Annotated in this window: 63 protein-coding genes and 5 pseudogenes; 30 read left to right on the forward strand and 38 right to left on the reverse strand. The window is 71.6% G+C overall.

Annotation, left to right across the window (positions count from 1 at the left end):
• A partial coding sequence (locus ACNFOC_RS01460; protein ID WP_416955738.1) for an alpha/beta hydrolase occupies positions 1-963 on the reverse strand: 963 nt, incomplete at its 3' end.
• Positions 964-1183: 220 nt separating this feature from the next.
• Between ACNFOC_RS01460 and ACNFOC_RS01465 the strand changes: the two genes are divergently transcribed.
• Both ACNFOC_RS01465 and ACNFOC_RS01470 read left to right on the forward strand, forming a co-directional pair.
• Entirely contained in the window at positions 1184-1639 is a 456-nt protein-coding gene (locus ACNFOC_RS01465) for a MarR family winged helix-turn-helix transcriptional regulator (RefSeq protein WP_416955739.1), read from the forward strand.
• Between the two features lie 300 nt (positions 1640-1939).
• A complete protein-coding gene (locus tag ACNFOC_RS01470) occupies positions 1940-3577 on the forward strand; it encodes an MFS transporter (protein ID WP_416955741.1) in 1638 nt (545 codons plus the stop codon).
• A 125-nt stretch (positions 3578-3702) separates the two neighbouring features.
• On the opposite strand, the gene ACNFOC_RS01475 is transcribed toward ACNFOC_RS01470, so the two are convergent.
• The 11 genes from ACNFOC_RS01475 to ACNFOC_RS01525 form a co-directional block, all read right to left on the reverse strand.
• Positions 3703-4356, reverse strand: a complete 654-nt coding sequence (locus ACNFOC_RS01475) for a TetR/AcrR family transcriptional regulator (RefSeq protein ID WP_416955743.1) — start codon at positions 4354-4356, stop codon at positions 3703-3705.
• 134 nt (positions 4357-4490) lie between these two features.
• Positions 4491-5099, reverse strand: coding sequence for a flavin reductase family protein (locus ACNFOC_RS01480; protein WP_416955745.1), 609 nt, complete (start codon positions 5097-5099; stop codon positions 4491-4493).
• A 30-nt stretch (positions 5100-5129) separates the two neighbouring features.
• Positions 5130-6551 (reverse strand): dihydropyrimidinase, encoded by a 1422-nt coding sequence (hydA, locus tag ACNFOC_RS01485; protein ID WP_416955747.1) that lies wholly within the window; start codon positions 6549-6551, stop codon positions 5130-5132.
• Positions 6552-6574: 23 nt separating this feature from the next.
• Positions 6575-6955, reverse strand: coding sequence for an allophanate hydrolase-related protein (locus tag ACNFOC_RS01490; RefSeq protein ID WP_416955749.1), 381 nt, complete (start codon positions 6953-6955; stop codon positions 6575-6577).
• Positions 6956-6968: 13 nt separating this feature from the next.
• Positions 6969-8132, reverse strand: coding sequence for an NAD(P)/FAD-dependent oxidoreductase (locus ACNFOC_RS01495; protein ID WP_416955751.1), 1164 nt, complete (start codon positions 8130-8132; stop codon positions 6969-6971).
• Positions 8129-9490 carry an FAD-dependent oxidoreductase gene (locus ACNFOC_RS01500; protein ID WP_416955753.1) on the reverse strand — a complete coding sequence of 454 codons (1362 nt, stop codon included), beginning with the start codon at positions 9488-9490 and terminating at the stop codon, positions 8129-8131. Before ACNFOC_RS01500 ends, ACNFOC_RS01495 begins: the two co-directional genes overlap by 4 nt.
• Positions 9491-9494: 4 nt before the next feature.
• Entirely contained in the window at positions 9495-9788 is a 294-nt protein-coding gene (locus ACNFOC_RS01505; RefSeq protein WP_416955755.1) for a (2Fe-2S)-binding protein, read from the reverse strand.
• Positions 9789-9823: 35 nt separating this feature from the next.
• Positions 9824-10591 carry an amino acid ABC transporter ATP-binding protein gene (locus ACNFOC_RS01510; RefSeq protein WP_405952794.1) on the reverse strand — a complete coding sequence of 256 codons (768 nt, stop codon included), beginning with the start codon at positions 10589-10591 and terminating at the stop codon, positions 9824-9826.
• Positions 10588-11319 (reverse strand): amino acid ABC transporter permease, encoded by a 732-nt coding sequence (locus ACNFOC_RS01515; RefSeq protein ID WP_416955757.1) that lies wholly within the window; start codon positions 11317-11319, stop codon positions 10588-10590. The genes ACNFOC_RS01510 and ACNFOC_RS01515 overlap by 4 nt, the downstream gene beginning before the upstream one ends.
• Before the next feature lie 38 nt (positions 11320-11357).
• A complete protein-coding gene (locus ACNFOC_RS01520; protein ID WP_416955759.1) occupies positions 11358-12233 on the reverse strand; it encodes an ABC transporter substrate-binding protein in 876 nt (291 codons plus the stop codon).
• Between the two features lie 7 nt (positions 12234-12240).
• Positions 12241-13191 carry a dihydrodipicolinate synthase family protein gene (locus tag ACNFOC_RS01525; protein ID WP_416955761.1) on the reverse strand — a complete coding sequence of 317 codons (951 nt, stop codon included), beginning with the start codon at positions 13189-13191 and terminating at the stop codon, positions 12241-12243.
• A 254-nt stretch (positions 13192-13445) separates the two neighbouring features.
• Here ACNFOC_RS01525 and ACNFOC_RS01530 point away from each other — a divergent pair, with 254 nt between their 5' ends.
• The gene (locus ACNFOC_RS01530) at positions 13446-14483 is read left to right on the forward strand and encodes a LacI family DNA-binding transcriptional regulator (protein ID WP_416955763.1); all 1038 of its coding nucleotides are present in this window, start codon (positions 13446-13448) and stop codon (positions 14481-14483) included.
• A gap of 90 nt (positions 14484-14573) precedes the next feature.
• Here ACNFOC_RS01530 and ACNFOC_RS01535 read toward each other — a convergent pair.
• Positions 14574-14808: pseudogene (locus ACNFOC_RS01535) on the reverse strand (transposase family protein); the annotation flags it as partial.
• 178 nt (positions 14809-14986) lie between these two features.
• Between ACNFOC_RS01535 and ACNFOC_RS01540 the strand changes: the two are divergent.
• A complete protein-coding gene (locus tag ACNFOC_RS01540) occupies positions 14987-16426 on the forward strand; it encodes a hypothetical protein (RefSeq protein ID WP_416955765.1) in 1440 nt (479 codons plus the stop codon).
• Positions 16423-17565: an ARPP-2 domain-containing protein gene (locus tag ACNFOC_RS01545; RefSeq protein WP_416955767.1), complete on the forward strand. Its 1143-nt coding sequence runs from the start codon at positions 16423-16425 to the stop codon at positions 17563-17565. The genes ACNFOC_RS01540 and ACNFOC_RS01545 overlap by 4 nt, the downstream gene beginning before the upstream one ends.
• Positions 17566-17666: 101 nt before the next feature.
• Here the strand turns inward: ACNFOC_RS01545 and ACNFOC_RS01550 are convergent, their stop codons facing one another.
• A complete protein-coding gene (locus ACNFOC_RS01550; RefSeq protein ID WP_416955769.1) occupies positions 17667-18239 on the reverse strand; it encodes a TetR/AcrR family transcriptional regulator in 573 nt (190 codons plus the stop codon).
• 144 nt (positions 18240-18383) lie between these two features.
• Here ACNFOC_RS01550 and ACNFOC_RS01555 point away from each other — a divergent pair, with 144 nt between their 5' ends.
• Entirely contained in the window at positions 18384-19121 is a 738-nt protein-coding gene (locus tag ACNFOC_RS01555; RefSeq protein ID WP_416955771.1) for an SDR family oxidoreductase, read from the forward strand.
• A 727-nt stretch (positions 19122-19848) separates the two neighbouring features.
• On the opposite strand, the gene ACNFOC_RS01560 is transcribed toward ACNFOC_RS01555, so the two are convergent.
• Entirely contained in the window at positions 19849-20067 is a 219-nt protein-coding gene (locus tag ACNFOC_RS01560; protein WP_416955773.1) for a hypothetical protein, read from the reverse strand.
• Here ACNFOC_RS01560 and ACNFOC_RS01565 point away from each other — a divergent pair.
• Together ACNFOC_RS01565 and ACNFOC_RS01570 are read left to right on the forward strand one after the other, a co-directional pair.
• Complete coding sequence (locus tag ACNFOC_RS01565; protein ID WP_416955775.1) at positions 20058-20285, forward strand: hypothetical protein; 228 nt, start codon at positions 20058-20060, stop codon at positions 20283-20285. The two genes, ACNFOC_RS01560 and ACNFOC_RS01565, sit on opposite strands and share 10 nt — an antisense overlap.
• On the forward strand, positions 20282-21463 hold the full coding sequence (locus tag ACNFOC_RS01570; RefSeq protein WP_416955777.1) for an MFS transporter: 1182 nt from the start codon (positions 20282-20284) through the stop codon (positions 21461-21463). Before ACNFOC_RS01565 ends, ACNFOC_RS01570 begins: the two co-directional genes overlap by 4 nt.
• Before the next feature lie 7 nt (positions 21464-21470).
• Here ACNFOC_RS01570 and ACNFOC_RS01575 read toward each other — a convergent pair whose 3' ends face one another.
• The gene (locus tag ACNFOC_RS01575) at positions 21471-22157 is read right to left on the reverse strand and encodes a response regulator transcription factor (RefSeq protein WP_416955779.1); all 687 of its coding nucleotides are present in this window, start codon (positions 22155-22157) and stop codon (positions 21471-21473) included.
• A 626-nt stretch (positions 22158-22783) separates the two neighbouring features.
• Between ACNFOC_RS01575 and ACNFOC_RS01580 the strand changes: the two genes are divergently transcribed.
• The 10 genes and pseudogenes from ACNFOC_RS01580 (at position 22784) to ACNFOC_RS01625 (ending at position 31384) form a co-directional block, all read left to right on the forward strand.
• Positions 22784-23071 carry a hypothetical protein gene (locus tag ACNFOC_RS01580; RefSeq protein ID WP_416955781.1) on the forward strand — a complete coding sequence of 96 codons (288 nt, stop codon included), beginning with the start codon at positions 22784-22786 and terminating at the stop codon, positions 23069-23071.
• Complete coding sequence (locus ACNFOC_RS01585) at positions 23071-25338, forward strand: heavy metal translocating P-type ATPase (RefSeq protein ID WP_416955783.1); 2268 nt, start codon at positions 23071-23073, stop codon at positions 25336-25338. Before ACNFOC_RS01580 ends, ACNFOC_RS01585 begins: the two co-directional genes overlap by 1 nt.
• The gene (locus ACNFOC_RS01590) at positions 25335-25847 is read left to right on the forward strand and encodes a copper chaperone PCu(A)C (RefSeq protein ID WP_416955785.1); all 513 of its coding nucleotides are present in this window, start codon (positions 25335-25337) and stop codon (positions 25845-25847) included. Before ACNFOC_RS01585 ends, ACNFOC_RS01590 begins: the two co-directional genes overlap by 4 nt.
• 402 nt (positions 25848-26249) lie before the next feature.
• A complete protein-coding gene (locus tag ACNFOC_RS01595; protein WP_416955787.1) occupies positions 26250-26882 on the forward strand; it encodes a hypothetical protein in 633 nt (210 codons plus the stop codon).
• 154 nt (positions 26883-27036) lie between these two features.
• Complete coding sequence (locus tag ACNFOC_RS01600; protein ID WP_416955789.1) at positions 27037-27651, forward strand: sigma-70 family RNA polymerase sigma factor; 615 nt, start codon at positions 27037-27039, stop codon at positions 27649-27651.
• Positions 27652-27733: 82 nt separating this feature from the next.
• Positions 27734-27982 (forward strand): annotated as a pseudogene (locus ACNFOC_RS01605) (DJ-1/PfpI family protein); the annotation flags it as partial.
• A 127-nt stretch (positions 27983-28109) separates the two neighbouring features.
• Positions 28110-28325, forward strand: a pseudogene (locus ACNFOC_RS01610) (helix-turn-helix domain-containing protein); the annotation flags it as partial.
• A 103-nt stretch (positions 28326-28428) separates the two neighbouring features.
• The gene (locus ACNFOC_RS01615; RefSeq protein ID WP_416955791.1) at positions 28429-29496 is read left to right on the forward strand and encodes an ABC transporter substrate-binding protein; all 1068 of its coding nucleotides are present in this window, start codon (positions 28429-28431) and stop codon (positions 29494-29496) included.
• Between the two features lie 11 nt (positions 29497-29507).
• Complete coding sequence (locus tag ACNFOC_RS01620; RefSeq protein WP_416955855.1) at positions 29508-30578, forward strand: FecCD family ABC transporter permease; 1071 nt, start codon at positions 29508-29510, stop codon at positions 30576-30578.
• A complete protein-coding gene (locus ACNFOC_RS01625) occupies positions 30575-31384 on the forward strand; it encodes an ABC transporter ATP-binding protein (protein WP_416955793.1) in 810 nt (269 codons plus the stop codon). The genes ACNFOC_RS01620 and ACNFOC_RS01625 overlap by 4 nt, the downstream gene beginning before the upstream one ends.
• A 64-nt stretch (positions 31385-31448) precedes the next feature.
• Here ACNFOC_RS01625 and ACNFOC_RS01630 read toward each other — a convergent pair whose 3' ends face one another.
• On the reverse strand, positions 31449-31676 hold the full coding sequence (locus ACNFOC_RS01630) for a heavy-metal-associated domain-containing protein (protein WP_416955795.1): 228 nt from the start codon (positions 31674-31676) through the stop codon (positions 31449-31451).
• Positions 31677-31866: 190 nt separating this feature from the next.
• Between ACNFOC_RS01630 and ACNFOC_RS01635 the strand changes: the two genes are divergently transcribed.
• From ACNFOC_RS01635 to ACNFOC_RS01660, 6 genes are all read left to right on the forward strand, one after another.
• Entirely contained in the window at positions 31867-33285 is a 1419-nt protein-coding gene (locus ACNFOC_RS01635; RefSeq protein ID WP_416955797.1) for an MFS transporter, read from the forward strand.
• Between the two features lie 16 nt (positions 33286-33301).
• Entirely contained in the window at positions 33302-35119 is a 1818-nt protein-coding gene (gene asnB / locus ACNFOC_RS01640) for an asparagine synthase (glutamine-hydrolyzing) (protein ID WP_416955799.1), read from the forward strand.
• Positions 35120-35131: 12 nt separating this feature from the next.
• On the forward strand, positions 35132-36373 hold the full coding sequence (locus ACNFOC_RS01645; RefSeq protein WP_416955801.1) for a cytochrome P450 family protein: 1242 nt from the start codon (positions 35132-35134) through the stop codon (positions 36371-36373).
• Between the two features lie 139 nt (positions 36374-36512).
• The gene (locus ACNFOC_RS01650) at positions 36513-37496 is read left to right on the forward strand and encodes an L-tyrosine/L-tryptophan isonitrile synthase family protein (protein WP_416955803.1); all 984 of its coding nucleotides are present in this window, start codon (positions 36513-36515) and stop codon (positions 37494-37496) included.
• A gap of 160 nt (positions 37497-37656) precedes the next feature.
• Positions 37657-39231, forward strand: a complete 1575-nt coding sequence (locus ACNFOC_RS01655; protein ID WP_416955805.1) for an MFS transporter — start codon at positions 37657-37659, stop codon at positions 39229-39231.
• A 100-nt stretch (positions 39232-39331) separates the two neighbouring features.
• Positions 39332-40060 carry a GntR family transcriptional regulator gene (locus ACNFOC_RS01660; protein ID WP_416955807.1) on the forward strand — a complete coding sequence of 243 codons (729 nt, stop codon included), beginning with the start codon at positions 39332-39334 and terminating at the stop codon, positions 40058-40060.
• A 40-nt stretch (positions 40061-40100) separates the two neighbouring features.
• On the opposite strand, the gene ACNFOC_RS01665 is transcribed toward ACNFOC_RS01660, so the two are convergent.
• The 6 genes from ACNFOC_RS01665 to ACNFOC_RS01690 all read right to left on the reverse strand — a co-directional run bounded on the left by ACNFOC_RS01665 (position 40101) and on the right by ACNFOC_RS01690 (position 46300).
• Positions 40101-40424 carry an L-rhamnose mutarotase gene (locus ACNFOC_RS01665; protein ID WP_416955809.1) on the reverse strand — a complete coding sequence of 108 codons (324 nt, stop codon included), beginning with the start codon at positions 40422-40424 and terminating at the stop codon, positions 40101-40103.
• Complete coding sequence (locus ACNFOC_RS01670) at positions 40421-41947, reverse strand: sugar ABC transporter ATP-binding protein (protein ID WP_416955811.1); 1527 nt, start codon at positions 41945-41947, stop codon at positions 40421-40423. The genes ACNFOC_RS01665 and ACNFOC_RS01670 overlap by 4 nt, the downstream gene beginning before the upstream one ends.
• Entirely contained in the window at positions 41944-42987 is a 1044-nt protein-coding gene (locus ACNFOC_RS01675) for an ABC transporter permease (protein WP_416955813.1), read from the reverse strand. Before ACNFOC_RS01675 ends, ACNFOC_RS01670 begins: the two co-directional genes overlap by 4 nt.
• Positions 42984-44048: an ABC transporter permease gene (locus ACNFOC_RS01680; RefSeq protein WP_416955815.1), complete on the reverse strand. Its 1065-nt coding sequence runs from the start codon at positions 44046-44048 to the stop codon at positions 42984-42986. The genes ACNFOC_RS01675 and ACNFOC_RS01680 overlap by 4 nt, the downstream gene beginning before the upstream one ends.
• Positions 44045-45139 carry a mandelate racemase/muconate lactonizing enzyme family protein gene (locus tag ACNFOC_RS01685; protein ID WP_416955817.1) on the reverse strand — a complete coding sequence of 365 codons (1095 nt, stop codon included), beginning with the start codon at positions 45137-45139 and terminating at the stop codon, positions 44045-44047. Before ACNFOC_RS01685 ends, ACNFOC_RS01680 begins: the two co-directional genes overlap by 4 nt.
• Before the next feature lie 69 nt (positions 45140-45208).
• A complete protein-coding gene (locus tag ACNFOC_RS01690; RefSeq protein ID WP_416955819.1) occupies positions 45209-46300 on the reverse strand; it encodes a sugar ABC transporter substrate-binding protein in 1092 nt (363 codons plus the stop codon).
• A gap of 334 nt (positions 46301-46634) precedes the next feature.
• Between ACNFOC_RS01690 and ACNFOC_RS01695 the strand changes: the two genes are divergently transcribed.
• Positions 46635-47537 carry a Sco1979 family transcriptional regulator gene (locus ACNFOC_RS01695; RefSeq protein ID WP_416955820.1) on the forward strand — a complete coding sequence of 301 codons (903 nt, stop codon included), beginning with the start codon at positions 46635-46637 and terminating at the stop codon, positions 47535-47537.
• A gap of 32 nt (positions 47538-47569) precedes the next feature.
• Here ACNFOC_RS01695 and ACNFOC_RS01700 read toward each other — a convergent pair whose 3' ends face one another.
• The 6 genes and pseudogenes from ACNFOC_RS01700 to ACNFOC_RS01725 form a co-directional block, all read right to left on the reverse strand.
• The gene (locus tag ACNFOC_RS01700; RefSeq protein WP_416955822.1) at positions 47570-48385 is read right to left on the reverse strand and encodes an SAM-dependent methyltransferase; all 816 of its coding nucleotides are present in this window, start codon (positions 48383-48385) and stop codon (positions 47570-47572) included.
• A 159-nt stretch (positions 48386-48544) separates the two neighbouring features.
• Positions 48545-49735 carry an MFS transporter gene (locus ACNFOC_RS01705; RefSeq protein ID WP_416955824.1) on the reverse strand — a complete coding sequence of 397 codons (1191 nt, stop codon included), beginning with the start codon at positions 49733-49735 and terminating at the stop codon, positions 48545-48547.
• 298 nt (positions 49736-50033) lie between these two features.
• On the reverse strand, positions 50034-51821 hold the full coding sequence (locus ACNFOC_RS01710) for a protein kinase domain-containing protein (RefSeq protein ID WP_416955826.1): 1788 nt from the start codon (positions 51819-51821) through the stop codon (positions 50034-50036).
• 238 nt (positions 51822-52059) lie between these two features.
• Positions 52060-52248 (reverse strand): annotated as a pseudogene (locus tag ACNFOC_RS01715) (MFS transporter); the annotation flags it as partial.
• A gap of 360 nt (positions 52249-52608) precedes the next feature.
• The gene (locus tag ACNFOC_RS01720; protein ID WP_416955827.1) at positions 52609-54192 is read right to left on the reverse strand and encodes an acyl-CoA carboxylase subunit beta; all 1584 of its coding nucleotides are present in this window, start codon (positions 54190-54192) and stop codon (positions 52609-52611) included.
• 70 nt (positions 54193-54262) lie between these two features.
• A complete protein-coding gene (locus ACNFOC_RS01725) occupies positions 54263-55600 on the reverse strand; it encodes a carotenoid oxygenase family protein (protein ID WP_416955829.1) in 1338 nt (445 codons plus the stop codon).
• 206 nt (positions 55601-55806) lie between these two features.
• Between ACNFOC_RS01725 and ACNFOC_RS01730 the strand changes: the two genes are divergently transcribed.
• Together ACNFOC_RS01730 and ACNFOC_RS01735 are read left to right on the forward strand one after the other, a co-directional pair.
• Positions 55807-56571, forward strand: coding sequence for an AfsR/SARP family transcriptional regulator (locus ACNFOC_RS01730; RefSeq protein WP_416955831.1), 765 nt, complete (start codon positions 55807-55809; stop codon positions 56569-56571).
• 2 nt (positions 56572-56573) lie between these two features.
• Positions 56574-57311 carry a thioesterase II family protein gene (locus ACNFOC_RS01735; protein ID WP_416955833.1) on the forward strand — a complete coding sequence of 246 codons (738 nt, stop codon included), beginning with the start codon at positions 56574-56576 and terminating at the stop codon, positions 57309-57311.
• 107 nt (positions 57312-57418) lie between these two features.
• Here ACNFOC_RS01735 and ACNFOC_RS01740 read toward each other — a convergent pair whose 3' ends face one another.
• From ACNFOC_RS01740 to ACNFOC_RS01755, 4 genes are all read right to left on the reverse strand, one after another.
• Positions 57419-58246 carry a 2-oxo acid dehydrogenase subunit E2 gene (locus ACNFOC_RS01740; protein WP_416955835.1) on the reverse strand — a complete coding sequence of 276 codons (828 nt, stop codon included), beginning with the start codon at positions 58244-58246 and terminating at the stop codon, positions 57419-57421.
• Positions 58243-58470, reverse strand: coding sequence for a phosphopantetheine-binding protein (locus tag ACNFOC_RS01745; protein ID WP_416955837.1), 228 nt, complete (start codon positions 58468-58470; stop codon positions 58243-58245). The genes ACNFOC_RS01740 and ACNFOC_RS01745 overlap by 4 nt, the downstream gene beginning before the upstream one ends.
• Positions 58467-60377: an HAD-IIIC family phosphatase gene (locus ACNFOC_RS01750; RefSeq protein WP_416955839.1), complete on the reverse strand. Its 1911-nt coding sequence runs from the start codon at positions 60375-60377 to the stop codon at positions 58467-58469. Before ACNFOC_RS01750 ends, ACNFOC_RS01745 begins: the two co-directional genes overlap by 4 nt.
• Positions 60378-60530: 153 nt before the next feature.
• A complete protein-coding gene (locus tag ACNFOC_RS01755) occupies positions 60531-63329 on the reverse strand; it encodes a LuxR C-terminal-related transcriptional regulator (RefSeq protein ID WP_416955841.1) in 2799 nt (932 codons plus the stop codon).
• Positions 63330-63769: 440 nt separating this feature from the next.
• Between ACNFOC_RS01755 and ACNFOC_RS01760 the strand changes: the two genes are divergently transcribed.
• Positions 63770-64729 carry an ACP S-malonyltransferase gene (locus ACNFOC_RS01760; RefSeq protein WP_416955843.1) on the forward strand — a complete coding sequence of 320 codons (960 nt, stop codon included), beginning with the start codon at positions 63770-63772 and terminating at the stop codon, positions 64727-64729.
• Positions 64722-65744, forward strand: a complete 1023-nt coding sequence (locus tag ACNFOC_RS01765) for an LLM class flavin-dependent oxidoreductase (RefSeq protein WP_416955845.1) — start codon at positions 64722-64724, stop codon at positions 65742-65744. Before ACNFOC_RS01760 ends, ACNFOC_RS01765 begins: the two co-directional genes overlap by 8 nt.
• 97 nt (positions 65745-65841) lie before the next feature.
• Here the strand turns inward: ACNFOC_RS01765 and ACNFOC_RS01770 are convergent, their stop codons facing one another.
• The 5 genes and pseudogenes from ACNFOC_RS01770 to ACNFOC_RS01790 all read right to left on the reverse strand — a co-directional run bounded on the left by ACNFOC_RS01770 (position 65842) and on the right by ACNFOC_RS01790 (position 89918).
• A complete protein-coding gene (locus tag ACNFOC_RS01770) occupies positions 65842-67272 on the reverse strand; it encodes an FAD-dependent monooxygenase (RefSeq protein WP_416955847.1) in 1431 nt (476 codons plus the stop codon).
• A 10-nt stretch (positions 67273-67282) separates the two neighbouring features.
• Positions 67283-71830 (reverse strand): annotated as a pseudogene (locus ACNFOC_RS01775) (type I polyketide synthase); the annotation flags it as partial.
• A 55-nt stretch (positions 71831-71885) separates the two neighbouring features.
• Positions 71886-82088 (reverse strand): type I polyketide synthase, encoded by a 10203-nt coding sequence (locus tag ACNFOC_RS01780; protein ID WP_416955849.1) that lies wholly within the window; start codon positions 82086-82088, stop codon positions 71886-71888.
• Between the two features lie 27 nt (positions 82089-82115).
• Positions 82116-87071: a type I polyketide synthase gene (locus ACNFOC_RS01785; RefSeq protein WP_416955851.1), complete on the reverse strand. Its 4956-nt coding sequence runs from the start codon at positions 87069-87071 to the stop codon at positions 82116-82118.
• 51 nt (positions 87072-87122) lie between these two features.
• The gene (locus ACNFOC_RS01790; RefSeq protein WP_416955853.1) at positions 87123-89918 is read right to left on the reverse strand and encodes a type I polyketide synthase; all 2796 of its coding nucleotides are present in this window, start codon (positions 89916-89918) and stop codon (positions 87123-87125) included.
• Between the two features lie 83 nt (positions 89919-90001).
• On the opposite strand from ACNFOC_RS01790, the gene ACNFOC_RS01795 reads away from it, so the two are divergent.
• Positions 90002-90091, forward strand: a 90-nt coding sequence (locus ACNFOC_RS01795; protein WP_416955857.1) for a TetR family transcriptional regulator, incomplete at its 3' end; no start/stop codon positions are given.

Genomic DNA, 90091 nt, shown 5'->3' on the forward strand with positions numbered 1-90091 from the left:
GGAGGCGAGCGCCTTGCGCAGGACGGTGACGGCCATCGTGATCGCGGCCTCGGCGGCGTGCGTCTCGCGCAGGGCGTTCAGCATCACGAAGTCGTGGATGATCCCCTGGAAACGGACGGCGGTGACGGGGACGCCGGCCTCGCGGAGCTTGTCGGCGTAGGCCTCGCCCTCGTCGCGCAGCACGTCGGCCTCGCCGGTGATGACGAGGGCCGGGGGCAGGCCGGTGAGCTGCTCGGTGGTCGCCCGCAGCGGGGAGGCGGTGATCTGGGCGCGCTCGGCCTCGTCGGTCGTGTACTGGTCCCAGAACCACTGCATGCCGTCGCTGCGCAGGAAGTAGCCCTCGGCGAACTGGTGGTAGGAGCCGGTGTCGAAGTTCGCGTCGGTGACCGGGTAGAACAGCACCTGCTGCACCAGGGGGACATCCCCCCGCTGCTTGGCCATCAGCGTCAGCGCGGCGGTCATGTTGCCGCCCACCGAGTCGCCGACGACGGCGATGCGCGTCGGGTCGAGGTCCTTGGTCGTGCCCTCCTGGACGACCCATCGGGCGACGGCGTAGTTCTGCTCGATGGCGACCGGGTAGCGGGCCTCGGGGGAGAGGTCGTACTCCGGGAAGACCACGGCAGCGTTCGCGCCGACGGCGAGTTCGCGCACCAGTCGGTCGTGGGTGTGGGCGTTGCCGAACACCCAGCCGGCGCCGTGGATGTAGATGATCACGGGGAGTGTGCCGGTGACCCCGGCCGGGCGGACGATACGGGCCCTGACCTGGCCGGTCGGGCCGCCGGGCACGGTGATCCACTCCTCGTCGACGGCGGGCTTCGCGATTTCCCCGGACTGCACCTCGTCGACGGCCTTGCGGCCCTCCGCCGGGGCGAGGTCGAAGAGGTACGGCGGGTTCGCGGTCGTCTCGACGAAGGCCTGGGCGGCGGGTTCGAGGACGGGGCGGGGTGCGGTGCTGTCGGTCATGGCGATCTCCTCGGATCGGGTGCCGCGGCGGGTTCCGGGCGGGTCTCGCCCGGTGGTGCGGCACGAGGATGAGAGTAGCGTGCGATTGAGTCGTGCACAACTAAAGCGTGCTCGATAGAATCGACTGGACCTGAACGATAAGGTGGTGATGGCCCTGAAGGGCGCCGTAGGCGGCGCAGAGGCCGTCGAAGCCGTAGAAGCAGGAGCGAGGAGTCGCACCATGAGCCCAGCCGCCGCGGAACCGGCCGAGGGATCGCTGCTCCTCGACGACCAGTTGTGCTTCGCGCTGTACGCGGCGTCCCGCGCGGTGACCGCCCGCTACCGGCCGCTGCTGGAAGAACTGGGGCTGACCTACCCGCAGTACCTCGTCATGCTCGTCCTCTGGGAGCAGGACTCGATCTCCGTACGGGACCTGGGCACCGCGCTCCAGCTGGAGTCCAGCACCCTCTCCCCGCTCCTGAAGCGGCTGGAGGCGAGCGGTCTGCTGCGCCGCGAACGCCGCCGGGACGACGAACGCTCGGTCGCCATCCGGCTCACCGACGCCGGGGAGCGGATGCGTGAGCAGGCCGCCGCCGTACCCCTCGCCATCGGTGACGCCATGGGCCTGACGCCCGATCAGGACGCCCTGGCCAAGCAGCTCCTCCGGCTGATCACCACCAACGTCGCCGCTGGCTGAACCGCCCGCCACCTGCGCTTTCCCGCTCGGCGAGGCGTCCTGTCGTCGCCGCTGTTCAGCTTAGTTTGCAGGCCCAACGGCATCTCCTGGACCGGGTCCCCGGTATACGGTCCGAAGCGATTTCCCGAAAAGAAATGGCTTACGTCAATGGAGATTCAAGCCGCACAACCAGGTCCACTTCCGGGCAGCGGAGCGCGATCGACGGAGTCGGCACCGTCACCCCCGCCGTAGCCGCGCACAGAACGCCACGCGCAGTTCACGCCCGGTCAACCCGCCCCCGTACGACGTTGAAGAGGTGCCATGCCGACCCTGGTCTCCGAAGTCTCGCCGCCGGCCCCGCAGCCGGACAGTCCGTCCCGGAACGTCACCGCCACCATCGTCCTGGCCTGCGTGGGAGTCTTCGTCTCCTACCTGCCGGTCGTCGGTGTGTCGGTCGCGCTCCCGGTGATCCAGCAGGCGCTCGACGCGTCCACCACCGGGCTCCAGTGGATCACCGACGCCTTCATCCTGCCGACCGCCGCACTGCTCCTGACCTGCGGTGTCATCGGTGACCTCTACGGCCGTAAAAAGATGTATCTGATCGGCCTGACGCTGTCCTGTCTCGGCTGTCTCGTCGCCCTCACCGCGCATGGCGTCGTGCAGGTCTGCGTCGGCCAGGCGCTCACCGGCGTCGGCACCGCCGCCCTGCTGCCCGCGACCCTCGGTCTGATCAGCCACGTCTGCCCCGACCACCGCAAGCGGGGCGCCGCGATCGCCCTGTGGACGGCCGCCCTCGGCCTCGGCCTGACCCTCGGCCCCCTCTTCAACGGCCTGATCGTGGAGCACGCGAGCTGGCGCTGGATCTTCCTGCCCACCCTGGCCATCGGCGCCGTCACGGTCCTCGTCGGCGCCTTCACCTTGGTCGACTCCCGCTCGGACCGCGAACGCCACCTCGACATACCCGGCCAACTCCTCGCCGTGGTCGCCATCACGGCCATCGTCTACGGCGTCATCGAGGGCGGCGGCGCCCCGGGCTGGGGTTCGGCCGAGGTCGTCACCGCGTTCGTCGTGGCGGCGCTCGCCCTGCCGGCCTTCGTCCTGGTCGAACTGCGGTCGCGCTGCCCGATGCTGGACATGCGGCTGTTCAAGTCCCCGGCGTTCTCCGGGGCCGCGTTCGTCATGGCGCTCACCCTGTTCGCACAGGTCGGCCTGGTGTTCTCGCTCAGCGAGTACTTCGGTCTCGTCCACCACGCCTCGACCTGGGACATCGGGGTGCGCCTGATCGCGCTCAACGGCTTCACCGTCCTCCTCGGCCCGGTGGTCGGCCGGCTGATGCACCGGTTCTCGCCCGGCCTCGTGCTGGTGACCGGCCTGCTCGTCGGCGGCATCGGCGCGCTCCTGGTCAGCCTCTTCGACGCCACCACAGGCACCGGCGAAGCGGCCCTGGTCATCGCGGTGCTGGGCATCGGCATCGCGCTGGCGATGGCCCCGATCACCACGATCGCCATGAACAGTCTGCCGCGCCGCCTGGGCAGCACCGCCGGTGCCGCCAACAGCGCCCTCCGGCAGATCGGCAGCGCGCTGGGCCCCGCCATCTTCGGCGTCGTCCTCACCCACCGCACCCTCGGCACCCTGCCGGGACACGTCGCCGCGTCCGGCCTGAACCCGGCCGACCAGGGCCAGGTCATCGGCATGGTCAACGGCGCCGGCATCCAGGCGGGCGCCTTCCTCCACCTGAACACCGGCGAGGCGACGGGCCAGGCCCTGGCCGCCTACGGAGCGAGCTTCACGGACGCGCTGCACACCTGCGCCCTCGTCGGCGGCATCGGCATGCTGGTGGCCGCGGTCGTCGCCCTCCTCACGATCGGCATTCGCGCCCGCGCGCCGCACGGCGAGACAGAGGCCGCGGCGGCGACGCATCCGGCCGCCGGGGCGACGGCAGTTGGTGAGGGCGGCTGAGCAACTGCTGTCATATGAGGGGTGGTTGTCCTTCAGCCGCATGGCGCTGCGGGACAACCACCCTTTGTCGTACGCCCTGTTGGCCGATATCCGCGCCGACGCAGCCGACCCGGCACGGCCTCCCGTCAGCCGACGGCGCTGTCGTTCTCCAGCGCGGGGGCGAGGAGATGGCAGAGGGAGTCGGCCAGCAGGTGCAGGGGATCGGCGGTCTCCAGCGGCCACTCGACGGCGATCCAGGCGGCGAAGAACGACTCGGTCTGCAATACGGCCATCAGCGCTCGCTGACGAGCCTCCGCCGGGTCGACGCCCCGCCAGCGCTGCGGGGGGTCGACCAGCATCGCGACATAGCGCTCGTGGGCCTCGACGTACTGCACCCGGCCCTCACCGAGGCTGCGGAGCGCCGCCGGGGCCGCCGAGTTGGCGACGCGGCGGTCGGGCGCCATCTCACGCCAGCGGGCCGCGGCCTCGTCCAGCCAGGTGCGGATGGCGGCCCGGGTCCAGCGCGGCAGCGCGGCCAGGTCGGCGTACGCCTCGCCCATCACGCCGTACACGCGGTCCACCAGCGCGTCGACGATCTCGGCCTTGCCGGGGAAATGGGCGTAGACCGTGGCCCGAGTCACCCCCGCCGCCTGGGCGATGTCCTCCATCCGTGCGTCGAGGAACGGCTTCTCGGTGAAGACCGTGACGGCCGCGTCGAGCAGTCGGCGATGCGTGAGGATCTTCTGTTCCTCGCGCATGTTCCTGCGGGGCGCCGGCTCCATCCGCCCAGTGTCTTGCATGGGTCGACAGTACTTCGCGCGCGGCGTGCCTTCGAAACCCTGTGACGGCGCACCGGAATCCGGCCCTCGGCAACTCCATGGGATTCGGCGGCCGGAACACCGAGCCGGCGGTGAGCCCCGTATGACCTCTCGGCTCAGCTCGACGCGGGCCAGTCGGCGTACCGGATGCGGCGCAGGTCGCGGACCTCGCCGACGGTGCACCACTCGTCCTTGCCCAGACGTGCCAGCGGGCGCAGCCGGGTGACCTCGGGATGGCCGTCGTCCAGGACGCTCTCGTCGATCGCGATGTGCACCACCCGTCCGAAGACCACGGTGGAGTCGCCCAGCCGGAGCGTGCTGTGCAGCTCGCACTCCAGCGCCACGGGGGAGCGGGCGACGCGCGGTGCCTTCACCCGGGTACTGGCCTCGCGCTCCACTCCCACGGCGTCGAACTCGCTCACGCCGTGCGGGAAGTCGGTGGCGGTCCTGTTCACCTCCTCGATGAGCGGCTCCGGGGCGAGGTTGACCACGAACTGCCCGGTGGCCTCGACATTGCGCAGCGAGTCCTTACGGCCGACCGAGGTGAACTGCACGATGGGCGGCGCGACCGACGAGACCGTGAAGAAGGAGTGCGGGGCGAGATTGTCGACGCCGTCGGCGGAGACGGTCGACACCCAGGCGATGGGGCGCGGGACGACGGTCGAGTTGAGCAGACGGTAGACCGCGACCGGTTCCAGCTGGGCCGGGTTGAATTCAGTGCGCATACCAGCGATATATCAGACGCCCGCCAGGGGTCAGCAGACCAGGGACCGGCTCAGCGGGCCCGAGCGCAGATGGCGGCCCCGGCGTTCGCCGTCCGTCAGCCGGCCGGCCTCCACGACGGGACGGCCGCCCACCACGACGGTCTCCGGCCAGCCGGTGACCGGTATGCCCTCGTACGGCGTGTAGTCCGTGGCCATGTGCAGGCCGGTGCTGCGGACGGTCCGGGTGGCCGTCGGGTCCCAGATCACCAGGTCCGCGTCCGAGCCGGGCGCGATGACTCCCTTGCGGGGGTAAAGGCCGTTGAGCCGGGCCGGGTTGGCGCACATCAACTCGACGAAGCGGCCCACCGGCAGACCGCCCTTGACCACCAGCTCGCTGAAGATCACCGGCATACGGGTCTCCACCCCCGGCAGACCGTTGGGCATCGCCCGGACGTCGTGGCGCACCGACTCCTTCTGGGCCGTGTCGTAGCAGCAGTGGTCGCTGCCGATCGTCGCCACCTGGCCCATGAGCAGCCGGGAGCGCAGTCCGGCGACCGTGCCGGCGTCCCGCAACGGCGGGCAGCACACGAAGCGTTCGGGATGCGGGCCCGTGTACGCCGAGTCGTCCAGCACCAGGTGATGGGCCACCGTCTCCGTGAACGCCCGCACTCCCCGCCCACGGGCGCGGGCCACCAGGTCGACCGCCTCGGGTGTCGACTGGTGGACGAAGTACACCGGGGCCGACACCGACTCCGCGATGGCGAGGATCTCGGCGACCGACGCGTTCTCGGCCAACTCCGGCCGCGTACCCGCGTGATGGGACGCGCCGATCGACCCGGCCGCCTCGCCGCGCTCCTGCGTGTCCGCGATGATGTGGTCGGCCTCGCAGTGGATGACCACCATCCCGCCCAGGTCCCGCAGCGTCGTCATCACATTGAGGATGGTCTTCTCGTCGGCCATGGTCTCGCCGCGATAGGTGGTGAACATCTTCACCGTGACGATGCCGTCGGAGGCCAGCGACCGCAGCTGTTCCGGCACGGTGTCGTCCCACTCGACCACGCACCCGTGCAGCGCGCTGTCGCACAACCCCTGTGCCGCTTTGGCGCGTTGGGCCGCGGCGACGTCGGCCGGGTTCTCGCCGGGGCGCGGGATGGCGAAGTCCACGATCGTCGTCGTACCGCCGAAGACCGCCGCCGTGGTGGCCTGGCGGTAGTCGTCGAGGGAGGTGAAGTCCCCCGAGGTGAAGCCGACATGGCAGTGCGGGTCCACGCCGCCGGGCAGCACGAGGCGTCCGGAGGCGTCCAACTCGGCGGTGGCGGCGGCCTGTACGGTGCGGTACGCGCCGGGCTCCACCACCCCGAGCACCTTGCCGCCGCCCACCAGGACGTCCGCGGCGCCCTGCCAGTCGGCATTGACCACGGTGCCGCCCCGGACGACGAGGTCGACGGGTTCGGTCGATGAGGGGTGGGACATGACGGACCTCCAGCGAGTAGGTGTCAGAGCGAGGCGAGGTAGGCGTGCCAGCCGCCGTGGGCGGTGATGTCGACGACCCCGGGTGCCGTCAGCGCGGAGGCGCGCATGCGCATCGAGAAGGAACCCGAGCCGTCCGCCAGGGCGATCACGCCCAGTTCGAGTTCCGCGGGCTCCTCGGGCAGCAGTCGCTCGCGCAGCACCTCGTAACCGACCTCGTACACCTCGCCGTTGATCGCGGCGCCGCCCTCCGCGACCGGGTGCAGGCCGGGGAACTCGTCGCGCACGGAGAAGAAGCGGTACGTGGCTGCCGTGCGGGCGGGACCGAGCAGGCGGGCCTCGCTCAGCGCGTGGTTGAGGGTGCCTCCGGACATCGCCTGGCCGTTGACGAACATTCTCAGGGTCATGGGGGAGTGCCTTTCAGGGCGATACGGGAGTGGTGGCGTCGTCGTGCAGCAGACGGCCGGGGCCGAGGTCGTCCACCGGGTCGGCCGGAGCCTCCCCGGCGATCTGGCGGGCCAGCGTGTCGCCCCACACCGGGGCGAGGGTGAACGCGTAGGTGCCGCCCGCGACGAAGAACCCGGGGTGGCCCGGGACTTCACCGATCACCGGCATCTCGTCCGGAGTCGCGGCCAGCGGCCCGGCCCACATCCGCAGCAGCCGCAGATCGCCGAGGAACGGCAGGACGCGCCCGGCCTGGGCGAGGTTGCCGGCCATGCTGGGCACGCTGACGGTACTGCGGCCCGCCATGTCCAGCTCGGCGGCCGGCCAGCCGCCGCCGATCAGCAGGTTGCCCGCGCTGACCTGCTTGACCGACATGCCCTCGCCGATGTGCTGGACCAGGTGGTGCATGACCGGCGGAACCCGCACGGTCACGTGCATCTGGATCGCGACGGGTGACATCTGTATGTGGATTCCGGCCAGTGCGGAGGTCTCGGTGATCCACGGCCCGGCCGTGTTGACGACCACCGGCGCCGTCCAACTCCGGTCGCCCGAGAGCACCTTGTAGTGGTCGCCGACCCGCCGGATGCCGGTCACCGGGGTGAAGGCGTGCAGTTCGACACCGAGGCGGCGGGCCGCGGCCAGATAGGCGGGGGTGATCAGGAGCGGGTTGGCGTAGCCGTCCAGCGGGCACCAACTCGCGGCGCGTACCCGGTCGGAGAGCAACGGCAACTGCTTGCGGGCCTCGTCGCCGGTGAGCACCTCGGTGGGAATGCCCGCCCGTCGCTCCCACTCGTGCTTCTCCCTCAACTCCTCTTCCTGCGCGGCGGTTTCGGCGACCATGAAGCCACCGCCGCGCCGCAATTCCACGTCCGCGCCGAGCCGTTCCTCGATCTGCGACCAGTGGTCGGACGCCCGGCGTTGCAGAGGCAGCAGGCGGGCGCTGTCGACCGGCACGTCCTGGCCCGGGCGGCGGGTGTGGATGGCCTGGATGTGGAGGTTGCCCGCGGTGGTGCCGGACCCTTCCCGGTTGGGCGCGCCGCGCTCCAACACCACGACCCGGTAACCGCGTTCGGCGAGATGGAAGGCGGCACTCGCGCCGAGGATGCCGGCGCCGATGACGACGACGTCCGGCCGGGTCACGGGGCCTCCTGCCCTTCGACCGTCGCGGCCATGGGCAGCGGCCGTATCGGCATCCGGGCCGCGAAGCACTCCGCCACGGCCTCGCCCCGTCCGGCCAACGCCGCGACGATGTGGCCGCATTCGCGTCCCTGGCAGGGACCCATGCCGGCGCGGGTGGCGGCTTTGGTGCCGTGCAGGTCGTTCCAGCCGGTCGCGGCGGCCTGCCGGATCTCGCCCGCGCTGACGCCCTCGCAGCGGCAGACCTGGGTGGCGTCGGGGAGGTCGGCCGTGGCCGGCAACGGGTAGAGGCGGTCGGCCAGTTCGGCGAAACGGTCCAGGGCACGGGCCCGGCGGCGCAGGCCGGCCACCCGCACGGGCGCGCGTTCGGGGGCCAGACGGCGCAGGATCGCATGGGCGGCCAACTGCCCTCGTACGCCCGCCGCGTGCACTCCCGCGATACCGGCACAGTCCCCGGCGACGTACAGGCCGTTCACCGAGGTCGCGCCGTCCGCGTCCACGACCGGGAGCTGCTCCGTGCCGGTCGGGTCCGCCTGTGTACGGCAGCCCAGCAGCCGGGGCAGTTCGGTGCTGGGGCGGAAGCCGAAGCCCACGCACAGCGCGTCGGTCTCCAACTGCCGTACGCCGCCGTCCTCTTGGCCGATGTCCACCGAGGTGACCTGGGTGTCGCCGTGCGCGGCCAGCACACGGGCGCCCTGTTCGACGCGGACGCCGTGCCGGGCGAGGGTGAGCAGATAGCGGGCCGCCTCCGCGAGCCGGGCGGGCTGCCGCAGCGCGCCGCCGACCGAGGAGATCCCGGGCCGGTACGGGTGGTTCAGCTCGACCAGCGCCTCGATCCGGGCGCCCACCTCCAACAGTGCGCAGGCGACCGGGAGGAGGAACGGTCCGGTCCCGGCGAGCACCACCCGTCGGCCCACGGGAACCCGGTCCATGGTGGCCAGGTGCAGGGCGAACCCGGGGGTGACCACGCCCGGCAGCGTCCAGCCAGGGAAGGGCAGGGAGCGTTCGTACGCGCCGGTGGCGGCAAGCGTGGCCCGGGCGTCGACACGACCGAGGGCGCCCGTGCGGACGTCGGAGGTGAAGAGGGTGCGGCCCCCGTCCTCGGCGCCCCAGACCAGGGTGCCGGTGCGGACGTCGACCCCGGCGGCCCGCACCTGGTTGATCAGTTCGGTGCCGCGCGGGCGGAAGTCGCCGAAGGCGGCGGTGAGTTGCTCGGCCCGGCGCTTGTAGTACTGGCCGCCCAGGGTGTCGGACTCGTCGAGCAGTACGACGCTCAGTCCGCCCCGGGCCAGGACCAGCGCCGCGTGCAGCCCGGCCGGTCCGCCGCCGACCACCGCGACGTCCGCCTCCGACTCCGCCATGACGTCAGCCATGCGCGGCCGTCGGCAGCGGCTCGGTGTGCGTGCGGATGTCCATGCCGTCGGTGACGTGCGCGGTACAACTCCGGGAGCCGGGGCGGCCGTTGATGGTCACCTCGCACTCCAGGCAGACGCCCATTCCGCAAAAGGGGCCGCGCAACTGGCCGTTGACCGGGTTGCGGCGCAGCGGCCAGATGCCGGCCGCGACCAGGACGGCGGTCACGGACTGACCCGCCCAGGCCCGGCCGGGGGCGCCGTCGATGGTCACGGTGACCGTCTGCGGTGGGGAGTTGGTGCTCATGACTGTGCTCACAGGGCTGAAGAGGGGTGGGGGGTTCACAGGATCCGGTCCAGGAACTGGCGGGTGCGTTCGTGTTCCGGCGCGGAGAAGAAGAGGTCCGGGGACTTGTCCTCAACCACCGTTCCGTCGGCGATGAACACCACCCGGTCGGCCGCCGCCCGGGCGAAGCCCATCTCGTGGCTCACGACGATCATGGTCATGCCCTCCTCGCGGAGCCGGACCATGACGTCGAGGACCTCGCCGACCATCTCCGGGTCGAGCGCCGAGGTGGGCTCGTCGAAGAGCAGCAGTTCCGGGCGCATCGCCAGCGCGCGGGCGATGGCCACCCGCTGCTGCTGGCCGCCGGAGAGCTGGGAGGGGTAGGAGCCGGTCTTGTCGGCGAGCCCCACCATCGCCAGCAACTCCCGCGCCGCGCCGCGCGCTTCGGACTTGGAGACACCGTTCACGTGCACCGGACCGGACGCCACGTTGTCCAGCGCGGTCATGTTCGGGAACAGGTTGAACTGCTGGAACACCATGCCGGTACGCCGCCGTTGGACGGCGATCCGCCGCTCCCGCAGGGCCAGTTGGCGTCCGCCCCGCTCGCCGTAGCCGATCCGCTCGCCGCAGATGCTGACGGTGCCCGAGTCGGGGGTCTCCAGGTGGTTGAGGGTGCGCAGGAAGGTGCTCTTGCCGCCGCCCGAAGGACCCAGGACGAGCACGACCTCGCCCTGCCGGACCGTCAGGTCGATGCCTTTGAGGACTTCAACCCCACCGTAGGACTTGCGTACTTGGCGCGCTTCAACGACCGTCTCGATGGTCATCGGATCTCCATTTCGAGTGCCGGTACGGCGGCGGCGGTCTTGACGCGACGGCCTTTGCTCGGCCCGGTCTGGTGGCCGCGGCCGACCCGGATCTCCAGCCACCGCTGGACCAGTCCCCACAGGGTGGTCATCGCCAGGTAGTACAGGGCCGCCGCGGTGAGGCCCTCCAGGACCCGGAAGTTGGTCTGGACGGCGAACTGGGTGCGGCGCAGCAGCTCTTCGACCGAGATCACCGAGACGAGCGTGGTCGTCTTGAGCAGCCCGTTGAAGCTGTTGCCGAGCGGCGGGACCATCACCCGCAGCGCCTGCGGCATGACCACCACCCGGAACACCTTCCAGGGCGGCATGCCCAGCGCGCGGGCGGCCTCGGACTGACCGCGCGGGACCGACAGGACCCCGGCGCGGACGATCTCCGAGAGGTACGCCGCCTCGTTGAGGACCAGTCCGGTCAGGGCCGCGCTGATCACGCCGAGGCGTATACCCACCTGGGGCAACCCCGTGTAGATGATGACCAGTTGGACCAGGAGAGGTGTGCCGCGCATCAGCCACACGTAGAAGCCCGTGACCAGCCGGACCGGCCTGAAGCGGGACGCTCTGCCGAGCGCCACGAGCACGGCGAGCGGAAGGGCGAGCGCCATGCTGACCGCGGTCAGCCAGATCGTCGTCCAGGCTCCCTGGATGAGCTGGGGATTGGTGAGGAAGTCGAAGAAGGCATCCCACGACCACATGGCTCTCGCCCTTCGCTGGTTGCTTGGCGCGGATCGGGTTACTTCGCGCTGATCGCGCCGGTGGTCACCTTGAGGTCGCCGGTGTAGGCCGTGACGCCGTACTTCTTGAACAACTTGGCCAAGTACCCATTGCTACGAAGGGTGTTGAGCGCCTCTGCGACCGCGTCGGCGGGCTTCTGCTTGCCGAAACCGAGGGCGAGCGGAGCGGGGTTCATGCCCTTGACCGCCGTCTCGAAGCGGCCGTCCTTCTGGTAGTAGCTGGTCACCGCCTCGACGATGGCCACGCCCTCGACCTGGCCCGCGGACAGCGCCTGGTAGGCGTCGGCGGTGGTGGTGAAGGTGCGGACGGTGACCTGCTTCTTGCCGGCCGCCTTCAGCTCCTTGTTCAGCGCGGTGAGGGTGTCGAACTCGTAGCCCGGGGCCTCCACGGCGATGGTCTTGCCGGACAGGTCGTCCTCGGAGGTGATCTTCTTCGGGTTGCCCTTGGCGACGGAGATCGAGACGCCCTGGACCTCGTACGGGACGAGCTTGACGGTCTTGGCGCGCTCCGGTGTGTAGAACATGCCGGTGTCGATCATGTCCCAGCGGCCGGACTGCACACCGGGGATCTGCGCGTCGAAGGGGATGTTGACGAACTTCGGGGTGAGACACAGGAGTTTGGCTATCTCGTCGCCGAGGTCCACCCGCATCCCGACGATCTTGTTGGAGGCGTCGAGGTACTGCATGGGCGGCAGGGTCGCGTTGGTCGAGATCGTCAGCGTGCCCGCCTTGACCAGGTCCGCCTTGCCCACCTTGGGCGTACAGCCGGTCGGGGCCGCGGCGGCGGACGACGAGGACGAGTCCTCGCTGCCACAGGCCGTCACGGTCAGGAGCAGGGCGGCGGCGGAGGAGGCCGCGATGAGAAGTCTGCGCACGATCGGTTCACCTTTTTCCGGTGCTGGTGGAACAGGGGTGCAGCCCGGCCTCGTCGAGCGCCGCCGACAGGGCGGTCAGCGCGGACGGGTCCTCCAGGGGGAGCAGCGGGGGGCGTACATGCCCTCCGGGCTGCCCGAGCAGCCGCATGGCGGCTTTGAGCTGCGAGGTGGGTGAGGCGAACCGTGAGCTGTAGTCGTCGTTGACGAGCAGGTTCACAAGCCGTTCGTAGCGTGCGGACCATTCCCGGGCGAGGGACAGGTCGCCTGCCCAGTAGGCCTCGTAGAAGGGGACGGCGAAGCGGGCGCCGAGGCCACCGCCGTCAATGTTGCCGGCGCCGCCGAACTCGGCCATGACGGCCATGCCCCGGCGGTGGATGAAGCGGCCGAAGACCTGGACCTTGCCGGAGAGGGCCGCGCAGGTGTCCGCGACCTTCAACTCGTCGCCGGAGCTGTCCTTGACGGCCACCACGGTGTCCAACTCGGCCAGCCTGGCGAGGGTTTCGACGGTGATGTCGACGGCGGTGCCGCGCGGCCAGTTGTAGACCATGAGCGGCAGGTCGACCGCCCCGGCGAGAGTGGCGTAGAAGGCGTGGATCTCGTCCTGGCTCGGATGGACGTAGGGCGGCGGGGTGGTGAGGATGCCGTCCGCTCCGATCGAGCGGGCGTGCTCGCCGTAGCGTGCGGACTCGGCCGCGGTGTACGCGCCGCAGCCGATCACCACCGGTATCTGTCCGGAGAGTTCGGCGACCGCGATCTCGGCCACCCGGCGGCGCTCCTCGGGGGTCTGGGAGAACCACTCGCCGGTGGTGCCGTTCACCAGGACTCCGTGCACGCCGTGCTCCGCGTACAGCGCGAGCAGTGAGCGCCAGGCGTCCTCGTCGAGGGAGCCGTCGGCGGCGAAGGGGGTGGGTGCGGCCGGCCAGTAACCGCGCCAGGGGGCGGCGACCGAGGTGTTCATGGTGAGCTCCGATCGAGTGTCCGTCCCGTCAGGACGTCCCGTCGGGACAACGCCTTGTGGGACCACTCTGTGGGATCGATTGCACAGCACCGTGGCACCGCCCAGAGGCGCCGGTCAACCTCGTTCTGGCCGGAAACTGCTGGCGAAACGTATTGTTTACGCCACCGACTCGACCGCGTCTGACATGATGGCGATCACGGCTCGGCGCGTGAGAAGAGCCGCATGGGATCGATTTCATGATCGGGGGTGGGCCGGTGGCCGTCACCTTGGACCAGGTGGCCGAGGCGGCAGGGGTCTCCAAGAGCACGGCCTCGCGGGTGCTCAGCGGTTCCAGTCGGGTCAGTGCGCAGACGAAGCGCGCGGTGCAGTCCGCGGCGGAACGCCTCGGCTACCGCCCCAACCGGATCGCCAGCGGACTGCGCACCAGGCGCAGCAACCTCGTCGGGCTGGTGATAACCAACCTGGTGAACGCCTCGTTCCACCGCATCACCGAGGTGCTCCAGCAGCGGCTGGACGAACGCGGTTACCAGGTGCTGCTGTGCGTCACGGACTCGGACCCGGCGCGCGAACGCCGTTACCTGGACATGCTGTTGGACCACCGCGTCGACGGCCTGATCATCGTGGGTACGGGTGACAACACCGCGACGGTCCGGGAGGTGAGCGCGGCCGGCATCCCCGTGGTCAACCTGATGCGTACGCCCGAGAGCGCGCCCGGTGACTCGGTGATGGCCAGCGACCGGGACGGCGCCGAACTAGCCGTCCGACATCTCCTTGACCTCGGGCACCGGAACATCGCCTTCATCGGCGGCCCGCCCCACGTCGACTCCGGACGCGACCGCTACGCGGGATTCACCGTGGCCCTGACCACCGCGGGACTCGAACCCGACCCCGCCCTGTGCGCGCGCGGCCCGTACACCGTGCCGTTCGGCGCGGAGGCGGTCATGCGGCTGATGGCCGCGGACAACCCGCCCACCGCGCTGTACAGCGCCAACCACGAAGCGACGTTCGGGGTGCTCGGAGGACTGGTGCAGCTCGGGGTCCGGGTGCCGGAGCAGCTCTCGCTCGTGTGCCACGAGGAGGCGCCCTGGTTCCCGTACTGGCACCCGCCGATCACCGTCGTCGACAACGGCGCCCGCGACCTCGGCGAACTCGCCGCCGAGCAACTGCTGCGCCGCATCGACAGCCGCCCCGACCACGACGACCCCGTCCCGGAGAACACCGGCCGACTCATCCGCGTCGGCTCCCGGCTGGTGGTACGCGACTCGACGGCGGCCCCGGGACGGCCGGGCTGAGGGCGTCTCTGTTTACCTCCGCTGTACGCCATGTGACGTGCGAACTCCGTACCGTTGGCGGCCTGCAATGCTCTGGATTCAGTGAGCGTTTCAGTGTTTCCTCTCCGGGCCGAGAATGGTTTCGGCGATGACGGTCATGCGTTGGGGCTGATGCGGGATTCGCGCAAGACCTGCCAGGACTTCAGTCGCGCCATGCCGCGTTCGACGGGAGCTCGGGCCTGGGCGAGGACGCGGTTCACGCTGCGCCGGGTGGGGTGAGTTCTCTGCCGGGCGGACGCCTCAGGCCAGTGGTGACGTGCAGGCCGGCACCGGTGCAGGCGTGGTCGTCGACGCGCGCCGAAAGTCGGTGGAGGGCTTGTGGCCTGCTCTGTTACGGTCCTGGGGCCGGCCGCGGGACTCCGGTGCGACTTCCGGAACCTGCCTATGAAGCAATGATTCGCAGCTCGTGCCCCCATTCCCCGGCCGGCGTCCACACCTACGGGGGACGACGGGGGATGAGTCGGATGGATTCGTACGGGGACCTCATCGCGGCCGACGACGTCCTGCTCTTCGTCAACGCGGCGATCACCTCCACCGGCCAGCGCGAATTCCACAGCGACGCGGCCGAGCAGCGACTGTCGTTGGACTTCCTCCACGCGTACATGCTGGGGAACTACCGTGACCTGTACGCCGGGGTTCTCGCGCTCGACATCAACGACCACAACGCGGTCCTCGTCATCCGCCGCCTGCTGGAGACCGCCGGTGAGGCCACCGCCGACCAGCGTCGCAGCGAGGGCCGGCTGATCGCGGGCCGGCTGGCGACACTGCCACCGCAGCGCGTGTACAGGCTGTTCGACGCCCTGCGCCGGGCCCGGGTGAACAACCGTCGCAGCCGCGCGATCATGCGTGACTGGCTGTCCGCCCGCCCGGACGCGGCGTTCGACGCCGTGAAGTACCGCGGCGGCCTCAAGCGAGCCCTCCGCCACGCCCATCTCGCGCCCGCCACCGAGGAGTTGGGGGCGTTCGTGTTCGCGCCGCTGACCCGCAAGCACTACGAGACACCCCTCCTGGAGACATGGCGGCGCGCGCACTACGAGCAGGCCGCACTGTACGAGCTGCCCTACACGGCCGCCGAGGGCTTCGCCGCCAAGCACGGCATCCCCCGGAAGGTGTTCCTGGAGCGCATAGCCCCGAGGATGACCCGCCTGGAGACCCTGCGGCTGCGGGACTCCGCGCACAGGGCCGGCGCCACCGGGATACCGGCGGACCTGGCCAGGATGCCGCTGACCCGGTTGGCGACCTATGTGCTGTCGCTGCCGGTCGAGGACCGTCTGCGCCGCCGCGCCGAGCTGACCCACGCCCTGGAATCGGCCGCAGGCCGGGTCGCCGGACCGCACCGGGGGAGCTGGGGCAAGGTCACCGCCGTACTGGACGACAGTTTCTCCACCTTCGGCTCGGTCCACAAGCGGCGCCGGCCACTGGCCGTCGCCCTGGCCTGCCACCATCTCCTCGCGGCCCTCGCCGGCGACTACACCGGGCTGTGGACGTCCGGGCGGACCGACCCGCTGCTGGCCCGTCCGTACGGCCCGACGCCGTTGGGCCGCCGGATCCTGGACGCGCTGGACACCGCGCCGTCCAGACTGGTGATCGTCTCCGACGGCTGGGACAACGCGCCTCCCGGCCTGGCCGGTGAGGTGCTGCGCGTCTTCAGAACCCGGCTCGACCCCGAGCGCCGCACCAGCGTCGTGCACCTCAACCCGGTCTACGACGCCGCCGACTTCGACGTCCGCCGACTGTCCCCGACGGTGCCCACCGCCGGTGTCCGAGACGCCGAGGACCTTCCCGCGCTGGTGGAACTCGCCCAGTTCGCGGAGGGCCGGACCGGACTGGCCGAACTCATCACCTACATGGACACCCGGGCGACCCGCATGCTCGACGCCACCCACCAGGAGCGGGCGCGATGACCACACTCGACCTGACCGGCCTGACCACCCGCCCCTCCCAGATCTGGGGCGGCGTCCGCCTCGTACCGCTCGTACGCGACGAGCCCGTCGTCGACCTCCGCCTGAACCCACGGCTCTACGACGACACGGTCGGCCTCGTCGAGGTCGGCCCGCGACAGGCCTACATCTCCTACGTCCCGCACGGCTTCGTCGCCACCTGGACCGGCGACGGCACACCGGCAGCCGCCTACGGCACCCAGCTCTCCGCGGACGCCGCCCCGGTGCCGACCGCCACGATGGGCCTGCGCATCCACCGCAGAATGGCCCGCCGCCAGGCCAAGGACCGGCTGCGCTTCCTCCCCATGCACCTCGCGCTGGAGGGCTACCTGGCACTGCACTTCGGCGGCCCCTCGATCGCCTGGGAGGAATGGTCGCAGCGCGCGATCCGCCAAGGACTCTCCCCACGCGTCGAGGAGGCCTACGCGGGCGCCGAAGTACGCGGCCTCGCCGAGGCGTTGCGCGTCTTCGAGATCCACCCCGGCCAGTGCGGCGTGATGGTCTACGTCTCGGACGCGTTGGCGGCCGCGTTCGTGGTCCCGCATCCCGACGACTACCGGGCGCTGCACTCGTCGCTTCTCCAGGATCTGTACGGCGAACTGATCCACCACTACGCCCTGTTGATGCCGCCGGTACAGGACTTCCGGGCCCGTGTCCCCGACGCGGAGATCCGCTCCCTGGCCCAGCTGCGCACGGCGGCCGCCGAACAGGAGCGCGCCTGGGCGCAGTTCCACGACACCACCATGGCGACCGAACTGCTGGAGCAGGAGCACACCTGGCAGTCGGTCCACCGGATGGGGCGTTTCACCCTCTCCCGCTTCCTGCCGCAGTTCCGCCCCAAGCAGGGCAACCACATCGGCGAGGCCATCACCGACGACAGGGGCCGGATCACCTACCTCAAGACATTTCGCCTGTCGGAAAGCCAGGTCCGCCGCGGACACCTCCTCAGCAGGCTCGCCGCCAACGACTGGCACCTGGCGGACACCGCGGCCGAACTCGGCCTCAGCGACGATCAGTTGGGGCTACGGCTGGACTCCGCCGGCTTCGGCTTCCTGCTCCGCCAGGACATCCTGGACGGATACCGGAAGCAGCGACGAACCTGAGACCACCGAGGACGAACTCGGAACAACTTCCGGTCAGGCGGCCCGAGATCATCGCCGGACGTGACCAGGTCGGACCGTAAGGAACAAGCTCGGAGGCGGCATCACGACCGGGCAGCCAGTCCGTCCAGGGTGAGGTCGAGCAGGCGTTCGGCCTGCTTTCGTTGTTCGGGCTGTGCTGAGGTGAGGGCGATGCCTGCGAGGGCGGCGCCCATGTCGGACGGGCTGATGTCGGTGCGGATCGTTCCGGCGGCTGCGCATGCGTCCATCAGGGCGGTAATGGCAGCCTGGATCATCTCCCGGCTGTGGCCGTAGGGGTTCTCTCCCGTAGCGGCGATGGCGCGCAGGGCGTCGGCCATGCCGAGTTTGGCAGTGACGTAGTCCAGGAAGAGGCGTGTCCAAGCACGTAGGGCTTCGTGTGGCGGCTTCGTCGCCAGAAGGTCGGGGACCGCGTCGCACAGCTGGGCCACCTCGTTGCGGTAGACCGCCTCGATCAGAGCTTCGCGGGTGGGGAAGTTGCGATACAGGGTCGCGCTGCCCACGCCCGCCGCCTTGGCGATGCGCTCCAGATGCGCGTCCAGTCCCTCCTCGGTGAACACGCTCACCGCAGCCGTGAGGATCTTGTCCCGGTTGCGTCGCGCGTCGGCACGCAACGGGCGTTGTGCGTCTTTGGCCATCGGCGGCTGCCGTCTCCTCTCCGGTCTTCCGCAGTTGCTAATCGGAGGCGCCCCCACTTAGTCTCCGATAAGTGGGGGAGACCCCAGTTCCACTGTAGGTCATGGCCTGAACTGTGCGCATTCACCCTGTAAGGATTGGTGATCATGTCGGGAATCGAAGGCAAGGTAGTAGCGATCACAGGTGCCAGCAGCGGCATCGGAGCGGCAACGGCGACGTACCTCGCCGAGAAGGGGGCCCGGCTCGTACTGGGAGCCCGACGGGAAGACCGGCTGAACGCGGTGGTGGACCAGATCACCGCGCGGGGCGGCTCAGCCGTCGGGGCCGTCATCGACGTGACGCGCCGGGAGGACTTGAAGCTCCTCACGGACACGGCAGTCGACCGGTTCGGCCGACTCGACGTCCTGGTTTCCAACGCCGGCACGATGGCGGTGTCACCGTTCGACGAGCTGCGCCAGGACGACTGGGACGCGATGGTCGCGACGCACATCACCGGCCTGCTGAACGGGATCGGAGCGGCACTGCCCGTCTTCCGGCGGCAGCGTTCCGGCCAGTTCGTCAACGTCGCCTCGACCGCGGCCTACATAGTGAAATCACCGCAAGGCGTCTACGCGGCCACCAAGACGGCGGTCAAAGTACTGACCGAGGGGCTGCGGCAGGAGTCCGGTCCCCACCTGCGTGTCACTCTCGTCTCACCCGGGTTCACCAACACCGAGGGAGTTGGCAAGGGAGCGAGCCCCGAGGCAGCGGCGGCGCTGGTCCGACAGCGCGACGAGATCGCCATCCCGCCCTCCGCCATCGCGTCCGCGATCGGTTTCGCGATCGAGCAGCCCATCGGTGTCGACATCAGCGAGGTCGTCGTCCGGCCCACCGTGCAAGCCTGACGTGACGACCGGCAGGGACAACCGCGTTCGATGGGGCGGGATTGGACACAGGCACTGAGCTTGCCGTTTAACGTTCCGTTGGGTGAGTTGCCCGTCGTCGTCAGCCGCCTCCTCGGCGTCAGTCAGAGCACCGCGGACACGTGGCGACTCATCGCCGCAGGAGAGCACGCCTCCTACGCCGTACACCTGGTCCGTCGCTGAGCACCCCGCCCCACCAGCCGCGCCGCGGACGCACATCCAACGAATACGACACAGAGAGCGTCCTCCGGGTTCTCGTGCCCAGAGCCACCCACTCCACCAGGTTCGGTCCGGGGCTGTGGGCGACGCTTCCGGGCGCCGCCGCGAGTGACGAAGTGAAGCTCCTGCCAGGCGGGATGTCGACCAGGACCAACCTGCTCGCTCGGAGCTTCGTCCACCCACCGGAGATCGATCCGCCGAGTCTGGTCCTTCGATTCCAGTCCGGGTGGGCCCTTGTGGTCCCAGTGGTCCAAAGGCCCGGCACACGGGCGTGGGCAGCGGGCTTCTCCACATTCTGAGGAGAGGACCCGTGATTCGTTCCATGTCGGCGGGAGAACAAATCGCGTGATCAGGCTCATGTTCGTCGGGATCTCCGCGGATAGAGTCACGGCTCGGTGCGGCCCCGGCGGGGCCCGGGTGAGTGGTGCCAGGAGCTGCCGGACGGTCGCGGACCGTCGAGGCGAGGAGATCGCGTGAGGATCGATGCGGGTCACGGCACGCTGTTCGACCATCCGAAGGAGTCGCGCGAGCGGGTCATCAAGGCGGTGCGCCACCGCGGTGTGGTTGTTCCGGAGCGGGGGTCGAGCTTCTTCATCCACCTCAGCGAGCTGTGCCCGGTCGCGTGTGAGCACTGCATGTACGCGTCGGACCTGACGCGGAAGGCGACGGCGAAGGACTCGCTGTCGCGGCCGGGGCTGGATGCGGCCACTGCTGGCGGACTCCTGCAAGATCTCCCGGCATGCTGCCGCCGTGCTGTGCTCGTCCGACCGGGCCACCCACACCCTGACCGGCGAGGGGATCGACGTGCTGGGTTTCCGGTTGCACGAGGCGCTGGACGGTGACGTCGTGACACCCGACCTCGGCGAACTCGACGCCGGGGACCTGTTCAGCGGCGTGTCCCTCTTCCTGCGGAACGCTTCTGCATGAGCACACAGGCACCACGCGTCGAGCGACGCGTCCTTCCCGAACGCGGCACCGTCGCGCTCGTCTACGCGGCGGGGGTGTCGGCCGGGATGGCTCTGGGCCGGTTCATTTCCCTCAGCTCCGGCGTACGCGGCGACTTCGGGCTCTCGCTCGCCGCGTTCGGGTGGCTGGTCTCGGGCATCACCGTGGTCGGGGCGGCGCTCGCCCTTCCCGCCGGGCTGTGGATCGCGCGCGGCGATCTCGGCCGGGTGCTCAGCGCCGGGCTCGCCGTGATGCTGCTGGGCGGGATCCTGGAGGTCGTCTCCCCGTCGGTCCTCCTGCTGTACACCGCGCGCATGCTGGAGGGCTGCGGCTACCTGCTCGTGGTGATCACCGGGCCGCTGGTGCTGTCCGCCCGGTGCAGACCGGCTACGGAGCGTGGCGCGCTCGCTCTGTGGAGCACGTTCATTCCCGTCGGCATGGCGCTCGCCTCGGCTGCCGGAACTCTGGCCGGTGTACTGGGCTGGCGGCTGACCGCCGTGCTGACCGTGGTGCCCGCCGTGGTGCCGCTGGTGGGTGCTCGCACCTGGCTGACCGGGACCGGCACCAACGACGCACGTCAGCACCGTGGGACCGCGGGTGGGCTGCGCCCGGTGCTGTGGCTGTCGGTGTCCTTCAGCCTCATCGCGCTGCTGGGGGTCACCGTGATCGCGCTGCTGCCCGACCTCGCCGACCACCGGGGCGTCCCGGCGGCTCTGGGCAGCGCGAGCACGGCCGTGGTGTCCCTGGCCAGTGTTCCCGGCGGGCTGGCCGCCGGCCTGCTCATGCACCGAGGGCTCACCCCGCGCCGGCTCGCCGTGGCCGCGCTCGCGATGCCGTGCGCCGCCGTCGTGATCTATCAGGTCAGCCCCTGGGCGGCGGTCGCTGCCGGGGCGGCGGTGTTGATGGGCGCCAACGGACTCGTCCTCGCCGCCCTCTACGCGAGCATGCCGACGCTTGCCCGATCCCCCTACGCGCTGCGCCGCGGCTACGGCCTGCTCAACCAGGCGGGCTGTCTGGGCAGCCTCTTCGGCCCACCCGTCTTCGGGTTCACCGTCACGCATACCGGCTGGGCCGCCGCCACCGTCCTGGTGACACTGATCAGCCTGACCGGTCTGGCCCTGTTCTGGACCGCCACCCGGACCGCGGCTGCGGCGGGCTGATGCCGGGTCAGCCCGGCTGCACGGGAGCCGTGGGCACACTGAAACCGGACTGGTAGGCGAACACGATGAGCTGGGCACGATCGCGCACGCCGAGCTTCTGCCGCACGTGGTACAGGTGCGAGCGGACCGTGGTCACCTCAAGCGTCAGCTTCTGGGAGATCTCGTCGTCGGACATCCCCGCCGCCACCAGCAGCAGTGCTTGACGCTCCCGCGGGGTCAGCGCGTTCAGCTTCTCCTGGCTGGCGGCCACGGGTTTGGCATGGCGCCAGAACAGCCAATCGATCAGACGCCGGGTCACCGCACCGGTGGCGGCGGCGTCACCCGCGGCCAGGGCGCGTACCGCGCGGATCACCTCGGCCGGCGGCGTCTGCTTCACCAGATACCCATACGCCCCCGCCCCCAGGGCCTTCATGACCGAGACGTCGTCGGTACGGGTGCTGAACATGAGGACCTCCGGCACGGGCTTGCCACCGGAACTCTTGGTCACCCGGGTCACGACGTCCAGCCCCGACAGCCCCGCCAGACGGAAATCGGTGATCAGTACGTCGGGCGACAGCCGCCGCACCAGTGAGAGTGCCTCTGTCCCGTCGCCCGTGGTGCCGACGACTTCGATGCCCGGATCGCTGCTGAGCGTCGCCGCCAGCCCGTCCCGTACCACCGGGAGCTCATCGCAGATCAGCACACGTATCGTCACGATCCAACACTACCGTTACGTGAGAGTTGAGGGCGGTTCGTCACGTGAGGGTTACGTCACGATGACGGTGGGCGCCTGTCTGCCTGGAGAGGGCCGCGGGCTCCGGGCGGCCGATCCGAATGCCGGCATCGGAGTGCGCCGCCGTGCCGGCGGGGATGGCGTCGAGGGGTTCGTCGACGCGGCGGCCGAGTGCGACCGGTTTGACTGAACCGGCGAACCTTGATCCCCGACGACCGCTGAACGGGCTACTCGGAACCCATCTTTGAACCTGGATCAATCGGCACGCATCGGCCGGACGCTACGTGCCGACTGTCCGGTCGACAAGTCCCCATCCCGCGACGGGACTTGCATCGGCGTGGGCGCGTCGTGGCCGGCGTCATGGCCCTTCCTCGACGTAGTGGTCCGCTGTCGCAGCGGTGCGGGTTGCCCTGTCGGCGGAGACCCGCCGACAGGGCAACCGTCCATCCAGTCAGTGACCGACCTTCCAGGCAGTGACCGACTTTCATGTGACGCACGCCACAAATTCGTGTCGGAACTCGGAACCCGTCCCGTCCGACTCCTGAAGTGATGCGGCTCGATCCCACGACTTCCGACCTGTGCCGCGCGACGCGATCTGGAGACCGGTGATGGACGAGTCCCGACAATCCCCCTCCGGCGTGGGTGCGGTGCTGCGGAAGCTCGCGCCCCCTCCCGCGCTCTGTGGCTTTCTCCTGCTGCTGGCCCTCATGTTCACGACCTCGTACGCAGTCGGGGCCGGCGCCGGACCCATCGCGCCCGGCATGCACGGCACCAGCGGCACCAGCGGCACGAGCGGCGGCGAAACCAGCGGAACCGGCGGCACCGGAGTCGCCGGCGGGACCGGAAGCGGAAGCGGGGGCATGGGGGACATGGACATGCACGGGGGAGGCAACTGATGGGCGCCGAAGCGATGGCAGTCCTAGTGACGACCGATCTCACGGTCGGCGGCATGACCTGCGCCGCCTGCGTGAAGCGCGTCGAGAAGAAGCTCGGCAAGCTGGACGGCGTCACCGCGACCGTCAATCTGGCCACCGGGCGGGCCCGCGTGAGCCATCCGCCGGAGATCGGTCCCGAGGAACTCGTCGCTACGGTCGAGAAGGCCGGCTACACGGCCGCCCTTCCCCTGCCGCCGAAGAAGAAGGAACAGCAACGCGCCCAGGGCGACGAGGAGTTCGAACAGGCGCGGCGGGAGCGCGACCGGCTGCTGGTCACGGCGTTGCTCGCGGTGCCAGTCCTCGTGCTGTCGATGGTGCCCGGCCTACAGTTCCGCAACTGGCAGTGGCTGTGTTTCGCGCTGGCCGCGCCGGTCGCCGTGTGGGGCGCGTGGCCGTTCCATGTGCGGGCGGTACGGGGGTTGCGGCACTCGGCGGCCACCATGGACACGCTGGTGTCCCTCGGCGTCGCGGCCTCTTTCTCCTGGTCCGCGTACGCGCTCTTCCTCGGCGGCGCCGGAGATCCCGGGATGCGGATGCCGTTCACGTTGGTCCCTTCCGCGTCGGACGGCGTGGCCCACATCTATCTCGAAGCGGCCGTCGGCGTACCGCTGTTCGTGCTCGCGGGCCGCTTCCTGGAGGCACGGGCCCGGCGCGGTACCGGGGCGGCACTGCGGTCACTCGCGCAACTCGCGGCGAAGAACGTCTCGGTGCGCGAAGGCGGTGTCGAACGACTCGTCCCCATTGAGGAGTTGGGGGTCGGGCAGGTATTCCTCGTGCGGCCCGGCGAGCGGGTCGCCACCGACGGGCAGGTGGCGGAGGGCAGTTCGGCCGTGGATCTGTCCCTGGTCACCGGCGAGAGCGAGCCCGTCGAGGTCGGGCCGGGCTCGGCTGTGGTCGGTGGGGCCGTCAACTCCGGTGGGCTGCTTCTCGTACGGGCCACTGCCGTCGGGGCGGACACCCAACTCGCCCGTATCACCCGGCTGGTGACCGAGGCGCAGGCGGGGAAGGCGAAGGCGCAACGGCTCGCCGACGCGGTCGCGGGGGTCTTCGTGCCCGTCGTGCTGGCGCTGGCTGTCACGGCGCTCGGGTTCTGGCTCGGTGCCGGGGCCGATCCGCAGGCCGCACTCACCGCGTGCGTGGCCGTCCTGGTCGTGGCCTGCCCGTGTGCGCTGGGCCTGGCGACCCCGACCGCGTTGATGGCCGCGACCGGCCGGGGCGCCCAACTGGGCGTCCTCGTCAGCGGTCCGCAGGCCCTGGAGGGGCTCCGGCATCTCGACACCGTCGTCCTCGACAAGACCGGCACGCTCACCTCCGGGCACATGACCGTCGCCTGGGTCACGGCTGTACCGGGCGGGCTGGGGAAGGGCGCGGTGCTGCGGCTGGCCGGCGCGGTCGAGCAGGGTTCGGAACATCCGCTGGGCCGGGCGATCACTGCGTATGCCCAACGTGCTTTGCCTGAACGGGCGTTGCCGGACGTGAGCGAGTTCCTTGCCCTGCCGGGCAAGGGGGTGCGAGGCCGGATCGGGGGACTGCTGGTCGAAGTCCTCGCCCCGGACGGTGAGTTGCCCGGCGCTCTCGCGGATGCCCTGTCCGTGGCGGAGGCCGCCGCGCACACTCCGGTACTGGTGCGGGTGGACGGCGTGCCTGAGGCGCTGATCGAGATCGGGGATGTCGTACGCCCCGGAAGCTACCGCGCCGTCGACCAGTTGCGGTGCCTCGGCGTGCGGCCCGTGCTCGCCACCGGCGACCGGGAGGCACCCGCCCGGGCCGTCGCGGCGGCGCTGGGCATCGACGTGGTGCACGCCCGCTGCACACCCGAGGGCAAGGCCGACCTCGTGCGGGACCTACAGGATCAGGGCCACCGGGTCGCGGTCATCGGAGACGGCGTGAACGACGCCGCGGCACTCGCCGTGGCCGACCTCGGGATCGCCATGGGTACTGGCACGGACGTGGCCATCGGGGCCGCCGACGTGACCCTCGTACGTGGCGACATCGAGGCCCTCGCGGACGCCGTGCGACTGGCCCGGCGCACCCTGGGCACGATCCGCACCAATCTCGTGTGGGCCTTCGGCTACAACGTCGTGACCGTGCCGCTCGCCATGGTCGGCCTGCTCAACCCCATGCTCGCGGCCGCTGCCATGTCGGTCAGCTCGGTGCTGGTCGTCGCCAACAGCCTGCGGCTGCGCGGTTGGCAGCCGACGGCGGCCGCTGGGAGGCGTACCCGATGAACGGACCACACCCTTGGCGGCCGACCCGCCGCCGACTCACCGACACCCTGCTCGCCGCGGTCGCGCCCGTCGCCGTGTGCGGCGTCGCCCTGGCCGGTCTGACGGCCTGGGCCGGCGCGGGCAAGGCGGGAAGCCCGGCCCGGATCACCGTCTCGAACAGCCGGGTCTACCTGCCCTACGGCGACAACACGGACACCGCCGCGTTCTTCGACGTCTCCAACCTCGGTGGCGCGGACGACCGCCTCGTCGGGGTGACGTCCTCCGCCACGGGAGGGGAGATCGCCCTCAGCCGCCATCGCATGGCGGACGGCGCGATCGCCTACAAGGCCGACGTGGCTTCCGTCGTCGTATCGGCGGGCCGTGAACTGTCCATGTCGCCGGAGGGCCTGGACGTGACCCTGCGGGCCGAGGCGGGCTGGCAGGCGGGCGACCTCGTGCCGTTCACACTGCGATTCGAGCGCAGCGGAGCGGTGAAGACGATCGCGGTGGTGGTCCGGCCGCGCTCATGACACAGGTGCCGTGAACGCCATGAGCGGACGGCCACCAGGACCTCCGGGCAGACATCGGCCCCGCCGACCGCGCAGGCGGTGGCGGTGGCCGTCTGTTTGCATTCGCCAAGCATGCCCACGGCCCGGACGAGGTCTTCGTTCCTGAGACGGCCGGCGCAGGTGACGCTGTCGAGGAGTTTCCGTGTCTGGAGCATGGTGTCCACCAGTGAACGGAGGAGAAGGAGCTATTGCCTCGACGGCGCCAGTACCGCAGTTCCCTCTCCATAGAAGTCGGACGGGATTCCCATCGAGTTCCGGCTTGTTGCTGTGGTCTGGATCACATGCTGTGGATTGAGTGTGGTGGGCTATGGGTTTGCGTACCGACACATGACGGTCGACGCCCTGATGCAAGGATGAGGCGCCATGAGGCCAGGGTGGTGTTCTCGAGCGATACGGGCCGCGGTGTTCGCGGCCGTCTGTGTGCTGCTCGCTGCCCTGGGCCACGTCATGATGTCCGGGAACCACGTGCCCGGGTGGGCACTGGCCGCAGGGTTCGTCTCGACCGGTGCCACGGGCTGGTGCCTGGCGGGCCGTGAGCGCGGGCTCCCGCTGATCGTGACGGTCGTGGTCGCCGCCCAGACGGTGCTGCACTCCGCGTTCTCACTCGCCCAGTCGGCGTCCGGTGAATCGGCCTCCATGAACATGAACATGGGCTCGATGCGGACGGACTCCATGGACATGGGGCACACGAGCACGACCCCCATGGACTCCATGCCCATGGGGGACTCGTCGGCCGGCATGCTCGGCGCCCACCTGCTGGCCGCACTGCTGTGCGGACTATGGCTGGCGTACGGCGAGCGGGCCGCGTTCCGTATCCTGCGCGCCGTCGCCGGCCGGCTGGCGGCTCCGCTGAGGCTGTTGCTCGCCCTTCCCGCGCCCACGGACCGGCCGTCCGTCCGTGTGCGCGGCCTCCACTCGGACCGGGCCCCGCGCCTTCTTCTTCTGGTCCACACGATCACTTCCCGGGGGCCGCCAGTTCGGACCGCTGTCGTCTGAGACAGCCGGTATCCCGAGGCCGCCCGTGCGGCGTGCCCCGGGCCACGGCCGTACGTCCGCGCAAGCGCCGTAGGGCCGTCTCACCCCACTCACCGGACCGCCCGCGTTCCCGCGTGCCTCGGTCCGGATCACGGATGACTGAGAAGGACTCCAGGTGATCACTCCTGCCCTGCCCGCTTCGCGCGGCAAAGGCGCGAAAGCGGCATCTCTCGACGAGGCGATCACCGCGTGGGCGCTCGCCGCCCGGGGCGGTGACGCGGACGCGGTCGAGCACTTCGTCCGGGCCCTGCAACGCGACGTCCAGCGGTACGTGGCTCATCTCTGCGGCGATCCACAGGCCGTCGACGACCTGGCACAGGACACGTTCCTGCGCGCGCTCGGCAGCCTGCACCGCTTCGAGGGCCGCTCCTCGGCGCGTACCTGGCTGCTGTCGATCGCCCGCCGGGCCGTCATCGACAGCTACCGTTACGCCGCCGCCCGGCCCCGCCTGTCCGACGTACCGGACTGGCAGTTGGCGATCGAACTGGCCCAGCCGATCGACCTGCCCGGCTTCGACGACGGTGTCGCGCTCCTCGACCTGCTGGCCGCGCTGCCGGACGAGCGCCGCGAAGCCTTCGTCCTCACCCAGATGCTGGGCCTGCCGTACGCGGAGGCGGCCGAGGCGAGCGACTGCCCGATCGGCACGGTCCGCTCCCGGGTGGCGCGGGCCCGGGCGACGTTGACGGATCTGCTGGCCGAGGCGGACGAGCCCGCCGTAGCGGCGGGCTAAGCGCGACAGGGGGTGTCGGTGCCGGCCGTTCGGACTCGGCACCGACACCCCCGTCACCAGCTGACGCGGGAGTGAGATCGCGATGCAAGGTCAACAGACCGGCGGGCAGCGGCACTTGGTCGTCATTCCGCTCTACGACGGGGTTCAGAGCCTCGGTTTCTCGGGACCCGCCGATGTCCTCTCGGGGGCGAACGCCGTTGTGGTCGACGTCCGTTACGACGTCATGACGGTCTCCCTCGACGGTGTTCCGGTCCGTACCTCCAGCGGACTCACCGTCCTGCCGGACCGTGCTCTCGCCGATGCGACCGACGCCGACACGGTGATCCTTCCGGGGGCCGACGGCATTCCGGTGGTCGGGGAGAAGACCGCCGGAGCGATCGGTGTCCTCGTCTACATGGCCCGGCTCCTGGTCACCTACCTGAGGAAGCCGGGCGGACAGGCGCAGTTCGCCGCACCGGACGTCCGCTCTGTTCCGGGCACAGGTCGGCATGTCGGCCAAGGAGTACGTGCGGCGGGCCCGGGTGGGCGCGGCGACCCGGCTGCTGACCGAGACGGTCCGCGACGTCGAGGACATAGCGCGGGAGGCAGGCTTCGGTACCGAGGCCACGATGCGCAACGTCTTCCTCCGCGTGCTTCGGGTCTCGCCGCACGAGTGCCGCGAGCGCTTCTCCTGAGCCGTATGGCCAAGTGGGCGGGAACTCACGGGGAGTTCACCCCGACTACTGGAGCGGGTGACGGACGGTCGCCCATGTACCGAGTGGAACCTGGAGACTTGCGATGCGTTCTCGTGTGTGGGGATGTACGGCGGCCGTCGTGCTCGGCGGCCTGCTGGCGGCGGGCTGCGGTGCCGGAGCGAAGGGGACGGCCGACGTGAGCGCCGGGAAGGCCGTCTCGGGTGACTACCCGGTGTCCGTCACCGACTGCGCGGGTGCCCGGACCACCTTCTCCGCCGCCCCGAAGAAGATCGTCACCAGCAACGCCTCCAGCCTGGAGCTGTTGCTCCGCCTCGGCGCCGGCGGCAAGGTGATCGGCACCGGATTCCCGCCCGGCAAGGGCACGTTGAGCGGCACGCTCGACGCGCAGGCGCAGCGGGTGAAGGTGCTCAGCCAGAGCGTGATCCCCAAGGAGAAGCTCCTCGGCTCGGGCGCCGACCTGTACATCGACACGTTCGCGTCGATGGGCGGCATGGGCAACGGCATGGGTGACACGCCGACCGCCGAGGAGTACAAGGCGGCCGGGATCAGCCACATCTACCTGAAGTCGACCGCCTGCGCGGCGCAGAGCAAGAGCGCGGTGACCGACCTGTCCGCCGTCGAGGCCGACATCACCTCCCTCGGCGCGGTCACCGGCACGAGCACCAAGGCGAAGGAACTCGTCGCCGAGATGAAGACGAAGGTGGCCGCGGTCCAGAAGGCGGTCGGCGCCACCGCGGAGAGCGCGCGTCCGACCTACTTCTTCTTCGACTACGACTCCGGCACCAAGCAGCCCACCGTCGTCTGCAACCGCCAGCTCGCCAACGCGGTCATCACCCTGGCCGGCGCCCGCAACGTCTTCGCCGACTGCGACGCCGACTACAAGCAGGTCGGCTGGGAGGACGTGATCGCCGAGAACCCGGACTGGATCCAGCTCGCGGTCCGCAACCGGGGGAGTGACGCGGCGAACGAGAAGGCGTTCGACGAGGCGGAGAAGTGGCTGACGTCCAACCCGGCGACCAAGGGCCTGAAGGCGGTCGAGGAAGGCCACTTCCTGCGCATCGGCTCGGAGCGGACCACCATCGCCGGGGTCCAGAACGCCGACACGGTCGAGGAGATCGCCAAGACCCTCTACCCGGGCAAGGTCGGCTGACCGTGGCCTCCTTGGTGGTACGGCGCGAGAGCGCCGGGCGAGCGTCCGCGGAGACGCGCAGCCTGCGCGCGGGCCCGTTGGCCGTCGTCCTCGCCGTGGCCCTGCTCGTGGCACTGACGGCCGCGGTCGCCCGGGGCTCGACATCGATCCCGCCCGCCGAGGTGTGGAGCGTGGTGTGGCGACGCCTCTCCGGTGAAGCACCCCGCCCGGGCACGAACGACCTGATCGTCTGGCAACTCCGGCTCCCACGCGCCCTGTTGGCCGCCCTGGTCGGCGCCGGACTCGGTCTCGTCGGTACGGCCGTGCAGGCCCTGGTGCGCAACCCGCTGGCCGATCCGTACCTGCTGGGCATTTCCAACGGCGCCTCGCTGGGCGCGGTCGCGGCGATCGTGCTGGGCCTCGGGGCGGGCGGTGGGCTCGGACTCGGGTTGTCCGGCGCGGCGTTCGCCGGAGCGCTGGCCACCTTCGCGCTCGTGTGGGCGATCGCCCGTCGGGGCGGCGGATTCGCCCCGCTGCGGCTGGTGCTGGCCGGTGTCGCGATCGGCCAGTTCCTGTCGGGCTTCACCAGCTACCTGGTCCTCCAGGCGGGGGACGAGCAGCAGACCCACAGCGTGCTGTTCTGGCTCATGGGCAGCCTGAGCGGGGCGAGTTGGCCCCTGCTCGCCGTCCCCGCCATCGCCGTACCCGTCGCCTGGCTGTGTCTTCAGGCGCGCGCCCGCGCGCTGAACGCCCTGCTCATGGGCGACGAGACCGCGGCCGGGCTCGGCGTCGACGTCACCCGGCTACGGCGTGAACTGTTCACCGTCACCAGTGTGTTGACCGGCGTCCTGGTCGCCGTGTCGGGCGCGATCGCGTTCGTCGCGCTCATGGTGCCGCACGTCTGCCGCCTGGTCGTCGGGGGCGACCACCGCCGACTGCTGCCCCTGTCCGCTCTCTTCGGCGCCGTACTGCTGGTGGTGGTCGACATCGTCTGCCGTACCGCGATGGACACGCAGGAGCTGCCGGTCGGCGTGGTGACCTCGCTGCTGGGGGCCCCGGCCCTGCTGTATCTGCTCGATCGGCGTCTGGGGAGCGACAGTTGAGGATCGACATCGAGGACCTGCACGTCGCGTACGCCGGACGTACGGTCGTGGCGGGCGCCCATCTGATGGCGGCCGAGGGCGAGATCACCGGCCTGGTCGGGCCGAACGGCAGCGGCAAGTCCACGCTCCTGCGCACCGTCTACCGGCACCTACGACCCACGGCCGGGCGGGTGTTGCTGGCCGGCACCGACCTCCGTGAGATGAGCCCGGTGCGGTCGGCCCGGCATGTGGCCGCCCTGCCGCAGGAGCGGGGGAGCGACTTCGAGTTGACCGTGCGCGAGGTTGTCGCCATGGGGCGCACCCCGTACAAGCGGGCCTTCGCGGGCGAGGACGCCACCGACCGGGACATCGTGGCCCGTGCTCTCGCCGACGTCGGCATGGCCGGCCACGCCGGACGTCGCTTCACGGCCCTGTCCGGCGGCGAACGCCAACGCGTCCTGCTGGCAAGGGCGTTCGCGCAGAACCCGGACGTCCTGGTCCTGGACGAGCCGACCAATCACCTCGACATCCGCCACCAGGTCGAACTGCTCGCCCTGTTGCACACCCAGCGCCGTACGACCCTCGTGTCGCTGCACGACCTCAACGCCGCCGCGTCGGTCTGCGACCGGCTGCATGTACTGCACGCCGGAGCCGTGGTGGCTTCCGGACCGCCACGCGAGGTGCTCACACCGGAGTTGATGTCGGAGGTGTTCGGTGTACGTGCGGCAGTGATCGACCATCCGCTCACCGGGGATCCGCTGATCGCCTTCGACCATCAGACGCCCGCCGATGCGGAGTCGACCGAGGTGGTGGAGACCAGCGTGTGAGCCGGGGTGGGCAGGACGACGGGGGTGGTGTCGTCCTGCCCGTTCCTCGGTTCGGCAGGTTCGGTCAGGCGGCGACCGAGTCGGAGATCGAGTCGGCGACGGCGTAACCGGCCTCGACGATGGCCGCGCGCAGCCGCGCGTCGTCGAGGTCCGTGCCGTGCACGGTGACGGAGTGCGCGGCGAGGTCGACCACGACTTCACTCACGCCCGCCACTTCGCCGACCTCTTCCTTGACGCTCGCCGCGCAGTGCTCGCAGGTCATGCCGGTGACGTTGTACTGCTTCTGAGCCATGGGGAACTCCTGTCGTCTTGAGGGGCTGTCTTTCAGTAGTCGGCCGAGCGGGGCGCGGAGTTCCCTTCGCCGGCTCGGACATCGCTCACCGTTTTGCCGGCCGCCGCCCGGGAACTCACCCCGGTTTTCCCCCGACTTGTGGGACGAGGCTGCCGTCCGGCAGCCCACCCGTGAGGGGAGGGGCACAGAGGTGACGCACCGAAGTCCCGGTTCGGAACAGCCCGGCCACATATCCGTCGGCAAGGCACAGGAGGACCGCTGGCTGCTGGTGGCGGTGGCGGGCGTGCTGTCGTTCATCGCGATGCTCGACATGAACATCGTCAATGTGGCCCTGGCGGACATCGCCGACGGTCTGCACGTATCCGCCGCGACCGCACAGTGGGCCGTGCTGGGCTATCAACTCCCCGTTGTGGCCCTGTTGTTACCGGTCGGCCGGTGGCTGGACGGCGTGGGCCCGCGCTCGGCGGCGCTGACGGCGACCGCGGGCTTCGGTCTGTGCAGTGCCCTCGCGGCCGTCGCCCCCTGGGCGGCCTGGCTGATCGCGGCCCGCCTCGCGCAGGGCGCGTTCGGCGCGGTGCTGTTCGTGCTGATGCCGGTGCTCGCGATCCGTTCCGTACGACCGGAGTTGAGGGCGCGGGCGATGAGCGTGCCCGCGACACTGGGTCCGCTGGGCGCGGTGACCGGACCGGCGGTGGGCGGACTGCTGCTCGACCATCTGGGCTGGCGTGCCGTGTTCCTGGTCAAGATCCCGTTCTGCGTGCTCGCCCTGGTCGTCGCCTGGAAGGCGATGCCGAGGGACGGCAGGCTGCGCGCGCCCGATCGCCGGTCCATGGCCGACGCGCTGCTGGTTGCCGCCGGCGTCGCGGCCCTGCTCCTCGCGCTGACACTCGCGGCGGACGACCCGGCCTGGCTGCTCCTCGCCCTGGCCGCCGTACCACCGTTGTGGCGCTGGCTGCGCGGCCCCGGCGGACGCCCGGTGACCGGCGTACTCCGCGCGACGGGACTGCTCCCGGCCCACGGAGCGGTACTGACCCTCGCGGCCGGTTTCGCCGCCATGCACTACGTCGTCGCCCTGCACCTCCAGCGCGACGAGGGGCTGAACGCCACGACGACCGGCCTGACCGTGCTCGCCTTCCCGCTCGGCATGGGCCTGGCGGGCCCGCTCGGCGGACGCCTCGCCGACCGCTGGGGCGCCCGGCCGGTCGCGCTCACCGGCGCCGCGCTCACCGCCACCGGCCTGCTCCTGCTCGTCCCGCTCGGCGCCGGCTGGTCGGCGGGGGACGTGGCCTGGCGGCTGGCACTGGCCGGCATCGGCATGGGCCTCTACGGCGGTCCGACGCAGGCCCTGGTGATGGGCGCCGCTCCGCCGGACCGGACGGCGACCGTCGGTTCGACGGTCCAACTCGCCCGCAGCCTGGGCTTCACCCTCGGCCCGGCCCTGGCCACCACCGCCTGGGCGCTGGCCGGCGGCGCGCGAGCGGGGCTCGCCCTGGCCGCCACCGCCGCCTGCCTCGCCGTACCCCTGCTCGCCCTGTCCGGCCCGAGGTCCACCCCCGTCCCCGAGCAGCCCGAGACGTCGACCGACGCGGCGCCCGCCGCCCACCACTGACCCAGGAGCCATCCTCATGTGCGGAATCACCGGCTGGGCGTCCTTCCACCACGACGCCCGCAACCGGGCCCCGGTCATCGAGGCCATGACCGCCACCCTCACCCCGCGCGGCCCCGACGCCGGAGGCGTGTGGCTCGGCGAACACGCCGCGATCGGCCACCGCCGCCTGTCCGTCATCGACCTCGCGGGCGGCGTACAGCCCATGATCGACCAGTCGGACGTGGTGCTCAGTTACAGCGGCGAGGTCTACAACCACCACCAACTACGGGCGGAGCTGCGCGGGTTGGGGCACGAGTTCCGCACGCGCAGCGACACCGAAGTGGTGCTGCGTGCCTACGCCGAGTGGGGCGAGTCGGTGGCCGACCACCTGGAGGGCATGTTCGCCTTCGCCGTCTGGGACGAACGCGAGCAGCGACTATTGCTGGTCCGCGACCGACTCGGCGTAAAGCCCTTGTACTGGGCGCCGGTTGACGGCGGCCTCGCCTTCGCCTCCGAGCCCAAGGCCCTGTTCGCACACCCGGAGATACGGCCCCGCGTGGACGCCGACGGCCTCCGGGAGGCGTACAGCCTGGTCTTCAACACGGGGCCGACCGTGTGGTCCGGCGTACGCGAGGTCGAGCCCGGCGGCCTGCTCGTCCTGGACCGGGCCGGCATCCGTGAGCGCCGCTACTGGCAGTTGGAGGCGGGCGCCCACGGCGACGACCGGGACACGACCGTCGAGCGGATCCGCGAGCTGGTCGGAACGGCCGCGCGCGGCCAGCTGGAAGCTGACGTCCCGCTGTGCAGCCTGCTCTCCGGCGGCCTCGACTCCACCGTCCTGACCGCCCTCCTCGCCGACGAACTCCGCCTGCGTGAGGGCCCGGACGCCCGCATCCGCTCGTACGCCGTCGACTACAGCGACCAGGCGTCAGAGTTCACGGGGGACGTGCTGCGCACCGGCCACGACACCCCGTACGCCACCGAGGCCGGTGCCTTCATCGGCACCGACCACAGCACCGTCGTCCTCGACCCGCTCGCCCTGCTCGACCCCGAGCACCGCAAGGCGGTCGTCGTGGCCCGCGACTCGCCGATCGGCGTCGGCGACATGGACACCTCGCTGTATCTCCTCTTCGGCGAGATACGACGGCACTCGACCGTCGCCCTGTCCGGCGAGGCGGCGGACGAGGTCTTCGGCGGCTACCCCTGGTTCCACAACCCGAAGGCGCTCGCCGCGGACACCTTCCCCTGGCTCCTGGTGACCGGTGACGACGCCGCGATGCCGCTCAACCCCGAACTCGACCTGCGCATCGGGGAGTTCCGCGCCGACACCTACCGCGGCGCGCTGGCCGCCGTACCGCATCTCGACGACGAGACACCCGCCGAACACCGGCAGCGCGAGATGCAGCACCTGTCCCTGACCCGCTGGCTGCGCCAACTCCTGCACCGCAAGGACCGGTTGAGCATGGCGCAGGGCCTGGAGGTGCGCGTCCCGTACTGCGACCACCGGCTCGTCGAGTACGCCTTCACCACCCCCTGGGCGCTGAAGAGTCACGACGGCCGGGAGAAGAGTCTGCTGCGCGCGACCGGTACCGGCCTGGCGCCGGAGTCGGTCCTGTGGCGGCCCAAGAACCACTACCCGGCCACCCACCACCCCGACTACAACCGCGGCTTGCAGAACATGGCCCGCGACGCCCTGGCCACCGAACAGGTCCGCGCCCTCGCCGACGAGACCCGCATCAAGCCCTGCCTCGACACCCCGCCGGACCAACTGGAGTGGGGCCACCGGCTGCGGCTGGAGCGCGTCGTCGACCTCGCCCTCTGGCTCGACCACCACCAGCCCGAACTCGCCCTCTGAGGAGCCTCGTTCATGACCGTCCAAGAGCCTGTGGCCGCCGAGCCCGTACCGCTGATGGGCTGCCCCTACAAAGCCGACCCCTATCCCCTCTACGAAGAGATGCGCGACGCGGGCCCGGTCCACCGCGTCCTCTTCCCCAGCGGCGTACAGGCATGGCTCGTCACCGGCTACGAAGCCGCCCACTCCGCCCTCAACGACGACCGCCTCGGAAAGAACCACGAGCGCGGCAACGACAGTTGGCGTGCCCGCGCCTCGATCATGCCGGAGCCGCAGCACTCCCAGCTCCAGGCCCACCTCCTTCACCAGGACCCGCCCGAGCACACCCACATGCGGCGCTTCGTGACCGACGCGTTCACGCCCCGTCGGATCGAGGAACTCCGGCCCCGTTTCCAGGAGTTGGCGGACGCGCTGGTCGACGCTCTGCCCGGGACCGGCCCAGCCGACCTCGTCGCCGGCTTCGCCGCCCGCTTCCCCTTCCAGGTCCTCGCCGAAGTCATCGGCCTCCCGCGGGAGTTGGCGGACCGCTTCGACCGCGACTGGGGCAAGGTCGTCCAGCCGGTCGGCCCCACCGATCCGGGACGCCCGAGGTACGAGGCCCGCCTGCACGGCCTACAGAGCTACATAGCCGAGGTCGTCTCCCACAAGCGCGAACACGGGGAGGACGACCTGCTCAGCCGACTCGTCGTGGCCCGCGACAGCCACGAACTGTCTCAGGAGGAGCTGGACTCGATGATCTTCCAGCTCCTGGTCGCCGGCCAGGAACCGGTCACCAACCAGATCACGACCGCCCTGATCGCCCTGTTCCGCAACCCGGACCAGCTGACCCGCCTGCGCGACGACCCGGCTCTCCTGCCCCGCGCGGTCGAGGAACTCCTGCGCTACGACAGCGCCTTCGAGCTGACGACCTGGCGCTTCTTCGACCAGGACAGCGATCTGCACGGCACCGAGGTCCCGGCCGGCGACTCGGTGATCGTCTCCCTGTGCGCGGCCAACCGCGACCCGCGCCGCTTCCCGGACCCCGACACCCTCGACCTCGACCGCTCCCCGAACCCCCACCTGGCCTTCGGCCACGGCATCCACTTCTGCCCCGGCGCCGCCCTCGCCCGTGCCGAACTCCAGACCGCGCTCGGCACCCTGCTCGCCCGACTGCCCGGCCTGCACCTGGCCATCAGGGACGAGGACATCGAATGGATCCCGGCCGTCCTGGGCCGCGGCACCAACCATCTGCCCGTCGGCTACGACCGACGCCTCTGACACAGAGCTCGGGATGACCGGGGCGGGCGCGGACGCCCGCCCCGCCTCCACCTGACCTGCCCCACCCGACCCACGGCGCCCGGCCATGACCCGCCACGGCGCCATGCCGTCATGCCCGCACGCCACCCGGAGGAACGACATGCCGTTGACGACCACGCCGGACACCCTCCCCACCAGCACCAGCACCAGCACCAGCACCAGCACCAGCACCAGCACCAGCACCAGCACCAGCACCGCGATCCTGAACCTGCTCCTGCCACATCACCGCACGACCGACCGGGCCCACGCCTCGGCCGAGGCGTTCCCTCATCAACTGGGCCAGATCACCGACTTCGTACGTGCAGGCGCCCCCATCGCCTTTACCCTCCCCGGCTTCCCATGCAAGTCCCCCAACCCGGCCAAGGTCCTCGGCCACCTCCCCGACATGGGCGAACGCCTTTCCCTTACCTTCCTGAACACCCTCTGTACGGCGATCGAGCGCATCTACCCACCCGGCGCCCGCATGGTCATCTGCTCCGACGGCCACATCTTCGGCGACCTCATCGGCGTCCCCGACGAGAACATCGACGCCTATGCCGATGAACTCCGCATCCTGATAAGCAAGTTGGGCCTGGAGAGACTGTCCGTCTTCGACCTGCGTGATGTCCTCGGTGACCTCTCGCACGACGAGAAGCGAGCCCACGTCCACAGGCGTTACGCCCCGCACCTGGACGTGCTGCGCGGCGAGATCCGCGCCGACGACCATGCTCTGGCGTTGTACCGGGGGATCACCCGTTTCCTCGTGGAGGACACCGCCGATCACCGGGGCACCCGCTCAGCGCTTCAACGCGCCTGTCGGCAGCGCGCGTACGGAGTCATGCAGCGCAGTCGAGCCTGGGGCGACCTCATCGCCGACCACCACCCCGACGCCGTACGCCTGTCCATCCACCCCCAGCCCATCGGCGCCCCCAAGTTCGGCATCCGCCTCCTCGACGCACCCGACGTCTGGACCACCCCCTGGCACTCGGCTGCCCTGTGCCGCACCGACGAGACCTGGACCCTCATGCCGAGGACCAGAGCTGCCGAGCAGGGGCGGCTTGTCCAACGCGAAGGCCGCCCCAGCCACTTCGAACAGAGTCGATGACGAGCAGTGCCGCACGTGGCAGGCCGCGGAGGCCTCCCGGCTGATGGCCTTGGAGCAGGTCAGGCGTATCGGCACTGTCTGCCGCCGCTATACGCCATGTATGGTGAACCGTCGTCGCTATACACGGCGTATAGCGAACCGGTGTCTTGGAGTCCGTCTGATGAGCACGGCAGTGAACGAGTCGAGTCCGTCGGACACGTCCCCCGCGGCCCGCCGGAAGGTGTTGAAGGCCCTCAGCGGGCTGCTGCTCGCGCTGTTCGTCTCCACCCTCAGCAGTACGGTCGTCTCCAGCGCGCTACCGAAGATCATCGGGGCGGTGCACGGGTCGCAGACGCAGTACACGTGGGTCGTCACCGCGACGCTCCTCACCACCACGGCGACGACGCCGATCTGGGGCAAGCTCGCCGACCTGTTCAGCAAGAAGACCCTCGTGCAGGTGTCCATCGGCGTCTTCGTGCTGGGCGCCCTGGCGTCCGGGGTGAGCCAGACCGCGGGGCAGCTCATAGCCTCGCGGGCGTTGCAGGGGGTCGGGGTCGGAGGCGTGCAGGCTCTCGTCCAGATCACCCTCGCGGCGATGATCCCGCCCCGCGAACGCGGCCGCTACAGCGGCTACTTGAGCAGCGTCACGGCCACGTCGACCATCGGCGGGCCGCTCCTCGGCGGTGTCATCGTCGACACCTCGTGGCTGGGGTGGCGCTGGTGCTTCTTCATCGGCGTGCCGATCGCGGCCGTATCGCTGTTCATGCTCCAGCGGACGCTGAACCTGCCCGTCCTCCGCCGTGAGAACGTCAAGATCGACTACCTGGGGGCGACCCTGATCGCCTCGGGTGTCAGCGTGCTGCTGGTGTGGGTGTCGTTCGTCGACAACTCCTTCGGCTGGGCCTCGTGGCAGACCGCGGTCATGGTGGCCGGCGGGCTGGCGCTGATCGGCGCGGCCGTGTGGGTGGAGTCGCGGGCCGCCGAACCCGTCGTACCGCTGCACATCGTGCGGCAGCGGACGACCGCGCTGGCGATCGTCGGCAGCCTCGCCGTCGGTACGGCGATGTTCGGCGCCGCGGTGTTCCTCAGCCAGTACTTCCAGCTCAGCCGTGGGCACAGTCCGACCGAGGCGGGTCTGCTGACGATTCCCATGATGGCCGGCATCCTGATCGCCTCCACGGTCGCGGGGCGGCTGATCAGCAGGACCGGGAAGATCAAGCCGTTCATCATCACCGGCGCCGTCCTGCTCACGGTCGGGTTCGCCGTGCTCGGCACCATCGACTCGAAGACGCCCATGCTCCTGCTGGGCGTGGCGATGCTGTGTGTCGGGATGGGCGTCGGCATGACGTTGCAGAACCTGGTGCTCGTCGTGCAGAACACCGTGCCGCTGAAGGACATCGGCTCGGCCAGCTCCACGGTGTCGTTCTTCCGGTCCCTCGGCGGCACGATCGGCGTCTCCGTCCTCGGCGCCGTACTCGCCCGGCACGTCCAGGACCAGATCGCGCACGGGCTCGCCTCCGCGGGACTGCGGACCACGGGCACCGCCTCCGATGTCTCCGCGCAGCCCGCCGCCGTACAGGAGATCATCCATGTCGCGTACGGCGACGCCACCGCCCAGATCTTCCTCCTCTCGGCCGGTGCTGCCGTCCTCGCCGTGGTCGCCGCGCTCCTGCTGAAGCCGGTCAGCCTGCGCAGCAGCCTCGACCTGACCGAGAAGAGCGGGGGAACGGCGACGGTCGCCGCGGAGGCGGGGTGACGGGCCGAACCGGTCGGCGATGTTCTGCGGGCACCCCTCTCTCAACCCGTCTACCTGGGTAAACTGTCGGGAACGCCAAGTGCCTTGAGGGGGAGTCGGGATGCCGCCGCACAGTCCTTCCGCGGCCGGGGTCCCGGACGAGGGCGAGGGTGACGAGCGGAGTGTGCCGCCCGTCCGGCAGGCGCTGTCGGACAGCGTGTACGAACGCATCAAGGCGATGGTCATGGACCACGAGATCGCCCCCGGCGCCCGCGTCGGCATCGAGGCGCTGGCCCGCACCCTCAAGGTCTCGCCGACGCCCGTCAGGGAGGCGCTGGCCCGGCTGGAGTCCGACGGGCTGGTGGTGAAGCGGGCGCTCTCCGGATACCGGGCCACGCAGTTGCTCACCCGGCAGGGTCTCGACGAACTCTTCGAGATGCGGCTGCTGTTGGAGCCGAAGGCGGCCGCGCTGGCCGCCGGCAACGCGACCGAGGCGCAACTCGACGGCCTGGAGCGGATCGTCGAGGAGATGCAGGCCCACCCGAGCCCGAACGAACGGTACGCGTCGTACCGGGACTTCGCCGCCCTCGACCAGCGCTTCCACGAGGCGATCGGACAGGCCGCGCACCGACCGCTGTTGGCGGACGCGGTGCAGCGGCTCCACGCGCATCTGCACATCTTCCGGCTCAGCAAGGTAGTTGGCGCCTGGGGCCCGACCGTCGCCGAGCACGAGCGGATCGTACGCGCGGTGCTGCGTCGCAACCCCGAGCGGGCGGCCGAGGCGATGACGGAGCACCTGACGCGCAGCCTGGAGCGGCAGATCGAGGACGGCGAGGGGTCCGGGTCCTGAACGGCCGCTGCTGAAGCCGGAGTTGGGGGCCTGCTCCCGCTCACTCCATGAGGAACACCTGCTCCGCCGTGGCCCACCAGTCGCCGGGCGCCGCCTCCGGCACGGGTACCTGACAGGGGGCGGTGAGTTCCCACCACCGCTGCGTGGCCTCGTCCTCGGCCAGCAGGGCCAGGTCCGCCGCGAGATCGTCGCCGTGGTACTCGAAATAGCTGAACAGGCGGTCGCCCAGCAGATGGATCGAGTAGTTGGAGATATGGCTGCGCCGGATCCGGTCGAGCACCGGCCGGGGCACGTGGCGGTGCAACTCCCGGTATTCGTCCAGCTTTTCCGGGTGTACGGCGATGACCTGGGCCACGCGCCTCACGAGCGCACCGCGTCGCGGTCGTGGATCAGGCGGATGACCCGGCCGCTCATGCGGTCGTAGTCGCGGTCGTTGTCGAGCTCGCCGCGGATGCGGTGGTCCGTCATGACGACGATGCGGTCCGCGAGGGTGACCATCTCCGCGAGGTCGCTGCTGATGAGGAGAATGGGCAGGCCGTCGCGGGCCAGGTCCCAGATCAGTTCGTGGAAGGCGCGCTTGGTGCGGACGTCGACGCCCACCGTCGGCTCGTCGATGACCAGCAACCGGGTGTCCGCGGCAAGCCACTTGGCGAGGCTGACCTTCTGCTGGTTCCCGCCCGAGAGCTCGCCCGCGTTCTGCCCGAGCCCCGAGACACGGATGCCGAGCCGGTCGACGAGATCCTGCGCGACGTCCTGCTCCTCGCGCGCCGAGACGAACCCGAGGGCCTTGGCGAGCCGCTTCCACACCGTCACCGTGATGTTGCGGACGATGGGCTGCTCCAGGAAGACGCCCTCCTCCTTACGGTTCTCGGTGACGTATCCGATGCCGAACTCGTGCAGGGCCTGGCGGGGTGACGTGATGCGGACCGGGCTGCCGTGGACGCGGACCTCGCCGCCCGTGATGCGGTCCAGGCCCAGCACCGCCTTGACCAGTTCGCTGCGCCCGGCGCCGACCAGTCCGTACAGGCCGACGATCTCCCCGGGCCGGACCTCCAGGCTGATGTCACGGTGTCCGCCGGCCGTGGAGACCTTGTCCAGTACGAGAGTTGGGGTGGCGGTGGGATCGACCGTGCGGGGGCGCATCTCCGTCGCCGCGTGGGCGCGGCCCACCATGAGGCCCACGATGTCGTCGTGGGTGTGGTCCGACAAGGGAGAGGACTCCAGGACCGACTTGCCGTCGCGCAGCACCGTGACGGTGTCGCAGACCGCGAAGACCTCCTCCAGCTTGTGGCTGACGAAGACGACACAGGCGCCGCGGGCGGCCAGTCGCCGGATCACCTCGAAGAGGCGCTCGGTCTCCTGCGGGGAGAGGGAGGCGGTCGGCTCGTCCAGCAGCAGGACCCGGCTCTCGGTGTAGAGGGCCTTGGCGATCTCCACCAACTGCTGTTGCGCTACGGAGAGTTCGCGTACCGGGCGCTGCGGGTCGAGGTCGACGCCGAGTTCCGCGAGGCACGCGAGGGCCGGTGCGGTCATCGCCTCGCGGTCGACCAGGCCACGGTGCGAAGGGGGGTTCTGGAGCGTGATGTTCTCCGCCACCGAGAAGCCGGGGATCAGGTTGCGTTCCTGGTGGACGACACCGATGCCGGTGCGGGTCGCCTCCAACGGCGAGCGCAGATGCACCTGTTGGCCGCTCCAGGTGAGGCTGCCGCCGTCGGGGGAGTGGACGCCGGTGAGCACCTTGATGAGGGTCGACTTGCCGGCGCCGTTCTCACCGAGGAGCGCGTGCACGCTGCCGGCGGTCAGCCGCAGCCCTACGCCGTCCAGCGCGCGGACACCGGGGAAGACCTTGACCAGGTCCTCGCATGCGAGAAGAACCGTGCCGCTCACTGGGCACCTCCGGTCTGCGGCAGGACGGCGCCGTCGGTCGTCGCGGACTTCTCCAGGCGCGTCTGGTGCAGCCGGCCACCGGCGACCGTACCCAGCACGACCAGGCCGATGAGAAGGTTCACCCAGCTCGGGTCCAGGGAGAACTGGGCCCGAGCGGCGTCGATGAGCCGCGTCACGAAGGCCGCAAGTACCGTGCCCAGTACGGCGATCGAACCGCCGGTGAGGGCCACGCCCCCGATGATCGGCGCGGCGAAGCTCGGCAGCAGCCAGTCGCCGCCGACGCTGCGGTTGACGCCGGGCAGCGAGGCCGTGGCGGTCACGGCGGCCACGCCGATCAGCAGCCCGGACAGGGTGTGCGCGGCCACGATCTGCCGGTCGGTGGAGATACCGGACAGCCGGGCCGCGAGCGGGTTGCCGCCCGCCGCGAGGAGCCGTCGGCCTGCGACCGTGCGGTACATGAACGCGGCCAGCAGCGCCGCCGCGACGAGCGCGGTGACGAAGACGAGCGGGATGTTCAGCGGCGCCGCCGTGCCGAAGTCGCGCAGCGTGCGCGAGTAGCCGTCGACGGTACGGGTGCCGGTGAGCCGGTACTGCGCCCCCAGGAGGATCGTCATCGTCGCGAGGGTGACGATGAACCCGTTGATCCGGGTGGCCACGATGGCGACACCGGTCGCCAGCCCGATGGCCGTCGCCGTCAACAGGCCCACGATCACGGCGACTCCGGCGGGCACACCGTGGTCGGCCATGAGGACACCCATCAGACAGGCGGTAAAACCGCCCAAGGCGCCTACGGCCAGGTTGAGTTGGCCCACGCACAGCGCCACCATCTGGGCCAGCCCGATGAGAATGGGAGTGGCCAGGTACTGGAGGAAGACCCGCACCGAGGGGCCCTCGAAGAAGGAGCCGGACGAGGCGATACCCAGCGCCACGTATCCCACCACGACCACGCACAGCAGCAGCGCCGCCGTGGAGCGGGAGAACCGGCGCAGCGCCGAGCCGTCCCAACTCCCTTGAATGCGCTTCACGTTGAAGCCGTTCATGTCGAGCGCACCACCTTGCGATAGGACACCACCGTGCGGATCCGGTCGGCCGACAAGGCCAGCAGGAGGACACAGCCGAGATAGATGTTCAGGCTCTCCAGCCCGACGCCGAGCAGGTCGAGACCCTTGCGGATCACACCGACCAGAGCGGTGCCGAGCAGCGTGCCCAGCACCGACACCACCCCGCCGGTGAGCAGGGTGCCGCCGAGCACCGCGCCGAGGAAGGACGGCAGCATGAAGTCGTCGCCGATGGAGGCGCGGAACGTGCCGGTGCCCGCCGCCGCCATGAATCCGGCGAGTGCGGCGAGCAGCCCCGAGAGCGTGTGCGCGAGCAGGACCCGGCGTCCGGTGGGAATGCCGGACAGCTCCGCGGCGGCCGGATTGGCGCCGGTGAGCAGCAGTTCACGGCCGATGCGCGTACAGCCGTAGAGGAAACCGAGGGCGAGCATCGCGAGGACGGTGAACTGGGCTATCTGCGGGACGGCGGGGGAGCCGCAGATGGGGCCCGCGCAGATGTCGGCGAGGGAGTAGGAGCGCAGGGCGTCGATTCCGGAGGGGTGGGTGGTGAAGGCGGCGTCGTCGGTGAGGGACGAGTACATGAGGGAGACCAGGCCCAGGAGGGCGAAGTCCATGGCCAGGGTGACGACGAAGGAGCTCACTCCGGTGCGGGCGATGAGCCAGCCGGTGACCGCGCCGATCGCCGCCCCGGCGGCCAGGCACATCAGCAGCCCGACCTGCATCGGGACGCCGAGACGGTCGTAGCCGAGGCCCGCGAACATGGCGCCGAAGGCGGCCATCCGGCCGACCGCGAGGTTCATGTGGCCCACGGACAGGGCGACCATCTGCGCGAGCGCGACCACGGTCAGTGTGGCGACGTCGCGCAGGAGCGGGAAGAGCACCAACTGCTGGTCCAGGAAGGCCGGTCGGAGCACGCCGAACAGGACGCTGAGCGCGATGACCAGGACCAGCAGGCCGAGTCGCTGGTTGACCCAGAACGGCATGCGGTGCGTGGCCGCCTTCTCCTCCGGGACGGTGTCCGGCGGGCTGATCGAGGTCGTCATGCCACCCTCCGGTCGTCCAGCGCGTCCAGGTCCCAGTCGATGCCGATGCCCGGTATGTCGGGAGCGATCGCCATTCCATCCCGGATGGTCAGCTCGGTCCGGGTCACCGCCCTCAACTGCGGTATGTACTCGACGTATTGGCCGTTCGGTACGGCGGCGGCGAGGCTCACGTGCAGTTCCATCAGGAAGTGCGGGCAGACCGCGACGTTGTGACTCTCCGCCAGATGCGCGACCTTCAGCCACGGGGTGATGCCACCGATCCGCGCGGCGTCGACCTGCACGACGGACGCGGCACCGGCCTCCAGATAGCTGCGGAACTGCATGAGCGAGTACATGGACTCGCCCACGGCGACGGGGATGCGGGTCGCCGCCGCGAGCCGCGCGTGCCCGCTGATGTCGTCGGCGGGCAGCGGCTCCTCCAGCCAGTACGGGTCGTACGGTTCCAGCGCGGCCGCGAGCCGCAGGCCGGAGGACGCCGTCTGGGACTGGTTGGCGTCGGTCATGATGTGCAGCGCGGGGCCGACGGCCTCGCGGACCGCGCGCAGGCGTTCCGCGTCCTCGGCGGGATGCGGCCGGCCCACCTTGATCTTGACGCCGGCCCAGCCCAACTCCTGGGCGCGCAGGGCGCTTTTGACCAGTTCCTCGGCGCTCAGATGGAGCCAGCCGCCCTCGGTGTCGTAGACCGGCACCTCCTGGCGGTGTCCGCCCGCCAGTCGCCACAGAGGTTCGCCCGCCCGCTTGCACCGCACGTCCCACAGGGCGGTGTCGACGGCGGCGAGGGCGAGCGAGGTGATGGCCCCGGTGGTGGTGGACCGGGTCAGCGCGAACAGACGTTGCCACAGCGCCTCGACGTTGCGGGCGTCCTGTCCGAGGAGCGCGGGCAGCAAGTGGTCGCGCAGCAGGGCGAGTACGGAGCTGCCGCCGGTGCCGATCGTGTAGGAGTAGCCGGTTCCCGCGAGGCCGTCGGCCGTCTCCAGGTCGACCAGGACCGTCTCCTGTTTGACGAACGACTGCACCGCGTCGGTGCGGTCCTGCTCGACGGCGATGTCGGCCAGCCTCGCGGTCGCGGCCGTGATGATGCTGCTGCTCATTCAGCAAGTCCGGTTTCTGTCGGGGGAGTTGGCCATCAGCGGTGCTTGGCCGTCAGTGGTGGTCGGCCGTCAGCCGCAGGAGAGGATCTTGTCGGCGAACTGCTTCTTCAGTTCGGCGGTCTTCGCCTGCCGTGCCTTGTCGTAGCCGGCGACGTTCGCCTTGGTGACGACGAACGAACCCGAGTCAACCTCCACGCCGGGAGAGCGCACCGTGCACTGCTTCGTCTGGAGCAGCGCCAGCGCCCAGGTCCCGATCTCGGCCTGGCCGACCGGGTTCTGTACGACGGTGGCGGTGACCGTGCCCTGCCTGATGCCGCTGAGGATCTTGGCGTCGTCGTCGATGGCGATGACCTTCGCCTTCGACCCGGACGACTTGACGACGTCGGCCGCGGCGACGGCCGGGTTGTAGGCGGTGGCGACAATGCCCGTGATCTGACTGCCCTTTGCCGCCATCAGGTCGGACACCGCCTTCTGCGCGGTCTGTAGGTCCGTGTCGATGTCGGTGATGGTCTGGAGGAGCTTGACCTTGCCGCCCGACTCCTTCACAGCCTGGGCGACGCCCTTGATCCTCAACTGGGTATTGGCGTCGACGTTGTTGCCGGTGAGGTGGACCAGGGTGCCCTTGCCGCCCATGGCCGCGATCGCCGCCTTCGCGGCTTTGTAGGCGGCGAGTTGGACGTCCGTGGAGAGACAGAAGTCGGCCTCGTCCTTGTCGCCCGCGGGGCACGAACCCAGCGAAGCCACCGGGAAACCCTGCGACTTGAGGTCGGTGAAGGTCGAGTTGATGTCGGTGGGGGAGACGCCGAACACCCCGAACGCGTTGTAGCCGCGCGCCGCGAGCGTGGACAGCAGGTTGTTCTGCTTCTGCTGGTCCCACTCCGCCGTCTCGTCGAAGGCGACGGCTCCGAGGCCGTACGTCTTCTTCGCGGCGGCGCCCGCGGTCTTCCAGGGCTGGAAGTACGGGTGGGCGCCGCCCGGCACGAGGGCGACCTTGGTCCCGGAGCCGTCCACGAGTTCGGCGCCGGCGCCGGTCCGAGCGGCCGGCGCGGCCTGACTGCCCGACTGCGCACCCGAGTTCTTGTAGGTGCAGGCCGCTGTTCCCGAGGCCAGCAACACGGCCGCGACAACTCCGGGCAGGACAGATCTGGTTGGGAAGTGCATGACCCACCCCTGCGGATTCAGATAGGAATCAGATAGGAAATCGATGCGGCGATCGTGGGGGAGGAACCTGCGCCCGTCAAGACTTGCGGCACGAACAGGTGCGGTGGGTAGGGAGTTTGTCGCTCCGTGGGCTCGCACCCGCACCTCCTACTCGGCACGGCTGAGCGTGAAATCGTATAGGAAATACCTGCGTGTCGGCCTGGCCGTAAAGGTGCAGATCATTCCCGCGACTCGAAGATCGCAGGCCCGGCAGCCCTCTAGGATGGCTGGCTTCAGCGTTCGCGGGTGGGCAAGTCGCGGGCGTGCAAGGGCCGTTCACCGCAGGGAGTTGCGCATGGGTTCCGACATGGGTTCCGACGAGGTCTTAACCACGCCGCTGGACGGGTTGTCGGCCGGACCCGTGGTGCCGCGGCTGGTACTGGGCTCACGGTTGCGCGAACTGCGTGAGGAGCGGCACATCTCCCGCGGGGCCTCGGGCGACGCCATCCGCGCCTCCCGGTCCAAGATCAGCCGACTGGAGGCCGGCCGCCACCGCTTCAAGCCGCGTGACGTGGCCGACCTGCTCACGCTCTACGGCGTCACGGACGAGGCCGAGCGCGCGACCCTGCTGGCCCTCGCCGAGGAGGCCAACTCCCCGGCCTGGTGGCAGCACTTCAACGACGTGGTGCCCACCTGGACGCGTGCCTACCTCGGGGCCGAACAGGCGGCGAGCCTCGTCCGCTGCTTCGAGGTCCAACGCGTTCCCCACCTGTTGCAGACCCCCGACTACGCGCGCGCCTCCCTCAGGCTCGCCCACTCGGGCGCCGACGGGGTGGAACTCGACCGACGGGTCAAGCTCCGGATGACACGGCAGCGGATTCTGCGCCGGCGGCCGGCGGCACAGCTCTGGGCCGTGATCGACGAGGCGGCGCTGCGTCGCCCGGTGGGCGGGATCAGTACGATGCGCGCCCAGTTGAGGCATCTCATCGAGATCTGCCGGCTGCCGCAGGTCACCGTCCAGGTGATGCCGTTCCTCGCGGGCGGGCACGCGGGGGAGGCCGGGCCGGTCACCATCCTGCGGCTGCCCGGCGGCCGGCTCCCCGACATGGTCTACCTGGAGCAGAGGGTCACCGCCCTCTATCCCGACCGGCCGACCGAGATCGAGTGCTACTGGGACGTCATGAACCGGCTGGTGGTGGAGGCGGAATCGCCGGAGGAGACTCCGACGATCCTGCATCGCATTCTTCAGGAGACGTGATCCGTCAAAAGACTTGAACTGTCGGGCGGGTTCTAGCGCTTGAGGGCGACCCCGCCGTACTGGTGCACCTCCGCGGGCAGGCCCCAGGCACTGTCGTCGGGGCGCCAGCGGGAGCAGGACGCCACGCCCGGTTCGAGCAGTTCCAGCCCCTCGAAGAAGCCCGCGATCTGCTCGGGGCTGCGCAGGATGTACGGGATCGAACCACCCTCGTTGTACTGGCGGATGGCGTCGACGTAGGCCTCACTGGTGTCGGTGCTGTCGTAGTGGACGAGGTAGCTGCCGGAGGGCAGGGCGTCCACCAGGCGCCGTACGATCGAGCGCGCCTCGTCGTAGTCCTCGATGTGGCCCAGGATGCCCATCAGCATGAGGGCGACGGGCTTGTCGAAGTCCAGCGTCTTGCCGGCCTCGCGCACGATGGTGGCGGGGTCGCGCAGGTCGGCGTCGACGTAGTTGGTGACGCCCTCCGGGGAGCTGGTGAGCAGCGCGCGGGCGTGGGCCAGCACCAGCGGGTCGTTGTCGACGTAGACGATGCGGCACTCGGGGACCACCCGCTGGGCTATCTCGTGGGTGTTGTCCACGCTGGGCAGTCCGGTGCCGATGTCCAGGAACTGCCGGATGCCCTCCTCGGCGGCGAGATGACGGACGGCGCGGGCGAGGAAGTACCGGGCGGCACGGGCTCCGGTCTCTATGCCGGGGAAGATCTCGCGGAACGCGTCGCCGGCGACACGGTCCACCTCGTAGTTGTCCTTGCCGCCCAGCCAGTAGTTCCAGATCCGGGCCGACTGCGGCACGGTGGTGTCGAACCTGGCGAGCGGATCCTGCTCGGAGTTGTCTGCCGCTTCGGTCATGGAAGCTCCTGTGCGTGCGCGGTGAGAACCACGGACCGTCGAAGATCGGCCGTGGGCACCCACGTTATTCCCCCGTGGCACGACCCGTGTGCCGCGCCCGCCCCAACTGCGCGTACCGGCCCGCTCGTTGGCTTGTTCACTGCGCCCGGTGACGTGGAATCAGCCCTCTGCCGCGTGCCGGGTGAGGAATCCGATACCGGCCGCGACGGCGGCGAGTACGGCCACGCTGGTGAGGGCGGCGGGGAGGGAGTACCAGTCCGCCATGAAGCCGATGGCGGGCGGGCCCAGGAGCATGCCGCCGTAGCCGAGGGTGGAGGCGATGGCGACGCCGTCGGGGCCGGCGAGGGTGCCGGCGCGTTCGACGGCGACGGGGAAGAGGTTGGCGAGGCCGAGCCCGGTGATGACGAAGCCGAGGACGGCTGCCCACAGGGTGGGTGCGAGGGCGCCGAGCAGCATGCCGAGGGCGGCGGTCGCGCCACCGGAGACGAGGGTGCGGGTGCGGCCGAGGCGTTCGAGGAGCCGGGTGCCGGTGAGCCGGCCGGCGGTCATGGCGAGCGCGAAGCAGGAGTAGCCGATGGCGGCGGCGCCGGCGGTGGCGTCGAGGTCCTGTTCCAGGTGCAGGGCGCTCCAGTCGGCGAGGGCTCCTTCGCCGAAGGCGGTGCAGAGGGCGATCAGGCCGAAGGTGAAGACGAGGCCGCGGGTACGCGCGTCCAGGCGGCGTGGGGCGGTCTCCTCCTTCGGCGAGTCCGCGGGGGGTTCGGGGAGTGCCGGGGGCTGGAGGCGCAGCAGGCTGCGGCCAACGACGGCGGTGACGAGCAGGCCGGTCACGGTGAGGCCGAACAGATGCTGGGTCGGGGTGAGGACTCCGGCGACGAGCCCGCCGAGCCCGGCGCCGACCATGCCGCCGAGGCTGAACGCGGCGTGGAAGCTGGGCATGATGGGCCGCCGCATGGCCCTGACCAGGTCGACCGCCGCGCTGTTGAACGCGACATTGATCCCGCCGTAGGCCGCGCCGAAGACCAGGAGGACGAGGCCGAGGGTGAGCGGTGAGTGGGTGAGCGGGGGGAGGGAGACGCTCAGGGACAGCAACACGGCGCAGACGACGGTGACTTGGTGGTTGCCGTAGCGGTGGCAGAGGCGGCCGGTGAGCATCATCGTGATGACGGCGCCGGCGGAGACGCCGAGGAGTGCGAGTCCGAGGGTGCTGGCGGAGGCGCCGGTCTGTTCCTTGATGGCGGGGATGCGGACGACCCAGCCGGCGAAGATGAAGCCGTCGAGGGCGAAGAAGGCGGTGAGGGTGATCCGGAGGCGGGTCAGGTCGGTGGGGGTGCCCGGCGCGACGCTGCGCATTCTGGGTTTGTTTATTTGCGGCACAAAGTCAGGCTAGGCGGGGGCCGCGTCCAGGGCAAGAGGGCAGGCGGGCGCCTGGAGCGAGGTGCGGCTCGCCCCGGACGCTGCCCGTGGACCACCTCGGGGTGTCGGCGGTCGGATCCGGAGCGGCATGAACGGACGGGCGCGTCCGCCGACACCACCGCGCGCGGTTTCGCCGGCGGTGCCGCTCCGGGGATCCTTGGACGCCGTGTCGCCCAGGTCGGATTCGGTGACCGGGCAGCCGCTGTCCGGTACCGCGGCGGGTGGGGTACATGCGTCAGTCCGTACTGCGCAGGGCGAGCCAGGTCGCGTGGTCCACGATGCCGTCGGCGTCCAGCAGCCTGTCGCTCTGGAAGCTCTGTACCGCCGACTCGGTTCCGGCACCGAAGTCGCCGTCCACGCCGGTGCTCCCGACGTCGTATCCGCGCTTCGTCAGCATGCACTGCACCTGGAGCACACGCTTGCCGCTGTCGCCGAGGCGCGTGCGTCCGTTGCCGGGGTAGTACGTGCAGTCCGAGATCCAGGCCGGGGTCGCGGGCTCGGTGGTGGGCGGACCGCTCGGGGACGAGGAGGGGGTCGTGTCGGCCGGCGCGCTGGGATCGGCATCGGGAGCGGACGGAGTGCCGTGCACCCCCGGTGCGGAGGAGCCGGAGTCCTCGGGGCGCGTGGCCGCGCCGTCGGGGTTCGCGGCGCCGTCGACGCTCTTGCCGGAGGCGGGCCTCGCGTCCGAGGCCCCGGGTGCCGGTGAGAAGGCGGTGCCGCCGGGCACGGTGCGGCCGGTCGTCGTGGCGGACCCCGGGCCGGAAGCGGCGGGCGGGCCGTCGTCGTGACTGAACACGAAGACCCCCGCGGCCACCGCACAGACGGCGATGCCCGCGGCGACTGCCCGTACCGACTTCCTCCGTGCCCAGGTGCGGACTCCGCTCTCCTGGGGGTGTGCCGTTGGTGTGCCGGAGGCGGCGTCGGCGACCACCACCGGTGGTCCGGGAACGGGCGGACCGGACCGGCCGCCCTGCCCGGCCGGTGCCGACGGCATCGCCATCGCCATCGGCCGTTCGTCCGGAGACCGTAATCGGGCTTGCGCCGCGACGGGGAGGCGGTACAGCACCTCGTACGCCCGCTGCCGGGCCAGGAGTTGGCCGGCCAGCGGCTCGGGCCACACGGTCGTCTCGGTGCGTGCCCCGGCCGCATCGGTCAAGTCCTGCCCGGTGGGCCGCTGTTCGGGCTCCTTGGCCAGGCAGGCGGTCAGCAGCGAGCCGAGCGTCGCGTCCGCCGCCGAGATCTCGGCGAGCAGCTCGGGATCCGGCTCCTCGAACGCCACCCGGTGCATCACGTCGATCCCCGTACCGTCGCCGAACGGGGCATGCCCCATCGCCGCGTACACCAGCGTCCCGGCGAGTGAGAACACGTCCGACGCCGGGTCGGATCTGCCGGTCCTCAGGTGTTCCGGCGACATGTACGCCGGAGTTCCCACCCGGACACCCGTGCCGGTGATCGTGCTGGCGTCCATGGCCTTCGAAATGCCGAAGTCGATCACATGCGCGCCTCCGACGGACAACAGCACGTTGGACGGCTTCAGATCCCGGTGCACGATCCCCGTGGCGGCGAGGTCGGCCAGCGCCTGCCCCAGCTCCGCCACCAGACGCCAGACCGCGGCCGTCTCCAGGGCGCCGTGCTCACGTACGGCGTGCGCCAGATCGAGCCCCGGGAGGTACTCGGTGGCCATCCACAGCAACTCGTCCTGGAAGCCCGTGCCGCACAGTCTCGGTGTGTGCGACGTGCTGACCCGCTCGTGCACCGCCGCCTCACGCTCGAACCGGCGCCGGAAGCCGGGATCGTCCGCGTACTCCGGCCTGATCACCTTCACCGCGGCCAGACCGGGGCTGCCGTCCGCGGGACGTGCGAGGTAGACCCGTCCCATACCGCCGCTGCCGAGCAGGGCCAGCGGTGCGTAGGGACCGATGCGATCCGGGTCGCCGAGGCGCAGGGGTGCGGCACCGGTCTGCCGCAGTGCGGCGGCCTCGTTCGTCGCCAGGTCCGGTGGCAGCGGCCGCTGTTCTGACACGGATCCCCCGAAGTGATGTGCGCCGTACGTCAGTTCGGCCCGAGGATTGACGAGGCTATCCGAGCCGTGGCGTCCGTTCAGGGTTTCCCGCACTTCTGTTCCCCCGGAGGGCTGCTCGGGCTTGCGTCCTGGCAAGTGGTGTACGGATTCGACCTGATCCGTACGTGAGGTCAAGCGCAGAGGCGTGCCGAAGTGTCAGTACTCGGTGCGAGATCTGGCCGAGTTTCTGTGCTTGTGGGGTGTTGATCCCGCCGTAGGCCGCGCCGAAGACCAGGAGGGCGAGGCCGAGGGCGCTGGCGGCGGCGCCGGTCTGGTGCTTGATGGCGGGGATGCGGACGACCCAGCCGGCGAAGATGAAGCCGTCGAGGGCGAAGAACGCGGTGAGGGTGATCCGGAGCCGGGTGAGGTCGGTGGGGGTGCCCGGCACGGCTTTGCGCGTTCGGGGTTTGTTTATGTGCGGCACCGAATCAAGCCAGGTGGGGCCCGCTGGGGAAGACCGCCGACCTGGATCACACCCTCAAGGCGAATCTGCCCACTGTCTGCGCGACCCGCGGGGACTGTCCGAGAGGGGGCGACGCCTGGCGATGGGATTTCGGTGCTGAACGCAAGCCTATGACCTGCAAAAACGCTGGCCATCCCGGAGCCGTCGACGTCCATGGGGCCCAGTTCGGCGCCCGCTCCGAGCAGGGGCTTACAGCGAGATCGATGGCCTGCTCGAACTGCTGACGATGATGAGGCGGGCGGGATCGTATTCGACGCCGCAGGCTGCTCGCCGCGGCCGTAGGTGCTACTGGGGAGGATTGCCGTGTTTACGGACCGGTAGGTCGGCGTGCTTGGTGCGGAGCATCGCGAGCGAGGCGATCAGGACCGGACGGGTGTCGGCAGGGTCGATCACGTCGTCGACGAGGCCACGCTCGGCGGCGTAGTACGGATGCATCAGCTCGGCCTTGTATTCCTTGACCATGCGCGCACGCATCGCCTCGGGGTCGTCCGCCTCGGCGATCTGCCGGCGGAAGATGACGTTCGCCGCGCCCTCCGCGCCCATCACCGCGATCTCGTTCGTCGGCCACGCGAACGTCAGATCGGCGCCGATGGACTGCGAGTCCATCACGATGTAGGCGCCGCCGTACGCCTTGCGCAGGATCACCGAGATTCGCGGGACGGTCGCGTTGCAGTAGGCGTACAGCAGCTTCGCGCCGTGCCGGATGATGCCGCCGTGCTCCTGCGTCACCCCCGGCAGAAACCCGGGCACGTCCAGCAGGGTGACGATGGGGATGCTGAAGGCGTCGCACATCTGCACGAAACGGGCGGCCTTCTCCGACGCGGAGATGTCCAGCACACCCGCGAGAGAGGCCGGCTGGTTGGCGACGACGGCGACGACCTGGCCGTCCAGACGAGCCAGGGCGCACACGATGTTGGTCGCCCAGCGTTCGTGGACCTCCAGGTACTCGCCGTCGTCGACGATCTCCTCGATGACCCGGTGCATGTCGTAGGAGCGGTTGCCGTCGGCGGGTACCAGGTCGAGCAGGATGTCGCTCCGCCGCAGGGCCGGGTCGGCGGGTTCCACCGTCGGCGGGTTCTCCCGGTTGTTCTGCGGCAGCAGCGACAACAGGTAGCGGACCTCCTCCAGACAGGTCCGCTCGTCGTCATAGGCGAAGTGCGCCACTCCGGACACCGTGGCGTGCACGTCCGCGCCGCCCAGGCCGTTCTGAGTGATCTCTTCGCCGGTCACCGCTTGGACCACGTCCGGACCGGTGATGAACATCTGCGAGGTCTCGCGCACCATGAACACGAAGTCCGTCAGTGCCGGCGCGTATGCGGCGCCGCCCGCGCAAGGGCCCAGCATGACGCTGATCTGCGGGATGACGCCCGAGGCGCGGGTGTTGCGGCGGAAGATCCCGCCGTATCCGGCGAGTGCCGACACCCCCTCCTGGATCCGGGCGCCGGCACCGTCGTTCAGCGACACCAACGGCGCGCCCGCCGCCAGGGCCATGTCCATGACCTTGTGGATCTTCGTGGCATGGGCCTCGCCCAGTGCGCCGCCGAAGATCCGGAAGTCGTGCGCGTAGACGAAGACCGTACGACCGTGGACCGTGCCCCAGCCGGTGACCACCCCGTCCGTGTAAGGGCGCTTGGCCTCCAGCCCGAAGCCCGTCGCCCGGTGCCGTCGCAACGACTCGACTTCGTGGAACGAGCCCTCGTCCAGGAGCAGTTCGATCCGCTCCCGTGCGGTGAGCTTGCCTTTCGCCCGCTGCGCCTCGGTCGCCTTCTCGCTCGGTCCGCGCCGGACCTCCTCACGGATCGCGGCCAACTCCGTGACCCGCAGTCGCGTGGCCGCCGACGCGTCGGCAGTCGTCAGTACCTCCGCCATCACTGCTCCTGTTCGTCGGTCGGTTCGTCACGGCTGCCGGGAGGAGTCGTCCCCGCGGCGCGGGCCGGGGTCAGTCGAGATCGGGGACCCAACTGCCGTGCAGCCCCAGCGGGACCGTCACCGGTAGGTGCACCACCGCCACGGGCTCCCCCGCGATGTCCTGGGCCGACAGCACGACCAGATCGGTCGCGCCGCGGTCGGGATCGGAGACCAGGGTGAGCAGATAGCCGTGGTCCTCGGCGCCGTCGGGGGAGGCCGGTGCGAATACGGCCTCGCTCACCGCGTGCCCGGCCGGGAAGGCATGTGTCTCGGTCTCCCCCGTACGGAAGTCCCGTTTGAGGACGGCCTCCCCGCTCCTGAGCTGGAAGGTGCCGAGGCCGGAGACGGTGTAGCCGTAGCGGTGCGGGCGGGACACCAGTCGCTCGTCGATCCGCGGGTACTCCTGCGCCCGGTCGTCCAGCGTCTCCTGGACCGTCTTGCCGCTCGCGAGGTCCAGCGTCCAGCGCTCCAGCACCGGCGGCGGGTTGTCGTCGAGTCGGCCACCCTGGAGCATCCTGGGGAACTTCACGAGGTCGACCACGACGTGCTCGCCGTCGTCGTAGGCGTTGAGGGTGTGGAAGACCCAGCACGGCTCCACCTCGAACCAGCGGACGGAGTCCGCGTCACCGTCCCGCGGCAGCAGACCCACCCGTGAGGGGTGCGCGTCGTTCCAGGCGTACGGGAAGGACGCGCCGGTCATGGCCAGGTCCATGCTGAAGGTGACTGGAAGGTCGTAGATCACGGCGAATCGGTCGGTCAGGGCCAGGTCGTGGATGAGGGGGCTGTCCGACACCGGGATGTCCACTGTGCGGGTGATCAGCCCTGCGGAGTTCAGCACCGAGTACTGGACGTGCGGCCAGCCCCAGAAGTACGCGACGGCGTGCAGGTCGCCGGTGTCCGGGTCGCGCTTGGTGTGCGCGGAGTAGGTGCCCGGCAGCGTGCCGCCGAAGTCGGTGGGGCCCAACGAGCCGAGTTCGTAATCCAGTTCGTACGGGGTCGCACCGCCCTCGCCGAGCGCGAGGGTCCGGCCGGCATGTCCGATGACGTGGGTGTTCGGCGCCGCGTCGATGTCGGAGAACAGCGGGCCCGGCGTCCAGTCCTCGCCGAGCGCCCCCGCGATCGCCTTGGAGCGCACCCAGCGGTTGCGGTACCACTCGGCCCGGCCGTGTCGCAGCCGTATCCCGTGGACCATGCCCGCGCCGAGGAACCAGTGGTAGGCCTCGGCGTCCTCCAGCCCCAATGGGTTGGGGCCGTTGCGCAGATAACGTCCGTTCAGCTCGGCCGGGATGCGTCCTGTCACCGGCAGGTCGAACGTCGTGGTCTCTTCCGTGGCCGGGGCGAACGGTCCTTCGAGATAGCGGTTGCCCATGGGTGCTCCCGTAGCGTCGGTCCGATACGCCGATGCTCACAGCGGGGGCTAAAGACCACCTTGCGTGTCGCTACCGCACCAACATGTGACGTGGGTCACCGACCCGACCACGTACGTGCTTTCGCTGATGCGTACAGATATTCGGCCGTGACAGGCTCGACCGGCCAGATCGTAGGAGTCGAGGCACACCTGACGGGGGCACGTTCATGCGCTACGAGATCCTTGGTCCGCTCCGCGTCAAAGACGAAGAGGAGGTCGTCACGGTCAGCGCCCGCAAGATGCAGGTGCTGATGGCCGCTCTCCTCATCCGCTCGGGGGAGATCGTCTCCTGCGAGCAACTCATCGCGGAGATCTGGGGCGACAGGCCGCCCCGGCAGGCCACCGCCGCTCTGTACGTCTATATTTCGCAGCTCCGCAAGATCCTCGAACGGCCCGGCGGACCGCGCGTCATCGTCACCCGCCCGCCCGGTTACCTGATCGCGCCGCAGGAGGGCCAACTGGACCTCCACACCTTTCAGGACCTGGTCAACCAGGGGCGCGCGGCGGTGCGCGAACACCGCCACGCCGACTCCGTCGCGCACTTCACGTCGGCTCTGGACCTGTGGCGGGGGCCCGCCCCGGTCGACACCTCCAGCGGCCCCATCATCACCGGGTTCACCGCCTGGCTGGACCAGATGCGGTTGGAGTGCACCGAGAAGCTGGTGCAGGCCAACCTCCAACTCGGACTGCACAGCGAGCTGATTCCGCTGCTGTTCGCGTTGATCGCCGAGTATCCCCTGCACGAGGCCTTCTACCGGCAGTTGATGCTCGCGCTGTACCACTCCGAGAGGCGGGCCGACGCGCTCCAGGTGTACCGCTCGGCCCGTCAGGTGCTCCAGCGGGAGCTGGGCCTCGAACCCGGGCGTGGGCTGCGAGAGTTGCACCAGGGCATCCTCGGTACCGACTACTCCGGTATCCGGCAGGTGGTGTGATCGTGGGGCGCAGCACCTGGTTCCGTGGCTATGTGGCGGCCCCGCTGGGTGTGCCGCGACTGCTCTGTCTGCCGCACGCGGGCGGGAGCGCGAGTTTCTACCACCCGCTGGCGCTGCGGCTCGGCGCGGACATGGAGACGCTGGCGGTGCAGTACCCCGGTCGACAGGACCGGCGGACGGAGGAACCGGTCACGGACATCGGACGGCTGGCCGGGCACATCGTGGCGGCGCTGGACGCCGAGGACGAGCGCCCGCTCGCACTGTTCGGGCACAGCATGGGCGCGGTCGTGGCCTTCGAGACCGCCCGACAGCTGTCTGCCGCCGCCCGCCCGCCCGCCGTACTGATCGTCTCGGGACGCAGGGCACCCTCCCGGCAGGTGCCGGAGACCGTACACCGCCGTGACGACGCGGGCGTCCTGGAGGAACTGCGCAAGCTCGCGGGCACCGACGCGCGGGTGCTGGGCGACCCGGAGCTGTTGGAGATGATTCTGCCGGCGATCCGCGCGGACTACCGGGCACTGGCCGGCTACCCCGTCACGGACGCCTTGGTGGACTGTCCGCTGGTGGCGCTGACCGGTGACCGGGACCCCGTCACTCCCGTCGAGGACGTCCTTGCCTGGGCCGGGCACACCACGGCCGCCTTCGCCTCCCAGGTGTTCCCCGGCGGTCACTTCTATCTGGCGGAGCAGCAGGACGAGGTGGTGCGGTCGATCCGCGACGCGGTGAAGTCCTGGGCCTGACACGGGGGAGGGCCCGCCGGCTGCTCGTTCGGACCGGCGGGCCCTTTTTCGTACCTCTCTCGGTGTCGTCGGCCGCGGTGACATGTGCGGCGGCAGCCGTGGCGTTCTCAGTCGGTGGCGCCGTGGGCGGCTGTCTCCGCGGCCGATGCGGTGTGCGTGGACTGCGGTCCGGTGGTGTAGGGGGCGAGAGACTCCAGGGACTCCTTCACCTCGTGCAGCACGTCGGCGGCCTCCGCGCCGTCCACCACGCGGTGGTCGAAGGCGAGATTCAGCCGCAGCAGCGGGGCGGTGGTGATCTCCCCGGCGCGGACCACCGGTCGTTCCTCCACGCGGCCGAGTCCGAACGTGAGGGTGGTGCCGCCCACCGAGTGGAAACCGTGTACGTCCCGGTGACCGAGCGAGGTCACCGCGAAGCCGCCCATCATCGCCTCCCGCCGCGCCAGTGAACGCCTTGACAGCCTGAACACCGCACGGCCGACGGGCTCCGGCAGCCGTTGCAGCGAGCGCACGGGTGCGAACTCAGGCATCCGTTCCGGGTCCCCGTCCCGGTAGTGGGCCACCTGCCGCTGGATGTCCGCCAGGGACGCCGTGTCCAACCCTGGCAGCACCGCCGACAGGACCACCCGCCGGCCGCTGAGCCGCTTGTCCAGAGTGATCTTGGCGGAGGCACCGGTGAAGGACCGGACCCGATGGCCGAACAGTCCCCGGTGGACCGCCGCGTTGGCATCCGGGTGGGCTGCCACGACCCGCGCCGCCGTGTGCAGGACATAGGTGAGGGTCGAGTACGCCTCGCCGTCCGTCCTGGCCGCCGCCCGGTGCGCGAGCACTCGCGTCATGTCGACGTCGGTGTCGAGAAAGACCGGCGCGAAGTCGGCGACATGGCCGAGGAAGTAAAGGGTGTGCAGCCGCGCGCGGGGGAAGGGGGTGCCGTTCACCGCGGCACCGTCAGGGCGTAGACATGGGCGAGGCTGGGAGCCTCCAGGACGTCCGGAAGGGACAGGGACCGGCCGGTCTCGCGTTCCAGGACGGTCAGCAGCGTCAGCAGATGCAGTGAGTCCCAGCCGGGCAGCGCGTCGAAGCCTGCTTCCACGTTCTCACGGGTCACCTCCAGGCCTGTCTCGTCGCGGACCAGGACGACGAAGTCGTCGATGCTGTTCACAGCGTGCTCTCCTCATGGACCGGGGAGGCCGGGCCGGTGCCGGTCCGGTCGTCCAGCGTGATGTGCGGCGGCGGCGCGGGCAGTTCCGCCAGATCGTGGCGGAACGCGGTCACGGTCTCGTCCCGCCCGACCACCTTGAACCCGCCGCGCTCCAGGAAGTCCCGCACCTTGCCGTTCTTCGCCGTCAGCCGGTGGCTGCCGGTCACCTCCAGGACTCCGTCGGCGCGAGCGGTGCGCAACACCGCGGCCAGGCAGGCCTGTTCGATGCCACGGGAGAACACCCGGCAGCTCAGCAGGAAATTGCCGATGTCCAGCCGGTCACCCTCCCGGTGCAGCAGCACCGCCCCGACCAGCCCGTGGTCTCCGAAGCGGTCGGCGGCGTGGATGGTGAGTACGCGAGCGCTCGGATCGGCCAGCAGGTCGCCGACCGCGGTCGGCTGGAGCCGTACCGTCGTCAGGTTGAACTGATTGGTGCGCAGCGTCAGTTGGGAGACGCGGGTGACGTCGTCCGGGTCCGCCGGGGCGATCCGCACCTGAGTGTCGAGTTCGCGCAGATAGCCGTCGAGAGAGTCGAAGCTCTCCAGGAAGGTCTTCCGCTCGGCCTCCTGGCGGTAGCGGGCCGGACGCGCCCGGTCGTCGGCGGTCAGTCCGGCCACGTCGAAGTGCCCACCGGCCAACAGATGCCCGGCGTGCCGGGCGGGCTCGTCGTCGAGCTGGACGACGGCGACCTCCGGCAGTTCGTGCCGGACCAGCCCGCACTCGTAGGGATTGTCGTCCACGAAGACAAAGCTGTCGGTGCCCAGGTTGAGCACCCGGGCGAGTTCCCGCAGGCTCTCGTGCTTGGGCCGCCAGCTCGCCGCGACACTGACGAAGTCCTCCTCCCTCAGCACCATGCCGGGGTGGGTGCGCAGCACCTCCCGCACGGCCTCCGGGTCGTTCTTGCTGACGATCGCCAACAGCACGCCCTGAGAGCCCAGTTGTCGCACCACACGCTGGAAGTCCTGGAACGCCGCACCGCGGTACCCGTCGCCCAGCTCGATGCCGTCCGGCCCGTCGTCGCCGAGAACACCGCCCCACAGTGTCCCGTCGAGGTCGAGGGCCAGCACCTTCCTGGTGCGTCCGGTGAGCCGACGCGCGAGGGGGCCGATCTGCCGGGCGTAGCGGCCGAGCAGAGCGGGCGAGAGGTTCGCGTGCGCGTAGGCGCGCAGCCGGACGTCCTCGACCGGGACCCCCTCGCCGGTCAGGGCGCCGAGATCCACGACGACCGACGACGGATACTGCTCCGGCAACGCCAGTATCCGGGCGTTCGCCTCGTACCAGAGCCGCCCCAGCCGGGCCCGTGCGCTCTGGTCGGTGCTCAGCGCCGTCAGGGACGCGGGCAACGGCAGTGTGTTGAGGACGAGCACCGCCTTGCTGCGCTCGGTGAAGCGGGCCGCGAGCCCCTCGACCGTGCGGACCTTCTCCTCCAGAGCGCGGGCGACGTCGTCGACGTCCCACGGCGACGGCAGCGCGTCCAGCACCACGGTGTGGTCCAGCAGACAGAGCACCAGGTCGGGGGATGCCGCGTACAGACCGCTCTCCGGGTCGGCCAGGTCGAAGACCCAGGAGTCGAAGTCGGACATCATCGGGCGGACGACGACGCCGGCCGCGGCGAACTCCGCGGTCAGTGCCGGGACCAGCTCCGCGAGCGTGCCGTGCCCGGTGACGGCCACCGTGAGCGAGGCCAGCCCAGGATGCGCCGACAGCAGGTCCGCCGGATCGAGAGCGGCCAGCCGACGGCCCGCGCTGGCCCGCCCGTTGTCGTCGAGCGCGTCGAGCAATGGACCGATCCGGGGGAATTCCGCGAGGAGCGTGCCGTTCCTCTGCAGGGCCAGCAGTTCGTTCAACGCGTCCGGTTGGCTCGTCACCATTGCGGTCCTTCCGGGAAATAGGCAGGGCTCGGGCTGCGCCACCCACATTCCGAGACCGCTCTAAAGACGCACTTACGCGTCCCTTGCCGCATTCCCCGGTTCCGGTTCCGCCGTGGCCCGTCGATCGGACGGCCACGGCGGAACCGGGGCTCACCAGGCCCGGACCTGGTGCTCGCTCCCGGCCGCCTGCGGGGTGGGCGAGCCGGTCTGTCCGGCCGCTCCCGCCAGCAGCAGTGCCAGCGAGGTCCGCGAGTCCACATTGAGCTTCCGGTAGATCCGGGACAGGTGCACCTCGACCGTGCGCGGGCTGACCGAGAGCTGCCGGGCGATCTCCCGGGTCTTCCTGCCGTCGCCCGCCATCGTCGCGATCTCCCGTTCCCGGGGCGTGAGTTCGGCCATCGCCACGGGCTCCGCCTCTGGCGCGCGCAGATGCCGCAGAAAGTGCACGATCGTCTCTGAGCCGATCCGGTGGGCGAGTTCGTCGGCGAACTGCATCATCGACGCCGCGTCATCGGCGCGGCCCGCGGCAGCGGCACAGGACGCGCCGGCCATCAGGGCGAGCGCCTGTTCTCGGGTCATTCCCTCCGACGAGAAAAGGAACGCCGCCGTCCGGTAGCTGTCGAGCGCAGCCCCCAACTCGTCGCGGGTGCGCAGGGCGTGACCCCGGGCGATGCCGGCGTGAGCCTGATGCGAAGCACGTCCCGTGAGGCGCGCGACCTCCTCGGCACGGGCCGCCCAGCCGTCCGAGGTCTGCACCGGATCAGCCGGCGCCGAGAAGGACCGGCCCGACTCCATCACCGCTCCGGCCAGCAGTTCGAACGACCGGGCGCGCAACGCGAACGGCATTTCCTGCAGCGTCGGGCCGCCGCCGGTGTCGAAGGTCAGGGTCACCGCCCTGCGCCGGTCCCCGCGCAGGCGTGCCACGGTCGCCAGGGCGAAGGGGGCGGCCAGCGCCCAGCGGAACCGCTCACCCTGCAAGACCGTCACGGCTTCCTCCGCAAGCCGGACCGCGTCCTGTTCGGGCTCCGCCCAGGCCGCCCCGAGCGCCTCGACGGCGAGGGCGAAGCCGTGGACGTGCCGGGCGTTCGACTCCTGGGCCAGACTGCCGGCCTCACGGGCGAGTTCCTGGCTCACCGAAGGCCGGCCGATCTGCAGATGCGTCACGGCCAGTCCCAGCAGCAGGACCGGCAGCAGATGATGCTGGCCGTACTTCCGGGCGATGGCCGTACCACGGGCGAAGTGCCGTTGCGCACTGTGGAACTCGCAGGCCAGCGTCTCGCCCCAGGCGAGCGTCGTCAGGTACGGCAGATGGGAGGCCAGGTCCAGGTCGGTGAACCGGTCGATGAGCGCGGCCGCCTCCGCGAGCGCGGCCGTGGCGGCGTCCATCCGGTTCTCCTGGGCAGCGCCGAGCCCTTGCAGGGCCAGCGCGCCGGCCTCGGTGAGCCCCGAGCGGTGGGAGCGGGCGATCCGCAGCGCCAGATCGATCCTGCCGGGGGCCGGCGGGCGGCCGTCGATCGCCGCGATCAGGCTCTCCACGACGATCATCTCGACCGTCTCCAGCGGGGGTTCGGGCAGGTACTCGAACCGGGCGAGCTCCGCTCCGAGCAGTGCGTCGGCCTCGGCGTGGTTGCCCAGCAGCACTTCCACCTGTGCGTAGAGGGCGATCGTTGCCGGGGAGAGCATCTCGTGTGCGGAGCGCAGCGCGTGCAGCAGGTCACGCCCGGCCTCCAGCCCGCCTCCCGTGGCCACCGCCGTGGCCAGGATGGTGGTGAGTGCCCGGCGGGGCGCCTCGTCCTCGGCCGGTGTGATGGCGAACGCCGCGCGGGCCCAGCGTGCCGCTGACTGCGGGTCCGTCAGCAACGCCTCGCGTGCGGCCTGGTGCAGGATCCCTACGTCCCCGGGAAGAGGGTCGCCCAGGCAGTGTTCGAGGTGGGCGGCGAGTTCCGCCGCGGACGCCGCCCGCGCGGCCAGGTGGGTGGCGGCTCTGCGGTGTCCGGCGGCCAGCCAGGCGGGGTCGGTCTCCTGCCCGACGAGCCGGCGCAGCAGCGGGTGGCGGTAGGAGAGCCGGATGCCCACGGCTCGCAGGATGTCGCGTTGCAGGAGGCCGTCGAGCGCCTCGACGGTACGGGAGACGTCGAACTCGGTGACCGCCGCGATGGATTCCAGGTCGAAGGACCTGCCGCCGAGCAGGGCCGCGGCGCGGGCGGCGGCCAGTTCGTCGGGGCCCAGCCGGGTGATCTCGGCCAGGACGGGGGCCGCGTACCGCTCCTTCACGGCGCCGTCCGGGTCGGACTCGGCGAGGGCCAGCAGAAACAGGGGTACACCCTGGCTGAGCCGGTGCAGTTCGAGGAGCCGGGCATCCGAGGCCGGCATCCCGAGGATGCGAGCGGATTCCGCCGGGGCGAGCGGGCCGAGATCGATGCGCTGGACGGTGCCCTGCTCCACGCCCCGCGCGAGTACCGTGCGCAGGGTCTGGGGGAGTTGCTTGGGGCGGTGGGTGAGGACGAGCAGCAGCGGCACCGTCGCCGTACGCCGCATCAACTGCTCCAGCAGGTCGGCACCGACCCGGCCCGACCATTGGAAGTCGTCGAGCAGGACCACAGCACGGCAGTCGCCGGCCGGCGAGGGGAGGGAGCGCAGCGTCTCGTGGAGAAGACGTCCGTTCGTCGGGGCCGGCGCGTCGGAGAACGGCGATCCGCCGTGCACCGGGATGCTTTCCGGACCAGTCGATTCCGCATAATGCGCATTCAGCACCGCCAATCCCATGCGCTGAGCTCTCGCGGATATCGCCGCCAGTATGCGAGACTTTCCCGTGCCGGGCGCTCCGGCGATTTCGATGATGCGCCCCTGGCCGCCTTTCAGTGCAATCAGCGCGCTGTGCAGCGATTCCATCTCCGTCCGCTGCGACACCGGTATGGGAATTCCGGAACCAATAGTGCCAGACGTCATGATGCCACCCCGTTGAATGCAGGAACGCACGATGAAAAGGGGTCGCCGCGACAGTCCGCGGCGAGTCTCACCGCCGTGGCAGCGACGCGGCACCCCCAGCCGAACGCCCGCGCCTGTACTCGCCGTTGAGCAGCAGGCGCCCGCGGAACGGTCTGGGCGGCCGGCGGTCGCCCACGGCGTAGATACATCGACACCGACTCGGTCCGGGCGGGAGGGCGACGTCGTGATCGATCGAAAGGCGCCCGTCCATCACGGAGGTGGCAGAATCACACACCGCCTAGCCTTTCCGTTGCGATCATTCTCATGCCGAAATCTATATCAAACCGACACTGAGCGTCAAGATGATCGATCCGGCGTGAATGTTGCGGCTGCTGACGTGCAGAAATTATGCTTTGTTTCTCCTTTAGTGGCACTTTGGGCAGACGGTGTGGACTTCCGTTATGACCGTTGCCTACGTGGTCGGAGGCCGCGTCAACCTCGACGCCGCGGCGACCGACAGTTTCCATGAGTCCTTCGCGCCCGTCCGGGAGGTCTATGCGCGTGCGGCGCAGTGGACCGGCCTGACGGGCGCCCAGTTGCGTACCGAGGAACTGCCCGCCGACCAGGAGGAGCGGCAGAGCCGCGGCTCGCTGCGCCAGGCCGCCCTCGTGCTCGGCATCGCCGACGTCCTCGCGGAGCGTGGCGTCGCGCCGTCCGTGACCGGCGGAGTGAGCCTCGGCGGGATGACGGCCGCGGCCCTGGCCGGAGCTCTCGACCGGGAGCACTACCTGCGCTTCCTGCACCGGCAGCGTCTGGTGCCGCACCTGCCGCCGGACGCGCCGGAGCAGGCCGTGGCCCGCGCCTTCGTACCGGCCGAGGACGACCCGGCCGACTACTACGGGGAAGCCCGGCCGGGGGTTCATCTCGCCGGGGACTTCGGTCCGGTACTGGAGGGCACCAAGCGGATGCTGCTGCTCGGCGGTCATCGCACGGCCGTGGCGGACCTCGCCGCGTCACTGCCGGAGCGGACGGTGGTCGTCCTGGAGGGGCAGACCATCGCCGCGCACACCGAACTGCGCACCCATGAGCGGGAGTTCCTGGCCCCGTACGTCCGCACCATGCCGTTCACCGCCCCCGGGGTGCCGGTCTGCTCCGCGGTCCAGCCCGAGCCCAGGGCCCTGACCACGGCCGATGAGGTCCGCGACCTGTTCGACCGCAACCCCGTGGCTGCCATCACCATGCCCGGAATGCTTGCCGAACTGGAGCGCCACGGCACTCGGTTGGCCATGATCTTGGGGAAATCGATACCGAAGGGAGTCATCGATTTTCCCTTCCCGGTCATCCACATCCACGAGCCCGCGGACCTCGACGAGGCGGCGGCCGCAGTGGCGGAACTGTCCGGCAGTACGGCCCGTGCCTGACCGCCGGGCGGGCGTGCCGCTCTCCGTGCTGGACATCGCGCCCGTGATACGGGGCTCCACGGCCGCACAGGCGCTGCGGGACACACTGGACCTCGCCCGCCATGCCGAACGTCTCGGTTATCTGCGCCACTGGTTCTCCGAACACCACAGCACCCTCAGCCTGGCCGCCTCGGCGCCCGCGCTGCTCGTCGCCGAAGCCGCCCGGGCCACCGGCACTCTGCGGGTAGGGGCCGGCGGCGTCCTGCTCGCCCACCAACGGCCGTTGGCGGTCGCCGAACAGTTCTGCACCCTGGCCGCCTTCCACCCGGACCGCGTCGACCTCGGCGTCAGCCCCTCGGTGGGCACCATGAACCCCGCCGTGCAGATCGCGCTGCGTGGCGAGCCCGGCCCCTTGGCGGCGGACGCCTTCGCCGGGCGCACGGAGGAACTGCTCCGGCTGCTGGACCCGGCGGACACCGACGAGGCGGTGACGGTCACTCCCCGCCCGGACAGCTGGCCTCCCGTGTGGTTGGTGGGCCGTGACGAGACGGACGGTGCGCTCGCCGGCCGGCTCGGCCTGCCCTTCGTCTTCGGGTACCACTTCAGCCCGCACGCCGTCGACGGCGCTCTCAAGGCGTACCGGCACGCCTTCCGGCCCAGTGCCCGGTGGCCGAAGCCATACGTCGTGCTGGACGTGATGGTGCTGCTCGCCGAGAGCGAGGCGCGGGCGCGGTATCTCGCGAGCCCCCTGGAAGTGGCCGCGCTCCAGATGGGCGAGGGACGGCTCGGGCCCTACCTGCTCCCCGAGGAGGCGGCGACCGCCGGCTACACGGAGGAACAACGCGCCCGCGTACGGGGTCAGTTCGACAGCCAGGTGGTGGGGGACCCGGCGACCGCGCGCCGGACCCTCACCGCACTGCTGGAGCGCACGGGGGCCGACGAACTCATGGCGATCACCATCGTCACCGACCACGCGGCCCGGCTGCGCTCGTACGAACTGCTGGCCGAGGTCGCCGCGGAGCTGCGGACGCGATAGACCTCGCCCCCCGATTCCCCTCCCCCCCCGCTCGTTGTCGCCCGAGCGGGGGGAGCCGTCGTTCCGGGCCACGCACCCCGGACGGAGGAGGACCCGCCTAGGCAGCCGGACCGAACCAGGTCTCCAGCGCGACGGTGAGGCCCTTGTCGTCGGTGCCGGCCCAGGCGACGACGCCGTCGGGGCGGACGAGCACACCGGGCGCGTCCAGCTCCGGTACGGCCGGGATCCCGACGCGGGTCACCCGGTCCGCCCAACCCGGGAGGGAGCCGGGAGAGCGCGGGTCGCCTTCGCGAGCCAGCAGGACGCCCCGGCCGCTGTGTACGGCCGGGACCGCGGCCTTGGGCAGCACGGGCAGCGGACGGCCGATCAGCGGGGAGAACCCGGCGGAGTCGCCCGGCAGGACCCGCTCCAGCGGATACCGCACGGTGGTGACGGCGCCGACCAGATGCTCCACGACCGGCGGGAGTTCGACGAGTTCGGCGAACAGGGAGCGCAGCGGCTCCAGCTCCTCCAGCGGGTGCAGCAACGCCAGTTGGGCGCGCATCACGCGGACCGCGCGCTCACCGACCGGGCGCCGCTCGGTGTCGTAGCTGTCCAACAAGCCTTCCGGCGCCGTGCCGTCGACCTCGGCGGCGAGCTTCCAGCCCAGGTTCACCGCGTCGTTGAGGCCGGTGTTCAGCCCGTGTCCGACGGCGTGGAAGTGGGTGTGCGCGGCGTCACCCGCCAGGACGACCCTGCCCTTGCGGTAGCTGTCCGGGAGACGGGTGGTGTTGCCGTAGCGGGCCGTCCAGCGCGGTCGGCCCCCGGTCACCGGTGCCCCCGCCACGCGCAGCACACTCTCCCGGACCTCGTCGAAGGTCACCGGCACCTCATGGCCGGGCGTGTCACGGGCGAACTCGGTGGTCATGACGTGATGGAAGCCCTCGTCGGGAATGACGCCGTACAGCCCGGCCGGGCCGGTGCCCGCGCCCTCCGGGCCGGCGTACCCCTCCACCTGCGCGACCAGCCCGTACCAGGACGGCCCACGGGGCGGTGCCACGAAACCCGCGGCATCGCGGACGGTGCTGTTGCCGCCGTCCGCGCCCACCAGGAACGCGCCCTCGACGCGGTACTCGCCGTCGGCGCCGCGCACGGTGACGGTCACCCCGGCGTCGTCCTGCTCGACCGCCAGCACCTCGTGACCGCGCCTGATCTCGGCACCGAGGGCCACCGCATGGTCCTCCAGAGCCGCCTCGACCCGGTTCTGCGGGACGATCAGCCAGTAGTCGTCGGGGGACGCCTTGGCGAGATCCATCGGCAGATGGGCGAAGTGCACCGCGGGCCAGCGCGGCAGCTCGCCCAGCCCGGCGAGCAGCCCCCGCCGTTCCAGGACGTCCGCCGACCGGCCGTGCAGCAGCCGGGAGAACGCCTCGGTGTCGCGGTGCGCGCGTCGTTCGAGGACCATGGCGGGCACACCGTTCAGCCGCAGCTCGGCGGCGATCAGCAGGCCGACCGGGCCGCCTCCGGCGATGATCACAGTGCGGGTCATCCGGGACTCCTTAACGGGTGGTGGGCAGTGAAGCGCTGAGGAAGCGGGCCAGTTCCGTCGGCGTGGGGAAGTCGTAGATTCCGGTGGCCGGGACGGACAGACCGGCCACGTCCCGCAGCCGGTTGTTGAGTTCGAGCGCGGTCAGTGAGGCGAACCCGATGCCGAGGAACGCCTCGTCCGCAGGCACGTCCTCCGGCCCCGGAAGCCCCAGCACGACCGCCGCCTGGGTACGGACGAGATCCAGGAGCACGGCCGGCCGGTCCTCGCCGGTCGCCTCGGCCAGGCGCCGCCGCCACGACAACGGCCGGCCCCCGGCCGCCGCCCTCCGCAACAGCCGGGCCGCCGGCGGCAGTTCGGACAGCAGAGGGCGCGAGCGGTCCCCGGCGAACTCCGGCAGCAGCCGCTCCCAGTCCGGGTCGGCGATCACCAGTCGTGCGCCGCCCTCACCGAACGCGCGGGCCAGCTGGTCCATCGCCGCCTCCGCGACCACTGGACGCAGCCCGTGCCCCCCGGGGCCCTCCACCGTGCCGTGCCGTGACCAGGGACCCCACAGCAGCGTTGAGGTGGGACGGCCGTGGGCGGTCCTGTGCCCGGCCAGCGCGGTGAGATACGCCTGCGCCGGGCCCTCGTTGGCCGCGCCGGGTCCGCCGAGGAGCCCGTTGGCGCCGGCCAGGAACACCAGCACCGTGCCGGACGTCCGGTCGGCGATGCCGGCCAACGCCTCCGCCTGCGCCCGCACCCGGTCCAGCTCCCGACCGGCGCGGTCCGCGTCGAGCGTGGCGGTGGGCGGCGGCCCGGGCGGGACCACGGTGTGCACGACGGCGGCCGGCGCCAGGTCCTGGACCTCCGGCGGGGCCAGGTCCTGCCGGCCGGACGGGTCCCACACCGCGATGGTCACCCTGGCGCCGTGCTCGGCCAGATACGGGTCCACCTCGGCCGGGTCGCCGGGAGCACAGGTCAGCAGCAGATGTTCGGCTCCGTGCCGGGCGAGCCAGCGGGCCGCGTCCCGGCCCAGCCCGGTCGTGCCGCCGGTGACCAGGACCGTGCCCGGCGGCACCTTCACCTCGTCGTGGCGCGGCGCCGGGGCTGCCACCAGACGACGCCCGTACAGGTCCGATCCGCGAACGGCCACTTGGTCCTCGCCGTCCGGCGCGACCAGGAACCGGGCCAGCCGCGCCGCGGAGCGCGGGTCGGGAGCCGTGCCGGACGGCAGGTCGACGATCCCGCCCCATGTCTCGGGACGCTCGACGGACAGCCCGTGGGCCAGTCCCCACACGACGGCCTGCGCCGGGTCGGGCCCGGCGTCGACCTCGTCGACCGCCACGCCGTGCGCGGTGACCGCCCACAACGGGGCCCGGAGCTCCGCGGACGCCAGCGCGTCGAGCGTCCGCAACGTGGCGGTGACGGGGTCGGTCGCTTCCCGCGCGGGGAACGCCAGTACCCCCGCCCACGCCCGACCGTCGAGCGCCGCATCCGGTATCTCCGCGGCCCGGACCACCTCGGCTCCCCGGGCGGTGAGCGCGTCGGCGACGGCGTCCACCGTCGCGCCGCCGTGCAGGGGATCGGCAGGCGAGAGCAGTACCCAGGTACCGGGAGGCGGTGTCCGGTCCGGTGCCGGGACGGGGCGCCAGGTCAGACGGTGGGGCCAGTGCGGCCGACGGCGCCAGGCGGCCAGCGCGTCCAGGACGGGCCGTAGCGGACTGGTCCGCTCCAGGTGCAGGATCTCCGCGACGGACGCGGGGTCGGCGCGGTCGACCGCGTCCCAGAACGCCGACTCCTCGGCGCCCGCCGTCGGTGACGGCGTGTCCAGCCAGTACCGGTCGCGCTGGAAGGCGTAGCCGGGCAGATCGACCAGGTCGCCCTCCCCGCCCGTGACCGTCGGCCAGTCCACCCGTACGCCCTGCACGTGTGCCTCGGCGACCGCCGCCAGAAGTGCCGTCGTCTCGGGACGTTCGGGCCGGGCCGTGGGAACGGCACGTACCGGTGGTGCCGAGGCGTCCGCCTCCAGGGTGCGCCTGGCCAGCGCGGTGAGCGTCGGCGCGGGGCCGATCTCCAGGAGGGTCGTCACACCGAGCCGGCGCAGTTCGGTCACCGTGTCCTGGAACCGTACGGTGTGCCGCAGTTGGCGGGTCCAGTAGGCGGCGGTGAGCAGGTCGTCCCCGTCGGCCGGCCGACCGGTGAGCGTGGAGACGACCGGGACCGACGGCGGCCGGTACTCGATGTCCTCGGCGACCGCACGGAACTCGGCGAGCACGGCGTCCGTGAGCGGGGAGTGGAAGGCGCCGCCGACCGTGAGCCGACGGCTGCGGCCGCCTCGGCCGTGCCACTCGTCCTCGACCTCGGCGAGGGCCTCCGGGTCGCCGGAGACGACGACCGATCCCGGCGCGTTCACAGCCGCCACGGACAGCAGATCGGTCCGTCCGTCCAGCAGCGTCAGGGCGGTCGCCTCGTCGGTGTCCAGTGCGGTCATGGCGCCCGGTGGCAGCCCCTGCATCAGCCGGGCCCGGACGGCGACCAGCCGCACGGCCGACGGCAGGTCGAGGACGTCCGCGGCCGTGGCGGCCGCCAGTTCTCCGATGGAGTGCCCGGCCAGGTGATCGGGCGTGATGCCCCAGTGCCGCAGCAGCCGGTGGAGGGCGATCTCGTAGGCGAACAGGGCCGGTTGGGTGTAAAGGGTCTGGTCGAGCGGTTCGCCCGGGGTGAACAGCACGTCCTTCAACGGGCGTTCGAGGTGCGCGGCGAACAGGTCGGCCACCTCGTCGAGCGTGTCGGCGAAGACCGGGTGGGCGGCGGCCAACTCCCGTCCCATCCCTGAGTGCTGGGCGCCCTGTCCGGTGAAGAGGAACGCGATGCGCCCGGGCCGGCCGGAGCCGAGCAGCACCTGGCCGCCGCCGTCGCCGTGGGCCAAGGACGCCAGCCCGGCGAGGAGTTCGTCCCGGTCGGTGCCGGTCACCGCGGCGCGATGGTCGAAGCGGCTCCGTCCGGCCAGGGTGCGGGCGACGTCCTGCGGGCGCAGCTCCGGGCGGCCCGTCAGATGGGCGTGCAGCCGCACGGCCTGCGCGGCGAGGGCGCCCTCGGTGCGGGCCGACAACAGCCAGGGGAGCGGGGGCGTGTTGCCCACCGGATCGGCGTGCGGGCCGGGCCCGGCGGTCCCCGCCGCCCGCGGCGCCGTGGTGTCTGCCGAGGTGTGCTGCGGCGCCTGTTCCAGGATGACGTGCGCGTTGGTGCCGCTGATGCCGAACGACGACACCGCGGCCCGCCGCGGACGGTCCACGTCCGGCCACGGAACCCGTTCGGTGAGCAGCTGGACCCGGCCCGCCGACCAGTCGACGTGCGGGGTCGGGCGATCGGCGTGGAGGGTGCGGGGAAGCACACCGGCGCGCAGGGCGTGCACCATCTTGATGATCCCGGCGGCCCCGGCGGCGGCTTGTGTGTGCCCGATGTTCGACTTCACCGACCCCAGCAGCAAGGGCCGTTCACGGTCCTGCCCGTACGTGGCGAGCAGCGCCTGAGCCTCGATCGGGTCGCCGAGCCGGGTGCCGGTGCCGTGTGCCTCGACGGCGTCGACGTCGGCGGGGGCGAGCCGGGCGTCGGCGAGTGCCTGGCGGATGAGCCGCTCCTGCGACGGCCCGTTGGGGGCGGTGAGGCCGTTGGACGCACCGTCCTGGTTCACTGCCGAGCTACGGATCACCGCCAGTACGCGGTGCCCGTTGGCCTCGGCGTCGGACAGCCGCTCCAGCAGCAGCAGTCCGGCGCCCTCCGCCCAGCCGGTGCCGTCGGCGTCGGCAGAGAACGCCTTGCACCGGCCGTCGGGCGCCAGCCCGCGCTGCCGGCTGAACTCGACGAAGGTCGCCGGGGTCGCCATCACCGCGACCCCTCCGGCCAGCGCCAGCGTGCACTCCCCGGACCGCAGCGCCCGCGTGGCCAGATGCACCGCGACCAGGGACGAGGAGCACGCGGTGTCCACGGTGACGGCCGGGCCCTCGAAGCCGAAGGTGTACGCGATACGACCGGAGGCCACACTGCCGGCGCTGCCGCTGCCGAGCATGCCCTCGGCCTCCTCGGGCGGGCGGTGCTGGAGCCGGGCGCCGTAGTCGTTGTACATCACGCCCGCGTACACCCCGGTCCGGCTGCCGCGCAGGCCGCGCGGGTCGATTCCGGCGTGTTCGAACACCTCCCACGAGGTCTCCAGCAGGATCCGCTGCTGCGGGTCGATGGCCAGCGCCTCCCGGGGCGAGATCCCGAAGAACGCGGCGTCGAACCGGTCGGCGTCGCGCAGGAAGCCGCCCTGGCGGGTGGTGACGGTGCCGGACCGGTCGGGGTCGGGATGGTAGAGCTGCTCCACGTCCCAGCCTCGTTCGGCCGGGAACCCGCCGACGGCGTCCACTCCTTCGTCGACCAGCCGCCACAGCTCTTCGGGTGTACCGACCCCGCCCGGGTAGCGGCAGCTCATGCCGACGACGGCGATCGGCTCGCGCTCCCTCGCCTCGGCCTGCGCCAGCCTGCGCCGGGTCTGCTGGAGGTCGGCGGTGACCCGGCGCAGATACGCGACGAGTTCCTCTTCGCTGGCCATCAGTTGCCCTTCCCTCGGCTCGCCGGTGATTCCGTGTTCATCAGACGACGCCCAGTTCGTTGTCGATCAGGTCGAAGATCTCCTCGGCGGAGGCCGACGCGATCTGTTCGCCGCCGTCCCCGTCCCCGGTCGCCGCGACGTCCCGGAGCAGCGCGCGGAGCCGGTCGGCGACCTGGTCGCGCAGACCGGGGTCGGCGGGCAGGTAGGCCAACTCATCGGCAAGGCCGTCGAGTTCGGTGAGGATCGGAGCGGCGCCCGGCTCCGTGGGTGCCAGCCGTGACAGCAGCCAGTCGGCCAGGGCCCGCGCGGTCGGATGGTCGAAGACGAGTGTGGCCGGCAGCCGCAGCCCGGTCGCCGTGCCGAGGCGGTTGCGCAGCGACACCCCGGTGAGCGAGTCGAACCCCAGATCCTTGAAGGGCAGGTCCTCCTCCAGCGTCTGCGGGTCGGCGTGTCCCAGCACGGCCGCCGCGGCCTCCCTGACAAGAGTGAGTACGGCGGCCCGCCGCCCTTCCTCGTCCAGGCCGGACAGCCGCCGCAGCAGGTCGTCCCCGGCCACTGCCCCGGTGTCCGCCGCCCGGACCAGCGCCCTCAGCACCCCCGGGACCGCGCCTGTCTCAGCGGCCCTCGAACGCAGGGTGCCCGCGTCCAGCCGGACCGGCACCAGCGCGGGCCGGCCGAGACCGAGCGCGGTGTCGAGCAGGGCCAGCGCCTCCTCGCCTTCGAGCGGCAGAATGCCGCCCTGCCCGATCCGGCGCAGGTCGGCGTCGTCGAGGTGGCCGGTCATCCCGCTCGCCTGCGCCCACAGTCCCCACGACAGGGAGACGGCGGGCAGCCCGCGGCTCCTGCGGTGGTGCGCCAGCGCGTCCAGGAAGGCGTTGGCCGCCGCGTAGTTGGCCTGTCCGGGGCTGCCGAGGACCGCCGAGGCGGAGGAGAAGAGGACGAGCGGTGTGCCGGGGCGGTCCTCGGTCAGTGTGTGCAGGTTCCACGCCGCGTCCACCTTGGGCCGTAGCACCCGTGTCAGCTGCCCGGATGTGAGCGTGGAGAGGGTCGCGTCGTCGAGGACGCCTGCCGCGTGCACCACTCCGGCGAGTTCCCGCCCGGCCAGCAGCGCGCGGAGCGTCTCGGTGTCAGCGGCGTCGCAGGCCGCGATCTCCACCTCGGCACCGGCGGCCGTGAGTTCGGCCGCCAGTTCGCCCGCTCCCGGCGCCTGCGGTCCCTGCCGGCCGACGAGGAGCAGGCGGCGTACGCCGTGCGTGGCCACGAGGTGGCGGGCCACCTGTGCACCGAGTGTGCCGGTGCCTCCGGTGACCAGGACGGGTCCCTCGCCGTGGAAGCCCTCGAAGCCGTCGGAGCGGCTCTCGGAGTGCGCCTCTCCCGGTGACGTCCTGCTGAGCCTGCGCACCAGGGCCACGCCGTCGCGCACCGCCACCTCCGGCTCGTCAGCGGCCAGGGCCGCGGCCAGCGCCCCCGGAGCGGCGGTGTCGGAGGCGGCCGTACCGTCGAGGTCCAGCAGGACGAAGCGCCCGGGGTTCTCCGCCGCCGCGGACCGCAGCAGGCCCGGCACCGCGCCGTGTGCCAATCGGGCCGGGTCGGCCGGTCCGTCGTCGTCGTGGACGGCCACCGCGTTCCTGGTGACCACAACGAACCGGGACGCCTCGAACCGGGGCTCCGCGAGCCATTCCTGTGCCAGGGCGAGCACGTGCTCCGCTGCCGCGTGCGCGCCGTCGACGGGGTTCCCCGCGTCCACCGGAAGCGGGACCAGCACCGCCTCCGGCACCGGCAGGCCCGCGTCGACGGCCGCCGCCAGCGCCGCCGGACCGGAGTGAACGCTCTCCTGCGGTACGAGCCCCCGGGTGTCCGCGCCGAGCAGCGCCCAACGGCCGGGAATCGCCGTGGCGTCGCGGTCCAGCCGTGGCCACGCGATCTCGTAGAGCGAGCGGGGCCGGACAGCGGCCGCCGTCGACACTTGACGGAGTGTCAGGCGCCCTATGGACAGCACGGGTCGGCCGTCGGCGTCGGTGATCTCGGCGCTCACGGTGAGCTGTTCGGGCTGTTCGGAGACGGTGGTGAGCCGGGCGCGCAGCGCGGTGGCGCCACGCGCGTGCAGGACGACGTCGCTGAACGCGTACGGCAGCCGTACGCGCCCGTCGTCGCCCGAGCGCAGGCCGTCCGCGGCGATGGCGTGCAGCGCCGCGTCCAGCAGCGCCGGGTGGATACCGTGCCCGCTCGCGGCGACCTGCTCGGGCAGGGCTGTCTCCGCGAGGACCGCGTCCGGTGTCCGCCAGGCCGCGCGCAGGCCGCGCAGTGCCGGTCCGTAGTCGTAACCGGCGTCCGCGAGACCGTCGTAGAAGGCCTCGGCGTCCAGGGATTCGGCGGCCTCCGGCGGCCACGGGCCAGGGGCGGTGTCCGGCGCGGGAGCGGTGGCGGCGTCGAGGACGGCGGTCGCGTGGTGTGTCCAGACCGGTCCGTCGAACCCGCCGGCGTCGCCGACCGGCCGGGCGTGCACGGTGAGGGTGCGCAGCGCCTCCTCGTCGCCGGGGACGACCGCGACCTGAAGGTCCACGACGCCGTCCGCCGGCAGCGTCAGCGGGGCGTGCAGGGTGAGTTCGCGCAGGCCGCCCCCGCCGGTCCTGGCAGCCGCGTGCAGGGCGAGGTCCACGAACGCGGTCCCCGGCAGCAGCACGGTTCCGGCGACCGCGTGGTCGGCGATCCAGGGATGGGTGGCCAGCGACACCCGCCCGGTGAGGACGCGCGAACCGTCCGACAGCTCCACCTCCGCGCCGAGCAGCGCGTGGTCCGCACCGGCGAGGCCCGCCCCGGACAGGTCACCGGGGCCGGTCGGCGCCTCCAGCCAGAACCGCTGCCGCTGGAAGGGGTACGTCGGCAGGTCGACGGCCCGTCGCGGAGTTCCGCCGGTGAGCGCGGCCCGGTCCACCGTCCCGCCCGCGGCATGTACCCGCGCGAGCGAGGTCAGTACCTGGGCGACGTCGCCGTGGTCCCGGCGCAGCGTGCCGATCACCGCCACCGGCGTCTCCGTCGCCGCTTCCGCGGTCTCCTGGAGCGGCACGGTCAGCACCGGGTGCGGGCTCACCTCGACGAACAGCCGGAGGTCGTCGTCGATCAACGCCTCAACCGTGGGCAGCAGTTGGACCGTCTGCCGCAGGTTCCGGTACCAGTACTCCGGGCCCAGCTCCGCCGTGTTCAAGAGGCCGGCGGTGACGGTGGAGTAGAACGCGACGTCGGTCGAGCGGGGCCGGATCCCCGCGAGCAGCTCCGTCACCTCCGCCTCGACCCGCCCCACGTGCGGACCGTGCGAGGCGTAGTCCACGGGCACCCGTCGGATCCGCACACCGGCCGCCTCGCAGTCCGCCGCGAGCGCGTCCAGGGCGTCCGGGGCACCGGACACCACCGTGGAGGTCGGACCGTTGATCGCGGCCACGCTGAGGTCGGCGCCCGCCGGGAACCGCTCGCGCACGGCCTCCGCCGTCAACTGCACCGACATCATCCCGCCCTGGCCGGAGAGCGCCTTCAGGGCGGCGCTGCGCAGGGCGACCACCCGTGCCCCGTCGTCCAGACCGAGCGCGCCCGCCACGGTGGCGGCGGCGATCTCGCCCTGCGAGTGACCGATGACCGCATCCGGTCGCACACCGTACGACTCCCACACGGCCGCCAGTGACACCATCACCGCCCACAGCACGGGCTGCACCACGTCCACCCGTTCCAGCGACGCGGCGCCCGGCCGCTCGGTGAGGACGTCCACCAGTGACCAGTCGGTGTACGGCTCCAGCGCCCGGGCACAGTCCTCGATCCGCTCCCGGAACACCGGTGAGGACACCAGCAGTTCCCGCGCCATCGCGGGCCACTGCGACCCCTGGCCCGGGAACACGAAGACCGTGCCCCCGAGTTCCGCGGCGGTGCCCCGCACGACGGTGTCGCTCTCGCCGCCGCGCGCCAGCTCTGCCAGACCGTCGAGCAGGGCACCCCGGTCCGCGGCCACCACCACGGCCCGCCGGGCCAAAGCGGCCCGCTGCTCCGCCAGGGCCCGGCCGGCGTCGGCCAGCGCGTCGTCCGGGAGCTCGGCGGCCAGCGCGTGCAGGCGCCCGGCCAGCGCGCGCAGCGCGGGCTCGGTCCGCGCGGACACCGGCCACACCGAGACCTGGGACACCGCCGGATCGCCGGGCACCTCCCCGGGCGCAGCGGCCTCCTGCTCGGGTGCCTGCTCCAGAACCACGTGGGCGTTGGTCCCGCTCAGCCCGAAGGAGGACACCCCGGCCCGTCGCGGTCGGCCCACCTCGGGCCACGGCCGTCGCTCGGCGAGCAGCTCCACCTTCCCCGCCGTCCAGTCCACGTGCGGCGAGGGCGCGTCCACGTGCAGGGTCCGCGGCAGCACACCGTGCCGGATCGCCTCGACCATCTTGATGACCCCGCCGACGCCCGCCCCGGCCTGGGTGTGCCCGATGTTGGACTTCAGCGAACCGAGGTACAGCGGTTCCGCACGGTCCTGCCCGTACGTGGCGAGCAGCGCCTGGGCCTCGATCGGGTCGCCGAGGACCGTCCCGGTGCCATGGGCCTCGACGGCGTCCACGTCCGCCGTCGACAGCCGGGCGTCGGCGAGCGCGTCCCGGATGACCCGCTGCTGGGAGGAACCACTGGGCGCCGTGAGGCCGTTGGAGGCACCGTCCTGGTTGACCGCGGTGCCGCGGATCACCGCGAGCACCCGGTGTCCGTCGCGCAGCGCGTCCGACAGCCGCGCCACCATCAGCAGCCCCGCGCCCTCGCCGAAACCGGTGCCGTCCGCGGCGGCGGCGAAGGACCGGCACCGCCCGTCGGGGGACAGCCCGCGCTGCCGGCTGAACTCGGTGAAGATGTTCGGCGTCACCACGACCGTGGCGCCGCCGGCCAGCGCGAGGTCGCACTCGCCGGCGCGCAGCGCACGGCACGCCATGTGCAGCGCCACCAGCGAGGACGAGCAGGCGGTGTCCACCGAGACCGCCGGCCCCTCCAGGCCGAGCGTGTAGGAGATCCGGCCCGATGCCACGCTGGTGACGTTGCCCGAGGCGAGGTAACCCTCCACGCCGTCCGGGACACTGCGCAGCCGGGCCGCGTACTCCTGCGCGAACACCCCGACGTACACGCCGGTGCGGCTGCCGCGCAGCGTCGTCGGGTCGATCCCGGCGTGCTCGACGGCCTCCCACGCGCTCTCCAGCAGGATGCGCTGCTGGGGGTCGGCGGCGAGCGCCTCGCGCGGGTTGATGCCGAAGAAGGCCGCGTCGAAGTCCGCGGCGCCGTCGAGGAATCCGCCGTGCCGGGCGTAGGTCGTGCCCACCCCGTCAGGGTCCAGGTCGTACAGGCCCGGAAGGTCCCAGCCGCGGTCGGTGGGGAAGCCGGAGATCGCGTCCCGGCCCTCGGCCACCAGCCGCCACAGGTCGTCCGGGGACGCCACCCCGCCCGGATAGCGGCAGCTCATCCCGATCACGGCGATCGGCTCGCCGTCCACGACCTGGCCCTGAGCCCGCGCGGCGTCGGCGGTACCGCCGCTCTCCAGCAACTCCGCCAGGACATGGCCCGCGAGCGCCGCGGGCGTCGGATGGTCGAAGACCGCCACGGCCGGCAGGCGCAGACCGGTGACCCGGTTGACCCGCTTGCGCACCTCCAGCGCGGTCAGCGAGTCGAAGCCGAGATCCTTGAAGGCACGGTCGGGCGGCACCGCCTCGATCGAGGTGTGCCCGAGCACCGCGGCGACCTCGCCACGGACCAGCTTGCCCACCAGCACCCGCTGTTCGCGCGGCGACAACGCGGCGAGTTCCGCGGCCAGTCCCGACGCGGTGGTGTCACGCGCGGGAGTCTCCGCGGACTCCGCGAGCACCGCCGACACCTCGGGAACCGTGTCGAGCAGCGGGCTCGGTCGGACCGCCGTGTAGCTCGGGGCGAACCGCGCCCACTCCATGTCCGCGACCGACAGCAGGGTCTCGCCGTCGGTGAGGGCCTGCCGCAGCGCGCCGAGCGCCAGGGCCGGCGCCATCGCACGGATGCCGCGCCGCTCCAGCAGGTCGGTCGCGCCGTCCAGGTCGATCATCCCGCCGTCCGCCCAGGACCCCCAGGCGACCGACACCGCTCGCAGGCCGCCCGCGCGCAACTGCCCGGCCAGACCGTCGAGATGAGCGTTGCCCGCCGCGTACGCGGCCTGTCCGCCGCTGCCCCAGACACCCGCGTTGGACGAGAACAGCACGAAGGCGTCCAGGTCGCGGTCCGCCAGCAGTTCGGCCAGGTGCTGCGCTCCCGCGACCTTTCCGGACACCACCCGGGCGTATTCGTCCAGGTCGGTGTCCACCACCGGTGTGTACGCCTGGGCGCTGCCCGCCGCGTGGAACACCGCGGTCGGCGGATGCTCCGCCACCAGGTCCGCCAGCGCCGCCCGGTCACCCACATCGCAGGCGGCGAGTGTCACCCGGACGCCGCGGGCCTCCAGCTCCGCGGCCAGTTCGGGTGCGTCCGGCGCCCGCGGACCGCGCCGTCCGGCCAGTACCAGGTGCTCGGCGCCGTGCGCGGCCAGCCACCGGGCGAGATGTCCGCCGATGCCGCCCGTGCCCCCGGTGACCAGCACGGTGCCGCGTGGACTCCACGGCGTGGGCTCCGGAGTCCGCTGCACCAGCGCTGCCCGGACCAGCCGGCGGACCAGCGGACCGGCATGGCGCAGCGCCACCTGGTCCTCGTCGCCGAGACCCGCCAGTACGGCCGCGAGATCGTCGGCGGTGCGCCCCTGCGTCACCGCCGGCAGGTCCACCAGACCGCCCCACAGCCGCGGTTGCTCCAGCGCGACCACGCGCCCGAGCCCCCACAGCTGTGCCTGACCGCCCGACGACTCGCCGTCCCCGGCAGCCCCGCAGGCCATGCCACCGCGTGTCACCGCCCACAGCCGCGCCGAGGACCCGCTGTCGGCCAGTCCCCGCACGAGCGCCAGCGTCCCGGCGACGCCCGCCGGGACCGCCGGGTGCTCCGGGTGCGGATGCCCGGCGAGGCCCAGCAGCGAGACGACACCGCCGACCTCGGCGCCCGCCTCGTGCAGCCGGTCCGCGAACCAGGTGTGGGGCGCCGCCTCCGGAGCGGTCATCACCGCAGCGGTCGCGCCCTGCCGGGTCAGCGCGGCGCCGACCAGTTCCACGGCCGGGTCGTCCGCGTACGCCGCGGGGACGACGACCAGCCAGGTCCCCTGCGGCGGGTCCCGCCGCACCGTCTGCGACGCCGGCTGCCACATCACGCGGTAGCGCCACCGGTCGACCTGCGAACGCTCCTGCGTCCGTCGTCGCCAGTCGGCGAGCGCCGGCAGCAGTTCGCCCAGCGGAGCGTCCCCGCCGATCTCCAGTCGACGGGCCAGCTTCTCCGGATCACCGTGTTCCACGGCGTCCCAGAACTCCGCGTCCTCGGTCCCCTCGCCCGGACCGGGGGCGGGCGCGTTGAAGGCCGACTCGATCCAGTACCGCTCGTGCTCGAAGGCGTACGTGGGCAGCGGGACCGTACCGGTTCCCGTCAGCAGGGGCGTCCAGTCCACGGCCACGCCGTGGGTGTGCAGCCGGGCCAGGGCCGTGACCAGGTCGGGATGCTGGGCCGGAACGGCCACGGCGTCGTCCAGCCCCTGGTGCACCAGGGGCGTGAGGGTCGCCCCCGGTCCCAGTTCGACGTGCACGGTGGCTCCCGCGGTGTGCAGCGTCTGGACGCTGTCGTGGAAGCGGACGGCGTTACGGACGTGGTGGACCCAGTACTCCGGCGACGTGAGGTCCTCCGCCGAGGCGAGAGCGCCGGTGAGGTTCGAGGCGAGGGTCAGCGTGGGCGGATGGTAGGTCAACTCCTGTGCGGTGGAGCGGAATTGGTCGAGGATGGGGTTCATGTGGGGTGAGTGGAAGGCGTGGCTGACGTCGAGGCGGTGGGTTCGGCGTCCTCGTTGTTTCCAGAGGGTGGCGAGTTGGGTGACGGGTTCTTCGTCGCCGGACAGGACGGTGGATCGTGGGCTGTTGATGGCGGCGATGGCGATGCGGTCGCCGAATTCTTCGAGTCCTGGGAGGAGTTCTTCCTCGGTGGCTTCTACGGCGATCATGGCGCCGCCGGGCGGGAGGTGCTGCATGAGGCGTGCCCGGGCGGAGACCAGCTTGGCCGCGTCCTCCAGCGAGAGCACGCCTGCGGCGTGGGCGGCGGAGATCTCGCCGATGGAGTGTCCGGCGAGGAGGTCGGGGCGCACGCCGAAGCTGTCGAGGAGTTTGAACAGGGCGGTGTGGTAGGCGAACAGGGACGTCTGGGTGTAGAGGGTCTGTCCGAGAAGGTCCGCGTCTTCCCCGAACATGACGTCCCGCAAAGGGAGTTCAAGGTATGGGTCGAGGAGTGCGCACACCTCGTCCAGGGCCTGGGCGAACACGGGATAGGTGTCGTACAACTCCCGCCCCATGCCCACTTGTTGAGAGCCCTGCCCCGAGAAGAGGAAGGCGACCTTCGCCGGACGTCCGGCAGCACTCGGCAGAACCTTCTCGTGGTCGCGGCCCTCGGCCAGCGCCGTCAGGCCCGCGAGCAGCTCGCCCCGGGACGCGCCCAGCACCGCCGCCCGCCGCTCGAACGCCGTGCGCGCGGTGATCAGGGAACGCGCGATGTCCGCGGTGGCCAGATCCGGGCGCTCGGCGACATGCGCCAGCAGCTTTCCGGCCTGGGCGCGCAGCGAGCCGTCGGTTTTGGCCGACAACAGCCAGGGCGGCACAGGTGCGGCGCCGGTTTGGGGCTCGGCCGCGCCCTTGACCGAGGTCTCCGTGCCGGCCGGGGCGTTGTCGGCTGCTTCCGCCTGGCCCTCTGCCGGCTCCGGAGCCTGTTCCAGGATCAGATGTGCGTTCGTTCCGCTGATGCCGAACGCCGAGACGCCCGCCCGCCGTGGTCGGCCGGTCTGCGGCCAGTCGGTCGGCTCGGTGACCACCGTGACGCTGCCCGCCGACCAGTCGACATGCGGGGTGGGCTCGTCGACGTGCAGGGTCGGCGGCAGCACACCCTCCAGCATCGCGCCGATCATCTTGATGACACCGGCGACGCCCGCCGCGGCCTGCGTGTGGCCGATGTTGGACTTCACCGAGCCCAGGTGGAGCGGTCGCTCGCGGTCCCGCCCGTACGTGGCCAGAACCGCCTCAGCCTCGATCGGGTCGCCCAGCCGGGTGCCCGTGCCGTGCGCCTCGACGGCGTCGACGTCCGCCGGCCCCAGTCGGGCGCTCGCCAGCGCCTGGCGGATGACGCGCTGCTGGGCGGGGCCGTTGGGCGCGGTGAGCCCGTTGGAGGCACCGTCCTGGTTGACCGCCGATCCCCGTACCACGGCGAGGATGTTGCGCCCGTTGCGTCGGGCGTCCGAGAGCCGTTCCAGGACGAGTACCCCGACGCCCTCAGCGAAGTTGGTGCCGTCCGCAGCCGCCGCGAACGCCTTGCAGCGCCCGTCCGGGGCGAGCCCGCGCTGCCGGCTGAACTCGACGAAGGCGCCCGGACTGCCCATCACCGTCACGCCGCCGGCCAGCGCCAGCGTGCACTCCCCGCGCCGCAGCGCCTGGGCCGCGAGATGGATGGCGACCAGCGAGGACGAGCAGGCCGTGTCCAGCGACACCGCCTGTCCTTCCAGGCCGAGCGTGTACGCCACCCGGCCGGACGCCACGCTGCTGGTCGTCCCGGTGAGCACGTATCCCTCCAGGCTGTCGCCCTCGTGATAGGACTGCGGCCGGTAGTCGTGGGAGATCACCCCGGCGAAGACGCCGGTACGGGTACCGCGCAGGGCGACCGGGTCGATCCCGGCATGCTCCACGGCCTCCCAGCCGACCTCCAGCAGTTGCCGCTGCTGCGGATCGGCGGCGAGCGCCTCGCGTGGGCTGATTCCGAAGAACGCCGCGTCGAAGTCGCCCGCGTCGTGCAGGAAGCCGCTCTCCCGCGTGTAGCAGGTGCCCGACTGTTCCGGGTCGGGGTCGTACAGCGCCGCCAGGTCCCAGCCGCGGTCGGCGGGGAACGGTCCGACCGCGTCCCCGCCGTCGGCGACCAGCCGCCACAGGTCCTCCGGTGTCCGCACCCCGCCGGGGAAACGGCAGCCGATGCCGACGACGGCGATCGGTTCGTACCGCTCCTCCTCCGCCTCCTGCAGCCTGCGCTTGGCCTGGCGCAGGTCCGCCGTCGCCCGCCGCAGATAGTCGCGGAGCCTCTCCTCGTTCGATCGGCTCGACTCGGTCGCCTCGTTCGACATGGCCACGCCCCACCCTTCGTCAGTACGTCAGAGAGATCCGAGTTCGCTGTCCAGCGCGTCGAAGAGTTCGTCGTCCGAGGCGGTCAGCAGCGCCACGTCGTCGGCGCCCGCCCCGGCCGTACGCTCGCCGGTCAGCCGCCACATCAGCGAGCGGAGCCGGTCGGCAATACCCGGCGGCAGCTCACCGGCGGGCTGTTCGGCGAACAACGCCCGCTCCAGATGGTCCAGTTGGGCCGCCAGGGCCTCGGCGCCGTCGTCGGCGCCGACCAGTTCCGTCAGCAGATGCCCGGCCAGCGCTGTGGCCGTCGGGAAGTCGAACACCACCGCCGCGGGCAGCCGCAGGCCGACCATCGCACCGAGCCGGTTGCGCAGTTCCAGCGCGGTCACGGAATCGAAGCCGAGTTCGGTGAACGCCCGGTCGTCGGCCACGGCGTCACCACCGCTGTGGCCGAGCGTGGCGGCCACCTCGGCGCGCACCAGGCCCAGCACCAGCTCGGTCCTGGCCGGCCCGGACAACGGCGCCAGCCGCTCCCGCAACGCCGCGAGCGCATCACCGTCCGCCGCCCCGGCGCCCTCGGCCTCCTCGGCCGCCGCCCGGGCCTCCGGTATCTCCGTCAGCAGCCGGCTCGGTCGCAGTGCGGTGTAACTCGGCGCGAACCGAGCCCAGTCCATGTCGGCGACCGACAACACCGTCTCCCCGTCGGCGAGCGCCTCGCCGAGGACACCGAGGGCCGTCCGGGGTGCCATGGCGCGCAGGCCGCGCCGCTCCAGTTCCTCCGCCGCCGAGGAACGCGTCAGCATGCCGCCGTCCGCCCACGCCCCCCAGGCCACCGAAGTCGCCGGCCGCCCCTGGGCGCGCCGCCGGTGGGCCAGCAGGTCGAGATGGGCGTTGCCCGCCGCGTAGGCGGCCTGTCCGCCGCTGCCCCAGACCCCCGCGTTCGAGGAGAACAGGACGAACGCGTCCAGCTCACGCCCGGCCAGCAGTTCGTCGAGGAGGTCCGCCCCCGCTGTCTTGCCCGCCACCACCGCCGCGTACGCGGCGGTGTCGGTGTCCCGCAACGGTGTGTAGTCCTGGGGGAGTCCCGCCGCGTGGAAGACCGCGGTCAGCGGCACGTCCGGCGGTATCCCGGCCAGCAGGCGCTCCACGTCACCGCGTTCGGCGAGATCGCACGCGACGAGAGACACGTCGACGCCGGTCGCGGTGAGCTCCTCCGCCAGTTCGGCGGCTCCGGGCGCGGCCGGGCCGCGCCGCCCGGCCAGGACGAGGTGCTCCGCGCCACGCCCGGCGAGCCAGCGGGCCACATGGGCGCCGATCCCGCCGGTACCGCCGGTGACCAGCACGGTGCCCCGGGCGCGCCACCCGGTCGCGTTGCCCGTGCGCGGCGCGGGTACCAGCCGTCGCGCGTGCGCACCGGAGGACCGCATCGCGACCTGGTCCTCCGTGCCGCCGGAGAGCACCGCCGCCAGCTGCACCGCCGTACGGTCGCCCTCGTTCTCGGGGAGGTCCAGCAGGCCGCCCCACAGCCGCGGTTGTTCGAGACCGACCGTGCGGCCCAGTCCCCACACCTGTGCCTGCGCGGGCGAGAGCCGGCCGTCGCCGGGCAGACCGGTGGCGACGCCGCCCCGCGTGACCACCCACAGCGGCGCCGAGCTCACCTCGTCGGTCAGCGCCCCGACCAGGGCGACCGTCGCTGCCACCCCCACGGGCACCGCCTCGTGCGCCGGATGCGGGCCGTCGGCGAGCGCCAGCAGCGACACCACGCCCGTGGGCGGCTCCGCCTCCGCACCGTCCAGCAGCCGCCCGTACTCCTGCGGGCCGGCCGTGGCGGGGTCGACCACCGCCTGGCGTACCCGGGCACCGGCACCGGCCAGCGCCTTGTGGCACAGCCCGGTCTCCGTACGGTCCTCGTGTCCCTCGGGCACCACCAGCAGCCAGGTTCCCGACAGCACCGGAGCAGCCGGCTCGGGCACCGGTCGCCACTGGACCCGGTAGCGCCAACGGTCGCCGAGCGCGCGCTCCTCGGACCGGACCCGCCAGGCGGCCAGCGCCGGCAGCAGCTCGGCGAGCGGCTCGGGCGTGCCGAGTTCCAGGGTGCGCGACAGGTCTTCCACATCGCCGCGCTTGACGGCGTCCCAGAAGGCGGCGCCGTCGTCGCCGGCGGCCCGCGCCCGCAGCCGGCGGCCCTCCGCGGACTCCTCCAGCCAGTAACGCCGCCGTTGGAAGGCGTACGTCGGCAGCTCCACCGGCCGCGGCCCGTGCCCGGCCGTGAGCACCGTCGGATCCACCGCCGCACCCTGGACATGGGCCCGGGCCAGCGACTCCACCAGAGACTCCTCGGCGTCCCGGTCCCGACGCAGGGTGCCCGTCGCGGCCACCGCCACGCCCAGCGCGTCGGCCGTCTCCTGCACGCCCGTGGTGAGCACGGCGTGTGGGCTGCACTCCACGAACAGCCGATGGCCGTCGGCCACGAGCGCTCGAGTGGCCTCCTCGAACCGCACCGGCTCCCGCAGGTTGCGGTACCAGTAGCCGGTGTCCAGCTCCGCCGCGTCGAGCGGCCCGCCGGTCACGGTGGAGTAGAACACCGGCCCCGCGGCCGTCGGCGCGACCCCCGCGAGTTCGGTCAGCAAGCTGTCCCGGATCCCCTCGACCTGCGGCGAGTGCGAGGCGTAGTCCACCGGTACCCGCCGGGTGCGCACCTCCTCGGCCGCGCACACCACCGCGAACGCGTCCAGCGCCTGCGGCGTGCCCGACAGCACCACCGAGCCCGGTCCGTTGACCGCCGCGACGTGCACGTCCAGCTCACCGATCCGCGCAGCCACCGCGTCCGCGCCGAGCGCGACCCACATCATCCCGCCCTGCCCTGCCAGCTCGGTCAGTGCCCTGCTGCGCAGCGCCACGATCCGCGCCGCGTCGGCCAGCGGCAGCGCGCCGGCGACGTACGCGGCGGCGATCTCCCCCTGCGAATGGCCGACCACGGCGTCCGGCCGCACGCCGTACGACTCCCACACCGCGGAGAGCGACACCATCACGGCGAACAGGGCGGGCTGCACCACGTCGACCCGCTCCAGGGAGGAACTGCCCGGCCGTTCCTCCAGGACGTCCAGCAGAGACCAGTCGGTGTGGGGAGCCAACGCCTCGTGGCACTCCTGGATCCGCTCCCGGAAGACGGCGTTCGCGGCGAGCAGCCCCCGCGCCATCCCCGGCCACTGCGACCCCTGCCCGGGGAAGACGAACACCGTGCGGCCCGCCTGCCCGGCCGTGCCGTGCAGCACATTGCGGGCGCTGTCCCCGCGGGCGAACGCCGCGACCCCGTCCAGCAGTTCCTCCGCCGTGCGGCCCACCGCCGCCGCGCGATGCCCCAACGAGGCGCGCGTCGTGGCCAGCGCGTGCGCCACGTCCACCGGCGACACGGCCGTGCGTGCGGACAGACGCCGGTGCAGCCGTTCGGCCTGCGCGCGCAGTGCCTCGGCGGAATGGCCCGACAGCACCCACGGGACCACCGGCCCACGCGATGCGCCGTTCCCCTCCGCGGCCGTGCCCGGTCGGCCGGCGCCCGTCGGTTCCGGCACGTCCGCGCCCACCGCGGCAGGTCCGTCCGCCGCCTGCTCCACGATCACGTGCGCGTTGGTGCCGCTGATGCCGAACGACGACACCGCCGCCCGGCGCACCCGTCCCACCTCCGGCCACGCCTCGGCCCCGGACAGCAGCCGCACCGCTCCCACCGACCAGTCCACCTGCGTCGACGGCCGGTCCACATGCAGTGTCCGCGGCAGCACCCCGTGCCGGATCGCCTGCACCAGCTTGATGATCCCGGCGACCCCCGCGGCGGCCTGAGTGTGCCCGATGTTGGACTTCACCGAGCCCAGCAGCAGCGGCCGGTCCGCGGGCCTACCACTGCCGTACGTCGCCAGCAGCGCCTGCGCCTCGATCGGGTCGCCCAGCCGGGTCCCCGTACCGTGCGCCTCCACCGCGTCCACGTCGGCCGTCGACAGCCCGGCATCCGCCAGCGCGTCCCGGATCACCCGCTGCTGCGAAGGGCCGTTGGGCGCGGTCAGTTGGCTGCTCGCACCGTCCTGGTTGACCGCGGACCCCCGCAGCACCGCGAGCACAGGGTGCCCGTTGGCCCGCGCGTCCGACTCACGCTCCAGCAGCAGCAGTCCGGCCCCCTCACCCCACGCGGTGCCGTCGGCGGCCTCCGCGAACGCCTTGCACCGGCCGTCGGGGGCGAGTCCCCGCTGCCGGCTGAACTCGATGAAGACACCCGGGCTCGCCATCACCGTCACCCCGCCGGCCAGCGCCAGCGTGCACTCCCCGCGCCGCAGCGCCTGTGCCGCGAGATGCACCGCCACCAGCGACGACGAGCAGGCCGTGTCCACCGTGACCGCGGGCCCCTCCAAGCCGAAGGTGTACGCCACCCGGCCCGAGGCGATACTGCCGGCGCTGCCGCTGCCGAGGTACGGCTCGTACTCCTGCGGCACCGCGTGGAACAGACGCGACGCGTAGTCGTCGTACATCACCCCCGCGAACACCCCGGTACGGCTGCCCTTCAGCCTCCGGGGGTCGAGTCCGGCCCGCTCGAACGCCTCCCACGCCAGCTCCAGCAGCATCCGCTGCTGCGGATCGATCGCGTATGCCTCACGCGGGCTGATCCCGAAGAACTCCGGGTCGAAGTCCCCGGCCCCGTACAGGAATCCGCCCTCGCGCACATACGCCGTCCCCCCATGCCCGGGGTCCGGGTCGTACAGCGCGTCCAGGTCCCAGCCGCGGTCCGCGGGGAAGCCCGAGACGGCGTCCCGCTCTTCCGCCAGCAGCTCCCACAGCTCCTCGGGTGAGGCCACGCCTCCCGGGTAACGGCAGCTCATCGCCACGATCGCGATCGGCTCGTGCCCGGCGGACTCGCTCTCCTGAAGCCGCTGCCGTGTGCGCTGCAACTCGGCGATGGTCCGCGCAAGGTAGTCGCGCAGCCTGTCTTCGTCCGCCATCGGAATGTCGCTCCCTCGGAAGTCGCGCGGAGTGTGGGGTCGTGGTTCGGATCAGCTGATGCCGAGGTCGTTGTCGATCAGGTCGAACAGTTCCTCGTTGCTCGCCGTCCGCAGTGAGTCCGCCTCGGGGGCGGGCGCTGCGGGCGGGCCGGATTCCAGGCCGGCCAGCAGATTGCGCAGCCGGATGGTCATGTCCACCCGCCAGTCGTCGTCGGGCGCCCGGCCGGCCAGCGACAGCGCCAGCCGGTCCAGCTCGGCCGGCCCCGGCCGGTCCACCGCTGCGTGCGCCTCACCCAGTTCGGCGTGCAGATGACGCACCAGCGCCCGTGGACTCGGATGGTCGAAGACCAGCGTGCTCGGCAGCCGCAGTCCGGTGCGGGCCTGCAACCGGTTGCGCAACTCCAGCGCGCTCAGCGAGTCCACGCCGAGATCGAGGAAGCCCCGCTCCAGATCCACGTCGGTGGGTGAACCATGGCCCAGCAGTGTCGCGGTCAGCGTCCGTACCGACTCGGTGAGGACCCGCTCGCGTTCCGCGTCCGGCAGCCCCGCCAGGTCCGGAGCCGGCCCGGACTCCGCGGACGACCGCGGGCGCGCCGCCGGCACCAACTGCCGCAGCAGCGCGGGCGGGTCCTCCTCCGCCGCCCGCGCCCGGACCCCCGCCAGGTCCAGCCGGGCGACGACGGCCGCCGTCACGTCCCGTGCCACCGCCGTGTCGAAGAGTTCCAGACCCTCCTCGGGGGACAGCGGTACGAGTCCGGACCGGGCGATCCGGTCCCGGTCGGCCGCGGCGAGTGCCCCGGTGAGGGCGCTCTCCTGCGCCCACAGGCCCCACGCGAGGCTCGTAGCGGGCGCGCCCGCGGACCGCCGGTGATGCGCCAGCGCGTCCAGGAAAGCGTTGGCGGCCGCGTAGTTGGCCTGACCGCCGCTGCCGGTCACCCCGGCGATCGAGGAGTACAGCACGAACGCGCCCACCTTGTGCCGCTCGGCGAGCCGGTGCAGATGCCAGGCCGCGTCGATCTTCGGCCGCAGCACCGCGTCGAGCCGTTCAGGGCTGAGCCCGGTCACCAGACCGTCGGCCACCACACCGGCGGTGTGCACCACCGCCGCGACCTGCCCGGCCTGCGCGAACAGAGCCTCGGCCGCGTGCGGGTCGGCCACGTCGCAGGCCACGAAGGAGACTTCGGCGCCCAGCCCGGCCAGTTCGGCGCGCAGCGCCGCCGCACCGGGCGCCTCGGCCCCGCGCCGGGCGGCCAGCAGCAGCCGCCGTACGCCATGACGCTCCACCAGGTGACGGGCGAGCCGGCCGCCGAGGGCGCCGGTGCCGCCCGTGACCAGGACCGTGCCCTCCGCCGCGCCCTCACCGAGGAAGGGCACGGGCTCCGCCGTACCGGCCGTGGACCGCACGAGCCGCGGCACCAGAACACGCTCGCCCCGCAGGGCGAGTTCCCGCTCGCCGGCCGCACCGGCCGCTGACAGCGCGTCCGTCAGCAGCGCCAGGGCGGCGTTCCCTTCGACCGCCTCGGCCGTTGCGGCGTCCGTGTCCACCAGGACGAACCGGCCCGGGTTCTCGGTCTGCGCCGAACGGACCAGCCCCCACACCGGTGCGTGAGCGAGGTCCACCGCCGCGTTCGGCTCCGTGGCGACCGCCTCCCGGGTCACCAACACCAGCCGGGAGGCGGACAGACGCTCATCGGCCAGCCACTCCTGGACCACTGCCAGTACCCGCCGCAGTACGGACCGCGCGCCGGCCACCACGTCATCGAGGCCACCGTCCGGCGCGGACACCAACGGCAGCACGACCGTCCTGGGGACCGACGCCCCACCCTCGACCGCCGCGCGCAACGCGGCCAGATCGGCGAACCGTGGGACGTCCGGATCCACCTCCCCCCACTCCTCGGGTCCCTCGCCCAACAACGCCCAGGACTCGCTCTTCGCGCCGGCCGTCGCGAGCGCCGTCGCCCACGACACCTCGTACAGCGCATCACCCGCCACACCTCCCCGAGCGGCCGCCAGCGCCTGCGCCGACACCGGCCGCAGCGCCAGTGACCCCACGGTCAGTACCGGCAGGCCGGCCGTGTCCGACAGCGTCAGCCGCACCGCCTCCGAGCCGACCGGCACCACCTCCACCCGCACGGCGGCGGTCCCTGTCTGATGCACCGTCACATCGGACCAGGCGAACGGCAGCCGCACGGCGTCACCCGCACCCGGCAGGAAACTCAGCACGTGCAACGCGGCGTCCAGCAGGGCCGGGTGCACGACGAAGTCCCCGGCAGCGCGCGCCGTCTCCTCGTCCACGGCCACTTCGGCGAACACCCGCCCCTCGGGTCCCTGCCATGCCCGCCGAACTCCCTGGAAGGCCGGACCGTAGGCCAGCCCGAAGTCCCGCAGACCTCCGTAAAGTCCGGAGGTCTCCAGCGCCACCGAGTCCTGCGGGGGCCAGGGCCCCGACGCGGACGCCGGCTCCGCCCGGCCAGACGTGGCCAGCGTGCCCGTCGCATGGCGAAGCCACCCGTCTCCGGCCGACCGCGCGTGCACCTCCACGGACCGCCGCCCGTCACCGTCCGCGTCCCCGACCACCACCTGGAGATCGACTGCCCCCTGCTCCGGCAGCACCAGCGGCGCTTCCAGAGTCAGTTCCTCCACCCGCTCACACCCTGAGCCCGCCGCGGCGTGCAGAACGAGATCCAGGAACGCGGCGCCCGGCAACGGCACCGCACCCAGCACCGCGTGATCGGCCAGCCATGGATGCGTCTCCAGCGAGATCCGCCCGGTCAGCACCTGCGCGTCCCGCCCGGCGATGTCCAGCACCGCACCCAACAGCGGGTGCCGCGCACCGTCCAGCCCCAACCCGCCCGCGTTCCTGACCTGCGGCGCATGGATCCAGTACGACGCCCGCTGGAACGGGTACGTCGGAAGGCGACCGCACTACGTTGCGGGACGTCGCCGCCGACGTCGGGGTCAACCTGGCTCTCATCAAGCGGTACTTCGACTCGAAGGAAGGGCTGTTCAAGGCGGCCCTG

The sequence above is a fragment of the Streptomyces colwelliae genome (genome assembly GCF_048158785.1).
Lineage (GTDB): Bacteria > Actinomycetota > Actinomycetes > Streptomycetales > Streptomycetaceae > Streptomyces.

Coding starts and splice junctions, on each gene's coding strand:
- ACNFOC_RS01645 (WP_416955801.1), top strand. CDS start 35,132: ATGACCGTCCAAGAGCCTGTGGCCGCCGAGCCCGTACCGCTGATGGGC.
- ACNFOC_RS01660 (WP_416955807.1), top strand. CDS start 39,332: ATGCCGCCGCACAGTCCTTCCGCGGCCGGGGTCCCGGACGAGGGCGAG.
- ACNFOC_RS01760 (WP_416955843.1), top strand. CDS start 63,770: ATGACCGTTGCCTACGTGGTCGGAGGCCGCGTCAACCTCGACGCCGCG.
- ACNFOC_RS01510 (WP_405952794.1), bottom strand. CDS start 10,591: ATGACCATCGAGACGGTCGTTGAAGCGCGCCAAGTACGCAAGTCCTAC.
- ACNFOC_RS01785 (WP_416955851.1), bottom strand. CDS start 87,071: ATGGCGGACGAAGACAGGCTGCGCGACTACCTTGCGCGGACCATCGCC.
- ACNFOC_RS01515 (WP_416955757.1), bottom strand. CDS start 11,319: ATGTGGTCGTGGGATGCCTTCTTCGACTTCCTCACCAATCCCCAGCTC.
- ACNFOC_RS01595 (WP_416955787.1), top strand. CDS start 26,250: ATGAGGCCAGGGTGGTGTTCTCGAGCGATACGGGCCGCGGTGTTCGCG.
- ACNFOC_RS01545 (WP_416955767.1), top strand. CDS start 16,423: ATGACCACACTCGACCTGACCGGCCTGACCACCCGCCCCTCCCAGATC.
- ACNFOC_RS01725 (WP_416955829.1), bottom strand. CDS start 55,600: ATGGGCAACCGCTATCTCGAAGGACCGTTCGCCCCGGCCACGGAAGAG.
- ACNFOC_RS01705 (WP_416955824.1), bottom strand. CDS start 49,735: ATGCGCAGCGTCGCGCCGGGCACCCCCACCGACCTGACCCGCCTCCGG.
- ACNFOC_RS01570 (WP_416955777.1), top strand. CDS start 20,282: ATGAGCACACAGGCACCACGCGTCGAGCGACGCGTCCTTCCCGAACGC.
- ACNFOC_RS01755 (WP_416955841.1), bottom strand. CDS start 63,329: ATGACGTCTGGCACTATTGGTTCCGGAATTCCCATACCGGTGTCGCAG.
- ACNFOC_RS01615 (WP_416955791.1), top strand. CDS start 28,429: ATGCGTTCTCGTGTGTGGGGATGTACGGCGGCCGTCGTGCTCGGCGGC.
- ACNFOC_RS01540 (WP_416955765.1), top strand. CDS start 14,987: ATGGATTCGTACGGGGACCTCATCGCGGCCGACGACGTCCTGCTCTTC.
- ACNFOC_RS01490 (WP_416955749.1), bottom strand. CDS start 6,955: ATGACCCTGAGAATGTTCGTCAACGGCCAGGCGATGTCCGGAGGCACC.
- ACNFOC_RS01770 (WP_416955847.1), bottom strand. CDS start 67,272: ATGACCCGCACTGTGATCATCGCCGGAGGCGGCCCGGTCGGCCTGCTG.
- ACNFOC_RS01475 (WP_416955743.1), bottom strand. CDS start 4,356: ATGCAAGACACTGGGCGGATGGAGCCGGCGCCCCGCAGGAACATGCGC.
- ACNFOC_RS01585 (WP_416955783.1), top strand. CDS start 23,071: ATGGGCGCCGAAGCGATGGCAGTCCTAGTGACGACCGATCTCACGGTC.
- ACNFOC_RS01630 (WP_416955795.1), bottom strand. CDS start 31,676: ATGGCTCAGAAGCAGTACAACGTCACCGGCATGACCTGCGAGCACTGC.
- ACNFOC_RS01555 (WP_416955771.1), top strand. CDS start 18,384: ATGTCGGGAATCGAAGGCAAGGTAGTAGCGATCACAGGTGCCAGCAGC.
- ACNFOC_RS01550 (WP_416955769.1), bottom strand. CDS start 18,239: ATGGCCAAAGACGCACAACGCCCGTTGCGTGCCGACGCGCGACGCAAC.
- ACNFOC_RS01590 (WP_416955785.1), top strand. CDS start 25,335: ATGAACGGACCACACCCTTGGCGGCCGACCCGCCGCCGACTCACCGAC.
- asnB (WP_416955799.1), top strand. CDS start 33,302: ATGTGCGGAATCACCGGCTGGGCGTCCTTCCACCACGACGCCCGCAAC.
- ACNFOC_RS01700 (WP_416955822.1), bottom strand. CDS start 48,385: ATGACCGAAGCGGCAGACAACTCCGAGCAGGATCCGCTCGCCAGGTTC.
- ACNFOC_RS01720 (WP_416955827.1), bottom strand. CDS start 54,192: ATGGCGGAGGTACTGACGACTGCCGACGCGTCGGCGGCCACGCGACTG.
- ACNFOC_RS01685 (WP_416955817.1), bottom strand. CDS start 45,139: ATGAGCAGCAGCATCATCACGGCCGCGACCGCGAGGCTGGCCGACATC.
- ACNFOC_RS01695 (WP_416955820.1), top strand. CDS start 46,635: ATGGGTTCCGACATGGGTTCCGACGAGGTCTTAACCACGCCGCTGGAC.
- hydA (WP_416955747.1), bottom strand. CDS start 6,551: ATGTCCCACCCCTCATCGACCGAACCCGTCGACCTCGTCGTCCGGGGC.
- ACNFOC_RS01580 (WP_416955781.1), top strand. CDS start 22,784: ATGGACGAGTCCCGACAATCCCCCTCCGGCGTGGGTGCGGTGCTGCGG.
- ACNFOC_RS01565 (WP_416955775.1), top strand. CDS start 20,058: ATGCGGCCACTGCTGGCGGACTCCTGCAAGATCTCCCGGCATGCTGCC.
- ACNFOC_RS01500 (WP_416955753.1), bottom strand. CDS start 9,490: ATGGCGGAGTCGGAGGCGGACGTCGCGGTGGTCGGCGGCGGACCGGCC.
- ACNFOC_RS01675 (WP_416955813.1), bottom strand. CDS start 42,987: ATGAACGGCTTCAACGTGAAGCGCATTCAAGGGAGTTGGGACGGCTCG.
- ACNFOC_RS01465 (WP_416955739.1), top strand. CDS start 1,184: ATGAGCCCAGCCGCCGCGGAACCGGCCGAGGGATCGCTGCTCCTCGAC.
- ACNFOC_RS01480 (WP_416955745.1), bottom strand. CDS start 5,099: ATGCGCACTGAATTCAACCCGGCCCAGCTGGAACCGGTCGCGGTCTAC.
- ACNFOC_RS01470 (WP_416955741.1), top strand. CDS start 1,940: ATGCCGACCCTGGTCTCCGAAGTCTCGCCGCCGGCCCCGCAGCCGGAC.
- ACNFOC_RS01505 (WP_416955755.1), bottom strand. CDS start 9,788: ATGAGCACCAACTCCCCACCGCAGACGGTCACCGTGACCATCGACGGC.
- ACNFOC_RS01650 (WP_416955803.1), top strand. CDS start 36,513: ATGCCGTTGACGACCACGCCGGACACCCTCCCCACCAGCACCAGCACC.
- ACNFOC_RS01655 (WP_416955805.1), top strand. CDS start 37,657: ATGAGCACGGCAGTGAACGAGTCGAGTCCGTCGGACACGTCCCCCGCG.
- ACNFOC_RS01730 (WP_416955831.1), top strand. CDS start 55,807: ATGCGCTACGAGATCCTTGGTCCGCTCCGCGTCAAAGACGAAGAGGAG.
- ACNFOC_RS01780 (WP_416955849.1), bottom strand. CDS start 82,088: ATGTCGAACGAGGCGACCGAGTCGAGCCGATCGAACGAGGAGAGGCTC.
- ACNFOC_RS01690 (WP_416955819.1), bottom strand. CDS start 46,300: ATGCACTTCCCAACCAGATCTGTCCTGCCCGGAGTTGTCGCGGCCGTG.
- ACNFOC_RS01680 (WP_416955815.1), bottom strand. CDS start 44,048: ATGACGACCTCGATCAGCCCGCCGGACACCGTCCCGGAGGAGAAGGCG.
- ACNFOC_RS01525 (WP_416955761.1), bottom strand. CDS start 13,191: ATGAACACCTCGGTCGCCGCCCCCTGGCGCGGTTACTGGCCGGCCGCA.